The sequence below is a fragment of the Mycobacterium sp. NGS35 genome, assembly GCF_059812855.1.
Genome location: NZ_JCALDL010000001.1, coordinates 168,817 through 281,907 on the forward strand (window position 1 = coordinate 168,817; position 113,091 = coordinate 281,907).

A 113,091-nucleotide genomic window follows, 5' to 3' on the forward strand; every position below is an offset into this window, starting at 1 on the left:
GCCGGCCTTGACGAAGTCGCGCATGGTTTCCGGGATCTGGGTGACCGGGCCGGCGGAGGTGGCCGCGCGAGGACCGTCTCCGGGGACGACGAGCACGGCGTCGAACGCGCCGCCCAGGTTGCTGGCGCCGGGGTCGGTCTTGCGGTCGATCAGCGTGTTGCGGGCCAGCTGAAGACTGCTGTCCAGGGATCGGGTTTCTTCGCCGCCGACGATGCCGCTGACGGTGGCGCGGGCCCGATCTATCTCCTCGGTGGCGGCGCGGACCTTGGCGTCGAGCACGCGGTCGGTGATCTGGCTGGTCAGTACGAAACCGAGGACCAGAATCACCAGCAGCGACAAGCCCAGCGTCAGCGTGACGACACGCAGCTGGAGGGATCGCCGCCAAGCGAGACCGATGGCGCGACTCAACGCGCCGAGGCCACGCAGCAGTGGCGCGGTGCGCCGAATGCGCCGCCTGGAACCGAAGATCACGGCGACCGCCGAGCGGTCAGATTGACGGCGACCGCGCAGCGGTCATGGAACGCAGCGACCGCCGAGCGGCCACCGATCACGGAGGGCCGGCCTTGTATCCCACTCCTCGAACAGTCAGCACCACTTGCGGGTTCTCGGGATCCTTCTCGACCTTGGCCCGCAGCCGCTGAACGTGCACGTTGACCAAACGGGTGTCGGCGGGATGCCGGTATCCCCACACCTGTTCGAGCAGCACATCACGAGTAAACACCTGCCGCGGTTTACGCGCCAACGCCACCAGCAGGTCGAACTCCAGCGGGGTCAGCGAGATCTGCTCGCCTTGACGGGTCACCTTGTGGGCGGGCACGTCGATGTCGACGTCGGCGATCGACAGGATCTCGGCGGGCTCGTCATCGTTGCGCCGCAGCCGCGCGCGCACCCGTGCCACCAGCTCCTTTGGCTTGAACGGCTTCATCACGTAGTCGTCGGCGCCGGACTCCAGACCGAGGACGACGTCCACGGTGTCGGTCTTGGCGGTCAGCATCACGATCGGCACGCCGGAGTCCGCCCGCAGCACCCGACACACGTCGATGCCGTTCATCCCCGGCAGCATCAGGTCAAGCAACACCAGATCGGGGCGAAGTTCGCGTACCGCGGTGAGTGCTTGGGAGCCGTCGCCGATCACCGCCGTGTCGAAACCTTCGCCGCGCAGCACGATGGTGAGCATCTCGGCGAGCGATGGATCGTCGTCGACCACAAGAATCCTTTGCCTCATGGTGTCCATGGTGTCACCAGATCGGGATAAAACCCGGCTACCACACGCGCATGTCCTGGAATAAGGCGCAACGCGTCGCTTGACTCACGGAAACAGGAAGCTTGCCAGCACGGCGGTGTTGACGTCGGCGCGCGCGATCTTCCAAGGCCCGCCGAAGTCGTTCTCGGCGAGCCCCCGGTAGACCTCACCGGTGCGGCGCTGCAGCTCGTCGTCACGTTCATAGGAGTCGCGGGCACGGCTGTCCTCGGTGGCCTCGCGATGTTGCGCGCGGGCCTTCGCCAGCTCGGCGGGCACATCCAAAAGCACCTGCCAATCCGGGGCCGGCATGTGAAGCCGCTCGTATTCGAGCCTCTTCACCCATTCGACCACCTCGCCGTCGGCGTCCTGGCGCAGCCGCGCGGCGCTGTAGGCGGCGTTGGAGGCGACGTAGCGGTCGAGGATGACGACGTCGTTCGCGGCCTTGAGGTGGTGGATCTCGTCGCGCGCGGCGGCGCGGTCCAGTGCGAACAACACCGCCATCGCATACACCGACGACGCGAGATCGCCATGGTCGCCGTGAAGCGCCTCGGCGGCGATGTCGGCGCTCACCGAATGCCCGTAGCGCGGGAACGACAGCATCGCGACCGATCTGTGGTTCCGCTCATACTGCGCCCGCAGGCCGTCGCACAGGGTGCGCTTGCCGGCGCCGTCGACACCTTCGATCGCAATGAGGACCCCCGCCACACCGGACAACGTACGCGAGTTCGGTACTGCACGTACCTACGGAGCTCGGCGAGTCCACTGGCGACGTGTGAAATGGTGTGGTGCTGAGGCAAACTCAGCCGGAGGGTGGACGTGTACTCGAGATTGCCGATGGCTTTGGCGTGCGTGCTGCTGGTGGCCGGGTGTCAGTCGAGCCTGCGCTATGAGTTCTTCGGCATGGCGGACGTGACGGTAAATGAATCTCTCAATGGACGGCATATCGAGCTGAACAGCGGTCAGGTGCTCGACATCATATTGCCGGACGACTATGAGAAATCCAAATGTCAATGGCACGATGAGGAAAAGTACGACATCACGATCCTCGAGCATCTCGGGGGAAAATACGATCCTGGCCCTGCTGACAAAAACGGTGGCACCTTTACGAGTAGGTATCGGGCGGCACGCGCGGGAACCGTCCACGTCACGCTGGTTCAGCAGGACAACGCCTATCCACCGCACGTCGCCGGACGATTTGCGCTCGATGTGACAGTGCGTTAGTCGCGACGGCCGGCTCAAATCGGCCCGATGGCGTTCGCCACGATGAAGCCGGTGACGAAAATCGCTATCGCGGCCGGCACCGAGAGGAGACCGATCAATATCCCTCGGCCAGCCTGGCTTACTCTGCCAGTGCTTCTGGCAAGGAAGATCGCAACTACCAGAACGATCAATATCGGCGGTAGAAATATCGGAAAACCGATGATGGCGTACGGACCCAAGAACCAGAGGTAAGAATTCAGAAGGAAGATCGTGATGAGTGTCGACAGAAAACCGACGGGACCATAGCGGTCCTGGATCACCGCGCAATGCGCGCTGTGCTCGCTCACCACCGAAACATCCAAAACGCAAAAATCGACGCACCGAGAAGGACGGCAAGTGAGCAGCCGGCCATACTGACGGCGAGGCCCCGCGCGCGCGGCGAACGGGAGAAGGCAAATAACCCTGCGATCAGCAGACCCGCCAACGTCGAAATTCCCGCCGAGGACAGCAACCAGCCTCGTTCATGGGAGTGTTTGAAATATTCGGTCTTTCCCAACAACCACATACAGATGAGGGTTGCGCCGACCACAAGTTGAGTTAGGAATGGCGCGGTCCAAGTGGCCCAGGACCAAGCTATGGGCTCGGATAATAGACGGTCAGACCGCCCCGTATCGTTTGATATCAAATCGGCCCAATCGCTTGAGCGATGATGAAGGCGACAATGAAGATTACCGCAGTGAGCGGAGCCGACAGGGAGCCGATGAGGATTCCTCGTCCAACTTGACCAATCTTGCCGTCGGCTCTTGTCAGCCCCCAGGAAATGGCTAGCTCAACGAGCAATATCGGTGCGATAATCAACGATAGGATTATCCACCAGGAGAGAAATACCCACGTGACAACCTCCAATACCGCGATATTCGCGATCGCGGCGATGAAGCTGGCTGGACCATAACGGTTTGTTGAAGACTTGTTCATCGATGGATTCACATCCCGGCCGGCCGTTCTCAACGAAACATCCAGAAGGCAAAGAAAACCCCGCCGATAAAAACCACCACCGACGAGGCTGCAATGCTCAGAGACAGCGCGCGCCGCCGCGGCGATTGCGACGCGAATAGAGCAGCACTCGTCGCCAGCGATGCCAGGGTGGTAATCGCCGTCGCTGTCAACAGCCAGGCGCGTTCCCCTGCGTACGCATCATGCGTCGCGAAGGGCCATTTGCCCAACACCCACATGAGGATGAACAGCACGGCTGAGACGAGTTGCACCATGAACGGCGCCGACCACGTCGCCAGGCGCCAGGCGCCGGCGTCCAGGTCACGCAGCCGGGACAGCGTCAGCATCGCTACCTAACTCAATTCGATGGATCAGGCCGGAACTGCGCCGCCGGTCGGTAGCGTAGGCACCGACGGCGGGCTAGTGACCGGTCCGAAAGCGGTGGACGTATGTGGTGCGAACTGCCCCCTCGTTGGTTTGCGTCACGCTGCCTTCTGGAGCGCGAACTCGCACCGGCCAACCGTGACTTTGGTGTTTTCGGGATCGAACGCGGAGTGGCACGCGCGAATTCGCACCGATTTTGGCGTCTCTCACCGGGCCCGAGACTGCGCTCAGATCGCAATTCCCGACGTTTTCGCGATCTGGACGCAGGCTCGACGCCGCCGAAAATCAGTAGCGGTAGTGCTCCGCCTTGTACGGGCCCTCGACGTCGACGCCGATGTACTCAGCCTGCTCCTTGGTGAGCTTGGTCAGATGCCCGCCCAGTGCTTCGACGTGGATGCGGGCCACCTTCTCGTCCAGCTTCTTGGGCAGCCGGTACACCTCGTTGTCGTACTCGTCGTTCTTGGTCCACAGCTCGATCTGAGCGATCACCTGATTGGAGAAGCTGTTGCTCATCACGAACGACGGGTGCCCGGTCGCATTGCCCAGGTTCAGCAGCCGGCCCTCACTCAGCACGATGATCGACTTGCCGCTGTCGAACACCCACTCGTCGACCTGCGGCTTGATGTTGATCCGCTTGGCGCCCGAGCGCTCCAGCGCGGCCATGTCGATCTCGTTGTCGAAGTGGCCGATGTTGCCCAGGATCGCCTTGTCCTTCATCGCCCGCATGTGATCGAGCGTGATGATGTCCTTGTTGCCGGTGGCGGTGATCACGATGTCGGCGTCGGCGATCGCATCCTCGACCGTCTTGACGTCGAAGCCTTCCATCAACGCCTGCAACGCGTTGATCGGGTCGATCTCGGTGACCGTGACGCGCGCGCCCTGGCCCTTCAGCGACTCCGCACAGCCCTTGCCGACGTCGCCGTAGCCGCAGATCAGCACGTTCTTACCGCCGATCAGCACGTCGGTGCCGCGGTTGATGCCGTCGATCAACGAGTGCCGGGTGCCGTACTTGTTGTCGAACTTGGATTTGGTGACGGAGTCGTTGACGTTGATCGCCGGGAACGTCAGCTCACCGGCGGCCGCGTACTGGTAGAGCCGCAGCACACCCGTCGTCGTCTCCTCGGTGACGCCCTTGACCGACTCGGCGATCTTCGTCCACTTCGTCTTGTCGGATTCGAAGCGCTCCCGCAGCCGTGCGAGGAAGACCTTCCACTCGGTGGGGTCGTCCTCTTCGGCCGGCGGCACCACGCCTTGCTTCTCGAACTCTGCGCCGCGCAGCACCATCATGGTGGCGTCGCCACCGTCGTCGAGGATCATGTTCACCGGTTCTCCCGGCCACGTGAGCATCTGCTCGGTGGCCCACCAGTACTCCTCGAGCGTTTCGCCCTTCCACGCGAACACCGGAACCCCTTGCGGCTCTTCGGCTGTCCCGTGCGGGCCGACGACGACGGCCGCGGCGGCGTGGTCCTGGGTGGAGAAGATGTTGCAGCTCGCCCAGCGCACTTCGGCGCCCAGCTCCACCAGCGTCTCGATGAGCACCGCGGTCTGCACTGTCATGTGCAACGAGCCGGAGATACGCGCACCCTTGAGCGGCTGCACCTCCGCATACTCGCGGCGCAGCGCCATCAGGCCCGGCATCTCGTGCTCGGCCAGACGGATTTCCTTGCGCCCGAAGTCGGCTAGCGACAGGTCGGCCACCTTGTATTCGATGCCGTTGCGGACATCGGCCATCAGGCTGTTCTCTAGAGTCGTCATCTCGTCCTTCTCAAGCTCAATCTGTGTCGATGACACCGTATCGCTCGGCGAACGGCGTCATGAGCCTGGCTAGGTCGTCGGCGACGTCGTGATCTGCCTCGGGAGGCATCGACACGTAACTCATGGCCAGCCGCACGATCGCGCGCGCCAAAACCCCGGCGTCTTCTTCGGACGCCTTAACCCAGCTGTCCATGAACGACGAAGTCAGCCGCTGCGAGCAATGGTTGATGATAGGCGCGCTGTGCGTCGTGATGAGCTGAAGCAGGTCGGGTTTGGCTTCCCCATCGAGCAACGAGATCACCAGCGGGTCGGCGGCCGACTCGGCGAAAAACGATCCGAACCCTTGCCGGAAGGCGGCATAGATGTCGCCTTGGTTCTGCTGGATCTGCTCGTCGATGACGTCGACGAGGCGGTCGGCCAGCCGCAGCGCATAGCCCTGCGCCAAGCCTTGGCGCGATCCGAATTCGTTGTAGATGGTCTGTCGGCTGATCCCCGCGGCGCGCGCGACGTCGGCCAGCGTGATCGCCGACCAGTCACGGCTGAGCAGCAGATCCCGCATGCCGTCGAGGATCGAGTCGCGCAGCAGCGCGCGCGACGCCTCCGGATACGGAACCCGCTGCTTCACACGCGCGAGAGTAACCGTCACGCGCGGGCGATCTCGACCATCTCGAAGTCTGCCTTGGCGGCCCCGCAGTCCGGGCAGCTCCAGTCGTCGGGGATATCGTCCCAGCGGGTGCCGGCGGCTATACCGTCCTCAGGCCAGCCCACCGCCTCGTCGTACTCGAAGCCGCACTGGATGCAGCGGTAGAGCTTGTAGTCCATTCTTCCCCTCTTTCAGGTTGCGATTTCGGGCGATTTCGGGCGCTCAGCGCATGTTCGCGCACCGAAATCGCGATCGTGGGTGCACGTGCGCCCGGGTGATGTCGCCGTCGTAGTGCGCCAGCACCCGCGGGTCCATCACCTTGCGCCACAGCGGCGGGACCAGCGTCAGCATGATCATGCTGGCGTATCCGCTCGGCAGGTTCGGCGCTTCGTCGAAACTGCGCAGCGTCTGATAGCGCCGCGTCGGGTTGGCGTGATGGTCACTGTGTCGCTGCAGGTGGTACAGGAAGATGTTGGTGACGATGTGATCAGAGTTCCAGCTGTGCTGCGGCGTGCACCGCTCGTAGCGACCGTTGGCCGTCTTCTGCCGCAGCAGCCCGTAGTGCTCCAGATAGTTCACGGCTTCCAGCAGACCCACGCCCAAGACCGCCTGGATCACGATGAACGGGATCAGGCCCCAGCCGAACACCGCCAGCAGCGCACCCCACAACACCACCGACATCAGCCACGCGTTGAGCACCTCGTTGCGAATACTGAACGGGCTCTTGCCCATTCGCCGCATCCGCTGGGCCTCCAACTCCCATGATGAGCGCAGGCCGCCAAAGATGCTGCGCGGCAGAAACATCCACAGCGTCTCACCCATCCGCGCGCTGGCCGGGTCTTCTGGGGTGGCGACGCGCACGTGGTGGCCGCGGTTGTGCTCGACGAAGAAATGCCCGTAGCAGCTCTGCGCCAGCGTGATCTTGGACAGCCAGCGCTCCAGCGCGTCCTTCTTGTGTCCGAGCTCGTGCGCGGTGTTGATTCCGACGCCGCCGAGCACCCCGACCGATAGGGCCACGCCGATCTTGCCGAGCCAGCACAGCGGTCCGTCGAAGCCCAACCAGGACACGTCATGGGCCGTGAAGAGGTACGCGCCCAGCACCACACTGGCGTACTGAAGCGGAATGAACGCATACGTGCAGTACCGGTAGTACTTGTCGTTCTCGAGTCGCTCCATCACCTCGTCCGGCGGATTCTGGCCGTCGGCGCCGAACTTCAGGTCGAGCAGCGGCAGAACCACGAACAGCAGCAGCGGGCCGATCCACAGCGGCAGCGCAGCGGCGGTGTGCCAACCGGCCTGGTTCATCGCCCAGACCAACGGAAGCATGGCGAACAATGCCGTGGGCGCCACCAGGCCCGTCAGCCACAGGTACCGCTTGGTGTCGTGCCATTGCTGTGTGTCCATGCGTTTACGGTAATGCCTGATTTGTCCTCTGTCTAGACACAGACGACGTTTTTGTAAACCACCAATGACCGGGTCAGACCGCTGCTTGCACTGCGCGGCGACCTTGCACCGAGTGCCGGCGGCCGTACGCGAAGTAGACGACGATCCCGGCCAGCATCCAGATCGCGAACCGAATCCAGGTCAGCAGCGTCAGGTTCAGCATCAGCCACAGGCAGGCGGCGATCGCCGCGATGGGCAGCCACGGCACCCACGGCGTCCGGAAGTCGCGATGCAGGTCCGGCCGCGTGCGGCGCAGAATCATCACGCCCGCTGACACCAGCACGAATGCGAACAGCGTGCCGACGTTCACCATCTCCTCGAGCTTGCCGATCGGAAACACCGATGCCGCCAGCGCGATCAGCACTCCGACCAGCACGGTGATGCGCACCGGCGTGCCACGCGAGCCGGTCTTGGCCAGCTGCCGCGGCAGCAGACCGTCACGCGACATCGCGAAGAGCACGCGGGTCTGCCCGAGGATCAGCACCATCACCACCGTCGTCAGCCCGGCCAGCGCGCCGATGGAGATCACCTCGGCTGCCCACGTCACGCCGTGTTGCTTGAACGCGGTCGCGAGGTTGGCGTGGCCACCGTCGGCGGTGTCTTTGAGCTGCGTGTACCGCACCATCCCGGACAGCACAATCGACACGGCGACGTAGAGCACGGTGACGATCGCGAGCGTGGCCAGGATGCCGCGGGGCACGTCGCGCTGAGGCTTCTTGGTTTCCTCGGCGGTGGTGGCGACGACGTCGAAGCCGATGAACGCGAAGAACACGATCGAAGCCCCCGCGAGCACCCCGTACCACCCATAGGTGCTACCACCTGCTCCGGTCAGCAGCGAGAACACCGACTGGTCGGCCTGTGACGGGCTGGGGTGCGGGGCCGGCACGAACGGCGAGAAGTTGGACGCTTTGACGTAGAAGGCGCCGACGACCACCACCAACAGCACCACCGAGACCTTGATCGCGGTGATCACGGCGCTGACGTTCGCCGACAGCTTGGTGCCCAAGGCCAGCAGCGTGGTCAGCACCGCGATGATCAGCAGGGCGCCCCAGTCCAGCGTGACCGGGCCGAGATCCGTTGTGCCGCCGCGGAATCCGAATACTGTGCCGAGGTACGTCGACCAGCTCTTGGCCACCACCGCGGCACCCACGGCGAACTCGAGGATCAGGTCCCAGCCGATTACCCAGGCGACGAACTCGCCGAACGTCGCATACGAGAACGTGTAGGCACTGCCCGCAACCGGCACCGTCGACGCGAATTCCGCGTAGCAGAGCGCGGCCAGCCCGCACGCGACCGCGGCGATCAAAAACGACACCGAGATCGCCGGGCCGGTGAGGTTACCGGCCGTCGACGCGGTGATGGTGAAGATGCCGGCCCCGACCACCACTGAAACCCCGAAGACGGTCAGGTCCCACCAGCTCAGATCTTTGCGGAGCCGGGTGCCTTCTTCGTCGGTGTCTTCGATCGACTGCTCGACGGATTTGGTGCGCAGGTCCATGTTCTCGTCTTCCTCCCGAGTGTTGCTCTACTGTGCCCTCATAGCATCGAAACGAAAACACGCAGTGGTGATCGGAGCCAGCATCGCAGGGCTGTGCGCCGGGCGCGTGCTGTCCGATTTCTACGACCGCGTGACCCTGTTCGACCGCGACGACCTGCCCGAGCGTCCCGCGAACCGGGCGGCCGTGCCGCAGGGCCGGCACGTGCACATCCTGATGTCGCGCGGTGCGCAGGAATTCGGCGCGCTGTTTCCCGGACTGCTCGACGACATGGTGGCCGCGGGCGTGCCCATCCTCGAGGATCAGCCAGGGTCCATTCACTTCGGTGCGGCCGGGCATCTGCTGGGCATCCCCACCGAACTCGAGGACACGTTCACCACCTACGTGCCGAGCCGGCCGCACCTGGAATGGCAGATCCGCCGCCGCACCGCCTGGCTGCCGAACGTCACGATCCAGCAGCGGTCGGTGAGCAGGCCGCAGTTCGACGCGGCCGCACAGCGGGTGACCGGGGTGGTGCTGGACGACGGGCAGATCGTGGACGCCGACCTTGTCGTCGACGCGACGGGTCGCGGCACCCGGCTGCCGGTGTGGTTGCAGGAGTGGGGTTTTGAGCGCCCTGTGGAGGACACGGTCGACGTCGGAATCGGATATGCGACGCAGCAGTTGCGTATCCCCGATGGCCTGATCGAGGAGAAGGTGGTGGTGGCCGGGGCGTCGCGGGCGCAGCCGGTGGGCATCGGGATGCTCTACTACGAGGACGGCACATGGGGCATGACCACGTTCGGCGTCGGGAAAGTCCGGCCCCCGCAGACCTTTTCGCAGATGTGCGACGTCGCCGACGTCGTGCTGCCCGACCATGCCGCGGCGATCCGGCAGGGCACACCGATCGGCGACATCGCGTTCCACCAGTATCCGACCAGTCGCTGGCGCCGTTACGACAAGCTCACCCGCTTCCCCGCCGGCATCGTCCCGTTCGGCGACGCCGTGGTGAGCTTCAACCCGACCTATGGCCAGGGCATGACGATGACGTCGCTTCAGGCGGGGCATCTGCAGCGGGTGCTGGCATCCGGCGACGACGACATCGCCCCGGCGCTGAACCGCGCGACCGCCAAGACCACCTATCCGGTGTGGACGATGAACGCGATCGGCGACGTCATGTTCCACAACGCCAGCGGCGCGGTACCGCGATGGTATCGGCCGGTCGGCAGCCTGTTCGAACAGTTTCTCAGCGCCGCCGAGACGGAACCTGTTCTGGCCGAATGGTTTTTGCGCCGGTTCTCTTTGCTCGACAGCCTGTACATGGTTCCGAACGGGCGGATCATCGGTCGGGCGATGCGCCACAACATGCGGGCCTGGCTGGCCGAGCGCAACCGTAACCGCCGCGCGCCGGGCCGCCGCGTGGCGTCAGTCCCCGTCTAGAAAATTCCGCACGGCCCGTTCGAGCACCTGCACTGCCGTCGCCGTTGCGTCCAGCGAAATACTCTCGTCGTACACCGCCCATCCGTCGTCGCCCGGCCCAAAGGTGACGGCAGGAATTCCGGCGTGGCGGAAGCGGATCGTGTCGTTGAACGCCGGCTTGGTGTACGTGCGGACGGCCTCACCGGTGACCTCGCGATAAGCGTCGCTGACCGCTGCCACCAATGGGTCGTCGTCGTCGAGCCGTTCGGTTCCGGCGACGAATGTGGGTCCGTCGACAAAATCCACGCTGACGTCGATGCCGTCGGGTCGGGAGAGCGAAAGGCGCCGGTGGAATTCCGCTAACAGCTGGCCCGCGACCACGTCGGGCCCGACGTTGACCGCCGCGACTCGTGCTGTCGCGACCAGCGGTGTGAACTGGGCCATGCCGGCTTCCCCGGCATGCAAGCCCACGACCGAGATCGGCCATCCCCGCACGGGATTGGCGTGCAGGTCTGCCAATGCCTCGGTCAGGTACCGCGCCGGGTTCGCGCCGGTGTCAGGTCGCCAGATGTGGCTCGACCGTCCTCGCGCAGTGATGTCGAGCAGCGCGTGGCCGGTCTGGGCGACGGCCAGCGCGATCCCGCGCCGATCACCCTGCGTCCACGCCGTCGGCTCGACTGTGATCGAGGCGTCCGGCCGCAAGCCGCATTCCTCGACCAGATACTTCGAGCCCTCGACCCCTGGGTGGTGACCTGCCCGGCGGACTCGAGAGTCGAAAGCTGTTGGGCAACGCCGAGTCCGACAAAGCCAAGTAGCATCCCGATCACAATCAGCGGGATGCGCCGGCCCGCAACGGCTTCGTTGACTTGCAACCGCCGATGTCGCCGTCCGCGTCCGGCGACTACCTGGCCAGCGCTCGGTCGAGGTCTGGCTCGAGATAGATCACCCGTGCGGCCGGTACCGCCTCGCGCACCCGTGCCTCCGCGTCGTCGATCGCCCGGGCCACCGTCACCATGTCGCTGCCCGGGGACAACGCGATCTTGGCGGCGACCAACATCTCCTCGGGCCCGAGATACTGTGTGCGCAGGTGGATCACCCGGTCGACGTTCGGGGTGGCCTCGAGCGCCCCGCGGATCGCGCGTTCCTGCTCGCCGGTGGCGCCCTCGCCGATCAGCAGGCTGTGCATCTCGACGATCAGGATCATCGCGATCACACCGAGCAGCACACCGATGGCTATGGTGCCGACGCCGTCCCAGACGGCGTCGCCGGTGAGGACCGTCAGCCCCACGCCTATGAATGCGAACAGCAGTCCGGTCAGCGCGCCGAGATCCTCGAGCAGCACGACCGGCAGTTCGGGATTGCGCGACGTGCGGATGAACCGCCACCAGCTGCCGGAGCCCTTCAGCGGCCGCGACTCGACCACCGCGGTTCGTAAACTGAACGACTCCAAGGCAATTGCCACCGCGAGGATCACGATCGCCACGACCGGTGACGTCAACCGCTCGGGATGGCTGATCTTGTGGTAGCCCTCGTAGAGCGCGAACAGCGAACCGAGACTGAACAATACGAGCGCCACGACGAACGAGTAGAAGTAGCGGCTGCGGCCGTACCCGAACGGGTGCAAGCGGTCGGCTTCCTTGCGGGCCCGGCGCTGGCCCAGCAGAAGCAGCGCCTGGTTTGAGGTGTCGGCCACCGAATGCACCGCCTCGGCCAGCATCGACGAGCTGCCGGTGATGAGATAGCCGACGAACTTCGCCACCGCGATGCCGGCGTTGGCCGCCAACGCCGCCAAGATCGCTTTCGTACTGCCCTCGCTCGACACGCCGCGATTCTCCTTATACGCCTGGGGTAACCCGGAACAACTCCGCCGGCCGCTCGGCGACCAAGCGAATGGGGCCATCGTCGGCGGGCACCCAGGCCGCCTGCCCCCGCTGCAAGGTCATCGACGACGACTTCGCGTGCAGTTGCACCGCGCCTCCGGTACACAACAGAACCTGAGGTCCGTCATGTCGAACGGCGGCGTCGATCTCGTGCCCCAGGTTCTCGCCGTCGATGCGCAAACACGACACCGCGAATTCGTCGGCCGGGGCCAGGTATACGAGCTCTGGCCCCTCCCATCGTATTTCGGGACGCATCGATTCTGCGGCGACGGGATGGAAGTCGAGGATCCGCAGCAGCTCCGGGACGTCGACGTGCTTGGGGGTCAATCCGCCGCGCAGCACGTTGTCTGAATTGGCCATCACTTCCAGCGCCACGCCGCGCAGATAGGTGTGCAGGTTGCCGGCCGGCAGGAAGAGAGCCTCCCCAGGCTCGAGGTGCATCCGGTTCAGCAGCAGCGCCGCTAGCACGCCGGCGTCACCGGGATAGCGCTCGCCGAGCTCTAGCACCGTTTTCGCCTCGTCGGCGAATTGCTTTGCGCCTGAACGGATGTAGTCGATAGCACCGTCGAGCACTGCCGGCACCAAGACGTCGAGGTCCGGTTGCGGCGCGGTGATCCAGGTGGTGAACAGTGCCCGCAGCCCGTCGGCGTCGGGCTGGCCGTTGAGCAGCGCAATGAACGGATCGAGGTGCGGTACCTCCAGCGCCTTCATCAGCTCGACGGTGTGCGCTACGTCGCGAAACCCCGCCAGCGCCTCGAACGGTTCCACTGCGATCACCAGCTCGGGTTTGTGGCTGCGGTCACGGTAGTTGCGCGTCGGCGAGGTCACCGGGATACCGAGCCGCTCCTCGCGCTCGAATCCCTCGGCGGCCTGCCGCGCGCTCGGGTGCGCCTGCAATGACAACGGCTCGTCAGCGGCCAGCACCTTCACCAGGAAGGGCAGGCGTTCGCCGAATCGCTCGACCACCGATACGCCGAGCTGGCCTTCAGGATCGGCCGCAAGGGTCTCGAGCAGGGACCGATCTCCGGCGTCGGTCTGCAGCCACGCCGGATCGCCGGGGTGCGCACCGAACCAGAGCTCCGCCTCGGGATGTCTTGTGGGGGTGGGTCTTCCGGTGAATTCGGCGATCGCCGTGCGGGATCCCCACGCGTAGGTGCGCACCGCGCCGCGTAACAGATGCACGTCGCTAACCCCGAATCAATCGCAGATACACCGCAGCCATTTCCAGCCGCACCGCCAGCACCGCCAATTGCGCGTCGGCGGTGCCGATCCCCGCCGCGGCGGGATCCGTCACGTCTGCGGCACCCACCAGGTCGACGTCGTCGAGCCCTGCCGTGCGCGCCGCCACGACGGCGCGTTCATCGGTGAGCGTCAACGCGAGAACCCGCAGGCGCTCCGGCAGCGGACCGTCGATCTCTTCGTCGTGGAAGATCGCGTCCACCGAATCCACGTGTCCCCGTTGGAAACCCGACCGCAGTGCCACCACCACGTCACCGAGTCCGGCTGCGGCGGCCACAGTGCCCGAAATTCGCAGCAGCACCGCGCTGCCGTGGTGCGCCAAGGCCAAGGCGGCGGCGGAGTCGGCGGCCAGCACCACGCGGCGCGACACCATACGATCCGCCAGGGCCTTGGCCGGGTTGGTGAACACTTCCCGGCCGGCACTGCTGCGCAGCACTTCAGCGTCGACGTCGTCGGCCAGCCCGGCGATGTCGGCCTGTACTGCAGGGTCGACCGCCGACACGGCGGCCAAGCCGGCGGCAAAGTATCGGGTCAGCCCGAACGCGTCGTTGAGCGGCAGCCGCGGCTCGAGCACCGCGGCCCGTCCGGCAGCGGCGTCTCGCAGCGGGCCTTCGAACGGCGCGACCACCAGCACCCGCGCGCCGCGCCGCACTCCCATCGACGCAGCGGCCACCAACGCAGGGTCGCCAGGATCGTCGCCGGCCACCACGACCACGTCGAGCGGGCCGATCCACGGCGGCGCGCCGGCGGCCACCATGATCGGCGCTCCGGCAGACTGGCCGACGAGCGCGGACACCATGCGACCGGCAGTGCCGGCGGTGCCACGACCGGCCACCCAGATCACCGTGCGCGGTTGCGGACCGACGAGCGACTCCAGCGCCCCCTCGTCGACCGCGGCACCCGTCGCGCGCACATGTGCCCCGGCCGTAGACGCCGCCCGCAGCAGGCCTTCGGTATCGGCGGCGACAAGCCCGTCGACGTCGTCGAGGTCGATCACCGACCCGGTGGCGTTCATGAGGAAACCTTTGACGCAGAACGGATTCCGGCCGCGACTTGGTCGACCACGGCATCCACTGCCTCTGTGGTCCGCGCTTCGACGTTCAACCGCAGCAACGGCTCGGTGTTGGACATCCGAACGTTGAACCAGGTGCCCTCACCCAAGTCGACGGTCACGCCATCCAAGTGATCGATCGAGACGATCTGTGTGCCGAACGACTTCAGCACGGCGTCGATGCAGTCTTGGGCGTCGGCGACCGTGAAGTTGATCTCGCCGGACTGCTCGTAGCGCTGATAGTCGGCCATCAGATCGGACAGCGGCCGATCGTGCTCCCCGAGTGCCGCGAGCACGTGCAGCGCGGCCAGCATGCCGGAGTCGGCGCCCCAGAAGTCGCGGAAGTAGTAGTGCGCAGAATGCTCGCCACCGAAAATCGCGCCTGTCTCGGCCATGAGCGCCTTGATGTAGGAGTGCCCGACGCGCGATCTCACCGGCGTGCCTCCCCGCTCGGTCACCAGCTCCGGCACGGCACGCGACGTGATCAGGTTGTGGATCACGGTGGCACCGATCTCCCGGTCGAGTTCGCGAGCCGCTACCAGCGCGGTGACAGCCGACGGCGACACCGGCTCGCCCCGTTCGTCGACCACGAAGCAGCGGTCGGCATCCCCGTCGAAGGCCAGCCCGATGTCGGCACCGGTCGCCCGGACGTGCTCTTGCAAGTCGACCAGGTTGGCCGGGTCCAGCGGATTGGCCTCGTGGTTGGGGAACGTGCCGTCGAGTTCGAAATACAAGGGGTCGACGGTGATCGAGGTGATCGGGCCGAGCACCGCGGGTGTGGTGTGGCCGGCCATCCCGTTACCCGCGTCGACCGCCACCCGCAGTGGCCGCCCTCCGCTGAGGTCGACCAATGACCGCAGGAACTCGCCGTAGTCGGCGAGCACGTCGCGGTCGGTGACCTTGCCGGCCGGCCCGTCGTAATCGGGCACGCCAGCGATCACCTGCTCGCTGATCGTGGCGAGCCCGGTGTCGCGGCCCACCGGTTTTGCGCCGGCCCGGCAGAGCTTGATGCCGTTGTAGGCGGCGGGGTTGTGGCTGGCGGTGAACATCGCGCCGGGGCAGTCGAGCATGCCGGACGCGAAGTACAGCTGGTCGGTGGACGCCAGACCGATGCGGACCACGTCGAGGCCTTGGCCGGTCACACCGTCGGCGAATGCCGCGGCAAGCGCCGGTGAACTCGACCTCATGTCGTAACCGAGCACTACCTGCCGCGCACCTTCGTCGCGCAGCAACCGCGCGAACGCGGCGCCGACTTCAGCGACGAACGGCTCGTCGATCTCATCGCCGACCAGCCCACGAACGTCGTAGGCCTTGATCACGCTGTGAACCATCGCAGCGGGCCGGGACATGACGAAGGTTGACTCCTGGTCGAGAACGCTACTGTTGGCGCCAGCCTAACTGTTTGCCCCCGGCCTCAGGTTCAACTCACTGCGGGTCCGGCAACACCCTGAGGTGGCCGCGGCGTCTGCCGGCCTTGGACGACGGAGAAGGTGGCGGGGCCAGCACGGCGCCGTGGGTGCCGACGGGCGCGCCGTTGACCGGATCGATCTGCTGGTATCGGCCGCCGGCGGGCGAATCGTCGAGCGCTGCACTGCCCCGGCTTCCCATCACGAAGTTGCCCCGGCCGCCGTCACGGTTCTCCCGGACCGCGTCGGCGAGCGCGACCAAGTCGTCTTCGTCGGGACTAGTGGGCAGCGGCCCGGCGTGGCGAACCAACTCCCAACCGCGCGGGGCGGTGATGCGGCTGGCGTGTCCGACACACAGGTCCCACGAATGCGGTTCCGGCGCAGTGGCCAGCGGACCGACGACCGCCGTGGAATCCGAGTAGACAAACGTCAGCGTCGCGACCGCATATTGAGGACACCCGGGCCGGCAGCAGCGACGGGGAACGTTCACGTCGGGAAGGCTATCGTGCGGGATCGTCGGCCGCCGCCGGACACGCGCACGGTCCGAAGCGAAGATCCCCAACCGTTACGATCGCCCGCGTGGCCGGTAGACGCCGTTCCCGGCGACGGGAGATGAGAGGTCCGTTGTTGCCGCCGACGGTGCCCGGATGGCGCAGCCGCGCCGAGCGATTCGACATGGCGGTGCTCGAGGCCTATGAGCCGATCGAGCAGCGGTGGCGCGACCGGGTGTCCGGGCTCGACGTCGCGGTCGACGAGATACCGCGCATCTCCCCCAAGGATCCGGACAGTGTGCAGTGGCCGCCGGAGGTGGTGGCCGACGGGCCGATCGCCCTGGCCCGATTGATCCCTGCCGGCGTGGACGTTCGGGGCAATTCGACGCGCGCACGCATCGTCTTGTTTCGCAAGCCGATCGAGCGGCGCGCCAAAGACAGCGACGAACTTGCGGACTTGTTGCATGAGTTGCTGGTGGCTCAGGTCGCGACGTATCTGGGTGTCGAACCCTCCGTCATCGACCCGACGATCGACGACGACTGAGCGCTTGGGTGCCCGAGCCGGTAGCGGGCTAGATGATGCCGCGCTTGAGGCGGCGGCGCTCCCGCTCGGACAGACCGCCCCAGATGCCGAAGCGCTCGTCATGGGCTAGTGCGTATTCGAGGCACTCGCCGCGAACCTCGCAGCCCATGCAGATGCGCTTGGCCTCTCGGGTGGAGCCGCCCTTCTCGGGGAAGAACGCCTCCGGGTCGGTTTGGGCGCACAGCGCCCGCTCCTGCCATTGGTCGTCCGGGGCGTCCGGTGGCAGACCGAAAAAGTCCGGCACCAAAGCCAAGTTAGCTCGCTGGGCGGTGGGTGCCTCGTCGTCGGAGTGGGTTTGCGGCGCGCTGCCTGCCGCGCTCAATCCGCGGTCGGCCAGCCGGATGTGACGCGGGAAATCGCTTTGCTCGTAAGGCATTTCGCCTCCTAACCTAAGAATCGCAGTTGGTTGTGGATGTCGCCCACTATTCAGCAGAATTCGAACAAGTGATCGAATCTCGGTCTGCGACACCGGAACCGGCTGGCGAACCGGGAATGACACTGATGTGATTACACACTTGTGAGCAGGCCCGGTCAAGCGTTGGAACCAAATTTCATACCATCTCGTTATCGAGATTCGGCGCGTCGTTTCTGCGGCGTGTCGCACCGCGGCGAACGCGCGCCCGACGGAAGGCCTAGTGTCCTGGGTTGTGAAGGTCACCGTTCTCGTAGGCGGCGTCGGCGGGGCGCGCTTCCTTCTGGGCGTCCAGCACCTGCTCGGCCTCGGCCAGTTCGCCACCGGTGAAAGCACGCATGAGCTGACCGCCGTCGTCAACATCGGCGACGACGCGTGGATGCACGGCGTGCGCGTCTGCCCCGATCTGGACACGTGCATGTACACCCTCGGCGGCGGCATCGACCCCGAGCGCGGCTGGGGCCACCGCGACGAAACTTGGCACGCGAAGGAGGAATTGGCCCGCTACGGCGTGCAGCCCGACTGGTTCGGGCTCGGCGACCGCGACCTGGCGACCCATCTGGTGCGCAGCCAGATGCTGCGGGCAGGCTATCCACTGTCACAGGTGACCGAAGCCCTGTGCCACCGCTGGTCGCCCGGCGCGACACTGCTGCCCGCTAGTGATGACCGCTGCGAAACCCACGTCGTCATCACCGATCCCGCCGACGGCGCACAGCGCGCGATCCACTTCCAGGAGTGGTGGGTGCGCTACCGCGCGCAGGTGCCCACGCACAGCTTCGCGTTCGTCGGCGCCGAGAAAGCCACCGCCGGACCCGGCGTCGTCGACGCAATCGAATCCGCGGACGTGGTGTTCCTGGCACCGTCGAACCCCGTCGTCAGCATCGGCGCAATCCTGGCGATTTCCGGCATCCGCGGCGCATTGCGCTCCACTTCCGCGCCGGTGATCGGTTACTCCCCCATCGTCAGCGGAAAACCCTTGCGCGGCATGGCCGATGAATGCCTGCGCGTGATCGGTGTGGCCAGCACGTCCGAGGCCGTCGGCGCCTACTACGGCGCCCGCAGCGGAGTCGGGATCCTCGACGGCTGGTTGATCCACGAAGGCGACACCGCGTCCATCGACGGGGTGGCCGTGCGTGCGGTGCCACTGCTGATGACGAACCCGGCCGCCACCGCCGACATGGTGCGCAGCGGCCTGGAATTGGCCGGGCTCACGTCGGAGCCGCGGTCGTGACCGATCACGGGTCGGCACGCCGCGTCGAGCTGCTCCCGGTCGCCGGGCTTCCCGAGTTCCGGCCCGGCGACGACCTGGCCGCGGCGATCGCGAAGGCAGCGCCATGGCTGCGCGACGGGGACGTGGTGGTGGTCACCAGTAAGGTCGTGAGCAAGTGCGAGGGTCGCATCGTGCCGGCGCCGGCTGACCCTCAGGCCCGAGATGACCTGCGCCGCAAGCTAATCGACGCCGAAGCGGTCAGGGTTCTGGCACGCAAGGGCAAGACGCTGATCACCGAGAACGCACTCGGGCTGGTGCAGGCCGCCGCGGGCGTCGACGGGTCGAATGTCGGCGCCACCGAGCTCGCGCTGCTCCCGCTCGACCCGGACGCCAGCGCGGCGACATTGCGGGCGCGGCTGCGGGAACGGCTCGGCGTGACTGTCGGTGTGCTGATCACCGACACCATGGGCCGCGCGTGGCGCAACGGGCAGATCGACGTCGCGATCGGTGCGTCCGGTGTCGAGGTGCTGCATGCCTATGCCGGCACGCACGACCCGCACGGCAACGAACTGGTGGTGACCGAAGTCGCGGTCGCCGACGAACTGGCTTGCGCCGCAGACCTTGTCAAGGGCAAGCTGACCGGCGTCCCGGTGGCTGTGGTGCGCGGCCTGGCAATCGCCGACGACGGCTCCACCGCCGCGCGGCTGGTGCGGGCCGGCGACGAAGACCTGTTCTGGCTCGGCACCGAGGAGGCACTTGCCGAAGGTCGTCGGCAGGCGCTGCTGTTGCGCCGATCTGTGCGACGGTTCGCGCCCGAGCAGGTGCCGCCGCAGCACATCGAAGCCGCAGTCGCGGATGCGCTCACTGCGCCGGCGCCGCATCACACACGTCCGGTGCGGTTCGTCTGGCTGCGTGATCCCGACCGCCGGGTCGCACTGCTGGACCGCATGAAGGCCCGCTGGCGCGACGACCTCACCCGCGACGGCAAATCGGCGCAGGCCGTCGACGCGCGGGTGGCCCGCGGTCAAATCCTCTACGATGCACCAGAATTGATGATTCCGTTTCTGGTGCCCGACGGCGCGCACGACTATCCCGACAGCACCCGCACGGCAGCCGAACACACGATGTTCACCGTGGCGGTCGGTGCCGCCGTTCAAGGGCTGTTGGTCGCGCTGGCCGTGCGCGGCATCGGCAGCTGCTGGGTGGGGTCGACGATCTTCGCGCCAGAGGAAGTGCGTGACGAACTCGACCTCCCCTTGTCGTGGGAACCATTGGGGGCCATAGCAATTGGCTATCCTACTGAACCACTGACCCCGCGTGCACCCGCCTCGGTGGCTGGGCTGCTGGTGCACAAGTGAGCCTGCGCGATTCGGTGATCACGACGCTGTCCGGCTGGCGCGCACCGGATCCCGCGCAAGACGCGATGCGTGAAGCGGTGCTCGCGTTCGTGCTTGCGCGGGCCGACGCATGTCGGCGCGAATGCGAGCCAGGCCATATCACCGCCTCCACGCTGCTGCTGGACCACACCGGCACGCGCGCACTGCTGACGCTTCATCCGCGGTTGGGCCGGTGGGTTCAGCTCGGTGGGCACTGCGAGGACGTCGACGCCGACATCGTCGCCGCAGCCCGACGCGAGGCCGTCGAAGAGTCCGGCATCGCGGCGCTCTCGCTGGCGCCTGAGCTGACCGCCATTCACGTTCACCCCGTGACGTGTTCGCTGGGAGTGCCGACTCGACACCTCGACCTGCAGTTCGTCGCGCACGCGCCGCCGGATGCGCAATTCGCGGTCACCGACGAATCGCTGGACCTGCGGTGGTGGGACCTCGATGCCATGCCAAATGACACCGATTACGGCCTCTCCCAACTGGTTTCGTATGCGATTTCGGGGCGCTAACGTGCGCTCAGCGCCGGTTTGCGCACCGAAATCGCATAGCGGTCAGACGTCGGTGGAGAACCGGATGCCGCCGTCTGGGATGGTCACGCCGGGCCATACCCGTGCGCCACGCAGCAGCTCACACCGCGCGCCGACATCTGCGCCGTCGCCGATCACCCCGTCGCGGATCAGCGCCCGCGGCCCTACGCGCGCGCCGAACCCGATGATCGACCGCTCGATGCGCGACCCGGCCTCCACCCGCGCACCGTCGAAGATCACCGCGCCGTCCAGCCGCACACCCGGCCCGATCTCCGCACCGCGACCGACCACCGTGCCGCCGACAAGCACCGCTCCGGGCGCCACCGCGGCGCCGTCGTGCACCAGCTTCTCGCCGCGCTGGTTGCCCAGCGCCGGCGACGGCGCGATCCCACGCACGAGGTCGGCCGATCCCTGGACGAAATCCTCGGGCGTGCCCATGTCCCGCCAATAGCTTGCGTCGACGTAGCCACACACCCGCAGCCCGTCCGACAGCAGCGCCGGGAACACCTCCCGCTCCACCGACACCGGCCGGCCGCGAGGAATGCGGTCGATCACCGAGCGGCGAAAGATGTAGCAGCCGGCGTTGATCTGGTCGGTCGGCGGGTCCTGCGTCTTCTCCAGGAACGCGGTGACCAAGCCCTCGTCGTCGGTGGGCACACAGCCGAACGCGCGGGGATCGCCGACGCGCACCAGGTGAAGGGTCACATCGGCGTCCAGGCGCTGATGCGTCTCGAGCATCGAGACCAGGTCGGCCCCGGAGAGCACGTCGCCGTTGAACACCATGACGGTGTCGTGACGCAGTCCTGCGGCGGCGTTGGCGATCCCGCCGCCCGTGCCCAGCGGTTCGGTCTCGGTGACGTAGTCGATCTGCAGACCCAGCTTCGAGCCGTCACCGAACTCGGATTCGAACACCTCGGCCTTGTACGACGTGCCCAGCACCACATGGTGAATGCCGGCGGCCGCGATCCGCGACAGCAGGTGGGTCAAAAATGGCAGCCCGGCAGTCGGCAGCATCGGCTTGGGTGCCGACAGCGTCAGCGGCCGCAACCGCGTGCCCTGGCCGCCGACGAGCACGATCGCGTCGACGTGCGCCGGGTCGATCGGGGTGTCCGTCATCTCACCTGCCTTTCGCCAGCTTGCGCCGGGAGCCTCGCACCGCCAACCGGGACCGCACCGCAAGCGCGAACCGCATCGCCCACCTCAGGGGCGCCTGCCACCAGTGCGGGTGCCGATCGGCAAGGTAAATGTAGGTGCTCTGGTGGTGTGCGACGAGATTTCTGGCCGGATCGCGGCCGGTGGCGTGGCCTTTGTCGTGCAGAATCTCCGCCGAGGGCACATAGACGTTCTGCCAGCCGGCTCTGCCGAGCCGGTCGCCGAGGTCGACGTCTTCCATATACATGAAGTAGCGCTCGTCGAAGCCGTTCACCTCGTCGAAGGCGGCCTTGCGCACCAACAGGCACGACCCCGACAGCCAGCCGACGGGCCGTTCGCTGGGCTCCAGACGCTCCTGGCGGTAAGCGGCCGTCCACGGGTTGGTGCGCCACAGCGGTCCGATCACCGCGTGCAGGCCGCCCCGGACGAGGCTGGGAAGGTGACGTGCCGACGGATACACCGAGCCGTCCGGGTCGCGGATCAACGGGCCCAGCGTGCCGGCCCGCGGCCAGCGGCCGGCCGCCTCCAGCAGCAGGTCGATGCTCGCCGGCCCCCACTGCACATCGGGGTTCGCGACGACGAAAAAGTCTGTCTCCGGGCCTAATTCGGCGGCCGCGCGGTTGACCGCGGCGCCGTAGCCGATGTTGGCGCCGGTGCGCAGCAGGCGGGTGTTGGGGAACTCGGCCAACGCGGCCTCAGGGCTGCCGTCGGTGGACCCGTTGTCGGCCATGACGACGGTGACGGGCCGGTCGGTGGCATGCGACAAACTCGCCAAGAACCGGTGCAGGTGCGGACCCGGCGAGTACGTCACGGTCACCACCGTCAACATGTCACTCACCGGACGCGCCAACTCCCTCACTCACGGCGTTGAGGGTAACGGTTCTCAGCCCCGACCAGCGTCGTCAGCCGGGCTTTCGCGCGCACGGGTCTCACTGCCGGAGAGCGCGGCGGCGAGTGCGTCGCGCCACGGCCGCAACGGCGTCAGTCCGGCGGCGGCAGACAACCGCGCCGACAACGCGGAGTAGGCCGGCCGTGCGGCGGGCCGCGGGTTGCGGTCGGTGGCGACGGGCCGGACCCGTTGCGGGTCGGCGCGCAGCTCTTCGAAGACGGCTCTGGCCTGATCGAACCGGCTGGCGGCGCCGGCGTTCGCGGCGTGCAGCAGCGGCGCGCGGATACCGCCCGCGGCAATCTGCAGCAGCGCACCGACCAGGTCGCCGACGAACGTGGGCGAGCCGATCTGGTCGGCCACCACGTCGATCTGCTCGCCGCCGCGTGCGCGTTGCGCGATGGCGGCGACAAAGTCTTTGCCGACGCCCGCGTAGACCCAGGCGGTGCGCACCACATGCGCGTGGGGCAAGACGGCGTGTACCGCCTCTTCGCCCGCGAGCTTCGTGCGCCCGTACACCGACAGCGGCTCCGGCCGGTCGTCGACGTCATAGGGCCGGGGTGAACCGGGGAAACGTCCGCTGAACACGTAGTCGGTGGACAGGTGAATCAGCCGAGCGCCCACCCGCGCGCAACTGCGCGCGACGTTTCCGGGCCCGACCGCGTTCACCGCGTGGGCAGTCTCAGCGTCCGACTCGGCGGCGTCCACCGCGGTGTAGGCGGCGCAGTTGACCACCACGTCGCCAGGTTCGACGATCCCGTCGCCGGCATCCGCTGCGGTGATGTCCCAGTCGGTGGAGCTCAGCGCCACCACGTCGTGACCGGCGCGGGCCGCGTCGACGGCCAGCCGGCGCCCGACCTGCCCCCGCGCGCCGGTGATAACAATTCGGTGGCCCATGGTTTTCGAGTCTGGCACGCCGGGCCTCGGCTACGGCGTCTGCGGCGCCTGCGCCAGTAGCCTGGTCGCAGCTACCGAACTGAATGGGGTTTCTTCGTGCCTGCTGTGCCAACCGCCGGCCCGGCCGCGAACGCGCGCCGTGGCGTGCGGGTGCTGTGCACTGTGGTGGCGTGTGCGATCGTGTTGGCCACCGGACTGGCGTGGAGCAAGATCCGTTCGCTGGAGAACGGCATCCTGCACATCAGCTCGCCGCTGCTGGGCACCGGCGGTGAGGACGGCGCGATCGACATCCTTCTGGTCGGCATGGACAGCCGCACCGACGCTCACGGCAATCCGCTCAGCGAGGACGAACTCGCCCAGCTACACGCCGGCGACGACGTGTCCACCAACACCGACACGATCATCTTGGTGCGCATCCCGGACAACGGGAAGTCGGCGACGGCCATCTCGATCCCCCGCGACTCGTACGTGCAGGCTGCCGGCCTGGGGAAGACGAAGATCAACGGCGTCTACGGTCAGACCAAAGAACAGAAGCGCATGCAGCTTGTCGAGTCGGGCGTCAGTGACGCGCAGGCCGACGCCCAGGCCACCGAGGCGGGTCGAGAGGCACTGATCAAGACCGTCGCCGATCTCACCGGAGTTACCGTCGACCATTACGCCGAAGTGGGGCTGCTGGGCTTCGCGTTGATCACCGACGCCATCGGCGGTGTCGACGTCTGCTTGAAAGATGCTGTCTACGAACCCCTTTCGGGAGCCGACTTCCCGGCCGGCTGGCAGCGGCTGAGCGGGCCGCAGGCGCTGAGCTTCGTCCGGCAGCGCCACGACCTGCCGCGCGGCGACCTCGACAGGGTGGTGCGCCAGCAGGTGGTCATGGCTTCCCTTGCGCATCAAGTGATTTCAGGGAAGACCTTGTCCAGCCCCTCAGCGCTGGAGCGCCTGCAGACGGCGATTCAGCGCTCTGTGGTGCTGTCGGACGGCTGGGACATCATGGATTTCATCAAGGAGCTTCAGAAGCTGGCCGCAGGCAACGTCGCGTTCGCGACCATCCCAGTGCTCGACGAGTCGGGCTGGAGCGACGACGGCATGCAGAGCGTGGTGCGGGTGGACCCCTCGCAGGTGCAGGCGTGGGTGAAGGGCTTGCTGAGCGACCAGGCGCAGGGCAAGACCGAAGAGCTGGCCTACACACCGGCCAACACTGCGGTCGAGGTGGAAAACGACAGCGACATCAACGGTCTGGCGGCCGCGGTGTCACAGGTGTTGACCAACAACGGGTTTCAGCAGGGACCGATCGGCAACCACGACGGCGGGCACGTCCCGGGCAGCCAGGTGCGCGCGGCCAAGGCCGACGACCTCGGCGCGCAAGCGGTGGCCAAGCAGCTCGGCGGACTGCCGGTCGTGGCCGACCCGTCGGTGCGCCCGGGCACCGTGCGCGTGGTGCTGACCGCTGATTACACCGGGCCCGGCTCTGGGCTCGACAGCACCAATCCCACCGTCGCGACGGTCGATCCGGCAGCCGCAACCACCGGCGACACAGCCACCGACTCCGAGGCGCCGCCGCCGTCGCCGATCATCACCGCGGGCTCGAACGACCCGCAGTGCGTCAACTGAACCAGTGACCAATCTCGCTGCGGCAGTACTCGATCCGTTGTTGCGGACGGACCCGTCCAAACCGCGGATCACCTACTACGACGACGCCTCCGGCGAGCGGATCGAGTTGTCGACGGCCACGTTCGCGAACTGGGCTGCCAAGACCGCGAACCTGCTTCGCGACGAGCTCGGCACCGGGCCGGGCAGCCGAGTCGCGGTGCTGTTGCCGGCGCATTGGCAGACGGCGGCGGTGGTGTTCGGGGTGTGGTGGATCGGTGCGGAGGTGGTGATCGGCGACAGCGACGCAGACGTGGTGATGTGCACTGCCGACGCTGTTGCCGATGCCGACGCCGATGACGTGGTGGCGCTGTCGCTGGACCCCTTCGGCCGGCCCGTGAACGACCTTCCTCCCGGCGTCATCGACTACGCGACCACCGTGCGGGTGCAGGCCGACCAGATCTCTGCCGAGCGGCAGCCGGGTCCCGCGCTCGGTGGCCGCTCAGCGGGCGAGGTCCTCGCGTGGGCCGCGGATTCTGCTGCAGCGCAAGGTGTTTCGAGTCACGACCGGGTGCTGTCGACCGCCGACTGGGCGACCGATGCCGCGTTGGTGGACGGCCTGGTGGCGGTGTTCGCCGTCGGTGCGTCACTGGTGCAGGTAGCCCACCCCGACCCGTCGGCAATGGAGCGTCGCCGCGTCACCGAAAACGTGACCGTAATGTTCTGACCGGTGCCTCAGCGCAGCAGCGCGCGTGACATCACGACCCGTTGAATCTGATTCGTGCCCTCGTAGATCTGGGTGATCTTGGCGTCGCGCATCATCCGCTCCACTGGGAAGTCCTCGGTGTAACCGGCACCGCCGAACAGCTGCACGGCGTCGGTGGTGACCTCCATCGCCACGTCGGACGCGAAGCACTTCGACGCCGAGGAGATGAAGCCCAGGTTCGGTTCGCCGCGTTCGGCGCGTGCTGCCGCGCTGTACACCATCAGCCGGGCGGCCTCGACCTTCATCGCCATGTCGGCCAGCATGAACTGCACACCCTGGAACTCCGCGATCGACCGGCCGAACTGCTTGCGCTCCTTGGTGTATGCGATCGCCGCGTCTAGCGCGCCCTGCGCGATGCCGACGGCCTGCGCGCCAATGGTCGGGCGGGTGTGGTCGAGTGTGGCCAGCGCCGTCTTGAACCCGGTGCCCGGCTCGCCGATGATCCGGTCGCCGGGTATGCGGCAGTTCTCGAAGTACAGCTCGGTGGTGGGTGAGCCCTTGATGCCGAGCTTGCGTTCCTTCGGCCCGACCGTGAAACCTTCGTCGTCTTTGTGCACGACGAACGCCGAGATGCCGTTGGCGCCCTTGTCGGGATCGGTCGACGCCATCACCGTGTACCAGGTCGACTTGCCGCCGTTGGTGATCCACGCCTTGGCGCCGTTGAGCACCCACGAGTCCCCGTCGGCGCGGGCCCGGGTACGCATCGCGGCCGCGTCGCTGCCCGACTCCCGCTCCGACAGCGCATACGACGCCATCGCCTCGCCCGACGCCAGCGACGGCAGCACTTGCTTCTTCAGCTCGTCGGAGCCGGACAGGATCAGCCCCATGGTGCCGAGCTTGTTGACCGCGGGAATCAGGGACGCCGACGCGTCGACACGCGCCACCTCCTCGATGACGATGCAGGTGGCCACCGCGTCGGCGCCCTGCCCGCCGTACTCCTCCGGAACGTGAACAGCTGACAAGCCGGACTCGTTGAGCGCCTTGAGCGCCTCCTCGGGGAACCGTGAGTTCTGGTCGACATCAGCGGCGTACGGGGCAATCTCCTTCTCGCACAGCTCGCGCACCACCGCGCGCAGCTCGTTGTGCTCGTCCGGCAGTTTGAAGACGTCGAACGACGGATCACCGGCCCATTTAGCCATCTCGGCCTCCTTGCTACTCCCCAGTAACGGTACCTTCGGGGCCCAGCAACCGGTCTTTCAGGGCGGCGTCCTTCTCCAGCACCGACGCCTCGAGTAGGCGCTGGAAATCCTCGATGCGCTGGCGCAGCCGGGGGTCTGACGACGCCAGGATCCGTACCGCCAGCAGCCCCGCGTTGCGGGCGCCGCCGATCGACACCGTGGCCACCGGCACGCCGGCCGGCATCTGCACGATCGACAGCAGCGAATCGAGGCCGTCGAGCTTGGCCAGCGGCACCGGTACTCCGATCACCGGCAGCGGCGTGGCCGACGCAACCATGCCGGGCAGGTGCGCGGCTCCTCCCGCCCCGGCGATGATCACCTCGATGCCGCGCGACGCCGCGCCGCGGGCGTAGTCGAGCATGCGGGCCGGGGTGCGGTGCGCGGACACCACGCCCACCTCGAACGGAATGTCGAATTCGGCCAACGCGTGGGCGGCGGCCTCCATGACCGGCCAATCGCTGTCGCTGCCCATGATCAGGCCGACCCGCGGCTCAGGCATGCGCGTCCCATCCGTCGGTCCACTGGGCGTGCGACAACCAGTGTGCCGCCCGCAAGGCCCGCTCGCGCAGCGTGGCCACGTGATCGTCGTCGTCGGGCGAGCCGTTCCGGCCGAGAATATTGACGTGGCCGATCTTGCGGCCGGGCCGCTCAGCCTTGCCGTAGAGGTGCACCCGAGCATCGGGGATGCGGCCGAACAGGTGATGCAGCCGCTCGTCCATCGTCATGGTCGGCGTCTGCGCCGCGCCCAGCACGTTGGCCATCACCGTCACCGGCACCACGGGCGCCGTGTCGCCGAGCGGATAGTCCAGCACCGCCCGCAGATGCTGCTCGAACTGGCTGGTCGTAGCGCCGTCCATGGTCCAGTGCCCGGAATTGTGCGGGCGCATCGCGAGCTCGTTGACCAGCAGCCGGCCGTCGACGGTTTCGAACAGCTCGACCGCCAGCAGCCCGACCACGCCGAGCTGCGAACACAGCCGCAGCGCCAGCTGTTCGGCCTCGGCAGCGGTGTCCGGGTCCAACCGGGGAGCCGGCGCCACCACCAGAACGCAGATGCCGTCGCGTTGCACCGTCTGCACCACGGGCCACGCAGCGCCCTGGCCGAACGGCGACCGCGCAGTCAGCGCCGCAAGCTCGCGCCGCATTTCGACGCGCTCCTCCAGCAGCACCTGCACGCCGTCGGCCAGCAGCCGGTCCACCACGTCGCGGGCCGAGCCGAGGTCGTCGGGCAGGAACACCCCCTTGCCGTCGTAGCCGCCGCGTACGGTCTTCACCACCACGGGGCCGCCGACGCGGGCGGCGAACGCGTCGACGTCGTCAGCGCCGGCGGCCTCGGCGAACCGGGGCACCGGGGCGCCGAGCGACTCCAGGCGCCGCCGCATCACCAGCTTGTCCTGGGTGTGGATCAGCGCCTCCGGCGACGGCGCCACGGTCACACCCTCGGCGACCAGCTTGTCCAGCAGTTCTGTGGGAACGTGCTCGTGGTCGAACGTGACGACGCTCGCGCCGTCGGCCGCGCGGCGAAGCGCGTCGAGGTCGTCGTGGCGGCCGAGCACCACATCGGGGCTGACCTGAGCTGCCGGGTCATCAGCCGAAACCGCGAGCACCCGCAGGCTCTGGCCCAGCGGAATCGCCGCCTGGTGAGTCATGCGAGCGAGCTGACCAGCGCCGATCATCGCCACCACGGGCCAAGCACCAGACGAGTTACGCACGCTGCCATGGTGTCATGCGCGGGATGCGTGGTTGGCGCGCACGGTTCGGCGGTGTGGCCCGCACTTACGTAGACTGCCGAGTTGTGTCCTTCACCGACGCCACGATCGCCCGTCTCCCGCGTGTGGTCCGTCCGGCAGCAGAGCGGCATCACGAGCTGATCAAGTTCGCCATCGTCGGCGCCACCACGTTCGTCATCGACTCGGCGTTGTTCTACACGCTCAAGCTGACCGTCCTGGAACCCAAGCCGGTGACCGCCAAGATCATCTCCGGGATCGTCGCGGTGATCGCGTCGTACATCCTGAATCGGGAGTGGAGCTTCCGCGACCGGGGTGGCCGCGAACGTCACCACGAAGCGCTGCTGTTCTTCATGTTCAGCGGCGTGGGCGTGCTGCTGTCGATGGCGCCGCTGTGGGTCTCCAGCTACGTGTTCGGACTGCGGGTGCCGCACGTCAGCCTGACGGTGGAGAACATCGCCGACTTCGTCTCCGCCTACATCCTGGGCAACCTGTTGCAGATGGCGTTCCGGTTCTGGGCGTTCCGGCGCTGGGTTTTCCCCGACGAGTTCGGCCGCAACCCGGAGAAGGCGCTCGAGTCCACGTTCACCGCGGGCGGCATCGCCGAGGCGATGGAAGACGTGCACGAGGCGCACGAGAAGTCGAACGTCACCCCTCTGCGCCGGTCACGGCGGCGTCAGCGCGTGCCCGAGGACCGGCTGTCGGATTCTTCGCCGCCCAGGGTGTCGAAGACTTCGTGATACAGCAGCGAGTGGACCCGCTCGACTTGCGGGATGTCGTGGAATTCCAGCGGGTCTTGTGACGCTGACTCGATGATCAGCGTGCCGGTGCGCAGCACCCGGTCGAATATTCCGTGCCGGAATTCGACGCTGTTGATGCGCGCGAGCGGGATGTCTATACCCGACCGGGTCAGCACGCCGTGGCGAAACATCACCCTGCGGTCGCTGATGACGAAATGTGTTGTGAGCCAAGACAAGAACGGCCAGGCGGTAAGCCAGCCCACCAGCACCAGCCAGATGCCGGCCACCACCCAGTAGAGAACCGTCTTGGCCGTCTGGTCCCAGTCGGTGCGCTGCACCACCGCGGTCACGAACACGGCGACCCCGGTGGCGACCACCAGCACGAGCACCGGGCCGACCAGCCGCTTCCAGTGCGGATGCCGGTGCAGCACAACCTGTTCGTCTCTGGCGAGCACGTTGTCGGGGTAGCCCACGGCTTGAACCTTAGAGGTTGGGACGGATGTGCACGACGTCTCCGGCGGACACAGCCACGACGTCGCTTCCGGTGTCGATGCGCAGCTGCCCGTGGTCGTCGACCAGCAACGCGGTGCCGACAACTTCGCGGCCACCGGGCAGCACGGCCCGCACCGAGGAACCGATGGTGGCGCACCTGGAGCGGTACTCCTCCATGAGTCCGGTGTCGCCGGCGCGCCAGGACGTGACCCGCTCACCGAGCCAGCGCAGCAGTTCGGTGGCCAGCCGCGTGCGGTCGGCGTTGACGACGCCGAGGTCTGCCAGAGAGGTCACCTGCGGTTCGCCGACCTCGTCGGCGCGCAGCGTGACGTTGAGCCCGATCCCGACGACGATCGTCTGCCCGGTTGCCTCCGCGAGGATGCCGGCCAGTTTTCCGTCGCCGGCGAGCACGTCGTTGGGCCATTTCAGCACCGCGTCCACGCCCGCGATACCGCTCACCGCGTCAACCACCGCCAGGCCCGCGGCCAGCGGAAGCCAGCCCCATGCGGCCGTCGGCACGTCGGCGGCGCCAACGCCTGCAGACAAAATGAGCTGTGCCCGAGGCGCCGCCGACCACGTGCGCCCGCTACGGCCTCGGCCGGCGGTCTGGTGTTCGGCGAACAGCACCACTCCGTCGACGTCTTCCCCGGCGTTGGCACGGGCCACCAGATCGGCGTTCGTCGACCCGGTTTCTTCGACGATGTCGACGAAACGCCATGGCGAGCTGAGCGATTCGCGTAAAGAGGCGGCATCCAGCGGAGGCCGTAGGTCGGATTCCATGCGAGAAGCCTAAGCGCACGATGCCGGACGCACCCCGGCTCAATTCGGATTCCTTCTGTTACAGAAGTGATAGGTGAGCCTATTGATGCCGGTGAAAATTAAGCGGACGCTGTGAACTACTTCCTCGCAGCCGAAGGGGGGCCCGTGGGCCGGCTTCGCTCGCTACTTGCAGCACTGCTTGCAGCCGGAACCGCCGTGTCGCTCGCTCCCCCCGTTACGGCCGCGGACAACACCGTCGAAGCTGAGACCATGGTCGTCACGCCGGTCAACGCCGGTGCCACCTATAGCGATCCGACGGCATCGGGCGGCGGAGCGCTGTTGTTGCGGTCGAAGTCCACCGCTACCGCGACGATATCCCTGCAGGCAGCATCGAGGATTGCCGTCAAGGCAGCAGGTAAACCATGTTGGGGTTCTCCGCGCATGACCGTGTCCGTCGACGGCAAATCGGTGCTGGCGACGACGGTCGGCGCGAATTCGTGGACCACATATTCGCCGTCAGTCACCATCGCGACCGGATCGCACACGGTGACAATCGCTTTCACGAACGCTCTCTCGGCTTTGGGCTGTGCACGCACACTTCTGCTCGACTCGCTGACGTTGACATCTACCGCGCCGCCGCCACCAGTCCCCGGAACGCCGGTGCTCGTCGGTGCCAGCGGCGGTGGAGAACTGCTGTATCTATCGGCCGCCGACCTGTCGAAGGTGCTCGACGTTGCGAGCTCGGCCGGGGCCCGCTACGTCCGGGTCGACCTCAATTGGTCGGAGATCGAATCCGTTGAGGGGCAACGCAACTGGGCCAACCCGGACCGCGTGATCGATGCCGTCGTCGCACGCGGAATGCGACCGGTCGGTCTGCTGCTGCATACACCGCGGTGGGCGCGGGTTGCGGCCGCCGTCACAACCGAGGAAAGCGCGCCGAAAGACCCCGCCAAGTTCGCGACGTTCGCCAAAGATGCGGCCAGCCGCTATCTGAACCGAGTTGCATTGTGGGAGGTGTGGAACGAGCCGAACATCGGCTGGAAGCCGCGACCGAACGTCACGGCCTACGCAACTCTGCTCAAAGCCACCTACACCGCGATCAAGTCGGTCAGCTCAGACATGTTTGTCATCTCCGGCGGTTTGGCGCCCGCCACCGACAGCTACTCGCAGATTGCGCCGATCACGTTCGTCAAGGGACTGTATTCGGCGGCAGCCAACTCGTACTTCGACGCGTTCGGGATGCACCCTTACACATTCCCGTATCTGCCGAGTGAGCCGAACTCATGGAGTGCTTTTCAGCAGATGTGGCAAATGCGTGACGTGATGGTTTCCGGTGGGGACAGCGCAAAAAAGATCTGGCTCACCGAGTTCGGCGCGCCTACGGGTACCGACTCGACGTCGGTGACGGAAGCTGTTCAGGCGCAGTCGTTCAGCTACGCGCTGCAGTACGTGCAGAACAACTCCTGGATGGGGCCACTGTTCGCGTTCAGCCTTCGCGACCGCGGCACACATCGGCTGGACCCTGAGGACAACTTCGGCATCGTCCATTACGACTACAGCCCAAAGCCGGCTCTTGCGGTGATCAACAACTTCGCCACCGGCGCATAAGGTTCAGCCGCCCAGTATCGCCTGCCTGAGCGCCTCGTATGCCGGCTTCTTGGAGCCGTCAGAGCGACGCAAGCCGTAGTTGGCTTCGGGATCAGGCGAACCCGTATCGCTGTCGCGATAGGTGTACCAGATCAGTGCTGCGACACCGTCGTCACCATAGGCGGTCTTGACGGCGTCAGCGGCGATCTCGGCCTGGCGCGCTTCGCTGACGTGGTCATCGCTACCCGGCTCGCCGCCAGTGGGCGCGCCGAATTCGGTGATCCAGATGGGAGGCGCGGGAAGACCGGCATCCGTGAAGATACGGCGAATCGACGCCAACCCGGTGCTCGCGTCCTCTCTGGGGCTCACCCACGGACCGCGTTGACTAGCAAGATTTGGATACGTGTACGGATGGATGGCCACTCCGTCGATTCGCTGTGCAGCTCCCGAGCGCACCACGGCCGCGAGGAAGTCTTGAGGGGTGATCCCGTCGCGGCTGGGGTTGGTGATCGACAGACCACCGGTCACAACTTGGGCGGCAGGGTTGGCCGCTTTGATCCTTTGGGTCGTCAGCCCGAGGAGTTGCGCGTAGCCGAGCGGGTCGGGCTGCGGCTGCCAAAACCCTTGAGTGTTCGGCTCGTTCCAGATCTCCCAGACGGTAACTTTCGGATACCTCGCCGCAGCGTGAGCCGCGAATGTCGCGAACTGCTCGGCGCTGGCCGGAGCGCACTTATCGCTGGAGCAGCCGGCCGGCCTCGCCCATGGCGGCGTGTACGCGAGGATCGGAAGTAGCGTCAGCCCACGCTTGCTCACCGCGTCCACCACAGTGTCGAAGCGGTGCCAGTCGTAGGCATTCGCCGAGTCCGGTTGGATGTTCGGCCACGCCAGATCCACCCGTATCCATCTGGCACCCAGTGCGGCAGCGTCATCGAGAGTGGCCGACAGTTCCGCCGCCGGCATGCCGAACAGCGTGTCTCCGTAAGCGATTCCGACATGCGATCCCGCCGCCGTCAACATCCACGGCGGCTTCAGCGATGGTTTGCTGCAGCCGCCGGACATCACCGTGACGATCGAAAGGACCGCGCACGCGATGATGCTGGCGACAGCCGACCGCCGCCGCCGCGAGCCGAAATCGCCGCCACCGGTTGTCATGGGTTCTGGTGCGCAAGCCGCCGGCTTCGTCACGCGGTAAGCGGGCAGGCACTGGTTGACGGCCTCGTCCCAGCTGAAGTCGTTGGCACTGTCGAGTGCCCCGGTCGACAACCTCGGGCGCTCAGCCAGCGCACGCGCGATCACCTCGGGCAGATCGCTGCCGTCGGCCCGGCTCAGGTAGCCATTGCGTCCCGGTGTTATCAGAAGGCGAGCGAAATTGTCCGGATGATCTGTGGTGATCACTGGCGTGCCGCAGGCCAAGGCCTCCACCGCCGCCAGCCCGAAACCTTCACGGCGCGTGGGGAAGACCATGAGCCGGGCGGACTTCATCCAGCCGATGACCTCGGCGTGCGATTGCAGTTCGCCGGTGAACCTCACCTGGTCGGTGAGCCTCAGTGCGGCTACGCGCTGTGTCAGCGTGTGGTGTTCAGGGCCGGTGCCGATGACGGTCAGCGACAGCCGGCTGCCGCGCTGACGCAGCTCGGCTATCCCATCTATCAATGTGTCGACGCCTTTGTGCTCCAGAAGCCGCCCGACGAAAAGCAGGTCGCTGCTTGTGGTTTCGGCCGGCACGTCGCAGATCGCGCGGAGGTCGACGCCGTTGTTTCCGACGAACACCGGCACGCGCCCACGCGTGGCTTCGCGGATTCGTTGCGCCGTTCCCTCGCTAACGGCGATGATCCGATCCGGCAACTGCAGGACGAGCTGTTCGGCGAATGCGGCCAACACGCCGATCGGACCCAGATAGCGCCGCCAGTAAGTGCGGCCCCACACTTCGTGCCAGGTGGCTATCAGTGGTTTTCGCCGGATGACACAAACCGCCTTGACGACAAGCACCGGCAGAATCGGGATCTGATCGACCTCGACGACATCGAACCGCGCCGTCACCATCCGAAAGCAGGACAAGGCGAACGCGACGGCTTGCAGGATGGACCGCCGTTGTCCGGCGTACAGCGGCCACCGTCGGCAGATTGCGTGGAGCCGAACAGGTCCCTGGCCGGTCACCGCGCCGCCCTCCCACCACTTCATGGTGTAGATGTCGACGTGGAATCCGCTTCGCGCGAGGCGCTGCGAATACTCTCGAGTCCGGGTCTCCTTGCCGCCGCTGTGCCAGGGCGCCATGGCGTCCGTCACGATTGCCAGACGGGGCTTTGGTCGGACTACGCCGAGGGTGCGTTCGCACCGACTGACACTCATAGCCTCTCCAGATGCTTGTCCGATGTCCGATCAGGAGCCATCGGGTTCAGCGTCCGCGCATAGAGCTCAAGCGTTCTGTCGGTGAACGTATCGGCCGAATACTCTGTTGCCCGTTGGCGTCCGGCCTCGCCCAGCTTCCTGCACAGTTGCGGGTCCGACGCGAGCCGAACGATCGCGTCAGCCAGTCCGCGCTCGTCATAGGGCTCGGTCAAGAACCCGTTGACGCCGTTGACGACAAGCTCGGGGATGCCGCCCACGCGGCTCCCGATGATCGCCCGACCCACACCCATCGCCTCCAGCGCGACCGTCGGCAGGTTCTCCGGCCACAGCGATGGGATCACCAATGCGTCGGAATTCGCCAGCGCGTGCACCACTTCCTCAGAGCCCAGGCGGCCCAAGAACCGCACGCCATCGGACACATTCAGCTCCGCTGCCAACGCCTGCAGCGCGGTGCGCTGACTGCCGTCACCGGCGATCGTCAGGGTCACGCCAGGGCACTCCAGCCGTGCCAGCGCGAAGGCCCGCAGCAGAACCTCGACGCCCTTCACGGCTTCCAGTCGGCCCGCAAAGAACAGCCGTCCGGCGCAGGGTGGCGCTACCGCGTCCGGAAGGTTGATGCCGTTGTACATCTGCACGATGCGTTCGGGGCCGACCTCGTCTTCGAGCACTCGCGCGAAAAAGTGGCTCGGTGCGATCAGCGCGCTGCATCGGCGCAATGCGAACAGGTACGCGGGGCGCTGGACCATCCGGAAATACAGAGAACGCAGACGCCCGATGATGCGCAGGTCACCTCGGCGGTAAGTGCCGTTGCGGTAGTCGGAGTTGGGCAAATGCCACGGGATGAGGGCGCGGGTGAAGTCCTCGGGGCCGTGGACTGTCATCACGAACGGGATCCCCCAGGCCGCGAACAGCGCTGCGGGACTGAACTCTCCGATCGCGTGGAAGTGAATGATGTCCGGCCGGAAGGTGTCGAAACTCCGCCGAAGTTCGCGGAAAGCTCTGAGGTAAAAGAAGTAACGCAAGAGCCGCCGCATCGGACCACCGGAGATGCGCGGGATCAACACGTCCGCGAAGACGTCGTTGTGCTGGCTGGCCTCCTTATCGGTGGCAACGACGTGCACCACGTGGCCGCGCTCGGTGAGTGCCCCGCGCAAGGTTTGAATACTTCGTTCCGCACCGCCAGCCTGCCAACCCATGTCGTTCACATGGCAGATTCGCAAGCCGTCGTGCGTACGGAGATGGTCGTCAATCACGGTGTTGCCTCAGTCCGTTCCTATGCATAAGTCCGGGCCGATGCCTCGGCCGAATCGTCGCAGCCAAGTTGTTGAAGCACGCTGCGCAGCGACCACCGAACCGCGTTTTCATCGAACTCCTCCGGGAAGAACGAAGCCGTGAGCTGGATTTCGCCCGGCGACGGCGAGCACATCAAAATCGAGATGTTCGACTTGCTCGCCGGCGGCAGCGCAACGGCGAAGTTGTGTCGGCTATCCGGCAACCACCGCACGTCTGCCATCTCGGGCAACCGGGTGATGTCGGAGAACACGACGGTTGCCTCGCCGGTGGGAGACCGTTGTGCGACAAGCCAATCCGCCTCGCAGCGGCGCTGCCTCAGCGGCCACAGCAGCCGCGACTTGGCAGCTCCGCCCACCATCTCGATCAACGGCCGGCTGGAGGCGAGGTGGGTTGCCAGTGTGTCGCCGAACTGCTGCGGTGTGGTATCGGGTCGATTCTCCACCCGGGCCACCGCGGTGAAGTTGGCCCACGTACGTCGGCCACGTGGGAGATACCGGCGCAGGTCCACCAGCACCTCGATCACCGGCGACAGCGGAATGCCGGCTTCACGCAGCGAGCGGCACAGCAGGTACATCAGCACAGCCGAGGAGGACATGGCGAGTTGATGTTCTGCGCGATAACGACGTAACGCGGCGAGACATTCGTCGCTGCTTCTCACGAACACGGCAGAATAGGGCTCTGCCATTCGCGCCGCCACGGCCGCGGCTCCCGGCGCCAATTGGTTCTTCACTCTTGCCGGCAACGCGGCGAGCCTGTCTCGTAACACCAGTCGCACTGCGGAAGCGAAGCTTCGTGGCTTCCTGATAGCTACATTGAGCGCCGACCACACGGCTGGGTTGCGGATAGCCCGGAGGTCGTTGCCGGCCGTCCTCGGGTAGCCGTCGGCACTGCAGCGTGACACTTCACCAACGATCTTCAGCATGACGTGAGCGTCACCGAGCCCGTGGTCGAACCGAAACGCCACGAATTGACCGACCGGCATGACCGACACCGGAATGCGAACCCCGCGAGCCGCCTTCATGATCGAGTTCAGTGCGGCCGTGACTCCATCGGCACTGTCGACAATCGGTGCCATCACCGGGGGGTGTCGCACTGCATTGCCGAGCAGGCCGGGGTCAAACCGCCATACGCGGGAATTCGGTTGCGGGACCAAGCCGAGACGTCGCAGGGGATCACCGGCAGACAGGCCGAACAGGGCGGCCGTGATGTCTGCGGTGTGGCCCGCGGCCATCGGCCCCGCGAGGATCCAGATAGGCTGGCCGCTGAGCAGAATATCCAGCTGACCGGCGGCTATCCACTGAGATGCGCTGTCCTGCTTCATGTTTCGTAACCTGACCATCTGTTTCCCTTCGAGTCAGCCCGCATAGCAAGCAGGTACGTTGAGAGCTCTGTCGAAGACGGCGCAGGTCCGGTCGGACTGGGTGGCCCAGGAGAGTTCGGATCGGACCTTGCTCGCACCCCGGCGGCCCATATCGGCGGCACGCGCCGGGTTGGCCAGCAAGTCGGCCAGCGCCGCCGCGAGGGTAAGAACATCGCCGGGCGCATGCAGCACGCCGTCGACACCGTCAGTGACCAGAGTGGGAATCCCCCCCACCGGGGTGGAGACCACGGGCCGCGCCGTCGACATGGCCTCGACGAGAACGGTGGGAAAGCTGTCGTAATGGGTGGGAAGTGACACCACGCTGGCCCGCCGGTACGCCACAGCGAGCTTGTGCCGGTCCAATCGGCCGGAGAAGGTCACGATGTCATCCACACCGAGTCGCCGACACAAAGCCACATGGTTGGCCATCGCGTCACCATCCCCGACCACCTCGAGTCGAACACCCGGTCGCCGCCTTCGCAGCGCTGGCATCGCCGCGATCAGGTCAGGCAATCCCTTGTAATGGGCCGCTTTTCCGAGAGAGCCCACGAACAGCACCCGGTCCGGCTCGGGTGGAACGCCGGCGGCGTCGAAGACGTCGACATCGACGCCGGGCGGTATCGTCGTCGCCTTGCCCGAGAACAGGCCGGGATAGCTGTCGAATACGTAATCGGATGAGCAGATGACCTGATCGGCACGCCGTGCGGTCCTGGTCAGCACCAACCGTTCGTAGGTCCGGCACGTCACATCGTAGAGAAGCCGCCCGTTTCGCATCGGCCCGGTGTGATATGTCAAGACAAACGGCAGGTCACCGGCTGCGCGAGCCGCGACGTCGGCGAGCAGCGGGACCGGCGCGTGTGCGTTGACGATGGTGATCCGCTCACGTTCGATGATTTCGCGCAGAAACCGCGACCAACGCAGGCCGACCGGGGTGTTCGAGATCCGCACCTTGAAGGGGATGCGGTACACACGGGCGTACTCGGTGTCGGTGACCCGGGGTGCCGGCCCCCGTTCGGGTTCGGTGGCGACGACGACGACGCGCCACCCGTGCCGGTGGTGAAGTAGCCTGGCGAGGTTTTCGACGTACTGCTCGACTCCGCCGATATCGGGCGGGAAGTACGGTGAAACCAGCAGGGCCGTCCTACCGTCATTGTTCCCAGCGCCAGCCTGAACGCTCATCGCATCGCCTCCGACATCAGCGGTGCGGGCTCGGCGCCAGCCGAATTTCGTTGATGAAGAACGATTGCCACCACCGCATACCCTCCAGTGACCAGGTTGCCGATCAGCCACGCCCAGCCCAGCCACTCCAGTCCCCGGCCACTCCACAACTGGGCAAGGCCGATCGTGGTGAGGGCAAACGCCGCGCTGGATATGACCAGACTTTTCATCAGTCCCAGTAGTTTGAGCACCGACGCGGTCCAGGTGTTGAGGGCGACGGCCAAAGCGCCAATCGCCAGTATCTGCAACAGATTATCGGCGTTGTCGGCGTAACCGGGACCGAACAGCGAGAGGATCCAGTGGCTGCCGATGACCAAAACGACAACGGCGGGAACCAACAGCGCCACGAGCATCAGCGCCGACCGCTTGAGCAGAGCTCCCAGCCGCGACTCGTCGAACGATCCTTCGGCGAAGAATGCTTCGCCGACCGCGTACGCGACAGAGTAGACGGCATTGGCGATCTGAAACGTCAAGAAGAAGTAGCCGGCTTCCGCCTCGCCGCGGGCGTGCAGAACGATCAAAGGCAAAACCATGATGGGTGCAATCGTCGCGACGCTGGACAGGTAGCCCGACATCGAATAGCTCAGCTGATGACGGCTGAGCTCGGCGGCGCGCCGAAAGTCTATACGCAGACCCAAAATCCTGTACATGCACACGATGCTCGCTCCAAGCGCGATGACGTATCCCGCACCGACGGACGCGAAGATGCCGTAGGCGCCCAATCCGATCAAGGCCGCTGGAGCCAGAAGCTTGGTGATGCCCTGCAAAAACCCGTCAATGAGCAGGTTGTACTCGGAATTTCGCGCGGCGATGAAGACGAAGTCTGTCAGCAGATTCAGGGCGGATGCCGCCCCGGCGATCAGGAAGCCGACGGCATAAAGCGGATTGTCGCGAACGAAAGACAGTTCAGGCGCATAGATCGGTACGAACAGCACGTACACAGCAGAGAACAAGAGTCCGAAGCCGCCGACCGCAAGAAGGCTGCGGGTGACTTGGGCGTTGCGGTTGCTCGAGTTCGCGTAGAACCGCACGATCGTCACGTTCAGCCCAAAGAGGCTCAGATAGGCGATCAGCGACGTTGCCGACACCAACGACATTCCGGCACCGACCTGCTCCGGGGTGAACATCCGGGCGGCAAGGACCGAGAAGCCGAAACCAAGAATGGCCATGGTGCCCATTGCGGCCATCAGAAAGGACGAGTTCCGAATCAGTCTGTCGGAGTGGGCCCCTCGACCGGCGCGCTCTTGAAGCGTGTTGCGGGTTATCACAAGCCACCCCCTTTCGTCTCCGCACCGGCGTGTGCGATCACCCGCAGCACGAAAAACGACACGATGGAACACACCAGTGAGACGGCGAGGACGAACCCCTCCGTCGGCGCGTCTGCGAAATGAGTGAGCGGCATGGTCATCGTTTCCCGATGCGCAATCGAGTTCGCCATGAGATAGAGCATGGGCAGTGTCGAGTAGACGAACACGGTGCGAAGGATTGCGACGCCCGAACCCCGACTGCGCCGGTGAATGTCAGTCCTCACCGCGCCTCCTGCGGCGTTCGCCGATCTGACGCAGAAGATATGCCAGAGCTGACATGCCGAAGCAGATTGTGGCCATGGTGTCCCGGCGGATGGGCAGCCACCACACAATCGGCTCGGCGAGAATGTCAGGGTTGAACACAGCGACCAACGCGCCGTAGATCCAGCCCAGCACGCCGAAAACGACCACGGTGTCGATTCCCGCCCACGCTGACGCCGGCCAGATCACCCGCTTCCATTTGCCTTGTGCTGCTTGATCATTGCTGGTCATCGGTAAATCCTCGCGCCGTTATTGCTGTAGATCAGGCTCTTGTTCTCGTCGAGGAACTCGACCGGGTACTTGTACGTCACGGTGTCGCCGGCGTACGACAGCGCAACGTCGCCCCTGAGTACGGTGGTGGACCCGAGGAAGGCGTAGGCGTCCTTGCGGACGAACACCGGGAAGATGTCATCGCCGTCGCTGGGCTCGGCGTATCGCTGACGCGGTGTGAAAGCGTAGACGTAGCAGTACATGTGGGCTTGCACGTCAGGGGCCTTCTCGGCCGAGATCCGCGTTCGTAGCCACGTGATCGCGGTGTCCTCTTGTTCATGCAGATAGCAGTTGTCGTAGTATTCGCCGGCGTTGTTCAGGTGGAGCTGGGGCGGATACCCGCCCAACAGCTGCGGGATCACGCCCGTCAGCGAAAGGTAGAGCGTCACCGCCACGGCCAGCGCGACATTGCGTGCCCATCGCCCGCCCAGCAAGTGAAAGGCCTGGATACTCCCGACGGCGAGGAACGGCGCCAGCCAGAACAATCCCTGGCCGAAGGCACGAAGGAGCCCGTAATCGACCGACAGCTGCGGCAGGAGCACCAGCATCGCCATAGCGGCGATGCACGCCAATGCGCCGCAAACGAATTCAAGGCTCGGCCGAAAGGCACCCGCGCGGCCGCGCAGCACCGCGAGAAAGCCGACCGCAATGCACAGCTGCATCCAGATCGGCGCGACACGGCGCAGCGTTCCGTTGACGGCCGACGGACTCGCGCCGGCAGCGTCGAGGACCTTGCCGAGGGCGGTCGTCGGCAGTTGTTCGGCCGCCACCACCGGCGTGGGATACCGATCGAGTTCGGACAGCGGGTAACTCGCCCCCGCCGTTCGGTCGCCTGCAGTAGTTTGGATCGCCTGGTTCCTGAAGTCCCGCAGCCGTTTCTCGGCGCTGAGTTTCTCCCCGCCGACGATGGCGTAGGAGGCATCAGACGACCGTTGACCTTCGTCCGCTCCCCCGGTCAGCGACGTCAGCGTCGAGCGGAAGGTCTGCTCCACCTGGCCGCCCGCACCAGTGATCGGACCGGCCCAAACGAAGGTGAGCGCCCCGAGCACGAGCAGGATCGACCATGTCAGAACAGGCGGGCTGGGACTTTGTAGGATGCGGCGTTGCCGTGACGCGTGGTGCCTGCCCCGCCGCTTTCGCGTCAACCGGCGGGCGGCCGGCGCGAGACGCGTTGCGGCCCAACACAGCCCGAGCACAGCCAACAGCACATACGTCGTCGAATAGTGCGACAGGACGACACCGACACCGAATGTGACGAGCCCGATTCGCCGTAATCGGACAGGCACCGCGCGATCTGTCATGAGCAGAACCGCGGCGCCGAGGAAGAAGAACGCCACCTCCTGTCGGTTCAGGAACGGCATGTCGCCGAAGTAGGTGGGATACGCGACGAAGTAGACGGCGGCCAGAACTGCGACCGCCCGCGACGCGAACCGCCGGGCAATGAGGTAGATGAGCACCGGGCACAGCGCATAAAGCGACTGGAAGACGACCTTGAACACGAAAAGGTCGGGGATGCCGGTCGCCCGCTGGATGATGGTGGGCAGGATCGTGATGCTCAGGCAGGCGTTGTACGCCGAGTGGAACGTGTCTGTGCCCCAGATGCCTTGGCTGGTCGTCAGTTCGAACAGCCTGAATTCGCGCTGAATGTCGTGGCCCGTCACGAACCAGCCGCGCAGTGATGTCATCAGCAGCAGCGCCAACGACAGCATGTACAGCGTCGCAACAATGGTCGACTCACGCAGCACGGATCGCCATGTGAACATCATCACGATAACGGCCGCCCCGATCACCAGCGTGGCGGTGGTGACAGCTCCACTGGCCCCGTTGTTGAGACGGATCGGCCCGGCGACGGACCCGACGACGAGAACGACACCAGCGGCCAGCAGCAGCTGATCGCGCGTGCCGATCACCCCCGCTGCCCGGGAGCGGATGACCGGATCGCTGCGCCAGCGCCATCGCGATGGCCGCCAAATGCTCAGTGCCACAAGCGCGCCCAACATCGACAGGACCACAGGGACGCGGTCAAGCGGTCGCGCCACCCCCGCGAGCGGTAGAACCAAATTTACGACGAGGCCGCCCACCATCATCGCGAGCACCACCAACGCCAGCGAGTACAGCAGCGACTCATGCGCCCTGGTGGTCGTCGGCCAGTTGACCTTCGCGTGCACGAGCATCACCGGGATCACGAACAACATGGCCAGGCCCGCCACCAAGCGCAACAAAAAGGGGCCGGCATCCACCAGAACAACGCCGGCGCAAGCCGCCGCAGCGATGACCGGTATAAGGTCGCGCGCACCATCGGTCGTTGCGGGCTGCGATGTGGCTGGGGCAGCGGTCATGTCGCCGCCACAGAATCGTAAAGGCATTCCAGCGCCGAAACGCTGTTGTGCCACCGGAAGTTCGTTCCGCGGTTGGCGCTGCGGGCCGACAGCTCGGCAAGAAGTGCGGGGTCGTCGGCCAACTTGTCGATGGCTGCGGCCAGCGACTCCGGGTCCGGTCGGACCAGCAGGCCGACACCGTCGACGATGTCCCGAGTTCCCGGCGCATCCGCCGCGATGATCGCCAAGCCGGCAGCCATTGCTTCCAAGAGGACGAGCGGCATGCCTTCCTTATCCGACGAGATGACGAACACCTGCGCCCAGCGGTACCACTGCACGAGTTCGTTGCCGCGCGCTGCACCAGCCAACGTGACGCTAGTCAGCCCGAGATGGTCGATATGACAGCTGATCTCATCGCGAAGTTCGCCGTCGCCGACGATCACCAGCTCGACGTTCGACGTCACGTGGGCCATCGCGGTGACCAGCCGCAGCACGTTCTTCTGCGCGTCGAGCCGACCCACGAACAGCAGACGCAACTTGCGCGCTGGCACAGGCTGTGCAGGGGGCCGATCGCACGCCTCATAGAAGCGCGGGTGGACGCCATTGGGAATCACAGTGATTCGCGCGGCTGGCACGCGGTGGTGGGACTCGAGGAACCGGGCCTGCTCCCCCGACAACGCCACGACGGCCGCCGCGCGTCGCAGAAACGGCCCGAGCACCCACCGCTTATAGGCACCGAGGAGCACACCTAGTGGACCGGAGGGATCGACGTCGAGGTGGAAGTGGGCGATGTAGGGGCGCCGCCGCAGAAACGACACCAGGAGAACGACTTCGGGGACGAACGCTTGTGCGGTGTGCACATGCAAGATCGAGCGCCGGCTGATCGTGAGCAACCTCAGCGCCAGGCCCAGCGAGATAGGCGTGTGCGCCACCGAGAACGCGCCGAACCGGCGCACTCGGACACCGGAGGTGTTCTCCCGGATGGGTGCCCTGGCGGAGCCGCAGGTCGTGGTGATCACGTGGACCTCGTGACGCTCGGCCAGGTGCTCGGCGAGCGTCTGCGCGACGTTCTCCACACCACCGAGGTGCGGCGGGTAGTAGCTGGTGACCTGAACGACGATGTGCCGCCGCTGGGATGCGCCGATCATGCGCCCGTGGCGACGAGGTCGCCGTTGTCGACGTACGCCACGTCTGACCTGCCGCCGACGTAGCGGAGCAGCCGCTCCAGCCGACCCCAGTCGCCGTTGTCGTCGATCTCCCAGCTGTGTCCCCACAGATGGAACACACCGCCCGTATCCAAGACGCGGTCGAATATTGCCATTGCCAATTCATCCCAGTTCCAGTACATCCGGCGCGCCTTCCGCAGATTGCCGGCGGCAAGGCGCACGGTGGCCGGCCCGTCAACGAGGTGGCGGTACGCGTGCACCGTCGTATGGGTTTCATACGGCGACGACATTCGTGTGACTCCACGACGTACTGTGCGCGCCAAGGCGAATCCGGCATTCTGCACCATCCCGATATGCCGGGCAGCGTACTGCCCGCCGGGATAGCAAAAAGATCGCAACCGCACGCCGGTCACCTGCTCAACAGCATCCTTGCCGTCGACGATCTCGTTCCAGGCGACGTCATCGGCCAGGCCGGTCAACCGGCGATGCGTGAGTGTGTGGCCACCGATCTCGAAATCGTGCGCCAATGCGGCGACCTCGCTGTCGCGCAATCGCTGTTGCTGGGGCAGCTCGACGTTCCGCGGCGCGACGTAGAAGGTTCCGCGCAACCCATAGCGCTCGAGCAAGCCGGCCAGTCGTTGATCGCAGGCATGGCCGTCATCCCAACTCGTGGTGACGACGACAGCTTGGTTTCTAGCGGACATTCGTCCCTCTCATTCCGCCCGCATCAATCGAATGCGTAGGTCGCGTCCGCTCAGACGCACTTCGACAGCCGACCACCGTTCCGCCTCGACCAGATCGACGGCGGCCGTGGTGGTTTGCGTTGTGCCGTTGGCGACGGTCAGCGCTCCCTCAGCGCGCCCCAGCACCGTTCTCGCGGGATCGAAGACGATCACCTCATACGGGAAGTTGTCCGACCGGCCGTCATGGTTGGCGACCGTGAACGAGACATTCATCAGGGCCTGCCCACTCTCGAGGTCTCCACCCTCGGCCGCCGGACGTTCCGCGGGACTCAACGTCAGCGGGTTCGGCGAAAAATACAACTCCGCAAACGGTGTCGGCTGCTTCGTGAACGACAACGCCAGCTGATGCCGTGCCTCGCTGGAGTATCCGACCGCCACCCCGCCGGCGAGGAGTAACGCGGCCAGTACCACCAACACCAGCCCATAACGCCGTAACGCGAATCGGCTGCGAAGTCGAGGTTCAGGCGAATGGCGTTGTGGTATCGACGGATTCACCTCCACGCCGTCATCGACTACCATGCTCATACAGCGTTCACCTAGCAGCCCTCATCGGGCGTGTCTCCACGTGCGACCCGAGCCGCGGAGCCGTGGTCGCCGCCAGGGAGACGACGACGCCGCCCGTCTCACCCACCACTGCAGGCAGTTTGTCCGCCCTGCGCAGTCGGGTGGCGAGAAGGATCGACAGGCATTGCAGGCCGTCGCGCCAGGTGATCTTTTTGCCTTCCTCGAAGGTCCTGCCGTTGTAGGTGACAGGAACCTCGTAGGGCCGCACGCCGGCACGCAGAATCTTCGCCGTCAGTTCGGTGTCCAGGCCGAAGCCTCGCTGTGACAACGTCAACGCTCGAAAGTGCTGAGTAGGAATCAGTTTCAGGCAGGTGTGCATGTCGGTGATGCATGAGTCGAACAGCAGGTTCGCCACGAATGTGGTGAACCGGCCGCCGACGGCGAACCGGTAGGACGGAAACCTGGTGTTCATGCCGAAGATCCGGGTCCCGAATACATGGTCGGCGACTCCGCTGAGGACCGGACCGAGAAGGGCCGGGATGTCTGACGGTGAGTATTCGAGATCGGCGTCGAGGATGATGACATGTGTGCCTGAGGCCCGCTGGACACCGCTACGCACCGCGGCCCCCTTGCCGAGATTGTGCCGGTGGCACACGGTGATCACCCCCACATCGCCGAAGGGCCGCAACAGTTCCGCGGTTGCGTCGGTGCTGCCGTCGTCAACCACGATGAGCTCCATCGGGCATGGATAATCGACCGCCAGCACGCGATTGACGGCGCGCACGATCGTCGCCGACTCGTTGTAAACCGGCATCACGATCGACAGGGCGGTCACTGGTGACGCTCCAGCCCGGCCACTCGGCCGGCCGGCCGGCTCATGTGTGCAGAGCAGTCAACCGCGGCACCTACTGCCATCATTTCGATGGCCTCCTATGGAGATGCGACGAGGCGACCCGCCTACCGCCGCGGCGATCGCACGAGCCATCCTGAGAAAACGGAAGTGTGACGAAACTTGCAGCGCGTTTTTGTAGCATGAAAGAGCCTTCCTTTGCTGGGAGGGCAGGGGATGGGGTCGGTTTGGTCGCTGTCCCCATCCCCGCCAAGAGCGGTGAATCTGCAGGTCCTAGCCCATAGGCACTCCAGACGGTCCTCGCGAGGTGCGCAGGAAGTCTTCATCGGTCCACCGGGGTGTGTCACTTGCTGCCCATGAGTGCTCACGCATCGGCAGTCCCATCTGGCCGGCGAGCCGAGTAGGGCAAAACCGATCGGCGATAGGGCGACGGCACACCACACGAACCGGTATCACCGCACTCCTCATTGGCAATCAACTTCAAGGCCCGACATTTAGCTGCACCGCCTGCCGCAAATCCTGGGCGATTTGCCGGCGGTGGTTGTTACCCCGTGGCAACGACCGCGCATAAGTTAAGCAGACCATCCGCAATCATGCCAACCCGAACTCATCAAGAAGGTATGTGTGCGCGCGGATATCGGGGGAAAAGCATGCTGTCTCGTGGCGAACGCGGGGCAAATTATCCCCCAAGGCAAATAAAGCTTGAATTTGCAACAATACGGTTTATGACAGGAGCTGCCACTAGTCGGCCACCGCTACTGGCGTCCCCCTGACGCAGCACGCAGTCGCATCTGTGACGACGGTCACAATCTATTGCCCACGGGCTCCGCTTATGACTTGCCTCATTCCAACTGGCAATCAAATGTTGGTTTGCTGTCCGCCCTGACGGGTGCCGGAAAGGTGAACAGCACTTCGCGACCATCGCCAACAGGCCTGTTCAGCCACGCTTGGCCTTACGCGTTCGACCGGCAGCTATCTGAACTTGCGGGTCGGCGGGGACAACCCCGATCAGTGCCGCGCGCCGGGCGGACCGTGACGGACAGTCGGTGATGCCGAGGCTTCGCAATGTGCTCGACGTTATTCACACACATTGACTGGACGCTGTTGTGCCGAAACTGCTGCGCGACAATGCTTTTGCGCCAGGACCGAAGCGGCCAACCTCAAGCGATCTTCGGGGTCGGCCGCATGGACTCCGCCGCCACCGCACGAGACGCGCCGCCGCGTACGCGTAAGACAAGAATCAAGATCGCCTCGATATTCAGCCGCCGTCAGGCACCAACTCCGGCGACGGCGAAAGGTGGCGGCCAGCGCCGCAGCGCTGGATATCGTTGTAACCACAGCTCAATATCTGAACCTGGAACCGCCGGCAATCAGATCTCGCTAGCGGATTCCCGATGGTGGTCCCATCCGGAAGCATTGCGATCCAATGAAAGAAGGCAAATGGCGATATCACGGCCAGCCTATTGGAACCGCGGTCCTTGTGATCTGCTGCGCGGGCGATGCCACACCGGCCACGAATTCGGTCCGCCACAAACGTCAGAAACTCTGCTCACGTTATGGAAGACACTGCTGAGTATCGTAACCGCAGTGATCCTGATCGGCATGCTATGCGAATGTGCAGCGACGACGCCGCAGCTCGAGCTTCACCAGGATTACCGCACCGTGCCAAACGGCAAACACCCGTCCAGATTCGACTCCGGGCAAACGGCGATTCTCACCTACAGTCCGGATGATATCGCCGCTCTTCCAACCATTTTCGATGGTAAGTCGATCATCACCTACAAGCGTGCAGGCATCGGTGCCGGTTACACGACCGCACGCCTGCACGACAGTGCCACCTATATTGAGGCCGACTGGAATTTCAGCCCCACCGGCACCACCGACAGCGGCCTACTCGCGCTGTGTATGTACGCGAGCCCACTGCCGTCCGGTTACCTGGGCAGCACTCCCGTGCCGGACAGTCCAGCGCACGTCACCTTCTCGAATGACCACTTCGAGTACGGTGTTTGGCGACACGATGTGCTGACGGTTATCGCAAATGTCCCCTATGGACGGACTTTCACAACGGAACCGCAGCACGTGGCCGTCTACGTCCGCAAGGATTTGGGCAAGGCCTGGGTGTTGGGCCCGACGGGTAAGGTCTACGGCCCATTTGCCGACTCTCAAATCGGCGATTTGACCGCCCCGTATGTGACGGCCGAGCAGTTCTACGGCAATGCCGACAGCGACAAGCGCGTTGAGATCCGAAGGTGGGGTGCGTCGTCCCGCCCTACCGCCGTGCAGTCGTGGTGACAAAGCGCCGGGGCTATCGGCAGCTTTGCCGCTGAAAACAGTAATGTTTTGGGTTTGCGGTGTAGGTTTACGGAGGTGTCGTGCAGCCTGATCGACTTCGACGCGCTTGATGCGGAACAGCTGGCTTTGTGGGGTCGCGTTCGCAATGCCAACCCGGCGCTCGACAGCCCGTACTTCCATCCAGCCTTTGCCGGCGCGGTGCACGCGATATTCGGCGATGTCCAAGTGGCGACCGCCGCCAACCAGGTGTGGTTCCCGTTGCAGATAAAAAAGGGGCTGGCGCGGCCGGCCGGCTGGCCCGGTGCGGATTTCCATGGACCGATAGCGCCCCCTGGCGTAACGATCGATCCCCTCGACCTCGTACGCGCGACTGGGCTGCGCGCCTTGCGGTTCGACCACATCTCAGAGGACCGCTTGGAGTTCGCGCCATGGGTCGACGGCCGCGAGGAGTCGCCCTTCATCGATGCCACAGGCGGCCTCGACGGCTATCTGACCCGTATTGGCAAGGCGGGCCGGGACAAGCTGTCGCGAGTGCGCCGGATGACCAATAAGGCCGCACGTCAGCATGGCGACCTGCGCCTAGTGTGGGATGCGCGGGACCCAGCTCTTTTGGACTGGCTGATTGACATCAAACGCCGTCAGTATGCCGCAACGGGCGCGTACGACTTCTTCGCGATGCCTCGTCGCCGAGAGCTGGTGCACCATTTGGCCAACACGAGCGTCGACGGTTTCTCCGGCATGCTGTCGGCGGTGTACGCGGGTGACACGCTGCTCGCCGCGCACTTCGGGCTGCGCGACGGTGCCGTCGTTCACTGGTGGTTCCCGGTGTTCGATCGGGCGCACGCCGAGTTGGCGCCTGGCTGGATCATGTTGCGCGAGTTGATCGCTGCCGCCCCACAGATGGGCGTGGTGCGCATCGACTTGGGCGCGGGCGTGGAGGATTACAAGCGCCGAGCGATGACTGGCTCGATTTCCGTCTGCCAAGGCGAGGTGACGGCCAACCCGCTGCGCCGGAAGCTGCGCGCAGCGCGGATCGCCGCCCGTCGCGCAACAATCGCCAGACTGAAGAATTCCCCGCTCAAGCCGAAGCTGAGTGCGATGCGGGCAGCCGGGTACCGCGCTCTTTCGGCGCGTGAAGCCCGACGATAGTGAAACATTAGGGTCAGCGCCCACTCACCCGAAAACCCTTGTCTGCGTCAGGTTCTCAAGGGATGCTTTCGCCCACGCAGTCCTGCGTTCGACGCCTGAGCAGTCGCGGAATCCAGACGAAGTCCGGGATGACTTGCGCCGCTACCATGGCAACAGCGGCAGCGGCTATGACGCCGGTACCACCCCACTTTGCGCCCCACCAGATGCCCAGCAGCACGGTTGTCACACCCATGACAGTGATACAGATCGATTGCCATCGGGCCTCTCGCGGCATCGTCAGCATGATGCCGCCTGGTAAGTGGATGCATTCAAGGAACAGCAGCACGGCGAACGCAATTGCCAGTGCCCGCGTCGCGCCCACCTTGCCGTCTGAAAGCACCGATGTAGCCCACGGCCCCAACGCCACGATGCCGAGGCCGGCCAGGGCGGACAATACCCCGAACGCCGCCACAGCCTTCAGCCACAACTGGGTGGAGGCAGCAAGATTCGATCGGCGTTTGACGAATACCGGCCACAAAGCCATCCCGGCCGTATCGAAGACCATCCACACGACCGCGAAAATCTGAGCCATCAGAGCGTAGCGTGAGAGCTCCCCAGGAGTGGACACGTGCGAGAGGATCAACCGGTGCGATTGAAGGCCTAGCGGCAAACCGATGCTCAACACGAACATCCACAGCGAGCCCTGTAACAGTCTGCTCTTCGCCTCTTCCACGCCGGGTTTTGCGAATGCTGACCGCCCGATACCGCTCATACGTAGCGCCAAAAAAGTGGCAACGCAGTTTCCGGCCAGCACGCCCCCGGCACCGGATACCGCATACCAAATGCCATCTACACCAACGCTTTTCAGCACCAGAGTGATCAGCAACGTGAATACGGCGTTGGTCATGGTCAGCACCACCGCAAGCGGATTCATGTTCAAACCGATGATGATCCGGATACCGATACCAGCCGGAATGCCCAAAGCGATCAGGCACGCCGCGACAGTGATCGCGATGCGGTCGGCCGGACCCGTCGTAGTACCGATCAGAAGACGCCACGAATCTGTCGCCATCACTACGAGGCTGGCCGAGATCAGCACGGCTGCAACAAAAATCAGCCTGCGCAAACCGCGCTGCACGGTAGCCACAGCTGCGCGGTCTTCGGTGAGCCGCCCCGGCCGGGAGCAGGCACTGGTCACCACCGCACCGATTCCCAAGTCGGCGAACGGGATGAGCAAGGAAAGCGTCGTGATCAGCGACACGACGCCGAACACTGCCTCGCCGGTCTGACGGACGATGATTGCGGTATTTGTCAGTCCTATCAGGGCGACCAACGGCGTTCCGACCACGCGGAAACCGGTCCCGAGCACAATTGCCTTGCGCTCGACGGGCTTGAGCGATGCGTCGTATTCGACGGCGTCGGTGGCAGTCATGTTCGCACACCCCGACCTAACCGGGCCCGCGGGGATTGCCCCTCCGGCCCCGCCGAGCGCCAGCTGCCGCTATCGCGGTACACAAACGTTCTCACGACCGCGCCTACCGATCCTTCGACAATGACATCAACGGGTTCATCGAACGCATCGACAGGGAGAAAAAGGCTGCCCGCCGTACCTCACCTGATGCCGTCAGCCCGGAGATCGTGGTGCTCTGCAATGAACGCTGCTGCAGGCCGTCGACAATCATCTGCACTGCGCTGGCGCGGTCGAAGACACGCTCGGGGTGGTCGGCAAGGGTGTCGTGTAGCAAGATGATGCTCCCCGGCTCAGCCTGAGCGACCACCTCCGACACCACCGCCGACTCCGCCAGTCCGCTCCAGTCGAAACTGTCGACGTCCCACATGACGGTTTCCAGGCCGGCATCGCGCTCGCCTAGGAAGGAACCCACGCTCTGGGCTCCAAATGGTGGGCGAAAGTACTTCACCGGTGCGCCTGAAATCGCCGACAGTTCTGCGGCCGCCGCCTCGAGCAGGCGCCGGGTCGATCCGCGGGAGCGGCCGGCCAGCGTCTGATGGTCGAACCCGTGCAGGCCGACTTCATGGCCTTCCGCGACCACTCGATGCACCAGTTCGGGCAGGCGGCGTGCGCTTTCCACCAGCATGAAAAACGTTCCGCGGGAATGATTTTCGGCGAGTATATCCAGTATTCGAGGGGTCCACTCGATGTCGGGGCCATCATCGAAGGTCAATGCCACCAGCGGCTGATCGGTCCGCACATTCCTGATCGACCCCCAACGCGCACCAACGAGCGCGTCGACACCACCATGGGCGAACCGTCGCACGCCACGTTTCTTGGCCAACGGCTCTTTCATCGAAACTCCCTCGGCTGCAGCGGGTCCCGCTTTCAGAGTCGCCGCCACGCGGGAGGCGGCGAGCTTGGTCTGCACCGCGTATTCCCAGCAGCGTAGGTATGCGAGCGACATCCGCCGTCCCTGGAACGGGTAGCAGCCCACCGAGTCCCAGATCCGGCGCATGTCATCGAAGGCCTCGCTGACCGGACGCGACGATCCAGCTCCAGTAGTGTCGAAATCGGCTACCACGCGCTCGATCGTGATGGGCTCCCGCACCAAAGCGGCGCGCAGCATGAACAATTGATCGGCCGCGATCGGGAAACCAACGTCATAGCCGCCCAACTTCCTCACCAGCGAGGCGCCGAAGAACGACGCTTGATGGGGGATGGTTCCGCGTAACGTCAGGAACTTGCGCATGTCGAAAGGCATGGGAGCCTGGAACCCGACACTGGTGCCATCCGGTCCGATCTCATGTTCTATGCCATAGCCCCACGAGTCCCCCACGGGGCCACGGTGCACGACCGTCTGCACAACGTGAGCCACTGCGTCCGGATCAGAGAAGCGATCACCGGAATGCATGAACCACAACAGATCTCCGGATGCATGGGCGATGCCCTGGTTCATCGCGTCGTATCTGCCGGCGTCAGGCTCAGACTGCCAGTAAGCGAAGCCGGGCTCATTTCGGGACAGGTAGTCACTGACGTCGTCACCCGATCCGCCGTCGATCACGATGTGTTCGATGGTTCCGGCGTAACGCTGGGCACGCACGCTGTCCACGGTTCGTTTCAGCCCATCGAGGTCGTTCAAGGTGATCGTGATCACCGAGACGGTCGGAGTCGACGTCACTGGTTCTGCTCCCTGAGAGCTGTGCCCCACTGGACTTTCACCTTTCGCAGCCCGATCCTCAACGCGGCCGCCGACGCGTAGATCCACGCCCAGATTCCGGGCCTTCCCCATCGCACACCCGCGGCCACAGCGCCAAAGACGCTACGCAGGGAGCCTGCCTCGACGGCCGAAATGACGGGGCTGTACAGGAAGTAATCACCTCGCACCCTCTTCGACTCGTCGACGAGTTCTCGGACGCCCCAATCGATGTAGTCTTTGCTGCGGTCCACCCCCGGCCGCGACGTCGACCCGGCAGTCACATTGACCTCGACGAGGCAATCAGAAAGTTGAACAATCGAAAGGTCGGGCAGTGCGCGCTGCACATTCATCAGCCACATGGGATCGTCATGAATCGAGCCGGCCGACACCGACAGTGGAACCGCCTCCGCAACAGTCTTCGGGAACATCAGCGTCGGCACCGCTAACGAGGGCCGCGCTCTTCGCAGTGAGCGCAGTTTCATCAAATAGGGAATGACTCGTTCGTGTGGCTCGACCAGCCTGCTGGGAATGGTCAACGGCTTCTGCCCGTCAGCGCGCCGCACGTAACGACAAGAAACGATCCACCGTCCCTCCTGCGGTGCTGCAGCGAGCTGTTTTTCGAGTTTGTCCTTCCGCCAACGGTCGTCATCGTCGAGCAGCGCGATGATGTCGCCCTTGGCCGAGTCGATTCCCAGCTGCCTGGCACGGCCGGGTCCAACTCCTCCCGATGTCCGCAACACGCGGATCGCGTCGGAAGCCGGCAAGTCCGGTTCACAATCCGAGTCCACGACCACGATGACCTCGGCGGGGGCCACCGCCTGATTCAATGCGGATTCGACGGCCTCGCGCAGACTCGCTCTGCCGATGGTCGGAATGACGACGCTTACGGCCGCCTCAGTAGTCACGAACATCTCCCTTCACACCGCACTCGTCATTGGCGGGCAAGTGCCTCGCCGAGAAGGCAACTGCGAGAACAGCGAAGGCGGCCAAAGCACCGTAGGACCACGGCGAGAACAACAGATCCCAAACCGCCTGTACCGACACGACGACCACCAGCGCAGCCCAGCGTCCGTATCGGGACGCGTTGCAGATCATCGCCAGCGCCGCGACGGCCAGTCCCACGGGCAGAAGCGCGGCAAACAGTCCGCCCTCTGCCCAGGCGCCGAGCAACACTGAGTGAAGCGATACGTCACCGTTCGGCAGATACCAGGTGCTTTCCAAGCGGACAGTCGGGTCGAAGCCAAGGGTGATGGCGAGAGTCTTGGCATGGTCGAACACCTCCGCGCTGATGTTGTTCGCGCTGGCCCAACCGAACCAGGGGCGGTCCATGATCGCCGAGATCGACAGGGGCGACTCCGTCCGTCCAGCAAGTATCAGCGGAACACCCTGAGCTAACTGGCTTTCCGTCTTGCGCTGAATCGCACTGCCCAAGAGCCCGCTCGTCGCCAGTTTCGGTAAGAGAGCGAACACCGCAGCTGCCGACCCCGCCACAAGTGTGAGCTGCAGCCATCGCGGGATCCGATCGGCACCAGCCCAGCCCACCACCACGACGACAGCGGCAAGAACGCAATTCGTCGCCAGTGACCGGTAGTCCTCGGCCAGGCTGTAGGCCCCGATCAACACCAGTACTACGGCCTGCAGCGGAAGCGCGACTCTGACAACAGTCAAACCGAACAACAAGATGATGACGATCCACTGTCCCCAGCCGTATTTCCAGATGTCGCTGAAAGATCCGTAGGAGGACGCCGCCGCCGTGCCGGGCAGGATGCTGTAGACCACGGTGCCGATGGCGATGCCGCAAAAGATCGAGAAGATGCGGAGCAGGTCTCTTCCGGCCAGCACCAGAAAGCCCGCGTAGTAGATGGCGAACGCCCCCCACTGTTGCACTCGTTGATCAACCAGACTCAAATGGTTGATCTGTGCCGAGATGCAAAAGGCGGCAAACCCAATGATGGCGAGGGCCAGTGGAAGCCACTGCCCAAACGCCGGTCGCGTCAGAAGCAATGCCGGCGCCAGGAGAAGACAGACCGGGGCGAGCATCGTCAGGGTGAACCCTTGGATCTGGATTGCCGAGGTCGCACCCAACGCGATCAGCACCACTACGGTGAGCGCCCGTCGTGCTGTTGTGCGCCGGCTCTCGAACGAGCCGCGCGATGGCGAGCTACCGAGGCGCGGAACGGGTCGCGCTGCGGTGCGGTCGCCAGCCAGTGCAGCGCGGTGAATGACCAAGTCAGTCATCGCAGAAACCCCGATATCACGCGGGGGCGCGTTCGACGAAACATCCCGCATCGCCCACTCCATTGCGGCCCGACCCTGTTGCGGGCATGCTCTCTTTCAAGACCACCTGTGGCTCCGATGCTCGAGCTGATGACCCCAACGGAAGGCGAACGTTGACTCACGTGAGGGGCGAAGGGCTCGCCATCTCCCGACGATTCGTCGTGATGGTCTCCATGGCGCTGCTCATGGCGCTCGTGGGATGTCAGAAAGCTGCTCCGCCCTCGCGTACAACTGTGGCGAACCCGCCACCCTCGGCGCCCGCTGCTCCACCGAGCATCGTCGGAGTCAACGCTGTCACGCTCAACGAACCGAGCATCGACCCCGCGTTGCGGAGCCGCCAGTACGACCTGATCAAAGCCACCGGCTTCCGGGCGGTCCGTGTCTACATTCAATGGGGCGACATCGAACGGTCTCCAGGGCACTTCGACTGGCGCGATACCGATTCGCTTGTCATGGATGCGGCTGACCGAGGCTTGATGATCCTGGGCCTGGTGACCTACGCACCGTCTTGGGCGGTCGCGCCTGAGAACCGCGCCCTGATCCATCCGAGGCCTGCCGATGCGGCGGCTTTCCGCGATTTCATTGCTCAAGTTGCCCAGCGCTATTCGAATGTCATTCACCACTGGGAAATCTGGAACGAACCGAATATCGACGACAGCTTCGCACCGGCTCCCGATCTCGCCTTGTACTCGTCGATGCTCGAGGACTCGTACGCAGCCATCAAGTCTGTCGATCCGGGGGCTGTCGTGATCACCGGCGGGACATCTCCGGCCGTCGACGATCCGACGGAGATGGCGCCGGCCACCTTCATCAGGGGGTTGTATGAGCATGGCGCGGGTGAGTTCTTCGATGCGGTGGCCATGCACCCGTACAGTTCCCCGGATCTCCTGAGCGTCGAGGGGCCGGAGAATTCGTCGAACTCGAATCGCGCGATCAAGGAAGTCACTGAGCTGCTGGCCAGCCACGGCCAGAGCAGGAAGCAAATTTGGTTCACCGAATTCGGTGCGTCGACGGCGGCTCCGGGTGCCGTCGCTCCGGACCTTTCCGGTCAGCAAGTCGGCGTAACGCAACAGCGTCAGGCCGAGATCTTGACAGACGGCATCAAGTACATGCGGTCTCTGCCCAACGGCGGGCCGATATTCCTGTTCGACTTCCGCGACGTCGAAACAGGTAGCCGCAACGTGGAATACAACTATGGTCTTCTCCGGTCAGATTTCAGCGCCAAGCCGGCGCTCGCCGCCGTCCAGGCCCTTCTCGGTGTGAGGTGATGCCGCGCCGACGACCACGGCTCGGCCGTTTCCGTTCGAGTTCGCACGCCGACGAGGAAGTTCGATTCTGAGTTTGGTCGTGGCGCTCTGCTCACGCTCGAACCAGCTGCCGCCTTCCAAGGGATTCGACCTGATGAATTCGGCAGGAGAGCCCCCGTAAATGCCCGGGGCCGGATCGATCTTTCTCGCTCTGGCCAGAGTCGAGCTCGCGGTCAGCAGCGAGTAGCGCGGCAGGATGGCACCTTTGAGCACCACGCAGTTGGTCAAGACGACGGAGCGCTCCCCGATCGTGACCTGCCCTGCCGTCTGCACGTTGCGCAGTATGTCGATCTCGTGGCTCAGAATTGTCGTTCGCTGACCAGCGATCGCGGACATCTCGCCGATCCGGACCACTCCGGAACAGTCCACATTGTGTCGACTGGTGATGATCGCACCGTCACCCATGACCAGGCTTCCGACGTCCGGGTGCAACGCTTGATATGCCGGGTGCGCAGATATCGTGTTGAGAGATCCTATCGTGGCACTTTCGCCCATCTTCAGTAGCCGAAGAGACCGAAACATGTTCAGCGCAGCTATATTTGCGCTCTCGCCGATGACGGCGCACCCGACGTTCAACGCCACCACGGGACCGATGCGGGCAGACGGCGCAATAGTGTGACCGAACATCCTCAGCAGCTTGTTCTTCAACGCACTGCTCGGCAGAAGCCAAACCAGCAGTTCGATCTTCTTCTTCACGGGTTCGTCCCTTCCGCGCACTCGTCGGCCAGCGACTCGAGGAACCACCCGTACATCTTCTTCAGCCCCGCCTCGATCGTGACCGTGGGCCGCCAACCAAGTGCCCGTAGTTTGCTACTGTCCATGAGCTTGCGAGGAGTACCGTCCGGTCGGGTCGAGTCGAACTCCACCTCACCGTCGTATCCGACGACCGATTTCATCAGCAGAGCAAGGTCGCGGATCGAAATCTCTTGTGCGGAGCCGACATTGATGACCCCCCCGGCGTCATAGTGGCGCAGCAAGAACACGCAGGCATCAGCGAGGTCGTCGGCGTCGATCAACTCCCGCAGCGGTGAACCGGTTCCCCATACCACGACTGTCGGCTGGCCGGACAGCTTCGCCTCGTGGAATCGGCGCATCAAACCTGCGACCACATGAGAATGTTCCGGATGGAAGTTGTCACCGATTCCGTACACGTTCGGGGGCATCGCCGCGAACGCATTGAAACCGTACTGTTTGGCATACGCTTCGCACATCGTTATGCCGGCGATTTTCGCGACCGCGTACGGCCGGTTGGTCTCCTCCAACGGACCGGTGAGAAGGGCTTCTTCCACTATCGGTTGCTTAGCATGCTTGGGATAGATGCAGCTCGAGCCCAAGAACATGAACTTATCGACGCCATAGCGGTGGGCGGCGTCGATGACATTCGTCTGAATCTTGAGGTTGTCCCGAATGAAGTCGGCCCCTTGGGTGGCGTTGGCGATGATGCCGCCCACTTTCGCGGCGGCGAGTACGACGTACTCCGGCCTCTCCGAAGCGAAGAACTCCTCCACCGCTGCCGCGTCGTCCAGCGCAAGTTCCTTGTGGGAGCGAGTGAGTATGTTGCTGTAACCCTCGTCGAGGAGCCGGCGGGTGATCGCAGAACCGACCATGCCGCGGTGGCCGGCGACGTAGATGCGGGATTGAGTGTGCACGAGCGCCTCACAGTTGTCGGGGGTCGTTATGGCGCTGAATCTTTGGTTCAGCCGGGAGGATGGTGGTACCTGGCGCAACGTCACCGGCGACAAGGGCTGTTGCTCCGATCGTGGCGCCATCTCCGATGCGGACGCCTCGTAACACGGTCGCACGCGCCGCAACCCATACCGAATCACCGATGGTGACGGGGGCGTTGTCGAATTCGAAGGTAGGACTTCGCCGGTCATGGCTGCCGGAACAGACAAGCGCGCCTTGGGATATGCAGGTGTTGGATCCGATTTTCACTCGTTCGAGGTTGAGAATCCATGCCTCCTCGCCGATCCACGAGTTGCATCCGACCTCGAGCTTCCAGGGCCAGTGAATCTTGACCTCGTGGCGAATGAGCACGCCTGAACCGATCTTGGCGCCGAAGAGCCGCAACGTCAGAATCCGGACCGCGTTGGGACACCACCACTTCATCAGCAAGCCGCGCGACGCCAGCCACAGAATCTGCACAGGCAGGCTGCGGCCGCGGTCATAACCTCGACCGGTGAAGCCGGCGAGCGAAAACCGTTCGCCCAGCGGTGCGTTGCCCCCCGGGAACCTGGCTACGTTGGCTTGCTCTGTGTCGTTCATTGGTGATCCTCGTCTGCCTGGTGCCGCGGCCGAGTACTGGACGGTTTGAACGCCTTGTCGACCAATGGCAGTTCACTGCTGCTCGAGGTGGCGAGCACTACGGCCAGCAGGGGGGCCCGGGCTGCCTTCAGCTCGCTCATTGCCTTCACAACCTCCCCGCGCTGAGTCTTGGACTTGTCAACCACCAGAAGATCAGCGTCGACGATCGCTGACAGGACCGCGGCAGCGCTGCTGTCATTCACACATGCCGTCACGATGACAACGCGGTCGTATTCCTTGCGGACATCGTCGACGAATGTGCTCATCGCGGCAGACGACAGCGAAGACTCGAGCCCCGGCGTCGTGCCAGGAGGCACGACAGCCAAGTTGGGACGCGCGGTGCTGTGGAAAACGTCCTCGAACGAGGATTTCTCGTCGAGCAGATCGGCAAGCCCGACCGCCTTGTCCTGTAGGCCGAATCGTCCGGCGTCGAACGTCGCATCCGCCACGATGAGCGCGGTGCTCCGTCCCGTTTCGGAAAAGGCTGCCGCCAGACCCACCCCCAGAGTGGCGGCCGCGTAGCCGGCAGAAGCCGCCGCTACCAGAACGACTTGCGGTGATGGTTCGTGAGCGTCTACGTACACGCGGAGGCGTCGGAGCTCTTCTGCGTCGGCAGGGTGCCACGCGTCGAATCGTCCCTTCGACGCGTCGATGTTGCGATCGGGCATTGTTATCGGACCGACAGCACGAGCACCTGTGAGTTGGCCGAGTTCCTCGACGGAGTCGATTCGCCTATTGAATACCGGCATCAGAGCAAGGGCTGCCAGCCCGAGCAGTGTGCCGCCGATGCATCCGTACACGGCGTTCAAGGCGACGTTCGGAGAACTCTGGGACAGCGGTACCTGAGCACGGCTCACCACCGTGATCGTCGACCGAGGCGTGCTCTGCCCAGCCGGTGTCTCCAGCGGTCCGGCGTATTGAATAAAGGCATCTGCAAGCGAATTCGCGATGTCCGCCGCGCGTTCGGGGGACTGATCAGTCACCGACACATCGAGCAGCACCGTTCGAGGCACGATGGCGGCGGTCACCTCCGAAGAGAGCGCTTTCGCCGACATCGGCAGCTTGAGGTTGTCGACCACGCGCTGCGTTATCTGCTCACTCTTGATCATCTGGGCGTACGACTCCGCGCGCTGCTCGGAGAACTGGCTTCCGGAATAGGCTTCAGATGAACTGTTTCCGCCGGTAGCGGCAACGAAAAGCCGTGTCGTAGCGGTGTATTCGCGAGTGGCGAAGCTACTTGCCAGGTACCCGACGACAATGCCGGCGACGGCCGCGATGGCCACGATCCACCACCTGCGTCGTATCCCGCGAACGATGGTTTGAAAATCCACGACAGTCTCCTTGTCAAGTCAGATCGAAGGCTCGAAGTCGAGCCGACGGTGCCCGGACTCATCGACAGGTTCGCTGTTGCGGGCCGGGACGCCTCGTTGGCGACCGCGTCCGTTGTCGTCGACGAACACGACACCCAATACATTCGCGTCGGCCAGCTTCAACTGGTTGCACACAGCGCGAAGTTCGTCGAACTTGGTACGGCCCGCCTTCGCGGTCAACACCACCGCGTCAGCGTGCCTGGCCAGTCGCACCACATCACTGAATTCGTTCGCAGCAGGAGTGTCGACGATCACCCAGTCGTACGCACTGCGCAGCGCACCGAACATCGCCGCTGTTCCAGGGTGATCCGCTATCGCACCCGGGTCGTCGTCGACCGAGCCGAAGGGAATCACCACGACGCCATGCCAATTGGCCCGAGGCGGCGCCAGAACCGCTGGTGACGCCTGATAGCACAGCGAGTTTTGGTGGATAATTGCGTCGACCGTCTCTGCGCCGTCGAGGCCGAGAGTCGAAGCAAGGCGGGAGCCGCGGGAATCGAAGTCCACCAGGGCCACCGTCGAGCCCCTCTCGGCGAGTACTCGGGCGGCGGTGAGCCCCACACCCGTCTTGCCCGCGGCACTTTCGGCCGAGGCCACCATCACGACCCGCGACCCGAGTAATGCCAACCGGTCAAGTGTGCTTCGAAGTTGTCGGCCGGACTCACCGTCGCACGGCTGAAAGTCATTCGCCTGCCAACAGATCGACGAGCGGAACGTCGCTAGCACAGGCGTCCCGGTCGCCTCCGCCGCGTCCTCGGCACGACGAATCCGTCCGTCCAGTAGAGCAGCCACGACTGCGCCGAGCGCACCGACGATGAGTCCCAGCGCCGCCACGGCGCCGATGATGATCCACGGCGGAAACATCCCGGCACGGCCCGCAAACGTCGGTGGCTGCACTGGCACCAAGTCCACGCGCGGGGCCAGGCCGCCGGACACTGATTCCAGGGCGTTGACGGTTCGGCGAAGTTCGTCGATGTAGGTATTACCGATCACCTGAGACTGCAGCGGGGTGTCACCGGTCGTCGTCAGCTGGAGAAGCACAGTGTCGCGAATAGGGGCGAGTTTGACGCGACCAAGCATCTGCTGCGCGCCGGTTTCCAGTCCGAGGTCGTCGATGACTCGCTGGGCTATCTCGGGACTCTTGCTCAAAGTGAGATAGGTGTCCGCTCGCTTCTTTGCATAGTCATCGCCGTCGTAATAGCTGCGTGCGTCGTCCCGCGGAGTCGACACGAAAAGAACAGCCTGAGAAGAGTATTCGGGCGGACTCGCGATGTAGTACAGGGCAGTCGCCGTCATCGACAGCAGCGTGAATGCGACCACGATGCGCCACCAGCGCCGCAGCACCAGCACATAGTTGCTAAGAGCGGAGTTCATGACGGGTTCGTGAACCCGTCTGCCCGCAGGGCGTCGGTGAGGAGTTCGGCGATCTTCTTGACGCCCGCGAAGCTCGGGTGTATTCCGTCCTCGGCCACGTATGGCGATCTGTCGATACCGACGAACCAGCCGAGGGCTCCAGGATCGATGAAATCCACGGCGTCGAAATCAGGATTGGAGCGAAGCACCGATCGGAAGTCGTCGCCGATCGTTGCGCCGTCAAGAGATGGCGGCCTGATAACCGGCTCGTTGAGGAACCATGGTCCGATCACGACTACATGGCTGTTGGGCCACAACTGAATCACCTGCTTCACCGTGTACGCGAATATCGGGTCCACATCGGATGTGGCGAACTGCATGTCGTTACGGCCGCCGTCGAGAATCACGATGTCGGCGCGGTACAACTCCCGCAGGCGCGGCAGTCGTTCCAGAAACGACGTCGAGGGCAACTCGGGTGGAGTCACCGGCAGCCGGTGCCCCGGACCGCCGGCGAGATAACCCGTTCCGCCCTGAGCCGCGATGTTGCACTCCCAACCCAGTTGTGTCGCCGTCATGCAGCCATAGCTCAAGTCAGGCGTGTCAGGGCCTTGCGTGTAAGAGTCGCCGATGAACAACACCGCGGGACTGGACCTGCTCGGCAGGGTGGGTGGGATCCCCTCCGCAACCTTGGCGAACTGGGTGACCGGCGGCCCCGCCGCCATCGTGTCGACGATGGCGAATGGGACGCCGACCACTGCCACGAGCGCGAGAACGGCGAGGGCAAGCGTCGACTTCCGAGGTAACGTGACGTTGACCGAAAGACTGCTACTCATTGCACAGCACCCGGTTGCGACTCGCGAATCTGCTGCAGTAGAAGAGGGTTCAGTTGGCGCGCCAGCACCGACTGACCGTCGTCGGTTGGCGCGTTGTCGCCCTGCATCAACCCATCGGCGAACAGCCACTTCTCCCGGATGAGCGGAATGTAGGTGATGTGATTGCTTTTGGCGGCGGCCGCGATGTCCGCGTCGAGCGCCATGAACACGTCCGGTACCGGATCCTCGTGCCAAATCGGGCCGAACGCCACCACTTTGGCGTTCGGCGCCCGCCTCGTCAGTTCGGCGAAGAGATCGATCGCCGATTGGGTGATCTGCCCGTCAGGTAGCCCGGCATCGCCAAGGCCGCCGAAGACGACGATCACCTCAGGTTTGGAGGCGAGTGCCTTGTCGATCTGATCGGCGAAACGCCCGCTCCACCCTTTGCCACCCGCATAAGTAGCATCTGCGACAGCAACATCGGAGATGCTGAGCGCAGATCCGGCGGCGATCAGTGAAGGCCATACCACGTCGTTGTCAGGACCGGCACTGTAGGAATCACCGATCACTGACACCCGCACCGGGCCGTCATGCCTCGGCGGCAGCGTTTCCGGCGTGCGATCAGTGACAAGCACAGTCGTGGTGACCGTTGCTGCCACCAGTAGGAGCACGAGGACCGAGTTCGGAATCGCAGATCTCCATGAGAGAAGCCAAGACTTCATGCGGACCGCCTGGCGCCGAATGCCGCATCCGCATAGCGGTTCTCCAACCGCTGCCCGATGTACGACATGCCGAGGTCGTGGATGACCGCTTTGCGCCCTCGTTCACCCATCGAACGAGCAGCCTCGGGGGCCGAGAGTAGGTCGCGGACGGCTTTTGCGACGTTCGGCGCCCCCGGCTCGATGACGATGCCGCAGTTGTATTTTCGGACCACGGGCGCTAGACCGCATTGATTCGTGACCACGACGGGAAGCCCGACAGACATCGCCTCGAGTACTGCCATCGGATAGGGTTCCGGGCTCACGGAGGGCAACACGTATATCGACGCCTGCCTCATGCGGGCCGGCCCGGCTCCGCTTGTGATCGGGCCCGCCCAGTTGATGTTGTCGGCATGGACGGTCGCCTGTTGAACCCGCCTGCCTTCGCCTTCGTCCGGGCCGACGAGGGTGTAATCCGCGGAAAGACCACGCGCGTTCAATTCGAGTGCCGCCGTGACGAAGTCGACCGGACGCTTGCGCGGATGCAGGCGAGCAAGGAACAGCACCTCGGGCACGTTCCGCGAATATGTCGCCTTCTCATACAGCGGTACGCCGTTGGGAAACGAAGTGAGGCGAGCTCTGCCTCCGGCGACCTCGTCGAGCGCGTCGCGCTCATCGGTTGTCAGGTAGAAGACTTCGTGTGCGTGGCTCAGCAGCTTGCTGACGACCGAGCGGTCGATCAGCGGCGCTAGCGGGTGCGCCCCCGGCAGGATCATGCCGTGCGGCTGAAGAACGAAAGGCAGCTTCAACCGCATCATGGCTACCGCCAGAGGCAGCAGGACGAGGTCACGCGCGAGGTGAACGTGCGCCGCGTGGAACTGGCTGCGCGCACGAAGAAGCCACGTCACCAAACCCGGCGCACAAAGGCCGGCAAACCCGGAGCGAGGGACCAGACGCCTGGCGGGCCGGACCACGAGCGGTGTTCCGTCTACGCAAGTCGGCGCGACGTCGAAACCCCTCTCAGCCGTGGCAAGAGTCACTGAGTGCCCCCGACTGCGTAATGCCGAAGCCTGGTTGAGTGAGACCCGGACCGGTCCGCCATACGCCCCGTCGGGACTGAGCAACGTGACCGCGTGCAGTATTCGCATGCGATCCGAGCTATCTGTCCGTGACGTCATCGCAATCAGCTCGCTAGGACCGGCCGACCAGCAACGGCTTGTCCACCCATGGCGTGCCCTCGCAACGCAGCGCGTCGATATCCGCATCTACCATGATTGCGGCGAGATCCGGCGTGAGCACCTCGGCTTTCCAGTCGAGCAACCGCGCAGCTTTCGACGAGTCACCGATAAGCGCATCGACCTCTGTAGGACGGACATACCCCTTGTCGAATCTCACGTAGTCCTGCCAGTCGAGACCCGCTCTGTCGAAAGCGATCTCGACGAAATCCCGAACAGTGTGGCCCTGGCCCGTTGCCAATACGTAGTCATCGGGCTCGTCGACTTGCAGCATGCGCCACATGCCCTCGACGTATTCCGGCGCATAGCCCCAGTCACGAACCGCGTCGAGGTTGCCCAGGTACAGCTCGCGCTGGAGTCCGGCCTTGATCCGCGCAACCGCCCGAGTGATCTTTCGGGTCACGAAAGTCTCACCGCGGCGCGGTGACTCGTGATTGAACAAAATGCCGTTCACCGCGAACATTCCGTACGCTTCGCGGTAATTCTTGGTGATCCAGTACGCGTAGACCTTCGCGGCGCCATAGGGCGAACGCGGATAGAACAGTGTGTCCTCGTTCTGGGGAGGTGGTGATGCTCCGAACATTTCCGAACTCGACGCCTGATAGAAGCGACATTGCACGCCCGAGAGCCGCACCGCCTCGAGCAGCCGTGTCGAGCCCATCCCTGTGGTGTCGCCGGTGTGCTCCGGTTCGTCGAAGCTGACCCGGACATGTGACTGTGCAGCGAGGTTGTACACCTCGTCGGGCGAGATGTCCGACAACAGCGTCACCAGGCGGGCGCCGTCTCTGAGGTCGCCGTAGTGGAGATACAATCGCGCGTCGGGATCATGCGGATCGACGTACATGTGGTCGATCCGCGAGGTGTTGAACGACGATGATCGGCGGATCAGTCCGTGCACCTCATAGCCCTTGTCGAGCAGCAGCTCTGCGAGGTAGGACCCGTCCTGACCGGTAATCCCCGTGATAACAGCCTTTTTCATATCTCTACATCCTTTGTTGCAAGAGTTCATCGATGCCCGGATTCGGAGCCTTCTGGTGGCCGGGCCGTGTCTTCGGCGAGCGCTCGGGCGAAGCGAACGAAGTGCTGCCGGCCGCTGCGTTCGCAGAATTGCTCGCGCCCGAGGCGACGGGCGTTGTCCACCAGTCGGGAACGCAGAGAGTCGTCGGAGGTGATCCGACGTAGGCCGTCGACAAGCGCTTCCGGATCACCATTGGGCACCAACAGTGCGGCCTGCGCAGAGCACAAGAATGATCTGGTGATGCTGTTGTCCGCGACCGCGGCGATTATCGGCCGTGACGCGGTGGTATACGACGTCAGCTTGCTGGGAAGCGACATTTCGCGGACTCCTGGGCGTTCGTGAACCAGCAGGATGTCCGCCGCTGCGAGAACGAGGGGATAGTCCTCTTCGGGGACGGGGTCGACGAAGCGGAGACCAGCGAGATCTGCGGACTGCCGTTGCAGCGCTTGTCTCGTGTTGCCGTCGCCTACGAGGACGAACTCGATGGCTCCCGGATGTCGGTCGTTCGCAAGCCGGACCGCCTCTAAAACGTGCTCCAGGCCTTGTTTCATGCCCATGTTTCCGGTGTGCACGACAGTGAGACGACCGGTGTCGGGCCAGCCGAGCGCGCGCCGCGCCGCGGCAGGAGACAGGCTAACAGGACTCACGTGTGAGAAGAGAGGCACCGCGCTGATCCGATCGGGATGCACTCCGGCTGCGACTAGCGCAGGACTGAACCTGTCAGTGATAACGCCGACCCGGTTGGCTCGCCGCAGCACCGAATACTCGGCGGCTGCAACCATTTTCGCGACCCGACCGCCGGTACTGCCTGACTGCAGGGCGGCCTTCCCCACCTGGTCGTGCACGATGGCGCCGAATGGACGCCCACGCCGGCCCACCACGCCGGCGAAGGCTGCGCCGAGCAACGGCGTCACGCCGATCACTATGTCGGCTCGCGTTGCGGCGACAGCGGGAGCGCTCAGCGCGGCGAAGCTCAGCTCTTGGCGCATGCGGCCTAGAAGGTCGGGGTTCCGCGGCACTGCATGTCGAAGCCGGAGGATGCTCACCGAGCCGCGCCCTGGTGCCGCAGTGATCGATTCACGCCACCGCAGGCCCAGTCGATACTGCGTGTCCATGACGCGCCACTGGGGGTAATGCGGCACCCCGGTAACGACTTTCACCGTTGCGCCTGCCTCCGCAAGCGTGTCGACGAGAAAAGAGTTGTACGGCGCGCTACCCGACGACTCCGGACGGAAATGGCAGGCGACCACGCAGACCACCAGACCGGAAAGCGACGCGGCACCGAAGGCAGCATCCGTACGGACGTCTGGATCCGATGCCCGTACGTCAGCGCTTTCGTGGAAGGTCAAGGCGGGAGACTTCATGAGTGGTCCGTCAATTCGTCGCAGGGTTGATGGCGATCAGTAGGCACCGTGGGCTTTGAACACCGCCCGCGCCGTCCGCAGGATGATCAGCATGTCCTGGACGTAGGACCAGTTGTCGACATAGAAGTGATCGAGGCGCACACGTTCCTCGGCGGAGACGTCGGACCTGCCGGACACCTGCCACAGGCCAGTCATTCCGGGCTTGACAAGTCCCCTGCGCTCGATGAAGTACTCGACCGACGAGCCCTCACCGGGAACGAGCGGCCGTGGGCCGACGAGACTCATCGAGCCGGCGATGACGTTCAACAGTTGAGGAATCTCGTCGATACTCGTCTTCCGCAGCCACCGTCCGATTGGTGTGATACGCGCGTCCGCAGCCGATTTGTAGAAGATGCAGTCGGTCTGTCCGGCGATGGCCCGCTCAGCCTCCAGCTGGGCCTCGGAGTCGGTGTTCATTGTTCTGAACTTGAAGATCCGAAATGGAACGCCTTTGTAGCCCACACGTTCCTGACGGAAGAACACGGGTCCTCCGTCATGCAACTTGATCGCGACCGCGGCAAACACCATGATCGGCGAAAACATCAGCAGCGCAATGCTTCCGAAGACAAGATCGAAGAACCGCTTGTGATACCGCAACGCACCGTCGTGGCGAGACCGCGCTACGTGGAACAGCGGCATATTGTCAATCGGCCGGATCTTGAGCCGGGGGCCCACGATATCGACCATGCCCGGCATGACGATAAGGTCGATACCCAATGAGTCGAGTTGCCAGGTCAGCGTCCGCATGTGCTCCTGGCCTAGTTGCTCAGCCGAAGTAACCGCAAGGGCATCCGCATTGGTCAGGCGAACCACCTCCGCGACCGAGTGTTCGTTGCCCAAAACCGGAATGGTTCCGGCCGCGGTTTCGAGCTCGAGTCCCACTCCGCCGCAGAAATCCGGCAGACATGCACCGACCACCCGGTAGCCGGCATAGCTGCACCGGTTCATGGTGTTGCACAACGCGATGACGGACTGCGGCCTGCCGAGCACCACAATCTGGCTCGTGAAGGCACCGCGCGCTCTCTTGCGGGCCAGTTTGCGTCTCAACAAGTATCTGCCCACGAGCAGTCCTGCGAGGCCGACTGGAAGTGCAATCGCGAGGTAGCCCCGGACCATTCCGAGTTGAAGCAGCAGATCAGTGACAGCGATGATTCCGAAGACCCAGGCAGTCGCGGTGACAACCCGGCGGTACTCCTCTGAGCCGATCCCCGCCAGCGATAGATCCCATGACTGCTGCAATCCCAAGGCTGCGATCCAGATGACCATCAGACCGATGGAGCAGGCCGTGACGTAGCGCCACTCCCCGCTGCTGATCATCGGATGACCATGCTGCGGTAGGCCGAATCGTGCTAACTGAGCGGCAGTGACCGCCGCCATCACAGCGATGGTGTCCGTCACCACCACCTGCCGCCGGTACGACCGCTTCCATTGGCGCCCACGGGCTCTGGCAGCGGTGACCTTTTCCATCACCCGATCCGCCGACTCCGACCGGAACCCCGGGTGGGACCTGAATCGGCGAACGAGTGGAGGCGCGGTCACGTTGCGCCACCTCGCGTGGCTCGCCTTCCCGGCATATCGTGCGTCGCCTTCTCGGCAAGCCGTGTCGGAACCTTCAGGCGCCGAATTGCTCTGGCCTGACTTGTATTCCATGGTGGTCATGGTTGCCCCCGGATGGTCGAGAGATGTTGGCGGCGATATTGGTCGGAGTGCGGTCATCGAAGGTCTGCCGGGGTCGCAGCGGCGCCGCCTTCGGCAGCGGGCGCGACCGAGTCGTCGCCGACCGAAAGTGCTGCGTCACAGGGAAGGTGGCTGTTCTCCCGCCACCACGCTTGGCCGGACGCGGGCAGACTGTCGATCGGGTCGTAGAAGGGGTAGACGCGGGTCAACGCTTCGGCGTGCGAGCCGTCGAGCCCAGTACGATAGTTCTTTGTCCAGTAGGAGATTCCGAGGTTCCGGTCGTAACGTGCCACCTGGTGAACCCACCGCTTGCCGACATAGGGAACGTCGCAAACGATGCGTGGCGTCGCGAAACCGGGCAGGTATCCCATGATCGACAGCTGCAGCTGTTGAGCTTGCGACAATGGCGTGCGCCAGTGTTCGGCGTTGGGGATCATGTCGCACATGTAGAAGTAGTAAGGCGAGATGTTCGCTTCGCCCTGCAGCGCAAAGCACAGGTCGAGCAGGTCGTCGGCAGTGGCGTTCACCCCGCGCAACAACACCCCCTGGTTGCGCACGTCACGCAGTCCTGCGTCATGCAGACCCCGCGCCGCGGCGGCGACCAGCGGTGTCACCGACTGCACATGATTGGCGTGGGTGTGCAGCGCCAGGTTCACTCCGCGCGCGGCGGCAATGCGCGCCACGCGGCCGACACCGTCGAGAACATCGTCTTGCAGCCAGTGCTGCGGCAACGCGATCAGCGCCTTCGTGGCCAAGCGGATATCGCGGATGGTGTCGATCTCGAGCAGCTGTGTGACAAACGATTCCAGCCGCGGCCATGGCACGTTCGCCACATCCCCGCCTGACACGACGACGTCACGCACAGTCGGCGTGGTGCGCAGGTAGTCAAGCATCCGGCTCTGCCGGTCGGCCGGGCGCAGAGTCAGTCTCGTCTTGGTGATCGTCGGTGTGGAATTGCCGACCAGGTCCATCCGCGTGCAGTGCCCGCAATATTGGGGGCACGTCGACAGCAGTTCGGCGAGCACCTTGGTGGGATACCGATGAGTCAGTCCCTCCACCACCCACATGTCGCTCTCGTGCAACGAATCTCGCTCAGCGTAGGGATGCGAGGTCCATTCCGACGCCCGGTCGCTGAGCACCGGCAGCATGTAACGCCGGATCGGATCGGCATAGAAGGCGTCGGTAAACCTTTGTGCCGCACCGCATCTCGGTGCCATAGTGTTCAGCATCTGCGGCGGCAGCAACATCGACATCGTCGCGCTCTGCTGCTGATCGGCAAGCAAGTCGGCGTAGAACCGTTCCTCGAGCAGATCCCCTGCCACCGCGCGAAGTTGCGGGACATTCTTGACGGAATGAGCCCGCTGCCACTGCGGATCTCGCCATTCGCGGTCGGTGACCGTAGCCCAACCCGGATAGCGACGCCAATCCGGTTCGAACAACTCCTTACGTGCATAGGCGTACGGCTGATCGGTTGCGGCGGTGAAGCCAATACGCCCTTGTTCGCTGAGTAGTGTCATTGCAGCACGACCTTTCGCGAAGCGGTCGCTGCTGGAGCGCCGTGGATCAATTCGGCCGCGACGCGTTGGCCCGACCGGATCGCACCCTCCATCAGCCCGAAGAACTCCAGGCTGGTTTCGGTGCCGGCCCAGTGGACGCGGCCATGAGGTTCGGTCAGTGTCGGGCCGAGCCGCAACCAGTCGCCGGGACCCAACAGGGCCGCATAGCATCCCCTGCTGTATTCCTCGGCCAGCCAGTCGGTCACCGCGCATCCTGTCGGCTGCGGTAACTGTGGAAAGAGCCGGCCGGCGTGGGCCAGCGCGGCGTCCTGCTGCTTGGTCTTCGACAGTGCGGAGAAGGCCGATGCGGCGGCGCCGGTGACGAATCCCGTGAGCACGCCGACAGATTCATCGGGCGGTGAATCATCGACCGTCGACAGCAACGGCCCGCTGTCACTCACCGACCACCCGGACATGCCGTGCTCCCGCCATATCGGCGCCGGATAACTCAGGTGGACCTTGACCGCACAGCCGCGGCCGGTGGCCACCGTCGCCCGCGGTGCGCGAAGACCGGGCCGGAACTCGATACCCCGCGCCAACAGCGGCGGGATGGCGACCACCACCCGATCGGCTCGATACGCACACGGTGTGCCGTCGAGACCCGAGACGCAGTGCACGACAACTTCTTCGGCGTCTTGCTCGATGGCACGTACCGAACGCCGCAAGATGACTCGCTCGCCGAGTCGTCGGGCGAGCGCCTGGCACAGCAGGTGGACTCCGCCGTCGATCCGCCACTGCTGCGCCCCGCCCTCGAAGGCGTTCAGATAGCGGATCCCTCCGCCGGAACGCAGATAGAAGGCCATGTGCAGAGCAGAGATCGTCGTCGGGTCGGCCGCCATCATCTCGCCGATGAACAGCGGGAAGAAGGTGTGCGCGTCCGGATGCTTGACCGTGTCGGCAAGCCAGCGCGCGGCTGTCAGGTGGTCGAGGCGTTCGGCGTCCGGGGATTGCCACGGCGCATCGAGCCGGACCTGATCGACGAGATCCTCGAGCTGATCGAATAGTTCGCCGAGCGCGACGGCGTCCAGTGGCGGTACCCGACTTGCGGTTGTCGTCCGCCGATCCGACAGCAGAAACGTGCTGTCCCCGACCATCGCTGTGGAGGCCAGACCAAGCCCGTGCTCGCGCACCATTGCGAGAAGCTCGGTATGCCGTACGCCCAGATAGGCAGCACCGCCGTCGGCGTAAACACGCTGCGCCACCGGGATACCGTGCATCCGGCCGCCGACTCGATCGCGGGCCTCCAGCACTGTGACGTCCGCGCCCGCCGCCGCCAAGTCGAGTGCGGCGGTCAGTCCGGCCAGGCCTGCCCCGACGACGACCACGCGCATGCCGACTCCATCCATCACGCCGCGCCGGCTACTTTGGCGAACAACCCGGCCGGCGAGGGGTCTTCGACGAAGTCCTCGTACAACAGCTCCGTTCCGAAATCCCTTGCGAGCGCGCTGAGTACGCGCGTCGCGAGCAGCGAGTCGCCGCCGAGTTCGAAGAAGTCAGAGCTCGCCTTCACCTCGCTGGTGGCGAGGACCCTCCGAAAAATCTGGACAATGTGGTCGGCGCTCATCCTGCTCCTTCGCTGTCGTGCTCGACTGCGGCACGTCGCGTGGCCGCCCGATCAACTTTTCCGCTCGAGGTATAGGCCAGCGCTGCAACGAATTTCACTGTGCTGGGTACGAATTGGGCCGGCAGGCGGTCACGCAGGTAACGCCTCAACTCAGCGGAGGTCGTCGCCCCGGACCGCACGACATAGGCCGTCAACGTCATCTGCCCGAGCCGCCGTTCGCCCATCACGACCGCCCCCGCGACCGCAGGGTGGGTGTTCAACTGCGCCTCCACCTCGGCCGGATGTACGCGAACGCCAGAAACTTTCACCTGTTCGTCAGCGCGGCCCCGAGGGTAGAGGGTCCCGTATTCGCCACGGACGACGAGATCGCCGGTTCGGAACCACCGGGCTGGTCCCGATCCGTGATCGGCGACCGGAAACGCAGCCGCCGTCAGTTCCGGCATGCCGAGGTATCCGGTGGCCAACGAGGGGCTGCAGACCAACAGCTCACCCTCGTCGGTGACGTAATCGCGCACATGGGGCAGCGGACGACCCAGGGGCGCCTCGGCGTCGTAGGCGACGACGTCCGGCTCGGCGCGTGGGCCACTTAGGTGAACCGCGTGGGTCACCATCGTCGTTTCGGTGCACCCGTAGGTATTGAGCAAGCTGACGTGCCCGAGATCGAGGTCGCGCCACTGCCGCAACCGGGTCGAGTCGACTCGCTCGCCGCCGATCACGACCAGTCGGATGCTGTCTGGAAGTGTCGCTCGCTCCTCATGCAAAAAAAGCACGAGCTCGTGCCAGAACGCCGTCGGCAGATCGAGCACGCTGACTTCCCGTTCCGCCAGCATGCGCAGGAACGGGCGGAACGAACCGGAATGGGCCGCGTCGTCGAAAACCAATGTCGCGCCGGCAGTCAACGCAGGCAAGATCTCTTCGAAGCAGGTGTCCCAGCCGAGCGAGGCGAATTGGAGCACGCGGTCTGCTGGGGTGAGCCCGAAGAGGCCGCGCAGCGCGCGCACCGTGATGGTCAGGGCACGCCGAGACACCACCACCGGTTTCGGCGTTCCGGTCGAGCCGGAGGTGCACAGCACATAAGCGGGATCGCTTTGGCGCCATAGGAACTGAGACAGTTCAGCATCCTCGGTATCCGCAACAACCAGGTCTTCGTCGACGGCTTCGATCCGCAGGGTGCCTGCTTGCTGCGAGTGCCGCCCTGTCACGAAAAGACGGTCCACGCCGAGCACCGCGGCGAGCTCCTCCTTGCGCGCGACCGGAAGCGCGGCGTCGATCGGGCAATAGACCGCACCGGCTTGCAGTATCCCCAGCAAGTGGCTCACCACGACGGGTGTGTGGGATACCAACGCGCCGATCAGAACGGGTGCTCCATCAGCGCCGAATCGCAGTCTCCGATAGCCGAATCCGGTGCAGCGCACGCGCTCTGCGAGGTCTCGATAGGTGATGGACGACCCGTTGTGCACGATGGCAGCACGGTGCGGCCACTCTCGGGCCGCAGCGGTGAAGTCCGCAATGACGTCCTCGCCGGTATCGGTCTCGGGAAGGTCGACACGGATGCTGGAAGTCACGCGGCCGCCAGGTGCCGACGTCGCGGAGTCGACGTGGTGGGCGGGATCGGCGGTGCCGAAAAGATGGCCGCCGATTCGCTCGCCAGCGAACGGCAACTGGATCTTGAAGCTAATCCGAAGAACACATCGCAACTATCGAAAGTCGGGTCGCGTATGTAAATGGACCGTCAGAGCGAACTTCTGATAGACCGCGGTCTAGTTCCCCTGGTTGCTGACGGTGTACCCGAGACTGCGGGACAGCGTCGAGGCTTCGGCGCGTGTACTGACGCCAAGCTTGATCAATAGGCTGTGCACGTGGTTCTTGACGGTATGAACGGCGATGTGGAGCCGTACCGCGATATCGCGATTCGAAAGGCCTAGTTCCACCATCCGAAGGATCTGGGCCTCGCGCGCCGTGAGAACTAGTTCCCGTCCCGCCAGTTGGCCCTTTCCGGAAGAAAGCGCCGACAACCGGCGAAGCAAAATCGCGGAAACTTTTGGCGAATACGACGACTCCCCGGCAGCAACCTTCCGTATCAAGAGAAGAAGGTCGGCAAGGGACTCGGTGCGCAAGTGGTAGCTGGCGACACCCGCTTCGGCACACGAGACGATCTCCGATTCGTCGTTTTCCGACAAACCCACGGCGATCACTCGCGCGCTGGGAGTGAATTCTCTTGCGGCCCTGAGCAAGATCTTGCTGTCGCGAGTCGCCATCATCAATACGATGACGTGCGGCGCGGTATCTTCGAGCGTTCGGATCAACGAGGGCAGATCCCACGCGACGCTTGGAACGGCCGCCCCGTTGGCAACCAGAACCGCAGCCAGATTGTCGCGGTAGAGCTTGCAGTCATCGACAATCAGAAGACTTGCGTCGCGGAGCACGTCCGCGCCCTCTGATTCTTCCCAAGCCGAGTCCGACTTGCCCACGCTAGTCGACGGCATCCGGGGGCCAACCGACTCGTGGCTTGCTCAGCGGTGTGGGTCTGCCTGTCTGACCGTCAGCCGTCAGCGGTCTGTAGCGGGGCCGTTCCCCGACGAGGACACGAACACCGCCGTTCCGATTCGGTGAGTGTTGCGGCGCGGTCCTGCGGCAAGTGACGCCAGTACTAGAACCACATGCGTTCGATCCCCTCGCCAGCGGCCGCCTACGGTCGCGAGCTGATGGAAAGAACACCTCGCAACTATCAGCATTCCTGCGGCGCATGTGAATAGACCGTCAGAGCTAATTTCGGCTAGGCCAGGGTCTAGTTCGCGCGGCGAAGACAACAAATCTTCCGGCGAGTCAGTCAACCTGTGGTAGCCGTCTGGTGTGGTGGTGCCGCACGCGTCGCGCTCGCATCATCCTAAAGACAACGGACCGCATCCGGGACGCTTTTCTGCGACCAGCAACGATCTGTTGCCAGGATCACGGCCTTCGGCGGGAGCCGTTCGGCTCCGTTGAATCGTGCCCGCAACGTACCGATACCATCGACGTCCATGACGAGCAGCACGAAGAACGACACTGCCGACCACACCGCGGAGCCGGCTGCCGAGCACACCATCGACATCCACACCACCGCCGGCAAGCTGGCAGAACTGCGCAGGCGCACCGAGGAGACCTTGCACCCGGTCGGTGAGGCCGCCGTCGAGAAGGTTCACGCCAAAGGCAAGCTGACCGCCCGGGAGCGGATCTACGCGCTGCTCGACGAGGGCTCGTTCGTGGAGCTGGACGCGCTGGCCCGGCACCGCAGCAAGAACTTCGGACTCGACCAGAAACGGCCTCTCGGCGACGGCGTGGTGACGGGATACGGCACCATCGAGGGCCGCGACGTGTGCATCTTCTCCCAGGACGCGACGGTGTTCGGCGGCAGCCTCGGCGAGGTGTACGGCGAGAAGATCGTCAAGGTGCAGGACCTGGCCATCAAGACCGGCCGGCCGCTCATCGGCATCAACGACGGGGCCGGCGCGCGGATCCAGGAGGGCGTCGTCTCCCTGGGGTTGTACGGCGAGATCTTCCACCGCAACATTTTGGCGTCAGGCGTCATCCCGCAGATCTCGCTGATCATGGGCGCTGCGGCGGGCGGACACGTCTACTCCCCGGCGCTCACCGACTTCGTCGTGATGGTCGACCAGACCAGCCAGATGTTCATCACCGGCCCGGACGTCATCAAGACCGTCACCGGCGAGGACGTCACGATGGAGGAACTCGGCGGCGCGCACACCCACATGGCCAAGTCCGGCACCGCGCATTACGTCGCTTCCGGCGAACAGGACGCGTTCGACTATGTGCGCGACCTGCTGTCGTATCTGCCGCCCAACAACTACGCCGATCCGCCCGTCTACCCCGTTCCGGTTCCCGAAGGCGCCATCGAGGACAACTTGACCGCCGAAGACCTCGAGCTGGACACCCTGATTCCGGACTCGCCGAACCAGCCCTACGACATGCACGAGGTGATCACCCGGATCCTCGACGACGACGAGTTCCTGGAGGTGCAAGCCGGCTACGCCGCGAACATCATCGTCGGCTTCGGCCGCATCGAGGGCCGGCCGGTCGGCATCGTCGCGAACCAGCCGACCCACTTCGCCGGCTGCCTGGACATCAACGCGTCGGAGAAAGCGGCCCGGTTCGTCCGGACCTGCGACTGCTTCAACATCCCGATCGTCACGCTGGTCGACGTGCCCGGCTTCCTGCCGGGCACCGACCAGGAGTACAACGGCATCATCCGGCGCGGGGCCAAGCTGCTGTACGCCTACGGCGAGGCAACCGTCGCCAAGATCACCGTCATCACCCGCAAGGCGTACGGCGGCGCCTACGACGTGATGGGGTCCAAGCACATGGGCGCCGACGTCAACGTCGCCTGGCCGACCGCGCAGATCGCGGTGATGGGCGCCTCCGGCGCGGTGGGCTTCGTCTACCGCCAGCAATTGGCCGAGGCCGCCCGCAACGGCGAGGACGTCGAGGCGCTGCGCCTCAAGCTGCAGCAGGACTACGAGGACACGCTGGTCAACCCGTACATCGCCGCGGAGCGCGGCTACGTCGACGCGGTGATCCCGCCGTCACACACGCGCGGGTACATCGCGACCGCACTGCGGCTGTTGGAACGCAAGATCACTCAGATGCCGCCGAAGAAGCACGGCAACATTCCACTGTGAGCGCAGCGAACGATCCAGCACACGTGACAGACGGGGACGCACAGCCATGACAGATCTGCCAGGGGAGCCGAACGAAACGGCCGCCGCGCCGGCGCACGTCGACATCCACATCGAGCGCGGCAAGCCCACCGACGAGGACATCGCCGCGCTGGTGGCGGTGCTCGGTGGCGCCTCCGGCGGCACGCTCACGCCCACGGTCAGAGAACGCAACCTGTGGGGTCATCCCGTCAGCAAGCTGCGCTATGCGATTTTCTCGTGGGAGCGCGTCACGTTGCTGGAACGGACGTACATGCGCCGATGACCTGGGTGGTGCTCGGGTCGGCCTCGTCGGGGCGGCGAAAGGTCTTGCGCCAGGCGGGGATCGAGCCTCTCGTCGTGGTCTCCGGTGTCGACGAGGACGCGGTGATCGCCGCGCAAGAAGACGGCCCACCGCAGATGGTCACCACTGCGCTGGCAACCGCGAAAGCCCAAGACGTCGTCGCTCGGCTCGATGCCGCCGTTGCCGCCGATTGCGTTGTGATCGGCTGCGATTCGATGCTGTACTGCGACGGGCGCCTGCGCGGCAAGCCGTCGTCGCCAGCGGAGGCGAAACAGCAGTGGCAGACGATGGCCGGTCACACCGGTGACCTTCACACCGGGCACTGCCTGATTCGGTTGCAAGACAACGATGTTGCGTATCAGAGCGCTGAAACGCTGGTCACCACAGTGCATTTCGCGAATCCATCCGACGACGAGCTCGAAGCCTACGTGGCCAGTGGCGAACCGCTGAACGTCGCCGGGGGGTTCACGATCGACGGCCTCGGCGGCTGGTTCGTCGACGCCGTCGACGGCGACCCGTCGAGCGTGATCGGCATCAGCCTGCCGCTCACCCGCCGACTGCTGGCCCGCGCCGGCTTGTCGATACCGGCGCTCTGGGCCGCCAACCCTGTCGCCTGACCGTCGAATTCAACGCTAAGCAGCAGAAGTTCGAGTAGAGATCGCCATAGCGTTGAACTCGCCGCGATCTCACCCGCGCTAGGCTCGTTGACGTGCCATTGCCTCCCGATCCCAGCCCTGAACTGCAGTCCTACGCCCACCCCGACCGGTTGGTCACCGCCGACTGGCTGGCGTCGCACCTCGGCGCGCCCGGACTGGCCGTGGTCGAGTCCGACGAGGACGTGCTGCTCTACGACGTCGGCCACATCCCCGGCGCGGTGAAGATCGACTGGCACACCGACCTCAATGACCCGCACGTGCGCGACTACATCGACGGCGAGCAGTTCGCCGCGCTGATGGACTCCAAAGGCATCAGCCGCGACGACACCGTCGTCATCTACGGCGACAAGAGCAACTGGTGGGCTGCATACGCCCTGTGGGTTTTCACGTTGTTCGGCCACCCTGATGTGCGCCTGCTCGACGGCGGCCGCGACCTCTGGATCTCGAGCGGGCGCGAAACCACGCTGGAGGTCCCGGACCGGCGTTCCAGCGGTTATCCGGTGGTGCAGCGCAACGACGCCCCGATCCGGGCGTACAAGGACGACGTGCTGGCCGCACTGGGCAAGCAGCCGCTGATCGACGTGCGCTCGCCGCAGGAGTACACCGGCGAGCGCACTCACATGCCCGACTACCCCGAAGAGGGCGCACTGCGTGGCGGCCACATCCCCACTGCGGTGTCGATTCCGTGGGCGAAGGCCGCCCAGGACGACGGCCGGTTCCGCAAGCGTGAGGAGCTGGAGGAGCTGTACAGCTTCCTCAAGCCGGACAGCGAAACAATCGTGTACTGCCGCATCGGCGAACGCTCCAGCCACACCTGGTTCGTGCTCACGCATCTGCTCGGCCTGCCCAAGGTGCGTAACTACGACGGCTCGTGGACGGAATGGGGCAACACGGTGCGGGTGCCGATCGTCGCGGGGCCCGAGCCAGGCGGGGTGCCCGGCTCCCGATGACGTCGACGCTTCCGGCTCCGCTGGCCGAGGTGGTGTCCGACTTCCGCGAGGTGGAGGGCCAGGACAAGCTCAAGCTGCTGCTGGAGTTCGCCGACGAGCTGCCGCCGCTGCCCGCCGAGCTGGAAGAGGCCGCGATGGAGCCGGTTCCCGAATGCCAGTCGCCGCTGTTCTTGCATGTCGACGCCGGCAACCGCGACGACGTGCGGCTGTTCTTCAGCGCCCCCGCAGAAGCCCCCACCACCCGCGGATTCGCGTCGATCTTGGCCACCCTGGATCACCAGCCTGCCGACGACATCCTGGCGGTGCCCGACGACTTCTACACCGAACTCGGGCTGGCAGCGTTGATCAGTCCGCTGCGGCTGCGCGGCATGTCGGCGATGCTCGCTCGCATCAAGCGGCACCTGCGCGCCGGTTGAACTCGGCGTCGGCTACATTCTTAAAGACTTCTCTTAGAGAGACCAGCAACCCGACCAGCCAGGAGGCGCAGTGCCTAGTCACGCCAGTTCACGGATCTCGAAGGTGCTCGTCGCCAACCGCGGTGAGATCGCGGTCCGAGTGATCCGAGCGGCGCGAGACGCAGGACTCGAAAGCGTGGCCGTCTACGCCGAGCCTGACGCCGACGCGCCGCACGTACGGTTGGCCGACGAGGCTTTCGCGCTGGGCGGCCAAACGTCTGCAGAGTCCTACCTGGACATCGAGAAGCTTCTTGACGCCGCCCGCAAATCCGGCGCCAACGCCGTCCACCCCGGCTACGGGTTCCTGTCGGAGAACGCCGACTTCGCGCAGGCCGTCATCGATGCCGGGCTGATCTGGATCGGGCCCAGCCCGCAGTCCATCCGCGACCTCGGCGACAAGGTCACTGCCCGCCATATCGCCGCCCGCGCGCAGGCACCTCTGGTGCCGGGCACGCCGGACCCGGTCAAGGATGCCGACGAGGTGGTGGCGTTCGCGCGGGAGTACGGCGTCCCGATCGCCATCAAGGCCGCGTTCGGCGGCGGCGGCAAGGGCATGAAGGTGGCCCGCACCATCGAGGAGATCCCCGAGCTCTACGAGTCGGCCGTGCGCGAGGCCACGGCGGCGTTCGGCCGCGGCGAGTGCTTCGTCGAGCGCTACCTCGACAAGCCGCGCCACGTGGAGGCGCAGGTGATCGCCGATCAGCACGGCAACGTGATCGTCGCTGGCACCCGCGACTGCTCGCTGCAGCGCCGCTTCCAGAAGCTGGTCGAGGAGGCGCCGGCGCCGTTCCTCACCGACGCGCAGCGCAAGGAGATCCACGAGTCGGCCAAGCGGATCTGCAAGGAGGCCCACTACTACGGCGCGGGCACCGTCGAGTATCTGGTCGGCCAGGACGGCCTAATCTCGTTCCTCGAGGTCAACACCCGGCTGCAGGTCGAGCATCCGGTCACCGAGGAAACCGCAGGCATCGACTTGGTGCTGCAGCAATTCAAGATCGCCAACGGCGACAAGCTGGACCTCACCGAGGACCCGACGCCGCGCGGCCACGCGATCGAGTTCCGCATCAACGGCGAGGACGCCGGGCGCAACTTCTTGCCGGCCCCAGGCCCCGTCACCAAGTTCCATCCGCCAAGCGGCCCCGGCGTCCGGTTGGACTCGGGCGTGGAGACCGGTTCGGTGATCGGCGGCCAGTTCGACTCGATGCTGGCCAAGCTGATCGTGTACGGCGCCGACCGCGACGAGGCGTTACGACGCGCGCGCAGGGCTCTCGCCGAGTTCGAGGTCGAGGGCCTCGCGACGGTGATCCCGTTCCACCGCGCGGTGGTCAGTGATCCGGCGTTCATCGGCGACGGCGAGAGCTTCTCGGTGCACACCCGCTGGATCGAGACCGAATGGAACAACACCGTCGAGCCGTTCACCGGCGGCGAACCGCTCGACGAGGACGAGAGCCTGCCACGGCAGAAGGTGGTTGTCGAGGTGGGCGGCCGCCGGCTCGAGGTGTCGCTGCCGGGCGATCTTGCGTTGGGTAATGGCGCCGCTGCGAGCAGTGCGAGCCCCGGCATCCTTCGCAAGAAGCCCAAGCCACGCAAACGCGGCTCGCACGGCGGTGCAGGTACCGCCTCGGGTGATGCGGTCACCGCACCGATGCAGGGCACCGTGGTCAAGGTCGCGGTGGAAGAAGGCCAGGAGGTCAGCACCGGCGATCTGATCGTGGTGCTCGAGGCGATGAAGATGGAGAACCCGGTGACCGCCCACAAGGACGGCACCGTCACCGGGCTGGCCGTCGAGCCTGGCGCCGCGATCACCCAGGGAACCGTGCTGGCGGAGATCAAGTAGCGGCCACACACGTTGGCGCGCTTGGTTTCTAGCGCATCAGGTGCGAGTGCCCAGCGCGGCTGAGTCCCGCCACGCTGAGCGCTACCCCGCAGGCTTCGGCCGCGCACAGGTCGCATGTCGGCACCCGGGCAGGCCGCAGAGTGCCAACGCCCTGAAAATGCCGAAATCACCACTGGCACAACGCCACGCGCATTTGGACCCACCGAGATCCACGGACGGTTCTTCAGATACGGGCTCGCGGCGCGGTCGTCAGCATGTCGGCCAGCAACACGCCGGTTTCCGCCGCTTGGCTCGCCCCGCTTAATCAGGCAATTCTGGCCAGGAAACTATCGGCGGGGCAGAGCTTTCGCGTTCAGACAGGACGATGGATTCGGACAATTGAGCCACGATTGCACGCTGCTGATAAGACCCTAAGAAGACGACCGACCATCATCATTTCTGGTTGTCACCCCGTCAGTGCGGTAGTAGTGTCAGGCGCAGGGTTGAGTTCACAGCCTGAGCGGAACGTCTCGGGTGGCGCAGGTTTTTCGAACTCCCTGCTCGTGGGGCCAGTGCCCGGCCGCTCCGCCCCTATGCGACACCCTCGAACAGATGAGGTCGTCAATGACTGTTGTTCACAACGCCAAACTCTCCACCACGGGGAGGTCCGGCTATCTCGCCCAGTTTTCCGCCGCCGGGGTGTGCTTAGCCGCCCACCCATATGCCGGCGCGATCGTAATTGCGGCCACCGGGGAGTTGGACGCGTCCAACATCCACCATCTCGCCGAATTCACCCAGCGCAGCACCAGCGAGCACAGGCCGCTGGTGATGGACCTGAGTCAGCTGAATTTCCTTGGTGCACAATGCATTCGATGCCTCCTCGACATCGCAGAGAACTGCGAGCGCAGTGGCATCGAATGGGCGCTGGTGCCCGGCCATGCCGTGCTGCGTTTGCTGCGGGTGTGCGACAGAGAGGCACGTTTGCCCGTGGTGTCGTCCATTGCCGAAGCGCTGCAAGGCTTTTCAGACCCAGTGCGGGCTCGCAGCTTATTTCAACTCGTCACGGAGTCGGGCTAAGGTCCGCGCCAACAGCCGCGAAACATGCATCTGTGAGATCCCGACCCGTTCGGCGATCTGGCTCTGAGTCAGCGACTCGAAGAAGCGCAGCACGATCACCGTCCGCTCACGCTCCGGCAGCGCGTCGAGCAGCGGCCGCAGCGCCTCGTGATTCTCGATGCGGTCGAGGTTCGCGTCGTGGCTACCCAGCGTCTCGGTGAGAGGCGGGCTGTCTTCGTCGCCGCCGCCTCCGCCGCTGTCCATGGACAGCGTGTTGTAGCCGCTCCCCGCGATCAGAGCCTCGACCACTTCTTCGCGGTCAAGGTCGAGTTCGGCGGCCAACTCTGACGGTGTCGGCGCCCGGCCCAGCCGTTGCGACATCTCGGCAGTGGCACTGCCGAGCTGCAGATGCAACTCCTTGAGCCGGCGGGGCACCTTGACCGCCCAGCTGTTGTCGCGGAAGTGGCGGCGGACTTCGCCCATGATCGTCGGCACCGCGAACGACACGAAGTCGCTGCCGCACTCGACGTCGAACCGATTCACCGCGTTCACAAGTCCGAGGCGAGCCACCTGCGCGATGTCTTCGCGCGGTTCGCCCCGGCCGTCGAAGCGGTGCGCGATGTGCTCCGCAAGCGGCATGCACCGCCGCACAATCTTCTCCCGGGCCCGTTCCCGTTCCTGCGAGTCCGCCGGCAGGGAGTTCATCTCCCGGAACATCTCCGGTACGTCGGCGTATTCAGAACGGGTTCGTGGTGACGAACTCTCTTTCACCTGGTGGAATCCAGCCGTCTCGCGGTCATCGTGATCCCGAAGACGCGTCCGGGGCCCGTGACGTCGGCACCGTCACGGAACGTCTCCACGTCGTCGGTGAGCGAACTGATGACGTGCCAACTGAAGGTTCCCGGCCGCAGCACATTGTCTTCGACGCACGGTGCCGACACGGAGACCCACAGGTCATGCGCACGCGGACGCACGGTCACCGTCAGGCGAGAGTCAGGCGCCGCAGAGCGGATCAACGCGGTACACGCCTCGTCGAGCGCCAGCCGTAGGTCGGCCACGGCGTCGAGATCCAGGTCCTCGAGAGTGCCGAGCGCGGTCACGAGCGCCCGGATCACCGCGAGGCTCTCCAGCCGGGCGGGTACTCGGAATTCAACCGGCAGGCCGTGCGCCGCCGGCACAGGGTGGTCGTCAGCCTCGGACATCTGGCCTCCTGGCATCGGCATGAGAATACCCTTCCACCGCTGGCCATCCGTCACGACGACCCTCTCGAGCGAGAATGAAACCGCACCAGAGAGGGTATTACCCCGCCGTGCATCACCCCGCACCGACCGAGGTCGACCCTCCCGCGTCGCAGACGCTTCGCAGCGTCGCCGCGGTAGTGGGGGTCGTGGCGTTGGTTCTGGGCTTGCTGGTGATCGGTGTCTACGCGGAAGTGGTCGTGGACCTCATGCCGCAGATGCGATGACCGGCGCCGGAGACGTCGTGTCATCGCTTCGATCTCGTTCATCACCGCCCCGGGTACCCGGCGTTAACCAGCAGTTAAACGGCGACGTTTGAGGCGTAGCTCTCAGTGGAAGGAAGACCTGCGTGAGGCTGCGTCGAACCACCGTCGGCGGCCCAGGTGTGCGACGCATCCGCCGAGGCCGCGGGTTCTCGTATGTGGACTCCGACGGCAATCCGGTGACCGACTCCGAAACGCTGGAGCGCATCGACGGTCTCGTCATCCCGCCCGCATGGAAGAACGTCTGGATCTGCCCGTACCCCAATGGCCACATTCAGGCCGTCGGCACCGACGCGGCCGGTCGCAAGCAGTACATCTACCACCAGCGCTGGCAACAGGAGCGCGCTGAGGAGAAGTACGACCGCACGCTGCGCCTGGCCAAGCGGCTCCCGGACTGGCGCATGCAGGTGGTCGCCGATCTGCGTGGGCGCGGATTGCATTGCGCCCGGGTACTCGGGGTCGCGCAGCGGCTGCTGGACCGCGGGTACTTCCGCGCCGGCGGCGAGGAATATGCCCAGGAAAACGGGAGTTTCGGCTTGGCCACGCTGCGCCGCGAGCATGTGCGCGTGCGCCGCGACAGCGTCGAGTTCGACTATCCCGCCAAGAGCGGCGTGCAGCGCACGATCGAGATCGAGGACCCGCTTGTGGTGCGTGCCGTGCGGTCGCTGATGCGCGCGCAGAGTCCCTATCCGCGGCTGCTGGTGTACCGCACGGACGACGGCGAATGGGTGGAGATGCACGCCGAGGACGTCAATGCCCGCTTCCGCGAGCTGGTCGGCGACGAGTACAGCATCAAGGACCTGCGGACATGGCACGGCACTGTGCTGGCGGCGGAGGCGTTCGCGCACTCGCCGGAGCCGACGAGCAAGACCGCGCGCAAGCGCGCCGAAGCCGCCGTGATGAAGGTGGTCGCCGGGGAACTAGGCAACACCCCGGCTGTGGCGCGGGCGTCGTATGTCGACCCAAGGGTGGTACAGGCGTACGAGGACGGCCTGACCATTGCGCCGGCGATCCGGCGTGCCCAGCGGCACCGCTCGCAGTCGATACGTCAGGAAATGATCGAGAAGGCCACTTGCCAGCTGATCCACCGGATCGAGAAGGGGCGCTGAGCCCGGCACGTCAACCTCGGCCGCGCCGGCTCGGTCGGGCAAAGAGACCCATCTCACTTTTCGTCGGCGCGCTTGCCGGGAATCCTCCCTCTTGAACGCCGAATGAGGAGGAAACGTCATGGCTGATCACAAGTCGGGTCCGCAAGAGGCCATCCGCGGCATCATCGAAGGTGTCCTCGGCCAGGTCAAACAATTCGTTGGTTCGATCCTCGGGCGGGGCGACCTCGTCCGTGAAGGCGAAGCTCAGCAAGACAAGGCCGATGCACAGCGCGATGCGGCCAAGAAGGAAGCGCAGGCCGAGAAGGCCCGGGCTACCGCCAAGACCCAGGAGAAGCGCGAGCGCTCAGCTCAACGGTAAGCAATTAGCAACGGCGAAAGACCCCAGGTGTCCCTGGGGTCTTTCGCCGTTTTGCGGACCGCCTTGAGCCGCAATGACTCTGGCGTCGTGCTGTTCGTCACACGACTGGGATTCGACCGTCGACGCGGAATATAGTTAACCTATCTAATGTTCACCGAGTTGCGCGTAACGCGTCCATAAGTCTCGAGCCCCATAGAGGATTGTGATGTCGACCGATTCCCCCGAACAGCGCCTTGAGCGCCGGATCGCCGAACTCTACGCCACCGACCAGCAATTCGCCGACGCGCGGCCCAGCGAGGCCGTCAACGCCGCGATCGAGCAGCCAGGGCTACGGCTACCGCAGATCGTGCAGGCAGTGACAGACGGGTACGCCGATCGACCCGCGCTGGGCCAGCGCGCCGTCGACTACGTCACCGATCCGCACACCGGCCGCACTTCGATCCAACTTCTCCCCCGCTTCGAGCACGTCACCTACCGGCAGCTGGCCGAAGGAGCGGCCGCCATCGCGAATGAACTTGCGGCTCAACCTGTCTCGCCCGGGGACCGCGTAGCGATGCTCGGCTTCACCAGCGTGGACTACACGATCTTCGACGTCGCGCTGATTCGCCTTGGCGCTGTTGCGGTTCCGTTGCAAACGAGCGCCGCCGTCGAGCAGCTGCGGCCCATCGTCGCCGAAACCGAGCCGGTGGTGGTCGCATCCAGCATCGACTACCTCGCCGACGCCGTCGAACTCGTGCTCACCGGGCACGCACCGCAGCGGCTGGTGGTCTTCGACTTCCACCCGCAGGTCGACGAGCAACGGGAGGCTTTCCACGCCGCCAAGGCAACGCTCGCCGAGGCCGGCAGCCGCACTGTGCTGTCCACACTGGCCGAGGTCATCGAGCGTGGGGAGAAGCTCTCCGACGTGCCCCCGGCGGTATTCGAGGACGACGATCCGCTACGGCTGCTCATCTACACGTCAGGCAGCACCGGCGCTCCGAAAGGCGCGATGTACCCGGAGCGGCTGGTGGCCAACGGCTGGCGGCGCGCCGCACGCGCCAATTGGGGTCAGCACGCCGTCGCCCCGTCGATCGTCTTGAGCTTCTTACCGATGAGCCACATGATGGGCCGCGGCATCCTCTACGGCGCGCTGGGCAACGGCGGCACTGTGTACTTCGCCGCCAAGAGCGACCTGTCGACGTTCCTCGACGACCTGGCGCTGGTGCGTCCCACCCAACTCAGCTTCGTGCCGCGCATCTGGGACATGCTGTATCAGCAATTCCGCAGCGAAGTCGACCGCCGTCTCGCGGCCGGCGCCGACGAAACCGCCGTCGAAGCCGACGTGATGGCCGAGCTGGCACGCGATGTCATCGGCGGCCGCTACGTCACCGCGATGACCGGCTCGGCGCCCATGTCACCGGAGATGAAGGCGTGGGCCGAAGCGCTGCTGGGCATGCACCTCGTCGACGGCTACGGCTCGACCGAGGCGGGCGGGGTGTTCGTCGACGGCAAGGTGCAGCGACCACCGGTGATCGACTACAAACTCGCCGACGTGCCCGAACTCGGCTACTTCCGCACCGATCGCCCTCATCCACGCGGCGAGCTGCTCATCAAGTCAGAAGATCTGATTCCCGGCTACTACAAGCGTCCCGACGTCACCGCCGAGATGTTCGACGCGGACGGCTACTACCACACCGGCGACATCGTCGCGGAAATTGCACCCGACCACTTGGAGTATGTGGACCGGCGGAACAACGTGCTCAAGCTGTCGCAGGGCGAATTCGTCACGGTGTCGAAGCTCGAGGCGGCGTTCGGCGACAGCCCGCTGGTGCGTCAAATCTACGTCTACGGCAACAGCGCCCGCTCGTACCTGCTGGCGGTGATCGTGCCGACCGAGGATGCGCTGGCGCGCTACGGAATCGACGAGTTGAAGCCGGCCATCACCGACTCGCTGCAGAAGGTCGCCAAGGCCGCCGAACTTCAGTCTTACAAGATTCCACGTGACTTCATCGTCGAGACAACGCCTTTCAGCCTGGAGAACGGTCTGCTGACCGGAATCCGCAAGCTGGCGCGGCCTCAACTGCGAGAACGCTACGGCGCACGGCTGGAGCAGCTTTACGCCGAGTTGGCCGAAGGTCAGGCCGACGAACTGCGCGAGCTGCGGCGCAGCGGCGCCGACGCTCCGGCGCTTCAGACGGTGACCCGGGCAGCCGGTGCGCTGCTGGGCTCGGCCGCAGCCGACCTGTCCCCCGACGCTCACTTCACCGATTTGGGCGCAGACTCGTTGTCGGCGTTGACTTTTGCCAACCTGCTCCACGAGATCTTCGGGGTCGACGTGCCGGTCGGCGTAATCGTCAGCCCGGCCACCGACCTCGCTGCGCTGGCCGACTACATCACCGCCGAACGGCAAGGCAGCAAGCGCCCGACGTTCGCGTCGGTGCACGGCCGCGACGCCACCGAGGTGCATGCGCGCGACCTGACGCTCGACAAGTTCATCGACGACGCCACGCTGTCCGCCGCTGCCACAATGCCCCGGCCCAGGCCGCAGGTGCGCACTGTGCTGCTGACGGGGGCCACCGGATTTCTGGGCCGCTACCTGGCGCTGGAGTGGCTGGAGCGGATGGCACTGGTCGACGGCAAGGTGATCTGCCTGGTTCGCGGGAAGTCCGACGAGGATGCGCGCCGTCGGCTGGACAAGACGTTCGACAGCGGGGATCCGCAACTGCTGCGCCACTACCGCGAGCTGGCCGCCGACCACCTGGAGGTGCTGGCTGCCGACAAGGGTGAGCCCAATCTCGGCCTGGCGCAGCCAGATTGGCATCGCCTTGCCGAGACGGTCGACGTGATCGTCGACCCGGCCGCCTTGGTCAACCACGTGCTGCCGTACAGCCAGTTGTTCGGCCCCAATGCGCTGGGCACCGCCGAGCTGATCCGGCTTGCGCTGACCGCGCGGCTCAAGCCGTTCACCTACGTGTCGACCATCGGCGTGGGCGCCGGCATCAAGCCCGGTGAGTTCACCGAGGACGCCGACATCCGGGTGATCAGCGCGACCCGCAAGGTCGACGACAGCTACGCCAACGGCTACTCGAACAGCAAGTGGGCCGGTGAGGTGCTGCTGCGGGAGGCACACGACCTGTGCGGTCTGCCCGTCGCGGTCTTCCGCTGCGACATGATCCTGGCCGAGACCCGCTACGCCGGCCAGCTGAACCTGCCCGACATGTTCACCCGGCTGATGCTGAGCCTGGTGGCGACCGGTATCGCACCCGAGTCGTTCTACGAACTCGACGGCGACGGCAATCGGCAGCGGGCCCACTATGACGGGCTGCCAGTCGATTTCATCGCCGAGGCGATCGCCACCCTGGGCGCCCGGGCGGGCGACGGGTTCGACACCTACCACGTGATGAACCCGTACGACGACGGCATCGGGCTCGACGAGTACGTCGACTGGCTGATCGAGGCGGGCTACCCGGTGCAGCGGGTCGGCGACTACGCGACGTGGCTGCAGCGGTTCGACACCGCGCTGCGTGCGCTGCCCGACCGCCAGCGACAGGCCTCGCTGCTGCCGCTGCTGCACAACTACCAGCACCCCGACAAGCCGCTGCGCGGGTCGATGGCACCCACCGACAAGTTCCGCGCGGCGGTGCAGGACGCAAAGATCGGACCGGACAAGGACATTCCGCACGTCACGCCGCAGATCATCGTCAAGTACGCGACGGACCTGCAGCTACTCGGTCTGCTGTGATCCACGCCTAGCGGCGGAGAAGTTTAGCGGCCTAACTACCTGGCTAACCTGCCCGTCGTGGTACACGCCGAGAGCCGCGCCAGAACCGAGGCCGACCACCCCGATCGGCTCGACGCAGGGCTGCTGAAGATCGCCGGGGTCTGCGTGCTGGCTGCGATCATGACGATCCTGGACACCACGGTCGTCAGCGTCGCGCAGCGCACGTTCATCGAGCAGTTCGACTCCAGCGAGGCGGTCGTCGCGTGGACCATGACCGGCTACACGCTGGCGCTGGCCGCTGTCATCCCGCTCACCGGATGGGCCGCCGACCGGTTCGGCACCAAGCGGCTGTTCATGGGATCGATCGTGCTGTTCACCGGCGGCTCCCTGCTGTGCGCAATGGCTCACACGATCACCTTGTTGATCGTCTTCCGGGTGATCCAGGGTCTCGGCGGCGGCATGCTGATGCCGCTGACGTTCACGATCCTCACGCGCGAGGCCGGCCCTAGACGGCTGGGCCGACTGATGGCGGTGCTCGGTGTGCCGATGTTGCTGGGACCAGTCGGCGGGCCGATCCTGGGCGGCTGGCTGATCGACTCCTACAGCTGGCCGTGGATTTTCTTGATCAACGTTCCGATCGGCGTTGTCGCGTTCGTGCTGGCCGGTGTCGTGTTCGCCAAAGACGAACCGTCGCCGTCGGAATCATTCGACCTCGTCGGGATGCTGCTGCTGTCTCCGGGCTTGGCGAGCTTCCTCTACGGCGTGTCCTCACTTCCCGACCGCGGCTCGGTCACCGACGCCCAAGTCTGGATTCCCGGCATCATCGGCATCGTGTTGATCGCCGGGTTCGTCCTGCACGCGCTGCGCGGCACCGACCATCCGCTGATCGACCTGCGGCTCTTCGCCGACCGGCTGGTGACCGTCGCCAACCTCGCCATGCTGTTCTTCGCGGCGGCGTTCTTCGGCGCAACCTTGTTGTTGCCCAGCTACTTTCAGCAGCTGCTGCACCAGACGCCGCTGCAGTCGGGGTTGCACCTGATCCCCCAGGGCCTCGGCGCGATGTTGACAATGCCGATCGCCGGCCGGTTGATGGACCGTGACGGACCGAAACGGATTGTGCTGCTTGGCATTTCCTTGATGGTTGCCGGCATGGGAACGTTCGCTTATGGCGTGTGGACCCAGCGTGACTACTTCCCCCTGCTGCTGATCGGACTGCTGGCCGTCGGAATGGGCATGGGCTGCACCATGATGCCGCTGTCGGGGGCAGCGTTGCAGACGCTGAACCCTCATCAGGTGGCGCGCGGATCCACCCTGATCAATGTCAACCAGCGTGTCGCCGGTTCCATCGGCACCGCGATCACGTCGGTGATCCTGACCCATCAGATCAACAGCAGCGCCACTCTGACGGCCGCCAACCGGCTGCAGGCGCTGCAGGAGGACGCCGCCCGCCGCAACGCCCCGGTCGATCCTGCGCTCATTCCGGACGCGGTACGCCGGCCTGACTTCATGACCGTGGTCTCCCACGAGTTGTCGCACGCCTACACCGTGGTGTTCGCGGTGGTGGTGGCGATCGTCGCGCTGGCCTACATCCCGGCGCTGTGGCTGCCGCGCACCCCGCCGAAAACCGCGGACGACCAGCCGGCCCCCGCCGCGCTGGCGCATTGAGACGGCGACAGCTGGCCGGCGCCTAGCCCACAAGTGCTTCAGAGTACTTGTCCCGCAACGCTTCCCAGCCGTGCTGTTGAGCGTCCCGGCCGACCACCCGCGGGCGATCGGTGCCGCGGGCGACATCGTCGAGCACGTCGAGGCACATGTGCCAGCCGGCGGCGTCCTTCGCGGCGTTGCCGCGGTCAAGCATATGAATTGCAAGTAGTATGTCTTCACTGTCCCGCCACCTCATGCCCACTTGGCGCCGCAACGTGAAACGATGACCTCGTGGACCTCCTGACGAGGAACAACATCAACATCGTGGGCTCGCCGGACGGGCCGACGGTCATGCTGGCGCACGGCTTCGGCTGCGATCAAAACCTGTGGCGGTTCGTCACCGCCACACTGGCGCCGCAGTTTCGCGTCGTTCTGTTCGACCACGTCGGGTCCGGCCGGTCCGACCCGGCGGCGTGGGATCCCGACCGGTACTCGTCGCTGGCCGGCTACGCCGCGGACATCCTCGAGATCGTGCGCGAACTGGACTTGCACGACGTCGTATTCGTCGGGCATTCAGTGGCCGCGATGATGGGGGTGCTGGCGGTCGCCGCCGAGCCGGCCAGATTCGCCAAGCTCGTGCTCGTGGCACCGTCGCCGCGCTACCTCGACGACGACGGCTATCACGGCGGCTTCTCCCGCGCCGACATCGACGAACTGCTCGCGTCACTGGAGACCAACTACCTGGGTTGGTCGCATGCGATGGCGCCAGTGATCACGGGTGCGCCCGACCGCCCGGAGTTGGCTGACGAGCTGGCCGAGACGTTTTGCCGCACCGACCCGGATTGTGCTCGGGTGTTCGCCCGAGCCACCTTCCTGTCCGACAACCGCGCCGACTTGGCCAGGGTGCCACTGCCCACCCTGGTGCTCGAATGCGCCGACGACGCGATCGCACCTCGTGCCGTCGGAGCATATGTGCACCAGCACATCGGCGGTAGCACGCTGGTCACTCTGGACACGACCGGCCACTGTCCTCAGCTCACCGCGCCCGAGGCGACCGCCGCCGCGATCGCGGCCTTCGCAGCCCGGCCGTGACTTTCCATGAGCTTGGCGAGGACGTCGACGACCTCTATGCCAACGCGCCGTGCGGATACCTCGTCGCACGCGCCGACCGCCGCATCGCCGCGGTCAACGCCACCTTGGCGCGGTGGCTCGGTTATGACGCCGCCACGCTGATCGGCCGGCCCTACACCGACCTGTTCACGGTCGGCGGCCGCATCCACCACGAGACACATTTCGCCCCGCTGCTGCGAATGAACGGCGAAATCGGCGGTCTGGCAATGGAACTGGTGGCCGCCGATGGCCGCCGGCTGCCGGTCCTGTTGTCGGCCAACGTCAGAGCAGACGATCACGGGCGGCCGGCACGTATCCGGATCGCCGTGTTCGACGCGCAAGAGCGCCGCTCGTATGAGCAAGAGCTGCTGGCCGCCCGCACGCGGGCCGAGCAGGAACGCGCGCGCGCCGTCGAACTGGCCACGACACTGCAGCGCTCGTTGCTGCCGTCGGCACTTCGGCCGCCGGACGGCCTGCAGGCTGCTGCCTACTATCACGCCGCTTCAGCCGAAGAGGTCAGCGGTGACTTCTACGACTTGTTCCCGCTCTCGCCCCACAAGTGGGCGTTTTTCATCGGGGACGTCTGCGGCAAGGGCGCCGAGGCGGCCGCCGTCACGTCGATGGCCCGCTACGCGCTGCGCACAGCGGCGGTGCTCGACGACGAACCGATCGCGGTGCTGCGCAATGTGAACAGCGTGCTCGAGCACGAGCCGCTCGAGGGCTATGTCCGGTTCTGCACGGTGATCTTCGGGGTGATGACGCGCCACGGCAGCGGTTTCGAGGTCACTTTGGCCAGCGGCGGGCATCCGCCGGCGCTGTTGTTGAGCGGCGACGGCGGTGTCGAGCAGCTGAGCACGGCGGGGGGCCAGCCGCTCGGCATCCTCGCCGACGTGCGGTTGGTGCACCGTCGCCTTCACCTCGGCACCGGCGACACCCTGGTGCTCTACACCGACGGGCTGACCGAGGCGCGCACCGGCACCGGCACCGACCGTTTCGACGACGACGGCGCGCTGGTCACGTTCGCGTCGGCGCGCAGCCCCACCACCGCTGATCGCATCGTCGACGACATCCGGTCGCTGCTGATGCACCTCGGCCCGGGTGTGGAAGACGACGTCGCGGTACTGGCCCTGACCGTCTCCGGCTAGTAGCCGCCCACTTTCCCGTTACCCACATACGTCAGCTCCGAATTGCTTATGGTCCTGCCGCTCAACAGGTTTCGGGTATCGACGACGACCGCGCCCGCGGCGGCGTTGCGCCCGATGACCGGCCAGTCGAGCTCTGCGAACTCGGGCCATTCGGTGAGTACCAGGATCGCGTCGGCGTCCTTGGAGGCGACATACGGGTCGCTGGCGGTCGGCACCGGAACACTTCGGCGATCGATGCTCTCCAGTCGCGGGTCGTAGGCCGTCACCTGTGCCCCGCTTCTGGCCAACTCCCCGCAGATGGCCAAGGCGGGCGACTCGCGGATGTCGCTGGTGCCTGCCTTGAACGTCAAACCCAGCACCGTAATCCGCACGTCGGCCAGCGGACGGCCGAGCCGTCGGCGCAGGGTCGTCACGATCCGTTCCCGCTGTGCCTCGTTGGTGGCGCGAGCCGACTCCACTTCGCGCATAGGGATGCCGTGGGAGCGTCCGGTGTGCAGCAGAGCGGCGGTGTCCTTGGGCAGACAGGAGCCACCCCAGCCCGGTCCGGGCATCAGGAACGCGGGGCCGATCCGCGGATCGGCACCCATGCAGCGGGCGATGTCTTCGATGTCGGCGCCCACACCCGCGCACAACTCGGCCAGCGAGTTCACATACGAAAGCTTTACGGCGAGAAAGGCATTGCTGGCATACTTCGCCAACTCGGCGCTCTCCAGCGTCATCCGCAGCACCGTGTCGGTGTCGCCGGCATACACCCGCGCCAGCAGGTCGCCGGCCCGCTGTGCCCGCGGACCGTCGGGCAGGCCGATCACCACGCGGTCGGGGTGGCAGAAGTCGTAGATCGCGTGGCCCTCGCGCAGGAACTCGGGGTTGGACACCGTCACGATGCCGCGGTCGCCCAAGCGCCCGCTCAGCTCCCGGCAGGTGCCGACGGGCACCGTGGACTTGACTGCCACCACCGCCCCTGGCGCAAGCACCTCGCCCAACTCGTCAGCGCACGACTCGACCGCCGAAATATCCGCGCTGCCATCGGGATTCGTCGGCGTGGGCACGCAGACGAACACCACGTCGCGGTCCGCCAGCGCACGATAGTCGTCGGCGAACCGCAGCGTGTCGCCGCCGAGGCCGGAGGTCAGCAACTCGTCGAGCCCAGGCTCGTCGATCACCGCGACTCCGTGCGACAGTTGTTCGACGCGGCGGGGATCGCTATCCACGCACACCGTGTCGAAACCCTTCGCCGCCAAGCACACTGCACTGGTCAGCCCGACGTAGCCGGCACCCACCACACCCACCGCAATCGCCATCACGCCGCCTCCGGCAGAATCGAGCGGCATGCGTCCAGAACCCGCGCGGGGGTGATGAGCAGCAGTCCGGGATGCGGGCGGTCCGCGTGCGGGTCGCCACGGTCGCCTGCCCATAGTGTGATGTGCGGGCCCCGGCCGCGCGGTCCCCAGCGGCTCGGCGGCGTCGGCCCGAACAACAGCACCGACGGCGTCCCGGTCGCGGTGGCGATGTGGCCGACGCCGGTGTCACCGCAGATCAGCAGCCGGCAGTCAGCGATCAACGCGACCATGCCCAGTACGTCCAGTTCGCCTGCGACAACGGCGCTTTCGTCGAGTCCAGCCTGCGCGGCCACGGCACCGGCCAGCTCGCGTTCGGCCGCCGAGCCGGTGATGACAATCTGATGGCCGGCGGCGTGCAGGGCCGCGGCGACCGTGGCGAACCGGTCGGGTGGCCAACGGCGCGACGCGGCGGCAGCTCCGGGATGGATGACGACGACGTCGCCGTGATACGGGTAGCCGGCTGGACGCCCGAGCCCGAGGTCTTCGGGGTCGCAGGCGATGCCGGCTGCGCCGAGTAGCGAACACCAGCGGTCGACCTCATGCAGCTCTTCCCGCCACGGCGGACCGGACACTCGCGGGTAGGCCGAGTTGCGATGGGAGACAAGCTGTTTCGGCTGCGTCGACAACAGGTCCTCGATGCTTTCCGGTCCCCGGCCGTGCAGGTTCACCGCCAACTCCGGTGGTGGTCCGTCCCACCGCAATTCACCCAGTCCGGCGGTCGGCAGCACGTCGTTCACGGCGCCGCTGAACAGGGCGAGCGGTGCGAGATCGGCTCGAGTGGCCAACACGATGTGCGCGACCGGGAAGGCTCTGCGCAGACCACGCAGCGCGGGAATGCCGGTGAGCAGGTCGCCGAGCCCGAGCGCCCGTAGCACCAGCACGATGCCGCCGGGATCGGTCAGGGTCACGGCCACGACGACTCCTCTGAGGAGCACACGACCATCTCCCGGATTTCGCTTCCTTGCGGCTGACTGAGCGCGAACACGACCGTCTCGGCGACGGTGTCGGGATCGTTGAGCTTTGCGTCCGGCGGCGGCTTGTACTGCTCGTCGCGGCCGTCGAAGAACGCGGTGGCCATGCCGCCGGGGATCAACAGCGTGACACCGACGTCACCGGCCAGCTCCGCGGCCAACGCCCGCGTGAAACCGACCACGCCGAACTTCGAGGCGCAGTACGCGGTCGCGTCGCTGACGGCCTTGATGCCCAGTGTCGACGCGCACGTGACGATCCGGCCGTGGCTGGCTCTCAGGTATGGCAGCGCGCTGCGCACCACCGCCGCGGTGCCGAGCAGATTGACATGCAGCACCCGCTCCCAATCCTTTGCGGCAACGGTGTCCAGCCGCCCGCACTTGTCGGTGCCCGCGGCAGTGAACACGCCGTGCAGTTGGCCGTCGACGGATTCGGCAAGTTCGGTGACGGCCGAGTGCACCGTCTCGGTGTCAGCGAGATCGGCCCAGGCCCAAGGGATGTCGCCGGTCGGTTGGACAAGGTCGATCACCAGCGGGTTGCCGCCGTGGCGCTGCACCGCGCGTACGGTCGCCGCGCCCAGTCCTGATGCGCCGCCGGTGATCAGCACGTTGCCGAGTCGTCCGGATTGCGTCATGCGTATGCCTTCCTTCGGTGCCGCTCTTTCAGCGGGTGGCTTCGATCAACTTCGAGGACGAATAGCCGGGGACCGTCGGCAGCAGCACCACCTCGCCGCCGTGCCGGGCCACCACGTCGGCTTCGGGCAGCTCGACGCCGGTGTAGTCGCCGCCCTTCACCCAGATGTCGGGCCGCAGCCGCTCCAGCGCGGCGGCCGGGGAGTCCTCGTCGAAGATCGCGACGCCGTCCACGCACGCGAGCGCGCCCAGCACCCGTGCCCGGTCAGCGGCCGGCACCACGGGCCGTCCGGGCCCCTTCAGCGCCCGGACCGACTCGTCCGAATTGATCAGCACCACAAGGGCATCGCCGAGCTCGCGGGCGCGTCGTAACAGCCGGACGTGGCCCGTGTGCAGCAGGTCGAAGCACCCTCCGGCGGCCACCAGCGTGCCGCCGCGCTGCCTCACTTTGTCGGCCAGCGCCAGCACCGCTGGCATACCGGTGACGGCGGCTGTGGTGGGCGCCATGCCGAATTCCGACGGCATCGGCATTGCGCTCGACACGCCGGCGGCGCCGCCGGCCGCCACGAACCGCGAGGCCGCGTCGACGGCTGCGGCGGTGGCGGCGAGGGCATCCTTGCCCTCGCCGAGTGCAATGGCTGCCGCAACCGTGTACCGGTCACCTGCGCCGCAGGTGTCGGTGCGGCCGCAGCCGCCTACTGCCGGTGCCGGCACGTGTTTGACGACGTGCTCGGCGTCGGAGAACAACGCTCCGCGCGCACCCAGTGTCACACTCACCGCGTCGGTGCGCCATTGCTCACGCAGGGCGGCCGCGATCCGGCTGTGGGTGCGGGCACTCTGTGAAAACTGTTGTGCTTCAGTCTCATTCGGTGTGGCCAGCGCACAGCCCGCAACGGGCGCCGCCCCGCGGGGATGCGGGTCCCACACCACGGGCACGTCCGCGGCCAGACCGGTCAGCACGTCGCGAAGTTGCGGATGCGCTGCGACGCCGCGTCCGTAGTCGGCGACGCACACCGCCGCGGCGGTCCGCAGCACGTCGGCAACCTCGGCGGGCAGCGGGTCGGCGGCCGCGACGCCGTCGCCGTGGTCCACCCGCACCACCGACTGCCCGGCCGCGCGGATGCGGACCTTGCTGACCGTCGTGCCGGTGAGCGGCAGCGCGACCACCCGGATCTCGGGATGTTCGGAGGCGAACAGGCCGGCCAGGGAGCGCCCCGCCGCGTCGTCCGCCGTCGCGGTCACCAGTACCACGTCGGGGTGCGCCCGCGCCGCCAGCACCGCGGCCAGACCCGCGCCGCCGGGGCGGTGCCAGATGCGGTCCGGCTCCACCACCGGCACCGGCGCCTCCGGTGACAGTCGCCGTGCCGATCCGTCGACGTCCACGTCGAGCATCGAATCGCCAATGACCACAATCGGTTTCATACGGTCGCCTTGGGACCCAGCAGCAACTCGTCCAGCGCGATGCACAGTGCGTGGATCAGCACCAGGTGCATCTCCTGCACAGTCGCAGTGGACGGCGCTTCGACACAGATCGCGTCGTCGCTCATCGCGGCCAGCGGATTGGGAGCCGGCCCGGTGAGCGCCCACGTGGTCACCTTCGCCTGGTGTGCAGCCTTGACGGCGGCCAGCACGTTGGGGCTGGTGCCGCTGGTGGACAGTGCGACCAGCACGTCACCCGGCCTACCGTGGGCCCGCACGCCGCGTGCGAACATCTCCTCGGCGCCGTAGTCGTTGACCAGCGCGGTCAGCGCGGACGTGTCCGTATGTAAAGAGATCGCCGACAACGGTTTTCGCTCGTCCTTGAAGCGACCCACCAGCTCGGCGGTCAGATGCTGCGCCTCGGCGGCGCTGCCGCCGTTGCCGCAGGCCATCAGCCGCCCGCCCGCCGCGAACACGTCGGCGAGGTGCTGTGCCCACTGCTGCAGTTGCGCCGCGCTGGGCCGCACCTGCGCGGCGGCGCTCACCAGGTCGGCGAAATGTTTGTCGATCATGCTGCACCTCGGCTTGCGATTCGGGCTACTGCGGCAACCACCTCAGCGGCAGGGATTCCGTCCAGGCAGGGATGCCCCGGAACCGGGCACCGGCGCGCCCGGGTGAGACGGCACGGTGCCTGCTGATCGCCCAGCAGCACCACGGGCACGCCGTACGGGCTCCACTGTTGCGCGGGCACCACCGGCGCGAACAGCGACACCACGGGTGTGCCCACCGCAGCGGCGAGATGGGCGGGGCCGGTGTTGGGCGCCACCACGGCGCGCGCACCCGCGAACACCGCGGCCAGCTCCGCCAACGTGGTCTGGCCGCCGAGATCGTGGGCGTGCTCGCCGGCCACCGCTGCGGTCAGTTCGCGGTCTGCGCGGGTGCCGGTGACCACGACGCGATGCCCCGCCACCGCGAGCGCGTGCACCATCTCGGCGCACGTATGCGGCGACGGGCTGCGGGCCGGCACCGCGGCCGCGGGATGGAAGGCCACGTATTCCTGACCGGTGACCGCGGCCAGCCGCGCCGGCACCGGCGGCAGCGCTCGTAGTCGCAAGCGTCCGTCGTCGCCGGAAGGCAGGTGCCAACCCGCGGCTTGGGCCAGCGACAGCGCACGCTCGGGTTCGGGGATGCCGGCCGCGACGTGGTGGCGAAGATTCAGCAGTGTTCCAGGATAGTCTTCGCAGATTGCGCCGACCCAGGGCACGCCGGCCATGCGGCAGATCAGCGCCAGCGGCAGCGGCGACTGGTGAAATGACGTGAAAATCAGTGCCACGTCGGGCTTTTCGGCGGCGATAGTGGCGACTAGCTGCTGCACGCTGTCTGCGGAAAGCTCAGGAGCGTCGAAATCCACCCACGCCGCGGCCCACTCGACCACACGGTTGACCCCCGGTAACAGTCGCGCCGCTTCACTGCCGCGCGGGCCGGCCAGAAACACCACGCGGTCGTGATTCGCGGCGACGGCGCGCACCGCGGGACCGGTGATCAGCACATCACCGGTGCTGTCGAGCCGGGCCACCAGTGCGGTACGGGTTGGCTTCTTTTCTTCGGGCAACCCGCTCATCACCGCACCCGCCTCAGCACCAGCTCGACGGCCTCCTCCAGCGAATGCGCTACGTGCGCCGCCGCCTTCGCGTCGGCGATTTCCTCTCGCCGGGTCCGTTCGGTCGGCACCAGGATGGCGTCGGCGCGTGCGGCCTGCGCCGCCGCGACGTCGCCGCCCGTGTCGCCGATCATCACGCAGTGCCGCGTGTCCACACCCAATGCGGTGGCGGCGGCAATTACCATGCCGGGCAACGGCTTTCGGCACTCACACCCGTCATCGGTGTCGTGTATGCACACCTGCCAGGTGTCGAACGGTCCCAGCAGCTCGTCGACGCGGGCGTTGACCGCCTGCAACTGCTGGTCGCTGATCAAGCCCTTCGCGACGCCGGACTGGTTGGTGACGACGGCCAGCAGCAGGCCGTGCTTGCGCAGCCGGCCCAGCGCCTGGCGGGCGTTCGCCTTGGGCACCACCCCGTCGGGGTCGTTGAGATAGGGGCCGTCTTCGATCAGCGTGTCGTCGCGGTCGAACAGCACAGCCAACGGCGGTTCGGGATGCGCGCGCCGGAACAGCCATGTACCCCAGAGCCGTTGCGCCACCGCGACCGGCGGAATCAGCACGCTGCTGACCGCCATCGCCGTCACTTCGCGGGCCGTGCGCGGGCCGGCCAAGATGCGCCGCACCGCGAATTCCACCGTCAACGCCAACCACGTTGCCGCAGACGCCAAACCGAGTTTGCGACGGCCGGCCGATGCGGCGACCAGTGCCAGAATTCCTGCTGAGGTGGTGGCCGCATGAAGCCGCAGCCGCCCCCTGTTCCCGCCGATCTTGGCGCGCCAGTGGCGGCCGTGCTTGCGCCGCATCAGCGCGTCGTCACGGTTGCCGGCTTGCGCCCGCACACTCGCCATGATCGACGGCGTGCGCTGCGGGACGGGATGCACCGTCTCGCGGGAGCCGCGCACGATGCGGCCGATGCGCTGCATGCGCAACGCGATGTCGGCGTCCTCGCGGTACGCCCGCGGGAAGCGTTCGTCGAAACCGCCGCAGGCCACCAGCGCCGAGCGCCGATACGCCAGATCCGCGGTGATCCATGTCGACGTGACAAGTTGCAGAGTGCGGCGCTCGTCGTCGGTGGCCCGCCGTCCCTCGGGCGCTGGCACGCTGATCCGCGCCTCGATGCCCACGACTGACGGGTCCGCATTCTCGATGTCCGCGGCCAGCTGCGCGGGCCAGTCGGGACCGGTTACCACGTCGTCGTCGACGAAGCAGATCCAGTCGGCCGCGCTCGCACGCCATCCGGCGTTGCGGGCGGCTGCGGGTCCCCGCCCACCCGATCGCAGGACCGTGATCGGTAAGCCGGTGTCCGGCAACGGAAGCGGATGATCCGGAGCGGCGCGGTCGTCGACGACAACCACCGCGTCGGGCCTGGGTCCTGCGCCTTGATCCAGCGCGGTGAGCAGGCGGCCCAGCGACTCTCGGCCGATCGTCGGGATCACCACCGCAACTGACCCCGTCACGCCCGATGTCTCCGGATCATGAACGGGCCCATGGCCAGCACGTCGATAGGTGAGCTTCCGAAGCACTCGAGCGCATCGCGTGGGCTGTCGACCATCGGCCGTCCGGCGGTGTTGAAGCTGGTGTTGACGACGACGGGCACCCCGGTGCGCGACGCGAAGTGGCTGATCATTCTGTGCAGCACCGGTTTGTCCGTGTCGACGGTCTGGATGCGGGCGGTGCCGTCGACGTGGGTCACGGCCGGGATACGTTGCCGCCACTGCGGGTCGACATCGTGCACGAACAGCATGTACGGGCTGGGAATCGGACCGCCGGAGAAGATTTCGGCCGCTCTGTCGGCGAGCACCATCGGTGCGACGGGCCGAAACTGCTCGCGGCCCTTCACGTTGTTCATCCGCTCGAGGTTTTTGGCGTGGCGCGGATCGGCCAAGAGCGATCGATTTCCCAGTGCCCGTGGGCCGAACTCGGCGCGGCCCTGGAACCAGCCGACGAGCTGGTCGTCGGCGAGCGCATCCCCGATCGCCACCGCGATGTCGTCGGGCCGCTCATACGCGACGTCCGCGGTGTCGAGGATCGCCGCGATTTCGGCGTCGGACCAGCCGCGGCCCAGCGACGCCGAGGGCATCGGAGCGATCGGTTCACCGTGTTCGGCGGCCACGGCCAGCGCGGCCCCGAGAGCCGTACCTGCGTCGCCCGCCGCGGGCTGTACCCAGATGTCGGCGAAGCCGCCCTCCCGATACAGCCGCGAGTTCGCCACGCAATTCAGTGCGACCCCGCCGGCCAGGCACAGTGTGTCGGAGCGACTTCGGCCGCGCAGCCACGACACCAGCTGCACCAACACTTCCTCGAGCACCCGCTGCACGCTGCAGGCCAGGTCCGCGTGCGCAGGGTCCAAATCGGTGGCGTGCGGATCACGCGGCGGCGCGAACTCGGTCCAGTCCACGGGCTCGGTGCGGAATGTGCCATCGCCGCAGGCGTACACGAGTTCGCGGAGCCGTTCGGCATAGGCGGGGCGCCCGTAGGAGCCCATCGCCATAACCTTGTATTCGTCAGATGACCGCTTAAAACCCAGGTGCTCGGTAAGGCTTTCGTACAGCAGGCCCAGCGAATGCGGAAGTTCTTGCGCGGCAAGGATATCCAGCTTGCCTTCGCGGTACTCGCCGGCCAGCATCGACGTCGCCTCGCCGCGGCCGTCGACCACCAGCACCGCGCTGTCGGGTTCCGGTGACGCCAGCGACGCCGACGCCGCGTGCGCGACGTGGTGACGGACGTGACGGACGATGCCCGGGTCCAGTCCCGGCAATGCGGCCGCCAGGAACTGCGGCGCGCGCCGCGCGTAGAGCGTGCGCAGGTACTCCCAGTCGCGGTCCTGCCCGGCGATCGGGCCGCCGGGCACTTCGGCCAGCGCAGGGTCATAGGAGTAGGCGACGGCGTCGAGGTCCGCGGCCGAGATACCGCCCTGCTGCAGGCACCATCGCGCCGACTGCGTCGGCAATTCCCAGGTGGAGAACGCGACCGCCTGCTTGCCGTGCTTGCGGCGGGTGAACCGTTCCTCCTCGGCCGCAGCCACGATCTGCCCGTCGACCACCAACGCGGCCGCAGGATCGTGGAACACAGCATTGACGCCAAGGATGCGCACGCATGCCCCCTGATGAATTGTGGATTGCCGTCGGCTCGATCGTTAGACGTCCAAAGACATACCCAAGCGAGAAGTGGTTAAACAGCAGGCGCTACCCGTTGGCAGGTGCGGATAGCGCCTGGACATCCTGGTCACGGAACCATGCGACGGTCTCGGCCAACCCTTGATACGGCGGCACCTTTGGCTCCCACGACAGCTGTTCGCGGGCCAGTCGGATGTCGGGGCAGCGACGTTGCGGATCATCCTGTGCCGCAGGCACATAATGAATCGGCGAGGAACTGCCGGCCAGCTCGCGGATCATTTCGGCCACCGAGAGCACCGTCATCTCGGTCGGGTTCCCGATGTTCACCGGACCGGTGATGTCCGAGTCTCCGAGGGCCAGCAAAGCCGTTACCGTGTCGTCGACGTGACACAGCGATCGGGTCTGCTGACCGCTGCCCGCCACCGTGATCGGCTTGTTCTCGAGCGCCTGACGGCAGAACGTCGGCACCATGCGGCCGTCGTCGGCACGCATTCGAGGGCCGTACGTGTTGAAGATCCGCGCGACGCCGACGTCGCCGCCGTGGGTGCGGTGGTGCGCGAACACCATCGCCTCGGCGAACCGCTTGGCCTCGTCGTACACGCTGCGCGGACCGATGGGATTGACGTTGCCCCAATAACTTTCGCGCTGGGGATGCTCCAGCGGATCGCCGTACACCTCGCTGGTGGAAGCCAGCACGAACCGTGCGCCGCTGCGCTCGGCGATTTCGAGAGCCAACGACGTGCCGTGCGCGCCCACCCGCAGCGTCTGGATCGGCAGGCGCAAGTAGTCCGGCGGCGACGCCGGCGAGGCGAGGTGAAACACCGCATCGAAGCGGCGGTTCAGTCGCGGGTCGTCGGACGCCTCGGTGATGTCGTGCTCGACGAACTGCAGCCCGCTCTGTCGTTTGAGATCGTCGACGTTGGCCGGGGCGCTGGTGGACAGGTCGTCGACGCACACCACGTCGACGCCGCGGTCGAGCAGCCGCAGACACAGGTGGGTGCCGAGAAAGCCCGCTCCTCCCGTGACCAATACAGAACGCCATTCCCGCATCCTCTTCAAATACCCAGGTCGCAATCGGCCAAACGAGCGGTTTCCGCCGCAGGGCCGCCGGGTAGATGCGGGGCATGGAGCAGCCGAGGACGTCGTTCGTCATCGCGACCTACAACCGCGCCGACGAACTGGAACCCACCATCGGCCGGCTGCTGTCGGGCTTCGCGTGCCCAATCATCGTGGTGGACAACGGTTCTGACGACCATACCTGCGACATGGTGCGGACGCTGGGCAGATCTCAAGCCGGCAGGGGCCGAATCAGGCTCATTCCGCTGGACCGCAATCGCGGCGCCGCGGCCCGCAACATCGGCGTCAGCGCCTGCGAGACACCGTTCGTGGCGTTCTGCGACGACGATTCGTGGTGGGAGCCCGGCGCGACGGAGATCGCGGAGCAACTCTTCGACGACCACCCCACGCTGGCGCTGATCGCGGCGCAGACCACGGTATGGCCGTCGGGTCGTCGCGACGCGTTCAGCGACGAGCTCGCAGCCAGCCCGCTGGGCCGTAAGGACGGTCTGCCCGGGCCCAGTGTGCTTGGCTTCCAATGTTGTTCGGCGATCGTGCGGCGCGACGCGTTCCTGGCAGTAGGTGGATTCAGCCCGCTGCTGCACATCTACGGCGAGGAGACGCTGCTGGCGCTCGATCTGGCCGCCGCGGGCTGGGATCTGTGCTACTGCCCGCAGGTCAGAGCCTGCCACCAGCCGTCGAAGGTCCGTGGATCCAGCGCAGCTCGCGACGCGCGCGTTCTGCGCAACGAGTTCCTTACCGCGTGCATGCGTCGGCCGGCCGACCGCTGCACGTCGGCGCTGGCACGTCTGTTGCGTTGTGCCACGGCCGATTCCGCGCATGCGAAGGCGACCGCCGAGGCGCTGGTTCGGCTGCCGGCGGCGCTTGCCCAGCGCCGTCACCTGCCCGAGGATCTCGAACGCAGAGTCCGCACACTCGAGTAGCCGCGAGCGTGCACTGGCGTCCGCATCTACTCGGCGTGTCGGCGGGCAAACACGCGCGCTCGCCGGGATGAGGTGGCGGTCATGCGCTGGTAGACCTTGAGGGTGTCCGCGGCGATGCGGTCCCACGAGTAGCGCGCTTCGGCCCGTCGGCGCCCGGCGGCGCCCCACTCCGCCAGTCGCGCAGGGTCTTCCAGCATCTCGCACAGCGCCTCGGCGCAGGCCCGCGGATCGCGTGGCGGCACCAGCACACCCGTGACGCCGTCGACCACGGTGTCGAGCATGCCGCCCACCGCCGTCGCCAGCACCGGCACGCCGCATGCCATGGACTCGACCGGAACAATACCGAACGGCTCGTACCACGGCGTGCACGCGACCACGTCCGCCGAGCGCAACACCGCCGGCATCTCGGAGCGCGACACCGAGCCGCACAACCGCACCCGGTCGCCGATTCCCAGCGATTCGGCCAGGCTCGCCAGACGCACCGCCTCGGGTTCGTCCCCGAGCCGGCTGGCGTCCGGACCGCCGACGACCAGAAGCTCCGCATCCGGCACCGAGGCCATCGCCTCGATGAGAACGTCAAATCCCTTGCGCGGCACGAACCTTCCGACCGTGACCACGCGCTTGCGGTCGGTGCGCTCCCAGCGCGGCCCGTCGGGCGTGAAGTGCCGCAGATCGACCCCGCACGGGATCACCGCGGTGCGGGCCCGCGGCCGGCCCAGCCGCGCCAGCTCGAACACCTCGTCGGTACACGTCGCGGCCACCCAGTCGGTGCGCCGGGCGAGCAGCTCCTCGAGCCGTAAGCGGCCGGGTGGGCTGGTGTCCTGCTGGCCCTGGTGACGGCGCTTGACCACGCCGAGCGCATGAAACGTCTGCACCATCGGCACGCCGCGCCGGCGGGTGGCCAGCCGCGTTGCGACACCGGACATCCAGAAGTGAGCGTGCGCGATGTCGGGGCGTTCGGTGAGCCACTGATCGGCCAGGAAGTCGCCGAATACGCCCATGTGCTCCAGCAGCTCGTCTTTGGGTAGCACGGTGGCCGGGCCGGCGGGCACGTGCACCACGGTGTAGCCGGCCGGTGCACGCACCCGCTCCGGCAACCCCGGATCGTCGCGACGGGTGTACACCAGCACCTCGTGGCCGCGACGGGCCAACGCGGCCGACAGCTCGGCGACGTGGACGTTCTGACCGCCGGCATCCACGCCGCCGAGCGCCGCCAACGGACTGGCATGTTCGGAGACCATGGCGATTCTCATTGGCAGTGCTCCCCTTTCACGCTTCCCCTCGCCCGGCGCATGCACTGTCCACGACGCGGTCCCAGTCGCGCAGGAAACGGTCGAGACCGAAGTGACCGAGCGCAAACTCGCGGGCCGACTTGCCCGCCGCCCGCGCCGCCTCGTGATCGTTGGCGTACAACCTGACCGCGTCGGCGAGCGCCTCGACGTCGGCACTGACCACACCGGCCTCGCTGGGCACGCATAGCGGCGCCATCGTCGATGCGACCGCCACCACCGGCATGCCCAGATGCATGGCCTCCAACAGCGACAACCCCAGCGATGTCCACCGCGCGGTGTGCAGATACACCCGGCGTCGGGCGACCTGCTGATGCAGCGCCGGCGGCGCGACGTCGCCGTGCCCGCGTATCTGGCCGCCGAGCCGGTCGCCGAGCTCCGATGTCCCCATGCCCCACACGTCCACCGGCACGTCGGCGGACAGCGCCGGCAACAGGTCGGTGCCCACCACGCGGTTGCGGCGCAGCGGCTCGTTGATCATCGTGGCAGCCGCGGCGAACTCGCCGGTGTAGAGCTCGCCGGGATCGGCGATGCCATGGGCGACGACAGTGGTCGGCGCGACGCCGTTGTCCCACATCAACTGGTTGAACTCGGTGACGTGCACGATCGGGATGTCGGACCGGTCGGCGACCGGATGGCGACTGTCGGTAGGTGACGGCCGGGGTGCATTGTGCTCGACGTAGACGGCAGGCACGTCGACCCCGGGGCGCCGGCCCAGCCACTGCGTCACCAGCTCCAACTCGTGCGGCCGCTGCAGGATCACAAGATCCACCGGCTCGTCGCGGAGCCGGTCGACGTGGACTTCCCGAGCACGCGGCCAGCGGCGCCCGCACAGCCCGCGACCGTCGGCGCCGCGATCGTCAGTCAGGGGCAGCACATAGCGGTGCGACCCGGACACGAACGACTCGGTCCACGAACCGTGCACATGCCACAGCAGGATGCTGCGAGCCTGTGCAGTTGTCGCCACGCCACAAGTGGTTCCCGGAGTCACTTGTAGGTAAACAAAAGCCGTGTCAGCTCGAGCGGGTCAAGTCGCGGGTCGCGGGACCTTCAAGCAGCGTGCCGTCCGGCGCGAACCGGGACCCATGCAGCGGGCACTCCCACGCCTTGTCGGCGTCGTTCCAGTTCACGATCCCGCCGAGGTGCGGGCATACCGGCGAGACGCGATGCTCGACCCCGTCGACCACACACCGCGCCTCCAGGTGCCACGGTGGACCGCTGACCACCCCGCCCTCGTCGTCGCCGGGCTGCCGATGCACCGCCCGGGTGAGCGGCGTGATCCAGCCCTTCGCGAGGTTGAAACCGACCTCGAGGTTGGCTTGCAGCGCGGTGGTGATTCCGGACAGCTCGTGCGGGCTCCAGCTGGCGAACGCCTTGGCCCAGTCCATGCGGCCGCCCAGAATGCGGCTGGACAACGCTAGCGCCGCGGCCGCTCCGTTGGTCATCCCCCACTTGTTGAATCCTGTTGCGACGAAGATGCTTTCGTTGCCCGGCAAGATCGGCCCCACGTACGGCAGCTGATCGACGGGCGTGTAGTCCTGCGCCGACCAGAAGTGAGTCTGCACCGCGCCCGGATAGTGCAGACGCGCCCACGACGAAAGCTCCTCCAGCGCCTTCGACGGGCTCTTCTTGCGCCCGACCGGGTGGCCCGCGCCTCCCACGATCAGCCGCTCCCCCTCGGGCGTGGGCGCGTACCGCACCGAGCGGGTGGGCGAGTCGGTGGAGATCATCATCGGTCGGGTGATGGTGCCGGGCACCTTGAACGCCAGGCAGTAGCTCCGGCTGGGCTTCAGCCTGGCGAAGTACCCGCCGCGGTCCAGGACCGGAATACCGGTGGCCAGCACCAGCTGCCCGGCCCGCACCTCGGTTTCGTCTTCGTCGGGGCCGTTGACCCGCAGCGTGAGCCCGCGGCGGCTGGACACGCTGCGCACGCGAGCCCCCTCGACCAGCCGACCGCCGCGATCCTGCAGTTCGGCCACCAGCGAATCCAAGAATGGCATCGGATCGAACTGCGCCTGGTCGGGCAGCCGCACACCGCCGTGGTAGGGGAACGGCACGTCGGCGTCGTCATCCCATTTCGCGCCCAAGCCCACGGCTTCGCACGCCTTCAGTTCCGCGCGCGCCGACGGCACGCCCTTGCCGGACTGGGCGTAGGTGTAGGCGTCTTCCCGCTGTACTGCGACCCCGTGGGTCTCGCAGTGGTGCACCACCCACTCTTGCCCCTCGCGGTTGCCGTCGACGTATGCCTTGGCCGTCTCGACACCGTGACGCTGGATGATCTTGGAGAGGTGAGTGCCCTGCAGCAGGCTGATTTTCGCGGTGGTGTTGCCAGTCGCGCACGATCCGACGGTGCGCGCCTCGAGCACCAGCACGTCCTTGCCCGCGCGGGCCAGCAGCACGGCCGTCATCAGTCCGGTGATGCCGGCCCCTACCACGACGACGTCGGCGGATCGGTTGCCGTCGAGGGTGCTTGCCACCCACGGCGCCTGCGCACGGTTGGCCAACCACAGTGAAGTCATGGTGGGGCGCGTACCCTTCGTCCGCCCCACGAAAACGCCGGGCAGATGTTCGTCACAACTGGCGTTTTGGCCACTGTGCGCGGCGGGGTAGGTTCGACGGGTGACCTCTGCACTGCCACCTGACGATCCGATCGACGAAGAAACCCCGGTCGCCGACGCTGTCGAGCAGCGCCTCGAGGTGGGCCGCACACCGAACCTTTCGGAGGACTTCGAACCCACCGAGGTCAGCGAAATCGCTTCCGAGGCACCGCCTGAGGACGCGAACCCGGCCGACTGGCAAGACCAGCGCACCACCGCGCCTGATGCCGACGACTGGGACGTCGACCGTTAGTTTGCGATGGCGCACCGGTGGCGGCGAATCCGAAAAGCCGCACTGCTGCTCGTCGTTCTCGTAGCGCTCGGTGTACTGGTGCGCGGCTGCCCGTCGATTCGCGACGGGATGGCCGGACAACTCGCCCGCGCCCAAGCGCAATGCGAGTCGGCCGCCCGCACCGGCATTCTGGCGCTGGACTTGTGGCAGGCCGGCAAGTCGACACGCCAGCTGGCCAGCGTGCAGCTGACCGACGCGCGTGACGAAGCGACCAAGAGCTACAAGGGAATTGCCGGACTCACGGCCACCCGCGAGGACGACCTGCGCCGTCAGCACGCGCTGCTCGACGCGATCACCGGCGCGGTCACGGCGCTCACCTCCGCCGGTGCTGTGGTCCTCGGCGTCGACCCGACGCCCCTCGACGTTGCACGTCAACGTCTCGCCGACGCAACGGACCGATTGTCGGCGGTGAGCGGATGAAGAAGATCTTCGCCGTTGCGTTGGGCATCCTGACGGCGATCGGCGGCTTCCTCGACATCGGCGACCTCGTCACCAACTCCGTCGTCGGATCGCGATTCGGTCTTGCGCTGGCGTGGGTGATTCCCGTCGGCGTACTCGGCATCTGTCTGTACGCCCAGATGGCCGGCCGGGTCGCCGCGGTCAGCGGCCGGGCAACTTTCGAGATCATCCGCGACCGACTCGGAGCCCGGGCGGCGCTGGCCAATCTCGGCGCGTCGTTTTTCGTGAACTTGATGACGATCACCGCCGAAATCGGTGGTGTCGCGCTGGCTTTGCAGCTAGCCACCGACGTCGGCCCGATGCTGTGGATACCCGTCGCCGCCTTCGCGGTATGGCTGGTGATCTGGCGGGTGAAATTCGAGACCATGGAGAACGTCACCGGCCTGGCCGGGCTTTCCCTGATCGTGTTCGCCGTGAGTGTGTTTCTGCTACACCCCAATTGGGTCGATCTCGGCAACCAGGCGTTGGCGCCGGTGATCCCGCAGTCGGAGTCGGCGGCCACGTACTGGTATTTCGCAATCGCTCTGTTCGGGGCGGCGATGACGCCGTACGAGGTCTTCTTCTTCTCCTCCGGCGCCGTCGAGGAAGGCTGGTCCGAAGACGATCTGGGTAAGTCTCGGCTCAACGTGCTTGTGGGCTTTCCCCTGGGAGGTGTGCTGTCGTTGTCCATCGCGGCGTGCGCGGCCCTGGTCTTCGCCCCGAAAGCCATTGAGGTGACGTCCCTTTCGCAGATGGTGACGCCGGCGGTGCTGGCCGGCGGAAAGGTGGCGCTGGCATTCGTGATCGTCGGCGTCGTCGCCGCCACGTTCGGGGCGGCGCTGGAGACCACGCTGTCGGCCGGCTACACCCTCGCCCAGTTCTTCGGCTGGCCGTGGGGAAAGTTCCGCAGGCCTTCGCAGGCGTCGCGATTTCACGTCGTGATGATCGTGGCACTGGTCATCGGCTCCGCGGTGCTGGCCACGGGTGTGGATCCGGTGATGGTGACCGAGTACTCGGTGGTGTTCTCCGCGATCGCGCTGCCGCTGACGTATCTGCCGATTCTGTTGGTGGCCAACGACCCTGAGTACATGGGTGACCGGGTCAACGGCAAGCTCACCAACGCGTTGGCAATGGTGTATCTGGTGGTGATCATCGCCGCGTCGGTGGCGGCGATACCGCTGATGATCGTGACGGGAGCCGGGGAATGACGAGAACTGTGGGGGAATTGCCCGCCAAACACTGGCCCGGACGCGTCATCGACGCACGACTTCAGCTTCTGGACCGCCAGATTCACGACATCCACGAGGTGCCGTCCGGCACCGTCGACGACATCGTGTTGGCTAATCTGCCTGTGGGCCAGGACATCCCACGCGGCACACCACCGCCCGCGGTGACTCACCTGGTCACCGGGCCGGTGCTGGCGACACGGATCTTCGGTGGCCGGCCGTCGAAGTCTCGACTGACCTACATCGACTGGGGGCTCGTCGAAAAGCTCACCACGGTGATCACATTGAAGGTCACGCTGGAAGACTTCGACTCCACGTGGGTGGAGCGCTGGCTGCGAGACAACGTGATCGGTCGGATTCCGGGAGGCCGCCATGCTCCTGAGTGATCTCTTGGGCTGCGACGTATACGACGAGCAGTCACATCGGCTGGGCACGGTCGTCGACGTGCGCTTGGCCGCACCGCCCGACGACCACCAGCAGGTACCCACGCACCTTCTCGGCTTCGTCGTCAGCCCGCACAGCCGATCGGCCTATCTCGGCTACGAACGCACCACTGTGAACGGACCGGCGTTGCTCGCACGAATTCTGCGGTGGCGTCACCGCGGCACGTTCCTGGCGGCGTGGGAGGACGTGGCGCGAGTGGAGATGAATTCGATCACTCTGCGCCCAAATTTCCGCAGGTATTCGGCGCGGCTGCCGGCTGCGCTCGGGCGTCAGGTTTAGTCCCGAAGGGTCGCGGGAAATAGCCAGGCAGCGACGGGCAAGGACGTCTGTCGTCGCGGGATGGGAGGCCATCGTCCGCAGCGCCGAGCGGTCGCGCTCGCATGAAGGTATCCAACAAGGAGGAAGTCAATGGCGGAGAACAGCGGGCCCGAAGAAGCCATCCGGGGCGTCGTCGAAGATGTCAAGGGCAAGGCCAAGGAAGCTGTCGGGACGGTGACCGGCCGCGATGACCTGGTTCGTGAGGGTAAGGCCCAGCAGGACAAGGCCGAGGCAGAGCGCGATGCCGCGAAGAAGGAAGCCGAAGCGGATGCGGCGCGCAGCAGTGCGAAGGCGGCCGAGAAGCGCCAAGAGGCAAACCAGTAACTTCATGACGCGCGGTGGGCCCAGTCCGAAATGGACTGGGCCCATTGCTGTTTCGACGATTGTTGCGGTACCCGCTAAGGCCGGCGCGTGGCTGCGTGATCGGCGTTTTCAGCGGCGACCCGAGCCACTCGCCTGCGTTCGCCGTACACCGACACCGCACCGACGGCCGCGGTGACGAGCGCGACCGCGCCCGCACCGATCGTCCAGTCCATCACGCCCCGGGCGGCCGCGCCGATGCCGATCACCAACGCCAGCACCGCCAACCCGAGCAGCGCGTAGCCGCCGAGGCTGCGATTGTCTTTCATCGCTTCGCCGACGCGCGGCCGCGCGGTACGGGCGTGGTCGCTGGGGTCGTTCTGCCGTTCCGGCATGCGCAATCTCCCTGTGTCAGGCGTGCTTTCGTCAGAAGGCCTACCCTGCCGCCGCGCATGCGAAACTGCCCGCGCTGCCTGACACCGCGCGTTACGCGGCGTGCCGGTGCGGCGAGGTGGCGGGATGTTGCGCGAGCCAGCGCGCTTCGATACGGCGCACGCGGCGCCGCTCGACGCTGAGCCACGACGCACCCCCGCCGACGGTCAGTGCCGCGGTGATCGCGGCCCAGACGAGCAGTTCCTGGTGTTTGTAGGCAAGTGCCGCCACGAACGCGACCAGCGCGACGACACCGACGGCGATCAGGAAAAAGCGCGGCCAGAAGTAGACGTCGATCATCGACTCGCCGGCGTGTGGTTGATATGTGCGGGAGTGATCCGTCGGATCGTGATGTGTGTCTCCCATCACCGTCTCCTTCATCGAGATGCCCTCGACGATACTCGGCATCCGTCGACTTGAAGAGGGCGAGAAGAGACCGAAAACTTGCGGTGGCCTGGTGTTACTTGTACGGCGGGTACGGCTGGCGGCGAAGCACATCTGCCAGGTGCACGGCGTTGCGCGCCGCGGCCGCGGTGGTTGTGTGGATCACCTCGGGCACTTGGTCGAGGTCCTTGAAATCGCCGCCCTGCATGGCTTCACCGTTCCAGTACGTGCAGCCCTGCGCCGGGATCGTGAACCCGATGTCGTTGAGTGCCTGGAAAAGGTCCGCGACGATCTTGTGCGCGCCGTCCTCGTTGCCCACCACCGCTGCGAGCGCCACCTTGCCGACCATGGACGGCCTGCCGTCGTCATCGGTGTTCGAGATCTCCGCGTCGAGTCGCTCCAGCACGCGCTGCGCCACGCTCGACATGTGGCCCACCCATGTCGGCGTCGACACCACCAAGATGTCTGCGGCGAGGATCTTTTCCCGCAATCGCGGCCATTCGTCGCCAGGCCCCATGTCGGCCTCCACACCCGGCAGCACGGTCAGGTCGACCACGCGCACCGACTCGCATTCGACGCCGGATTGCCGCAATTGCTCGAGCACCTGTCGGGCCATCAGGTCGCTGCTGGAGGCCGACGGACTGGCTTTGAGGGTGCAGACCAACGCGAGCGCTCGCAAAGCGTCTGCCTGCGGGTGGGACGACATGGCACCGCGAATACCCCGGGCGGGTTCGGCGAAAACAGCTACAGCAGCGCGACCGGCGCCGTCATCGTCAACACCACGAGCATGAGCACCAGCAGGAACCAGCCCGCGCCTTGCCAGATCCACCAGCCGCCTCGGGCGCGCCCGGTTTGATACGTGCGGACGAACGCCCAGACGCCGCCGGCGAAGAGCACGACGGCCGGACCGATCGCCAAGGTGTTGCGCTGCAACGCGGTGCAACGGTCGAGCGCACCCGCCCCGGTGCCTGTCTTGCACCCGTTCAGCCATGCCAGCGACGCCAGCAGCACCACCACGGCGATCGCTACGAACACGGCCGCCGCTTTCACCGCCGCGGCCAGCGTCGCGCGGTCGCGCCGCGGGTTGCCGGTGTCCGGCGCCATCTTCATCGGGCGCTAGCCTCCCGCGGGAGTCGGATACCGGTCGTTGATGTCGGCGTTGCTGGACTTGCGCGCGCAGTGGGCGCAACAGAAGATTGCGTCTTCGGTTTCCACGCCATGCCCCAGGATTCGGCAGCCGCAGTGCGCGCATTCCGGTGCCAGCTGCGCGGCGGCGCACTCGATGCTGTCGAACGTCGCGGTGCGCTCCCCCCAGCTCACCGTGAACGCCTTGTCGTACTCGTTGCCGCAGGTGTCGCAGATAGCCACGTCCATATCCCTTTCTCTACAGATCGCCACAGAGTTCCCGTCGGCTGCGACGCAGAAACTCGAGCCTCGATTCGACGGGCGCGGCGCAGGGTACGACCAGGGTTGAAGACGCGACAACGATGGGAGGTCACACGTGGCTCGGCACGTCGAGGTCGACGACGAACTGTGGGACGAGTTTCACCGCGTCGTGAACATGACATCGCGGGAGTTGTCCGAATGGCTGCGCACCCGCTCGGCACACGAGGACGCCGAGGAGTTGCCCGACCAGTCCGGGACGCCGACCGGCCGACGGGTGTTGCAGATCTTGCAGAAACGCCGGGTCGACCTCACCGACGACGACGAGCACGTCATGCGCCGAGTCGTCGACCGTGTCCACGCCGAACGCCGCGACGATCTCGACCCGACTGCAGGACAAGAGAATTGGCGTCATCGGCTGATGTCGATCGGTCACGATCCGCTCAAGCCGCCGCGCTGAGCCCGGCTCGTGTCGGTCCGTGAGCTGATCGTCCTCGGCACGTCAAGCCAGGTGCCGACCCGGCATCGCAACCACAACGGCTACCTGTTGCGCTGGGACGGCGAGGGGCTGACCATTCCGCCGACGCGATCGGCTACCGACTAGTCGAACCCGACGGCCGACGCATGCTTCCAGAATCGTTGCGCCACTTCGGGACCGACGGCCCTTGCGTGGGCGAATTGCAGCGATCCGGCGTCATCGTGGCGAACGGACGGACCATCCGGCTCTCTGGCCGACGGGGTGGACCTGCTGGTGATCGAGGCGACGTTGTTGGACGAGGACGCAAACCTTGCCGCGCAGTAAAGGCACCTGACCGCCCGGCAAGCGGGGATGGTGGCGCAGCAATGCGGAGTGCGGCGGTTGGTGCTGACCCACTTCTCCCAGCGGTACCCGACAATCGGCGGTTCCATGACGAGGCGGCCCAGGTGTATTCCGGCGATCTCGTGGTCGCCGAGGATCTGATGCGCGTCGCCGTGCCCAACCGGCGCTGACCGCGCCGCGGTTCGAACGCCCTGTCGCGGGTACCCGTCGGCATGCATGTGGTGGTCACCGGCGCAACAGGCAACGTCGGG

At 65.8% G+C, this 113,091-nt stretch carries 116 protein-coding genes and 1 pseudogene (2 of these 117 cut by a window edge); 37 read left to right on the plus strand and 80 right to left on the minus strand.

All coding sequences use genetic code 11. The annotated features are described in order from the left end of the window. The 3 genes from mtrB to AC5Y4C_RS00865 form a co-directional block, all read right to left on the minus strand. A protein-coding gene (gene mtrB, locus AC5Y4C_RS00855; protein WP_499907738.1) for an MtrAB system histidine kinase MtrB crosses the window boundary here: on the minus strand, nucleotides 1-471 show its beginning. It extends 1,173 nt beyond the left edge of the window; the window shows 471 of its 1,644 coding nt (coding positions 1-471); its start codon is at nucleotides 469-471; its stop codon lies off the left edge, out of view. 76 nt (nucleotides 472-547) lie between these two features. Beyond that, nucleotides 548-1,234: a two-component system response regulator MtrA gene (gene mtrA, locus AC5Y4C_RS00860; protein WP_499907737.1), complete on the minus strand. Its 687-nt coding sequence runs from the start codon at nucleotides 1,232-1,234 to the stop codon at nucleotides 548-550. Nucleotides 1,235-1,309: 75 nt separating this feature from the next. Then, nucleotides 1,310-1,948, minus strand: a complete 639-nt coding sequence (locus tag AC5Y4C_RS00865) for a dTMP kinase (RefSeq protein WP_499962187.1) — start codon at nucleotides 1,946-1,948, stop codon at nucleotides 1,310-1,312. A gap of 105 nt (nucleotides 1,949-2,053) precedes the next feature. Between AC5Y4C_RS00865 and AC5Y4C_RS00870 the strand changes: the two genes are divergently transcribed. Beyond that, entirely contained in the window at nucleotides 2,054-2,464 is a 411-nt protein-coding gene (locus AC5Y4C_RS00870; protein WP_499962185.1) for a hypothetical protein, read from the plus strand. 14 nt (nucleotides 2,465-2,478) lie between these two features. Here AC5Y4C_RS00870 and AC5Y4C_RS00875 read toward each other — a convergent pair whose 3' ends face one another. The 8 genes from AC5Y4C_RS00875 to AC5Y4C_RS00910 form a co-directional block, all read right to left on the minus strand. Next, nucleotides 2,479-2,790: a hypothetical protein gene (locus AC5Y4C_RS00875; protein ID WP_499962183.1), complete on the minus strand. Its 312-nt coding sequence runs from the start codon at nucleotides 2,788-2,790 to the stop codon at nucleotides 2,479-2,481. A 334-nt stretch (nucleotides 2,791-3,124) separates the two neighbouring features. Then, nucleotides 3,125-3,418 (minus strand): hypothetical protein, encoded by a 294-nt coding sequence (locus AC5Y4C_RS00880; protein ID WP_499962182.1) that lies wholly within the window; start codon nucleotides 3,416-3,418, stop codon nucleotides 3,125-3,127. A gap of 29 nt (nucleotides 3,419-3,447) precedes the next feature. Then, entirely contained in the window at nucleotides 3,448-3,783 is a 336-nt protein-coding gene (locus tag AC5Y4C_RS00885) for a hypothetical protein (protein WP_499907732.1), read from the minus strand. 322 nt (nucleotides 3,784-4,105) lie between these two features. After that, nucleotides 4,106-5,575 carry an adenosylhomocysteinase gene (gene ahcY, locus AC5Y4C_RS00890; protein ID WP_499962180.1) on the minus strand — a complete coding sequence of 490 codons (1,470 nt, stop codon included), beginning with the start codon at nucleotides 5,573-5,575 and terminating at the stop codon, nucleotides 4,106-4,108. A 16-nt stretch (nucleotides 5,576-5,591) separates the two neighbouring features. Next, nucleotides 5,592-6,221: a TetR family transcriptional regulator AlkX gene (gene alkX / locus AC5Y4C_RS00895; RefSeq protein WP_499962179.1), complete on the minus strand. Its 630-nt coding sequence runs from the start codon at nucleotides 6,219-6,221 to the stop codon at nucleotides 5,592-5,594. After that, nucleotides 6,218-6,397, minus strand: a complete 180-nt coding sequence (locus tag AC5Y4C_RS00900) for a rubredoxin (protein ID WP_499907729.1) — start codon at nucleotides 6,395-6,397, stop codon at nucleotides 6,218-6,220. The genes alkX and AC5Y4C_RS00900 overlap by 4 nt, the downstream gene beginning before the upstream one ends. A 43-nt stretch (nucleotides 6,398-6,440) precedes the next feature. Continuing rightward, nucleotides 6,441-7,622, minus strand: coding sequence for an alkane 1-monooxygenase (locus AC5Y4C_RS00905; protein ID WP_499962177.1), 1,182 nt, complete (start codon nucleotides 7,620-7,622; stop codon nucleotides 6,441-6,443). Nucleotides 7,623-7,695: 73 nt separating this feature from the next. Continuing rightward, nucleotides 7,696-9,159 carry an APC family permease gene (locus AC5Y4C_RS00910; protein ID WP_499962176.1) on the minus strand — a complete coding sequence of 488 codons (1,464 nt, stop codon included), beginning with the start codon at nucleotides 9,157-9,159 and terminating at the stop codon, nucleotides 7,696-7,698. On the opposite strand from AC5Y4C_RS00910, the gene AC5Y4C_RS00915 reads away from it, so the two are divergent. After that, nucleotides 9,158-10,576 (plus strand): FAD-dependent oxidoreductase, encoded by a 1,419-nt coding sequence (locus tag AC5Y4C_RS00915; protein WP_499962174.1) that lies wholly within the window; start codon nucleotides 9,158-9,160, stop codon nucleotides 10,574-10,576. The genes AC5Y4C_RS00910 and AC5Y4C_RS00915 overlap by 2 nt on opposite strands. Here AC5Y4C_RS00915 and AC5Y4C_RS00920 read toward each other — a convergent pair. The 6 genes from AC5Y4C_RS00920 to AC5Y4C_RS00945 all read right to left on the minus strand — a co-directional run bounded on the left by AC5Y4C_RS00920 (nucleotide 10,562) and on the right by AC5Y4C_RS00945 (nucleotide 16,621). Further along, nucleotides 10,562-11,494 carry a M20/M25/M40 family metallo-hydrolase gene (locus AC5Y4C_RS00920; protein WP_499962371.1) on the minus strand — a complete coding sequence of 311 codons (933 nt, stop codon included), beginning with the start codon at nucleotides 11,492-11,494 and terminating at the stop codon, nucleotides 10,562-10,564. The genes AC5Y4C_RS00915 and AC5Y4C_RS00920 overlap by 15 nt on opposite strands. After that, nucleotides 11,457-12,377 (minus strand): cation diffusion facilitator family transporter, encoded by a 921-nt coding sequence (locus tag AC5Y4C_RS00925; RefSeq protein ID WP_499907708.1) that lies wholly within the window; start codon nucleotides 12,375-12,377, stop codon nucleotides 11,457-11,459. The genes AC5Y4C_RS00920 and AC5Y4C_RS00925 overlap by 38 nt, the downstream gene beginning before the upstream one ends. Nucleotides 12,378-12,390: 13 nt before the next feature. Next, nucleotides 12,391-13,617, minus strand: a complete 1,227-nt coding sequence (gene manA / locus AC5Y4C_RS00930) for a mannose-6-phosphate isomerase, class I (protein WP_499907706.1) — start codon at nucleotides 13,615-13,617, stop codon at nucleotides 12,391-12,393. Between the two features lie 4 nt (nucleotides 13,618-13,621). Further along, nucleotides 13,622-14,689, minus strand: coding sequence for a TobH protein (locus tag AC5Y4C_RS00935; RefSeq protein ID WP_499951534.1), 1,068 nt, complete (start codon nucleotides 14,687-14,689; stop codon nucleotides 13,622-13,624). Next, a complete protein-coding gene (locus AC5Y4C_RS00940; RefSeq protein WP_499907702.1) occupies nucleotides 14,686-16,074 on the minus strand; it encodes a phosphomannomutase/phosphoglucomutase in 1,389 nt (462 codons plus the stop codon). Before AC5Y4C_RS00940 ends, AC5Y4C_RS00935 begins: the two co-directional genes overlap by 4 nt. Nucleotides 16,075-16,150: 76 nt before the next feature. Next, on the minus strand, nucleotides 16,151-16,621 hold the full coding sequence (locus tag AC5Y4C_RS00945; RefSeq protein ID WP_499907700.1) for a DUF3499 domain-containing protein: 471 nt from the start codon (nucleotides 16,619-16,621) through the stop codon (nucleotides 16,151-16,153). Between the two features lie 122 nt (nucleotides 16,622-16,743). Between AC5Y4C_RS00945 and AC5Y4C_RS00950 the strand changes: the two genes are divergently transcribed. After that, nucleotides 16,744-17,166, plus strand: a complete 423-nt coding sequence (locus tag AC5Y4C_RS00950; protein ID WP_499908061.1) for a metallopeptidase family protein — start codon at nucleotides 16,744-16,746, stop codon at nucleotides 17,164-17,166. A 28-nt stretch (nucleotides 17,167-17,194) separates the two neighbouring features. Here AC5Y4C_RS00950 and AC5Y4C_RS00955 read toward each other — a convergent pair whose 3' ends face one another. Beyond that, the gene (locus AC5Y4C_RS00955; RefSeq protein ID WP_499908060.1) at nucleotides 17,195-17,458 is read right to left on the minus strand and encodes a WhiB family transcriptional regulator; all 264 of its coding nucleotides are present in this window, start codon (nucleotides 17,456-17,458) and stop codon (nucleotides 17,195-17,197) included. A 394-nt stretch (nucleotides 17,459-17,852) separates the two neighbouring features. Between AC5Y4C_RS00955 and cofD the strand changes: the two genes are divergently transcribed. From cofD to AC5Y4C_RS00970, 3 genes are read left to right on the plus strand one after another with little or no spacing between them, the layout of a single operon-like run. Beyond that, entirely contained in the window at nucleotides 17,853-18,848 is a 996-nt protein-coding gene (gene cofD / locus AC5Y4C_RS00960) for a 2-phospho-L-lactate transferase (protein WP_499962369.1), read from the plus strand. Beyond that, nucleotides 18,845-20,185, plus strand: coding sequence for a coenzyme F420-0:L-glutamate ligase (locus AC5Y4C_RS00965; RefSeq protein WP_499962173.1), 1,341 nt, complete (start codon nucleotides 18,845-18,847; stop codon nucleotides 20,183-20,185). Before cofD ends, AC5Y4C_RS00965 begins: the two co-directional genes overlap by 4 nt. Beyond that, a complete protein-coding gene (locus tag AC5Y4C_RS00970) occupies nucleotides 20,182-20,721 on the plus strand; it encodes an NUDIX hydrolase (RefSeq protein WP_499962172.1) in 540 nt (179 codons plus the stop codon). The genes AC5Y4C_RS00965 and AC5Y4C_RS00970 overlap by 4 nt, the downstream gene beginning before the upstream one ends. A 42-nt stretch (nucleotides 20,722-20,763) precedes the next feature. Here the strand turns inward: AC5Y4C_RS00970 and manB are convergent, their stop codons facing one another. The 3 genes from manB to rfbD are packed head-to-tail and all read right to left on the minus strand — an operon-like array spanning nucleotide 20,764 to nucleotide 23,674. Next, the gene (gene manB, locus AC5Y4C_RS00975) at nucleotides 20,764-21,855 is read right to left on the minus strand and encodes a mannose-1-phosphate guanylyltransferase (RefSeq protein ID WP_499907694.1); all 1,092 of its coding nucleotides are present in this window, start codon (nucleotides 21,853-21,855) and stop codon (nucleotides 20,764-20,766) included. 1 nt (nucleotide 21,856) lies between these two features. Beyond that, the gene (locus tag AC5Y4C_RS00980) at nucleotides 21,857-22,729 is read right to left on the minus strand and encodes a glycosyltransferase family 2 protein (RefSeq protein WP_499907692.1); all 873 of its coding nucleotides are present in this window, start codon (nucleotides 22,727-22,729) and stop codon (nucleotides 21,857-21,859) included. Nucleotides 22,730-22,774: 45 nt separating this feature from the next. Beyond that, nucleotides 22,775-23,674, minus strand: coding sequence for a dTDP-4-dehydrorhamnose reductase (gene rfbD, locus AC5Y4C_RS00985; protein ID WP_499962170.1), 900 nt, complete (start codon nucleotides 23,672-23,674; stop codon nucleotides 22,775-22,777). A 144-nt stretch (nucleotides 23,675-23,818) separates the two neighbouring features. On the opposite strand from rfbD, the gene AC5Y4C_RS00990 reads away from it, so the two are divergent. Further along, the gene (locus tag AC5Y4C_RS00990) at nucleotides 23,819-25,282 is read left to right on the plus strand and encodes an LCP family protein (RefSeq protein WP_499962367.1); all 1,464 of its coding nucleotides are present in this window, start codon (nucleotides 23,819-23,821) and stop codon (nucleotides 25,280-25,282) included. Nucleotides 25,283-25,286: 4 nt separating this feature from the next. Beyond that, nucleotides 25,287-25,985 carry a TIGR03089 family protein gene (locus AC5Y4C_RS00995; RefSeq protein ID WP_499962168.1) on the plus strand — a complete coding sequence of 233 codons (699 nt, stop codon included), beginning with the start codon at nucleotides 25,287-25,289 and terminating at the stop codon, nucleotides 25,983-25,985. Nucleotides 25,986-25,993: 8 nt separating this feature from the next. Here the strand turns inward: AC5Y4C_RS00995 and AC5Y4C_RS01000 are convergent, their stop codons facing one another. Genes AC5Y4C_RS01000 through AC5Y4C_RS01010 form a run of 3 tightly spaced genes read right to left on the minus strand, consistent with a single transcriptional unit; the run spans nucleotide 25,994 to nucleotide 28,911 of the window. Further along, a complete protein-coding gene (locus tag AC5Y4C_RS01000) occupies nucleotides 25,994-27,163 on the minus strand; it encodes an acyl-CoA dehydrogenase (protein ID WP_499907686.1) in 1,170 nt (389 codons plus the stop codon). A gap of 13 nt (nucleotides 27,164-27,176) precedes the next feature. Then, nucleotides 27,177-27,701, minus strand: coding sequence for a 5-(carboxyamino)imidazole ribonucleotide mutase (purE, locus tag AC5Y4C_RS01005; RefSeq protein WP_499907684.1), 525 nt, complete (start codon nucleotides 27,699-27,701; stop codon nucleotides 27,177-27,179). Further along, on the minus strand, nucleotides 27,694-28,911 hold the full coding sequence (locus tag AC5Y4C_RS01010) for a 5-(carboxyamino)imidazole ribonucleotide synthase (RefSeq protein WP_499962167.1): 1,218 nt from the start codon (nucleotides 28,909-28,911) through the stop codon (nucleotides 27,694-27,696). The genes purE and AC5Y4C_RS01010 overlap by 8 nt, the downstream gene beginning before the upstream one ends. Nucleotides 28,912-28,994: 83 nt before the next feature. On the opposite strand from AC5Y4C_RS01010, the gene AC5Y4C_RS01015 reads away from it, so the two are divergent. Next, the gene (locus AC5Y4C_RS01015) at nucleotides 28,995-29,666 is read left to right on the plus strand and encodes a GtrA family protein (RefSeq protein ID WP_499962166.1); all 672 of its coding nucleotides are present in this window, start codon (nucleotides 28,995-28,997) and stop codon (nucleotides 29,664-29,666) included. Here AC5Y4C_RS01015 and AC5Y4C_RS01020 read toward each other — a convergent pair. Next, complete coding sequence (locus AC5Y4C_RS01020; protein WP_499962164.1) at nucleotides 29,603-30,139, minus strand: PH domain-containing protein; 537 nt, start codon at nucleotides 30,137-30,139, stop codon at nucleotides 29,603-29,605. The genes AC5Y4C_RS01015 and AC5Y4C_RS01020 overlap by 64 nt on opposite strands. Nucleotides 30,140-30,149: 10 nt before the next feature. Beyond that, complete coding sequence (locus AC5Y4C_RS01025; RefSeq protein WP_499962162.1) at nucleotides 30,150-30,938, minus strand: biotin--[acetyl-CoA-carboxylase] ligase; 789 nt, start codon at nucleotides 30,936-30,938, stop codon at nucleotides 30,150-30,152. Nucleotides 30,939-31,133: 195 nt separating this feature from the next. Here AC5Y4C_RS01025 and AC5Y4C_RS01030 point away from each other — a divergent pair, with 195 nt between their 5' ends. Continuing rightward, nucleotides 31,134-32,525 (plus strand): carbohydrate-binding domain-containing protein, encoded by a 1,392-nt coding sequence (locus tag AC5Y4C_RS01030; protein ID WP_499962160.1) that lies wholly within the window; start codon nucleotides 31,134-31,136, stop codon nucleotides 32,523-32,525. Nucleotides 32,526-32,528: 3 nt separating this feature from the next. Here the strand turns inward: AC5Y4C_RS01030 and AC5Y4C_RS01035 are convergent, their stop codons facing one another. From AC5Y4C_RS01035 to AC5Y4C_RS01090, 12 genes are all read right to left on the minus strand, one after another. Then, nucleotides 32,529-34,790 carry a glycosyltransferase gene (locus AC5Y4C_RS01035; protein WP_499962158.1) on the minus strand — a complete coding sequence of 754 codons (2,262 nt, stop codon included), beginning with the start codon at nucleotides 34,788-34,790 and terminating at the stop codon, nucleotides 32,529-32,531. 59 nt (nucleotides 34,791-34,849) lie between these two features. After that, entirely contained in the window at nucleotides 34,850-36,049 is a 1,200-nt protein-coding gene (locus AC5Y4C_RS01040; RefSeq protein ID WP_499914771.1) for a glycosyltransferase family 4 protein, read from the minus strand. A 77-nt stretch (nucleotides 36,050-36,126) separates the two neighbouring features. After that, nucleotides 36,127-37,467: a hypothetical protein gene (locus tag AC5Y4C_RS01045; RefSeq protein ID WP_499948041.1), complete on the minus strand. Its 1,341-nt coding sequence runs from the start codon at nucleotides 37,465-37,467 to the stop codon at nucleotides 36,127-36,129. Between the two features lie 33 nt (nucleotides 37,468-37,500). Next, complete coding sequence (locus tag AC5Y4C_RS01050; RefSeq protein WP_499962157.1) at nucleotides 37,501-38,685, minus strand: glycosyltransferase family 4 protein; 1,185 nt, start codon at nucleotides 38,683-38,685, stop codon at nucleotides 37,501-37,503. After that, the gene (locus AC5Y4C_RS01055; protein ID WP_499962155.1) at nucleotides 38,682-40,064 is read right to left on the minus strand and encodes a lipopolysaccharide biosynthesis protein; all 1,383 of its coding nucleotides are present in this window, start codon (nucleotides 40,062-40,064) and stop codon (nucleotides 38,682-38,684) included. Before AC5Y4C_RS01055 ends, AC5Y4C_RS01050 begins: the two co-directional genes overlap by 4 nt. Continuing rightward, on the minus strand, nucleotides 39,989-40,255 hold the full coding sequence (locus AC5Y4C_RS01060; protein WP_499962153.1) for a hypothetical protein: 267 nt from the start codon (nucleotides 40,253-40,255) through the stop codon (nucleotides 39,989-39,991). Before AC5Y4C_RS01060 ends, AC5Y4C_RS01055 begins: the two co-directional genes overlap by 76 nt. Beyond that, the gene (locus tag AC5Y4C_RS01065; protein ID WP_499962151.1) at nucleotides 40,245-40,523 is read right to left on the minus strand and encodes a hypothetical protein; all 279 of its coding nucleotides are present in this window, start codon (nucleotides 40,521-40,523) and stop codon (nucleotides 40,245-40,247) included. The genes AC5Y4C_RS01060 and AC5Y4C_RS01065 overlap by 11 nt, the downstream gene beginning before the upstream one ends. Next, on the minus strand, nucleotides 40,520-42,802 hold the full coding sequence (locus AC5Y4C_RS01070; RefSeq protein ID WP_499962149.1) for a DUF2206 domain-containing protein: 2,283 nt from the start codon (nucleotides 42,800-42,802) through the stop codon (nucleotides 40,520-40,522). Before AC5Y4C_RS01070 ends, AC5Y4C_RS01065 begins: the two co-directional genes overlap by 4 nt. A 95-nt stretch (nucleotides 42,803-42,897) precedes the next feature. Further along, complete coding sequence (locus tag AC5Y4C_RS01075) at nucleotides 42,898-44,028, minus strand: glycosyltransferase family 4 protein (protein ID WP_499914762.1); 1,131 nt, start codon at nucleotides 44,026-44,028, stop codon at nucleotides 42,898-42,900. Further along, nucleotides 44,025-44,750 carry a polysaccharide deacetylase family protein gene (locus tag AC5Y4C_RS01080; RefSeq protein WP_499914759.1) on the minus strand — a complete coding sequence of 242 codons (726 nt, stop codon included), beginning with the start codon at nucleotides 44,748-44,750 and terminating at the stop codon, nucleotides 44,025-44,027. Before AC5Y4C_RS01080 ends, AC5Y4C_RS01075 begins: the two co-directional genes overlap by 4 nt. 9 nt (nucleotides 44,751-44,759) lie before the next feature. After that, nucleotides 44,760-45,314, minus strand: a complete 555-nt coding sequence (locus AC5Y4C_RS01085; protein WP_499962147.1) for a hypothetical protein — start codon at nucleotides 45,312-45,314, stop codon at nucleotides 44,760-44,762. A 7-nt stretch (nucleotides 45,315-45,321) separates the two neighbouring features. Beyond that, nucleotides 45,322-46,128 carry a glycosyltransferase family 2 protein gene (locus AC5Y4C_RS01090; RefSeq protein ID WP_499907654.1) on the minus strand — a complete coding sequence of 269 codons (807 nt, stop codon included), beginning with the start codon at nucleotides 46,126-46,128 and terminating at the stop codon, nucleotides 45,322-45,324. A gap of 1,602 nt (nucleotides 46,129-47,730) precedes the next feature. Between AC5Y4C_RS01090 and AC5Y4C_RS01095 the strand changes: the two genes are divergently transcribed. Together AC5Y4C_RS01095 and AC5Y4C_RS01100 are read left to right on the plus strand one after the other, a co-directional pair. Beyond that, the gene (locus AC5Y4C_RS01095) at nucleotides 47,731-48,435 is read left to right on the plus strand and encodes a hypothetical protein (RefSeq protein ID WP_499962146.1); all 705 of its coding nucleotides are present in this window, start codon (nucleotides 47,731-47,733) and stop codon (nucleotides 48,433-48,435) included. Nucleotides 48,436-48,510: 75 nt separating this feature from the next. Continuing rightward, on the plus strand, nucleotides 48,511-49,584 hold the full coding sequence (locus tag AC5Y4C_RS01100; RefSeq protein WP_499962144.1) for a GNAT family N-acetyltransferase: 1,074 nt from the start codon (nucleotides 48,511-48,513) through the stop codon (nucleotides 49,582-49,584). Between the two features lie 55 nt (nucleotides 49,585-49,639). Here AC5Y4C_RS01100 and AC5Y4C_RS01105 read toward each other — a convergent pair whose 3' ends face one another. From AC5Y4C_RS01105 to AC5Y4C_RS01125, 5 genes and pseudogenes are all read right to left on the minus strand, one after another. Continuing rightward, entirely contained in the window at nucleotides 49,640-50,995 is a 1,356-nt protein-coding gene (locus AC5Y4C_RS01105; protein ID WP_499962143.1) for a lipopolysaccharide biosynthesis protein, read from the minus strand. Between the two features lie 103 nt (nucleotides 50,996-51,098). Then, a complete protein-coding gene (locus tag AC5Y4C_RS01110; RefSeq protein WP_500008042.1) occupies nucleotides 51,099-51,869 on the minus strand; it encodes a polysaccharide deacetylase family protein in 771 nt (256 codons plus the stop codon). A 78-nt stretch (nucleotides 51,870-51,947) separates the two neighbouring features. Then, nucleotides 51,948-52,694, minus strand: a pseudogene (locus tag AC5Y4C_RS01115) (glycosyltransferase family 2 protein); the annotation flags it as partial. After that, complete coding sequence (locus tag AC5Y4C_RS01120) at nucleotides 52,691-53,617, minus strand: glycosyltransferase (RefSeq protein ID WP_499962141.1); 927 nt, start codon at nucleotides 53,615-53,617, stop codon at nucleotides 52,691-52,693. The pseudogene AC5Y4C_RS01115 and the gene AC5Y4C_RS01120, both read right to left, overlap by 4 nt. After that, a complete protein-coding gene (locus AC5Y4C_RS01125; RefSeq protein WP_499962139.1) occupies nucleotides 53,607-55,001 on the minus strand; it encodes a hypothetical protein in 1,395 nt (464 codons plus the stop codon). Before AC5Y4C_RS01125 ends, AC5Y4C_RS01120 begins: the two co-directional genes overlap by 11 nt. 110 nt (nucleotides 55,002-55,111) lie before the next feature. On the opposite strand from AC5Y4C_RS01125, the gene AC5Y4C_RS01130 reads away from it, so the two are divergent. After that, the gene (locus AC5Y4C_RS01130) at nucleotides 55,112-56,257 is read left to right on the plus strand and encodes a cellulase family glycosylhydrolase (protein ID WP_499914748.1); all 1,146 of its coding nucleotides are present in this window, start codon (nucleotides 55,112-55,114) and stop codon (nucleotides 56,255-56,257) included. Here AC5Y4C_RS01130 and AC5Y4C_RS01135 read toward each other — a convergent pair. The 16 genes from AC5Y4C_RS01135 to AC5Y4C_RS01210 form a co-directional block, all read right to left on the minus strand. Then, nucleotides 56,198-56,992 (minus strand): acyltransferase, encoded by a 795-nt coding sequence (locus AC5Y4C_RS01135; RefSeq protein WP_499907640.1) that lies wholly within the window; start codon nucleotides 56,990-56,992, stop codon nucleotides 56,198-56,200. The two genes, AC5Y4C_RS01130 and AC5Y4C_RS01135, sit on opposite strands and share 60 nt — an antisense overlap. Then, complete coding sequence (locus tag AC5Y4C_RS01140) at nucleotides 56,989-57,945, minus strand: GDP-L-fucose synthase family protein (protein WP_499914746.1); 957 nt, start codon at nucleotides 57,943-57,945, stop codon at nucleotides 56,989-56,991. Before AC5Y4C_RS01140 ends, AC5Y4C_RS01135 begins: the two co-directional genes overlap by 4 nt. Before the next feature lie 7 nt (nucleotides 57,946-57,952). Then, a complete protein-coding gene (locus AC5Y4C_RS01145; protein ID WP_499962138.1) occupies nucleotides 57,953-58,561 on the minus strand; it encodes an LbetaH domain-containing protein in 609 nt (202 codons plus the stop codon). Continuing rightward, nucleotides 58,558-59,931 carry a Wzz/FepE/Etk N-terminal domain-containing protein gene (locus AC5Y4C_RS01150; protein ID WP_499962136.1) on the minus strand — a complete coding sequence of 458 codons (1,374 nt, stop codon included), beginning with the start codon at nucleotides 59,929-59,931 and terminating at the stop codon, nucleotides 58,558-58,560. The genes AC5Y4C_RS01145 and AC5Y4C_RS01150 overlap by 4 nt, the downstream gene beginning before the upstream one ends. Before the next feature lie 18 nt (nucleotides 59,932-59,949). Beyond that, the gene (locus AC5Y4C_RS01155) at nucleotides 59,950-61,344 is read right to left on the minus strand and encodes a tyrosine-protein kinase domain-containing protein (protein WP_499962135.1); all 1,395 of its coding nucleotides are present in this window, start codon (nucleotides 61,342-61,344) and stop codon (nucleotides 59,950-59,952) included. Continuing rightward, nucleotides 61,341-62,156 carry an SGNH/GDSL hydrolase family protein gene (locus AC5Y4C_RS01160; protein ID WP_499962134.1) on the minus strand — a complete coding sequence of 272 codons (816 nt, stop codon included), beginning with the start codon at nucleotides 62,154-62,156 and terminating at the stop codon, nucleotides 61,341-61,343. Before AC5Y4C_RS01160 ends, AC5Y4C_RS01155 begins: the two co-directional genes overlap by 4 nt. Beyond that, nucleotides 62,153-62,794, minus strand: coding sequence for an SGNH/GDSL hydrolase family protein (locus tag AC5Y4C_RS01165; RefSeq protein WP_499907628.1), 642 nt, complete (start codon nucleotides 62,792-62,794; stop codon nucleotides 62,153-62,155). Before AC5Y4C_RS01165 ends, AC5Y4C_RS01160 begins: the two co-directional genes overlap by 4 nt. 59 nt (nucleotides 62,795-62,853) lie before the next feature. Next, complete coding sequence (locus tag AC5Y4C_RS01170; RefSeq protein ID WP_500007921.1) at nucleotides 62,854-64,011, minus strand: glycosyltransferase; 1,158 nt, start codon at nucleotides 64,009-64,011, stop codon at nucleotides 62,854-62,856. Nucleotides 64,012-64,024: 13 nt separating this feature from the next. Beyond that, nucleotides 64,025-65,047: a GDP-mannose 4,6-dehydratase gene (gene gmd, locus AC5Y4C_RS01175; RefSeq protein ID WP_499907626.1), complete on the minus strand. Its 1,023-nt coding sequence runs from the start codon at nucleotides 65,045-65,047 to the stop codon at nucleotides 64,025-64,027. A 26-nt stretch (nucleotides 65,048-65,073) separates the two neighbouring features. Next, on the minus strand, nucleotides 65,074-66,450 hold the full coding sequence (locus AC5Y4C_RS01180) for a glycosyltransferase family 4 protein (RefSeq protein WP_499907624.1): 1,377 nt from the start codon (nucleotides 66,448-66,450) through the stop codon (nucleotides 65,074-65,076). 36 nt (nucleotides 66,451-66,486) lie between these two features. After that, nucleotides 66,487-68,028: a sugar transferase gene (locus AC5Y4C_RS01185; protein WP_499962132.1), complete on the minus strand. Its 1,542-nt coding sequence runs from the start codon at nucleotides 68,026-68,028 to the stop codon at nucleotides 66,487-66,489. 173 nt (nucleotides 68,029-68,201) lie between these two features. Next, nucleotides 68,202-69,683 (minus strand): KamA family radical SAM protein, encoded by a 1,482-nt coding sequence (locus tag AC5Y4C_RS01190; RefSeq protein WP_499962130.1) that lies wholly within the window; start codon nucleotides 69,681-69,683, stop codon nucleotides 68,202-68,204. Next, a complete protein-coding gene (locus tag AC5Y4C_RS01195) occupies nucleotides 69,680-71,053 on the minus strand; it encodes a flavin monoamine oxidase family protein (protein WP_499962129.1) in 1,374 nt (457 codons plus the stop codon). The genes AC5Y4C_RS01190 and AC5Y4C_RS01195 overlap by 4 nt, the downstream gene beginning before the upstream one ends. A gap of 14 nt (nucleotides 71,054-71,067) precedes the next feature. Next, nucleotides 71,068-71,286 carry an acyl carrier protein gene (locus AC5Y4C_RS01200; protein WP_499907616.1) on the minus strand — a complete coding sequence of 73 codons (219 nt, stop codon included), beginning with the start codon at nucleotides 71,284-71,286 and terminating at the stop codon, nucleotides 71,068-71,070. Beyond that, a complete protein-coding gene (locus AC5Y4C_RS01205; protein WP_499962127.1) occupies nucleotides 71,283-72,947 on the minus strand; it encodes an AMP-binding protein in 1,665 nt (554 codons plus the stop codon). The genes AC5Y4C_RS01200 and AC5Y4C_RS01205 overlap by 4 nt, the downstream gene beginning before the upstream one ends. 99 nt (nucleotides 72,948-73,046) lie before the next feature. Further along, nucleotides 73,047-73,757 (minus strand): LuxR C-terminal-related transcriptional regulator, encoded by a 711-nt coding sequence (locus AC5Y4C_RS01210; protein ID WP_499907612.1) that lies wholly within the window; start codon nucleotides 73,755-73,757, stop codon nucleotides 73,047-73,049. 549 nt (nucleotides 73,758-74,306) lie between these two features. Here AC5Y4C_RS01210 and AC5Y4C_RS01215 point away from each other — a divergent pair. From AC5Y4C_RS01215 to AC5Y4C_RS01245, 7 genes are all read left to right on the plus strand, one after another. Further along, nucleotides 74,307-75,962 (plus strand): acyl-CoA carboxylase subunit beta, encoded by a 1,656-nt coding sequence (locus AC5Y4C_RS01215; protein ID WP_499907610.1) that lies wholly within the window; start codon nucleotides 74,307-74,309, stop codon nucleotides 75,960-75,962. Between the two features lie 46 nt (nucleotides 75,963-76,008). Continuing rightward, nucleotides 76,009-76,263 carry an acyl-CoA carboxylase subunit epsilon gene (locus AC5Y4C_RS01220; RefSeq protein WP_499907608.1) on the plus strand — a complete coding sequence of 85 codons (255 nt, stop codon included), beginning with the start codon at nucleotides 76,009-76,011 and terminating at the stop codon, nucleotides 76,261-76,263. Beyond that, nucleotides 76,260-76,898 (plus strand): Maf family protein, encoded by a 639-nt coding sequence (locus AC5Y4C_RS01225; protein WP_499962125.1) that lies wholly within the window; start codon nucleotides 76,260-76,262, stop codon nucleotides 76,896-76,898. The genes AC5Y4C_RS01220 and AC5Y4C_RS01225 overlap by 4 nt, the downstream gene beginning before the upstream one ends. A 92-nt stretch (nucleotides 76,899-76,990) precedes the next feature. Then, the gene (locus tag AC5Y4C_RS01230; RefSeq protein WP_499962124.1) at nucleotides 76,991-77,887 is read left to right on the plus strand and encodes a sulfurtransferase; all 897 of its coding nucleotides are present in this window, start codon (nucleotides 76,991-76,993) and stop codon (nucleotides 77,885-77,887) included. Continuing rightward, a complete protein-coding gene (locus tag AC5Y4C_RS01235; RefSeq protein ID WP_499907602.1) occupies nucleotides 77,884-78,303 on the plus strand; it encodes a SufE family protein in 420 nt (139 codons plus the stop codon). Before AC5Y4C_RS01230 ends, AC5Y4C_RS01235 begins: the two co-directional genes overlap by 4 nt. Before the next feature lie 70 nt (nucleotides 78,304-78,373). Continuing rightward, nucleotides 78,374-80,179: an acetyl/propionyl/methylcrotonyl-CoA carboxylase subunit alpha gene (locus AC5Y4C_RS01240; protein ID WP_499907600.1), complete on the plus strand. Its 1,806-nt coding sequence runs from the start codon at nucleotides 78,374-78,376 to the stop codon at nucleotides 80,177-80,179. A 603-nt stretch (nucleotides 80,180-80,782) separates the two neighbouring features. Continuing rightward, nucleotides 80,783-81,235 carry an STAS domain-containing protein gene (locus AC5Y4C_RS01245; RefSeq protein WP_499962122.1) on the plus strand — a complete coding sequence of 151 codons (453 nt, stop codon included), beginning with the start codon at nucleotides 80,783-80,785 and terminating at the stop codon, nucleotides 81,233-81,235. Here AC5Y4C_RS01245 and AC5Y4C_RS01250 read toward each other — a convergent pair. Then, complete coding sequence (locus tag AC5Y4C_RS01250; RefSeq protein ID WP_499907596.1) at nucleotides 81,206-81,931, minus strand: SigB/SigF/SigG family RNA polymerase sigma factor; 726 nt, start codon at nucleotides 81,929-81,931, stop codon at nucleotides 81,206-81,208. The two genes, AC5Y4C_RS01245 and AC5Y4C_RS01250, sit on opposite strands and share 30 nt — an antisense overlap. Before the next feature lie 50 nt (nucleotides 81,932-81,981). Further along, nucleotides 81,982-82,416 carry an ATP-binding protein gene (locus tag AC5Y4C_RS01255; RefSeq protein ID WP_499907593.1) on the minus strand — a complete coding sequence of 145 codons (435 nt, stop codon included), beginning with the start codon at nucleotides 82,414-82,416 and terminating at the stop codon, nucleotides 81,982-81,984. 107 nt (nucleotides 82,417-82,523) lie between these two features. Here AC5Y4C_RS01255 and AC5Y4C_RS01260 point away from each other — a divergent pair, with 107 nt between their 5' ends. From AC5Y4C_RS01260 to AC5Y4C_RS01280, 5 genes are all read left to right on the plus strand, one after another. Then, on the plus strand, nucleotides 82,524-82,679 hold the full coding sequence (locus AC5Y4C_RS01260; RefSeq protein WP_499907591.1) for a hypothetical protein: 156 nt from the start codon (nucleotides 82,524-82,526) through the stop codon (nucleotides 82,677-82,679). A gap of 122 nt (nucleotides 82,680-82,801) precedes the next feature. Beyond that, nucleotides 82,802-83,824, plus strand: a complete 1,023-nt coding sequence (locus AC5Y4C_RS01265; RefSeq protein WP_499962120.1) for a DNA topoisomerase IB — start codon at nucleotides 82,802-82,804, stop codon at nucleotides 83,822-83,824. A gap of 118 nt (nucleotides 83,825-83,942) precedes the next feature. Then, a complete protein-coding gene (gene mbp1 / locus AC5Y4C_RS01270) occupies nucleotides 83,943-84,182 on the plus strand; it encodes a microaggregate-binding protein 1 (RefSeq protein ID WP_499951544.1) in 240 nt (79 codons plus the stop codon). Nucleotides 84,183-84,387: 205 nt separating this feature from the next. Next, nucleotides 84,388-87,903: a carboxylic acid reductase gene (gene car, locus AC5Y4C_RS01275; RefSeq protein WP_499962118.1), complete on the plus strand. Its 3,516-nt coding sequence runs from the start codon at nucleotides 84,388-84,390 to the stop codon at nucleotides 87,901-87,903. A 57-nt stretch (nucleotides 87,904-87,960) separates the two neighbouring features. Next, entirely contained in the window at nucleotides 87,961-89,547 is a 1,587-nt protein-coding gene (locus AC5Y4C_RS01280; protein ID WP_499962116.1) for a DHA2 family efflux MFS transporter permease subunit, read from the plus strand. 22 nt (nucleotides 89,548-89,569) lie between these two features. Here AC5Y4C_RS01280 and AC5Y4C_RS01285 read toward each other — a convergent pair whose 3' ends face one another. Beyond that, nucleotides 89,570-89,740 (minus strand): hypothetical protein, encoded by a 171-nt coding sequence (locus tag AC5Y4C_RS01285; RefSeq protein ID WP_499951549.1) that lies wholly within the window; start codon nucleotides 89,738-89,740, stop codon nucleotides 89,570-89,572. A gap of 77 nt (nucleotides 89,741-89,817) precedes the next feature. On the opposite strand from AC5Y4C_RS01285, the gene AC5Y4C_RS01290 reads away from it, so the two are divergent. Continuing rightward, nucleotides 89,818-90,618 carry an alpha/beta fold hydrolase gene (locus AC5Y4C_RS01290; protein WP_499962114.1) on the plus strand — a complete coding sequence of 267 codons (801 nt, stop codon included), beginning with the start codon at nucleotides 89,818-89,820 and terminating at the stop codon, nucleotides 90,616-90,618. Continuing rightward, the gene (locus tag AC5Y4C_RS01295) at nucleotides 90,615-91,781 is read left to right on the plus strand and encodes a PP2C family protein-serine/threonine phosphatase (RefSeq protein WP_499962112.1); all 1,167 of its coding nucleotides are present in this window, start codon (nucleotides 90,615-90,617) and stop codon (nucleotides 91,779-91,781) included. The genes AC5Y4C_RS01290 and AC5Y4C_RS01295 overlap by 4 nt, the downstream gene beginning before the upstream one ends. On the opposite strand, the gene AC5Y4C_RS01300 is transcribed toward AC5Y4C_RS01295, so the two are convergent. The 9 genes from AC5Y4C_RS01300 to AC5Y4C_RS01340 all read right to left on the minus strand — a co-directional run bounded on the left by AC5Y4C_RS01300 (nucleotide 91,778) and on the right by AC5Y4C_RS01340 (nucleotide 101,967). Then, nucleotides 91,778-93,112, minus strand: a complete 1,335-nt coding sequence (locus AC5Y4C_RS01300; protein ID WP_499962110.1) for a UDP-glucose dehydrogenase family protein — start codon at nucleotides 93,110-93,112, stop codon at nucleotides 91,778-91,780. The genes AC5Y4C_RS01295 and AC5Y4C_RS01300 overlap by 4 nt on opposite strands. Next, a complete protein-coding gene (locus AC5Y4C_RS01305; protein WP_499962108.1) occupies nucleotides 93,082-94,035 on the minus strand; it encodes a glycosyltransferase family 9 protein in 954 nt (317 codons plus the stop codon). Before AC5Y4C_RS01305 ends, AC5Y4C_RS01300 begins: the two co-directional genes overlap by 31 nt. Continuing rightward, a complete protein-coding gene (locus AC5Y4C_RS01310; protein WP_499907571.1) occupies nucleotides 94,026-94,724 on the minus strand; it encodes an SDR family oxidoreductase in 699 nt (232 codons plus the stop codon). The genes AC5Y4C_RS01305 and AC5Y4C_RS01310 overlap by 10 nt, the downstream gene beginning before the upstream one ends. 28 nt (nucleotides 94,725-94,752) lie before the next feature. Next, a complete protein-coding gene (locus AC5Y4C_RS01315; protein ID WP_499951554.1) occupies nucleotides 94,753-96,144 on the minus strand; it encodes a PfkB family carbohydrate kinase in 1,392 nt (463 codons plus the stop codon). Further along, nucleotides 96,141-96,713 carry a D-sedoheptulose-7-phosphate isomerase gene (locus AC5Y4C_RS01320; RefSeq protein WP_499907567.1) on the minus strand — a complete coding sequence of 191 codons (573 nt, stop codon included), beginning with the start codon at nucleotides 96,711-96,713 and terminating at the stop codon, nucleotides 96,141-96,143. Before AC5Y4C_RS01320 ends, AC5Y4C_RS01315 begins: the two co-directional genes overlap by 4 nt. Beyond that, nucleotides 96,710-97,762: a glycosyltransferase family 9 protein gene (locus AC5Y4C_RS01325; RefSeq protein ID WP_499962106.1), complete on the minus strand. Its 1,053-nt coding sequence runs from the start codon at nucleotides 97,760-97,762 to the stop codon at nucleotides 96,710-96,712. Before AC5Y4C_RS01325 ends, AC5Y4C_RS01320 begins: the two co-directional genes overlap by 4 nt. Next, the gene (locus tag AC5Y4C_RS01330) at nucleotides 97,762-99,258 is read right to left on the minus strand and encodes an HAD-IIIA family hydrolase (protein ID WP_499907563.1); all 1,497 of its coding nucleotides are present in this window, start codon (nucleotides 99,256-99,258) and stop codon (nucleotides 97,762-97,764) included. The genes AC5Y4C_RS01325 and AC5Y4C_RS01330 overlap by 1 nt, the downstream gene beginning before the upstream one ends. Continuing rightward, on the minus strand, nucleotides 99,255-100,895 hold the full coding sequence (locus AC5Y4C_RS01335; RefSeq protein WP_499962104.1) for a carbamoyltransferase family protein: 1,641 nt from the start codon (nucleotides 100,893-100,895) through the stop codon (nucleotides 99,255-99,257). The genes AC5Y4C_RS01330 and AC5Y4C_RS01335 overlap by 4 nt, the downstream gene beginning before the upstream one ends. Nucleotides 100,896-100,986: 91 nt before the next feature. Further along, entirely contained in the window at nucleotides 100,987-101,967 is a 981-nt protein-coding gene (locus AC5Y4C_RS01340) for an NAD-dependent epimerase/dehydratase family protein (RefSeq protein ID WP_499962102.1), read from the minus strand. A gap of 74 nt (nucleotides 101,968-102,041) precedes the next feature. On the opposite strand from AC5Y4C_RS01340, the gene AC5Y4C_RS01345 reads away from it, so the two are divergent. Continuing rightward, the gene (locus tag AC5Y4C_RS01345) at nucleotides 102,042-102,917 is read left to right on the plus strand and encodes a glycosyltransferase family 2 protein (RefSeq protein ID WP_499962101.1); all 876 of its coding nucleotides are present in this window, start codon (nucleotides 102,042-102,044) and stop codon (nucleotides 102,915-102,917) included. 26 nt (nucleotides 102,918-102,943) lie between these two features. Here the strand turns inward: AC5Y4C_RS01345 and AC5Y4C_RS01350 are convergent, their stop codons facing one another. The 3 genes from AC5Y4C_RS01350 to AC5Y4C_RS01360 all read right to left on the minus strand — a co-directional run bounded on the left by AC5Y4C_RS01350 (nucleotide 102,944) and on the right by AC5Y4C_RS01360 (nucleotide 106,725). Continuing rightward, a complete protein-coding gene (locus AC5Y4C_RS01350; protein WP_499962099.1) occupies nucleotides 102,944-104,170 on the minus strand; it encodes a glycosyltransferase in 1,227 nt (408 codons plus the stop codon). A 16-nt stretch (nucleotides 104,171-104,186) separates the two neighbouring features. Beyond that, nucleotides 104,187-105,140: a glycosyltransferase gene (locus AC5Y4C_RS01355; RefSeq protein ID WP_499962363.1), complete on the minus strand. Its 954-nt coding sequence runs from the start codon at nucleotides 105,138-105,140 to the stop codon at nucleotides 104,187-104,189. Nucleotides 105,141-105,219: 79 nt separating this feature from the next. Next, nucleotides 105,220-106,725, minus strand: a complete 1,506-nt coding sequence (locus AC5Y4C_RS01360; protein WP_499962097.1) for an FAD-dependent oxidoreductase — start codon at nucleotides 106,723-106,725, stop codon at nucleotides 105,220-105,222. A gap of 100 nt (nucleotides 106,726-106,825) precedes the next feature. On the opposite strand from AC5Y4C_RS01360, the gene AC5Y4C_RS01365 reads away from it, so the two are divergent. The 6 genes from AC5Y4C_RS01365 (at nucleotide 106,826) to mbp1 (AC5Y4C_RS01390) (ending at nucleotide 109,845) form a co-directional block, all read left to right on the plus strand. Next, entirely contained in the window at nucleotides 106,826-107,056 is a 231-nt protein-coding gene (locus AC5Y4C_RS01365) for an Rv3202a family protein (RefSeq protein ID WP_499907551.1), read from the plus strand. A gap of 6 nt (nucleotides 107,057-107,062) precedes the next feature. Beyond that, a complete protein-coding gene (locus AC5Y4C_RS01370) occupies nucleotides 107,063-107,515 on the plus strand; it encodes a hypothetical protein (protein ID WP_499907549.1) in 453 nt (150 codons plus the stop codon). Then, nucleotides 107,512-108,741 carry an NRAMP family divalent metal transporter gene (locus AC5Y4C_RS01375; RefSeq protein WP_499951561.1) on the plus strand — a complete coding sequence of 410 codons (1,230 nt, stop codon included), beginning with the start codon at nucleotides 107,512-107,514 and terminating at the stop codon, nucleotides 108,739-108,741. Before AC5Y4C_RS01370 ends, AC5Y4C_RS01375 begins: the two co-directional genes overlap by 4 nt. Further along, entirely contained in the window at nucleotides 108,738-109,145 is a 408-nt protein-coding gene (locus tag AC5Y4C_RS01380; protein ID WP_499962095.1) for a hypothetical protein, read from the plus strand. Before AC5Y4C_RS01375 ends, AC5Y4C_RS01380 begins: the two co-directional genes overlap by 4 nt. Continuing rightward, nucleotides 109,132-109,482, plus strand: a complete 351-nt coding sequence (locus AC5Y4C_RS01385) for a PRC-barrel domain-containing protein (protein ID WP_499907543.1) — start codon at nucleotides 109,132-109,134, stop codon at nucleotides 109,480-109,482. The genes AC5Y4C_RS01380 and AC5Y4C_RS01385 overlap by 14 nt, the downstream gene beginning before the upstream one ends. A 129-nt stretch (nucleotides 109,483-109,611) precedes the next feature. Next, a complete protein-coding gene (gene mbp1 / locus AC5Y4C_RS01390; protein WP_499907541.1) occupies nucleotides 109,612-109,845 on the plus strand; it encodes a microaggregate-binding protein 1 in 234 nt (77 codons plus the stop codon). Nucleotides 109,846-109,919: 74 nt separating this feature from the next. Here the strand turns inward: mbp1 (AC5Y4C_RS01390) and AC5Y4C_RS01395 are convergent, their stop codons facing one another. The 5 genes from AC5Y4C_RS01395 to AC5Y4C_RS01415 all read right to left on the minus strand — a co-directional run bounded on the left by AC5Y4C_RS01395 (nucleotide 109,920) and on the right by AC5Y4C_RS01415 (nucleotide 112,005). Continuing rightward, a complete protein-coding gene (locus tag AC5Y4C_RS01395) occupies nucleotides 109,920-110,216 on the minus strand; it encodes a hypothetical protein (RefSeq protein ID WP_499962093.1) in 297 nt (98 codons plus the stop codon). 91 nt (nucleotides 110,217-110,307) lie between these two features. Further along, the gene (gene usfY, locus AC5Y4C_RS01400; protein ID WP_499962091.1) at nucleotides 110,308-110,661 is read right to left on the minus strand and encodes a protein UsfY; all 354 of its coding nucleotides are present in this window, start codon (nucleotides 110,659-110,661) and stop codon (nucleotides 110,308-110,310) included. Nucleotides 110,662-110,713: 52 nt separating this feature from the next. After that, nucleotides 110,714-111,343 carry a flavodoxin family protein gene (locus AC5Y4C_RS01405; RefSeq protein WP_499951570.1) on the minus strand — a complete coding sequence of 210 codons (630 nt, stop codon included), beginning with the start codon at nucleotides 111,341-111,343 and terminating at the stop codon, nucleotides 110,714-110,716. Between the two features lie 38 nt (nucleotides 111,344-111,381). Then, nucleotides 111,382-111,747 (minus strand): hypothetical protein, encoded by a 366-nt coding sequence (locus tag AC5Y4C_RS01410; protein ID WP_499962089.1) that lies wholly within the window; start codon nucleotides 111,745-111,747, stop codon nucleotides 111,382-111,384. A 6-nt stretch (nucleotides 111,748-111,753) separates the two neighbouring features. Further along, a complete protein-coding gene (locus tag AC5Y4C_RS01415) occupies nucleotides 111,754-112,005 on the minus strand; it encodes a metallothionein (protein ID WP_499908051.1) in 252 nt (83 codons plus the stop codon). A 133-nt stretch (nucleotides 112,006-112,138) separates the two neighbouring features. Between AC5Y4C_RS01415 and AC5Y4C_RS01420 the strand changes: the two genes are divergently transcribed. After that, nucleotides 112,139-112,480, plus strand: a complete 342-nt coding sequence (locus AC5Y4C_RS01420; protein ID WP_499962087.1) for a DUF3140 domain-containing protein — start codon at nucleotides 112,139-112,141, stop codon at nucleotides 112,478-112,480. Between the two features lie 9 nt (nucleotides 112,481-112,489). Further along, entirely contained in the window at nucleotides 112,490-112,624 is a 135-nt protein-coding gene (locus AC5Y4C_RS01425; RefSeq protein ID WP_499962085.1) for a hypothetical protein, read from the plus strand. Here AC5Y4C_RS01425 and AC5Y4C_RS01430 read toward each other — a convergent pair. After that, entirely contained in the window at nucleotides 112,621-113,058 is a 438-nt protein-coding gene (locus tag AC5Y4C_RS01430; RefSeq protein ID WP_499951575.1) for a hypothetical protein, read from the minus strand. The genes AC5Y4C_RS01425 and AC5Y4C_RS01430 overlap by 4 nt on opposite strands. Here AC5Y4C_RS01430 and AC5Y4C_RS01435 point away from each other — a divergent pair. After that, nucleotides 113,053-113,091 carry the beginning of an SDR family oxidoreductase gene (locus AC5Y4C_RS01435; protein WP_499951577.1) on the plus strand. 1,017 nt of this gene lie beyond the right edge of the window, so the window shows 39 of its 1,056 coding nt (coding positions 1-39); it begins with the start codon at nucleotides 113,053-113,055; its stop codon lies beyond the right edge, outside the window. The genes AC5Y4C_RS01430 and AC5Y4C_RS01435 overlap by 6 nt on opposite strands.

Coding starts and splice junctions, on each gene's coding strand:
- mtrA (WP_499907737.1), bottom strand. CDS start 1,234: ATGGACACCATGAGGCAAAGGATTCTTGTGGTCGACGACGATCCATCG.
- AC5Y4C_RS00880 (WP_499962182.1), bottom strand. CDS start 3,418: ATGAACAAGTCTTCAACAAACCGTTATGGTCCAGCCAGCTTCATCGCC.
- AC5Y4C_RS00885 (WP_499907732.1), bottom strand. CDS start 3,783: ATGCTGACGCTGTCCCGGCTGCGTGACCTGGACGCCGGCGCCTGGCGC.
- ahcY (WP_499962180.1), bottom strand. CDS start 5,575: ATGACGACTCTAGAGAACAGCCTGATGGCCGATGTCCGCAACGGCATC.
- AC5Y4C_RS00900 (WP_499907729.1), bottom strand. CDS start 6,397: ATGGACTACAAGCTCTACCGCTGCATCCAGTGCGGCTTCGAGTACGAC.
- AC5Y4C_RS00905 (WP_499962177.1), bottom strand. CDS start 7,622: ATGGACACACAGCAATGGCACGACACCAAGCGGTACCTGTGGCTGACG.
- AC5Y4C_RS00915 (WP_499962174.1), top strand. CDS start 9,158: ATGTTCTCGTCTTCCTCCCGAGTGTTGCTCTACTGTGCCCTCATAGCA.
- AC5Y4C_RS00910 (WP_499962176.1), bottom strand. CDS start 9,159: ATGGACCTGCGCACCAAATCCGTCGAGCAGTCGATCGAAGACACCGAC.
- AC5Y4C_RS00935 (WP_499951534.1), bottom strand. CDS start 14,689: ATGAACGCCACCGGGTCGGTGATCGACCTCGACGACGTCGACGGGCTT.
- AC5Y4C_RS00940 (WP_499907702.1), bottom strand. CDS start 16,074: ATGTCCCGGCCCGCTGCGATGGTTCACAGCGTGATCAAGGCCTACGAC.
- AC5Y4C_RS00950 (WP_499908061.1), top strand. CDS start 16,744: ATGAGAGGTCCGTTGTTGCCGCCGACGGTGCCCGGATGGCGCAGCCGC.
- manB (WP_499907694.1), bottom strand. CDS start 21,855: ATGACGGACACCCCGATCGACCCGGCGCACGTCGACGCGATCGTGCTC.
- rfbD (WP_499962170.1), bottom strand. CDS start 23,674: ATGGGCCACCGAATTGTTATCACCGGCGCGCGGGGGCAGGTCGGGCGC.
- AC5Y4C_RS01000 (WP_499907686.1), bottom strand. CDS start 27,163: ATGGCTAAATGGGCCGGTGATCCGTCGTTCGACGTCTTCAAACTGCCG.
- purE (WP_499907684.1), bottom strand. CDS start 27,701: ATGCCTGAGCCGCGGGTCGGCCTGATCATGGGCAGCGACAGCGATTGG.
- AC5Y4C_RS01025 (WP_499962162.1), bottom strand. CDS start 30,938: ATGGAATCCGACCTACGGCCTCCGCTGGATGCCGCCTCTTTACGCGAA.
- AC5Y4C_RS01040 (WP_499914771.1), bottom strand. CDS start 36,049: ATGGGTTGGCAGGCTGGCGGTGCGGAACGAAGTATTCAAACCTTGCGC.
- AC5Y4C_RS01045 (WP_499948041.1), bottom strand. CDS start 37,467: ATGAAGCAGGACAGCGCATCTCAGTGGATAGCCGCCGGTCAGCTGGAT.
- AC5Y4C_RS01050 (WP_499962157.1), bottom strand. CDS start 38,685: ATGAGCGTTCAGGCTGGCGCTGGGAACAATGACGGTAGGACGGCCCTG.
- AC5Y4C_RS01065 (WP_499962151.1), bottom strand. CDS start 40,523: ATGACCAGCAATGATCAAGCAGCACAAGGCAAATGGAAGCGGGTGATC.
- AC5Y4C_RS01075 (WP_499914762.1), bottom strand. CDS start 44,028: ATGATCGGCGCATCCCAGCGGCGGCACATCGTCGTTCAGGTCACCAGC.
- AC5Y4C_RS01080 (WP_499914759.1), bottom strand. CDS start 44,750: ATGTCCGCTAGAAACCAAGCTGTCGTCGTCACCACGAGTTGGGATGAC.
- AC5Y4C_RS01085 (WP_499962147.1), bottom strand. CDS start 45,314: ATGAGCATGGTAGTCGATGACGGCGTGGAGGTGAATCCGTCGATACCA.
- AC5Y4C_RS01105 (WP_499962143.1), bottom strand. CDS start 50,995: ATGACTGCCACCGACGCCGTCGAATACGACGCATCGCTCAAGCCCGTC.
- AC5Y4C_RS01110 (WP_500008042.1), bottom strand. CDS start 51,869: ATGAAAGAGCCGTTGGCCAAGAAACGTGGCGTGCGACGGTTCGCCCAT.
- AC5Y4C_RS01125 (WP_499962139.1), bottom strand. CDS start 55,001: ATGCGGGATGTTTCGTCGAACGCGCCCCCGCGTGATATCGGGGTTTCT.
- AC5Y4C_RS01145 (WP_499962138.1), bottom strand. CDS start 58,561: ATGAACGACACAGAGCAAGCCAACGTAGCCAGGTTCCCGGGGGGCAAC.
- AC5Y4C_RS01155 (WP_499962135.1), bottom strand. CDS start 61,344: ATGAACTCCGCTCTTAGCAACTATGTGCTGGTGCTGCGGCGCTGGTGG.
- AC5Y4C_RS01160 (WP_499962134.1), bottom strand. CDS start 62,156: ATGAGTAGCAGTCTTTCGGTCAACGTCACGTTACCTCGGAAGTCGACG.
- AC5Y4C_RS01170 (WP_500007921.1), bottom strand. CDS start 64,011: ATGACGTCACGGACAGATAGCTCGGATCGCATGCGAATACTGCACGCG.
- gmd (WP_499907626.1), bottom strand. CDS start 65,047: ATGAAAAAGGCTGTTATCACGGGGATTACCGGTCAGGACGGGTCCTAC.
- AC5Y4C_RS01180 (WP_499907624.1), bottom strand. CDS start 66,450: ATGAAGTCTCCCGCCTTGACCTTCCACGAAAGCGCTGACGTACGGGCA.
- AC5Y4C_RS01190 (WP_499962130.1), bottom strand. CDS start 69,683: ATGACACTACTCAGCGAACAAGGGCGTATTGGCTTCACCGCCGCAACC.
- AC5Y4C_RS01195 (WP_499962129.1), bottom strand. CDS start 71,053: ATGCGCGTGGTCGTCGTCGGGGCAGGCCTGGCCGGACTGACCGCCGCA.
- AC5Y4C_RS01200 (WP_499907616.1), bottom strand. CDS start 71,286: ATGAGCGCCGACCACATTGTCCAGATTTTTCGGAGGGTCCTCGCCACC.
- AC5Y4C_RS01215 (WP_499907610.1), top strand. CDS start 74,307: ATGACGAGCAGCACGAAGAACGACACTGCCGACCACACCGCGGAGCCG.
- AC5Y4C_RS01220 (WP_499907608.1), top strand. CDS start 76,009: ATGACAGATCTGCCAGGGGAGCCGAACGAAACGGCCGCCGCGCCGGCG.
- AC5Y4C_RS01225 (WP_499962125.1), top strand. CDS start 76,260: ATGACCTGGGTGGTGCTCGGGTCGGCCTCGTCGGGGCGGCGAAAGGTC.
- AC5Y4C_RS01235 (WP_499907602.1), top strand. CDS start 77,884: ATGACGTCGACGCTTCCGGCTCCGCTGGCCGAGGTGGTGTCCGACTTC.
- AC5Y4C_RS01245 (WP_499962122.1), top strand. CDS start 80,783: ATGACTGTTGTTCACAACGCCAAACTCTCCACCACGGGGAGGTCCGGC.
- AC5Y4C_RS01250 (WP_499907596.1), bottom strand. CDS start 81,931: ATGTTCCGGGAGATGAACTCCCTGCCGGCGGACTCGCAGGAACGGGAA.
- AC5Y4C_RS01255 (WP_499907593.1), bottom strand. CDS start 82,416: ATGTCCGAGGCTGACGACCACCCTGTGCCGGCGGCGCACGGCCTGCCG.
- mbp1 (WP_499951544.1), top strand. CDS start 83,943: ATGGCTGATCACAAGTCGGGTCCGCAAGAGGCCATCCGCGGCATCATC.
- car (WP_499962118.1), top strand. CDS start 84,388: ATGTCGACCGATTCCCCCGAACAGCGCCTTGAGCGCCGGATCGCCGAA.
- AC5Y4C_RS01285 (WP_499951549.1), bottom strand. CDS start 89,740: ATGCTTGACCGCGGCAACGCCGCGAAGGACGCCGCCGGCTGGCACATG.
- AC5Y4C_RS01300 (WP_499962110.1), bottom strand. CDS start 93,112: ATGCCGCTCGATTCTGCCGGAGGCGGCGTGATGGCGATTGCGGTGGGT.
- AC5Y4C_RS01310 (WP_499907571.1), bottom strand. CDS start 94,724: ATGACGCAATCCGGACGACTCGGCAACGTGCTGATCACCGGCGGCGCA.
- AC5Y4C_RS01315 (WP_499951554.1), bottom strand. CDS start 96,144: ATGAAACCGATTGTGGTCATTGGCGATTCGATGCTCGACGTGGACGTC.
- AC5Y4C_RS01320 (WP_499907567.1), bottom strand. CDS start 96,713: ATGATCGACAAACATTTCGCCGACCTGGTGAGCGCCGCCGCGCAGGTG.
- AC5Y4C_RS01325 (WP_499962106.1), bottom strand. CDS start 97,762: ATGAGCGGGTTGCCCGAAGAAAAGAAGCCAACCCGTACCGCACTGGTG.
- AC5Y4C_RS01340 (WP_499962102.1), bottom strand. CDS start 101,967: ATGCGGGAATGGCGTTCTGTATTGGTCACGGGAGGAGCGGGCTTTCTC.
- AC5Y4C_RS01345 (WP_499962101.1), top strand. CDS start 102,042: ATGGAGCAGCCGAGGACGTCGTTCGTCATCGCGACCTACAACCGCGCC.
- AC5Y4C_RS01350 (WP_499962099.1), bottom strand. CDS start 104,170: ATGAGAATCGCCATGGTCTCCGAACATGCCAGTCCGTTGGCGGCGCTC.
- AC5Y4C_RS01360 (WP_499962097.1), bottom strand. CDS start 106,725: ATGACTTCACTGTGGTTGGCCAACCGTGCGCAGGCGCCGTGGGTGGCA.
- AC5Y4C_RS01370 (WP_499907549.1), top strand. CDS start 107,063: ATGGCGCACCGGTGGCGGCGAATCCGAAAAGCCGCACTGCTGCTCGTC.
- AC5Y4C_RS01375 (WP_499951561.1), top strand. CDS start 107,512: ATGAAGAAGATCTTCGCCGTTGCGTTGGGCATCCTGACGGCGATCGGC.
- AC5Y4C_RS01380 (WP_499962095.1), top strand. CDS start 108,738: ATGACGAGAACTGTGGGGGAATTGCCCGCCAAACACTGGCCCGGACGC.
- AC5Y4C_RS01385 (WP_499907543.1), top strand. CDS start 109,132: ATGCTCCTGAGTGATCTCTTGGGCTGCGACGTATACGACGAGCAGTCA.
- mbp1 (WP_499907541.1), top strand. CDS start 109,612: ATGGCGGAGAACAGCGGGCCCGAAGAAGCCATCCGGGGCGTCGTCGAA.
- AC5Y4C_RS01395 (WP_499962093.1), bottom strand. CDS start 110,216: ATGCCGGAACGGCAGAACGACCCCAGCGACCACGCCCGTACCGCGCGG.
- usfY (WP_499962091.1), bottom strand. CDS start 110,661: ATGCCGAGTATCGTCGAGGGCATCTCGATGAAGGAGACGGTGATGGGA.
- AC5Y4C_RS01405 (WP_499951570.1), bottom strand. CDS start 111,343: ATGTCGTCCCACCCGCAGGCAGACGCTTTGCGAGCGCTCGCGTTGGTC.
- AC5Y4C_RS01410 (WP_499962089.1), bottom strand. CDS start 111,747: ATGAAGATGGCGCCGGACACCGGCAACCCGCGGCGCGACCGCGCGACG.
- AC5Y4C_RS01430 (WP_499951575.1), bottom strand. CDS start 113,058: ATGCATGCCGACGGGTACCCGCGACAGGGCGTTCGAACCGCGGCGCGG.